Source organism: Chlamydiifrater phoenicopteri (assembly GCF_902807005.1).
Taxonomy (GTDB): Bacteria; Chlamydiota; Chlamydiia; order Chlamydiales; family Chlamydiaceae; genus Chlamydiifrater; species Chlamydiifrater phoenicopteri.
Map to the genome: position 1 here is coordinate 807402 of NZ_LR777658.1, position 114399 is coordinate 921800.

A 114399-nucleotide genomic window follows, 5' to 3' on the forward strand; every position below is an offset into this window, starting at 1 on the left:
TTAGATACGGCAAAGTTTGGCAATCCAGATTTATTGATCCGAACTGGAGGGGAAATGCGTGTCAGTAATTTCCTTTTATGGCAAATAGCCTATACAGAGCTTTACATGACTAAGGTCCTCTGGCCTAACTTTGGGTCTTTGGATTTCATCAAAGCTATATGGGCATTCCAAAAGCGTTGTAGAAGAGGAGGTTTATGAACCTATGAGTAAAGAGAAAAGTTTTGGACACGGGGATCTTTTCCAGAGAGTTGTCGTTCATTCTCTGGTGCTAGCTTTTTTGGTTCTCTTGCTTTACACCTCTCTTTCTTATGTAGGGTCTTGGACCGTAGGACTTGTTCTCTCCCTGTTGGGAGCTCTTGGGACTTATGAGTACTGTCTAATGTTGAAAAAGAAAGTGAAATTTAAACCTACTTACCACCCCATCCTAGGAACCTTTGGCGTTTTGTTTTTGTCTTTCTTAGTGATTCGCTGGCAAGATATTCTTCCCGCCTATTGTCAAAAATTACCAAGTATTTACGTCTTCTTGTGGACTGTGTGGGTTCTATTTTCTTTCTGTTCTTCTAAAAAGTCTCCATTAATAACCGCAGGGACAAGTATTTTCTCCGTCCTTTATCTTTCCGTCCCCTTGTACCTCTTTTTAAAAGTTCTTTACGGCTTTCTTTCTTCTTCTCAACCCTATCTAGGAGTTTGGTGGACGAGTTTTCTAATAGCAACTACCAAAGGAGCAGACATTTTTGGATATTTCTTTGGTAAAGCCTTTGGCAAAAGACAAATTTCTCCTAATCTAAGCCCCAATAAAACCGTTGCAGGGTTTATAGCTGGGTGTTTAGGTTCTATGTTCATTGCAGCTTTGTTTTGCTTCCAAATCCCTCCTAAATTTATTCCCTTTATTGCGCATCCCAGTTTCCTTCTTCCTCTTGGATTAATTCTAGGAATCTGTGGATTCTTCGGGGATATCTTAGAATCTGGCTTCAAGCGAGACGCTGACATTAAGGATAGTAATAAAATTCCTTCTGTTGGCGGTATCTTAGATAATTTAGACTCTTTACTTCTCTCCACGCCTGTCTTATACTTCTGCCTTTCTCTTACACAAAGTGGAGTATTTGGAGTATAAAAGGCCAGGTATGTCCATAAGGTAGGCTGCTTAGAAGAATATGCTTGTAACTATTGATGGACCTTCCGGAACAGGAAAAAGCTCTGTGGCTAAGGCTGTAGCAGAAGCTTTGGCTTTCAATTACTGCAATACGGGAGCTATGTACCGAACATTGGCGTATGCCTATTTAAAAACGGGTTGTTCGGACACGTCTAAGCTCCTCTGTGAAGAAGGTTTGTTTTCCTTTTCGTTCTCTTCGATGCAGCCTCTACAATCATTCTTCAAAGGCGAGCCTTTATCTCCCGTTGATCTTTCAGAACCTGCAGTTACAAAGACAGCCTCAGATTTAGCCAAAGATCCTGAAGTACGAAGGTTTATGCAGAAACAGCAAAGAGAGTACGCAAAGCTCGGCAATTGTGTTTTTGAAGGACGAGACATGGGGTCTAAAGTATTCCCTGAAGCGCAGATAAAAATTTTTTTGACAGCAACCCCTGAAGTTCGAGCTCTCCGACGGCTTAAGGACTACCCTGAAAATTCTATCTCTTACGAAGAACTAAAAGCAGCTCTGGTAGCTCGGGACAAGGAAGATTCTCAAAGAAAAAATGATCCACTAACTGTACCCGAAGGGGCCTTTATTATCGACTCCTCAGAACTTTCCATAAAAGAAGTAACTCATAAGATCCTCGAGATAATTTCGCAAAAATTATGATAATTTACTACATTGCTAGACCTCTGTTTGCTTTGCTATTTTTTTTATTTTATCGAATACAAGTCTTTGGGAATAAGTCCCTCACAAAAGAGGGAGCTGTAATCACCCCTAATCATGCTTCCTATTACGATGGCATAGTAGTTCAGCTCTCCATCAAGGGCCCCGTCTATCACTTCGTAAAAGCTTCTTTATTTCAGTCGAAGTTTTCAAACTTTCTTATGAGATCTATCCACTGCATTCCCGTCGCAAAAAGGAAAAATAACCTGTCTTCTATTAAAGAAGCCACAGACTTAGTTAAAAAAGGAAATAAATTAGTCATTTACCCTGAAGGAACAAGAACTCCTGATGGGAACTTACAGCCAGGGCAATCGGGAGCTGGAATGCTTGTCATATCTCTGGGTGTTCCTGCTATTCCTGTTTATGTAGCGAATACATACAAAATTTTTAACCGCCATATGAAAATTCCCAAGCTATTTAAAAAAATCCCTGTTGTTTTCGGCTCTCCTATCTATTTTGACGACATTCGTAAAGACTCTTCTTTAACCAACAAAGAAGCTTATCAAAAAGCTGTTGATAGAATTATGGATCGAATAGCACATCTAAAAACATGGTATGAAAATGGTTGCGTAGGAGAGGCTCCCTGATGACTTACTCTTCTAAAAGATTAAGACTTTGGCTAGAAAACATTTGTAGTAATGCTTTTCAAAAAGCTTTCCCAGAGTTATTGAATATTCATCCGGAGATCACTTTAGCAACAAAAGAAGCATTTGGACACTTCCAATGCAATGAAGCCATGAAGCTGGCAAAGCCTCTTAAACGTTCTCCCGTGATGATAGCCAACGAAGTTTTGCAGCATATTCCCAAGGAATACTTTTCTATAGTAGAAGTTGCCGGAGCAGGATTCATTAACTTTACGCTTTCTCAAAGATTTCTGGAAGAAAATCTCCAAACCCTCCCTTCCTTACTTACTCCAGGATCTTTGATAGAAAAACGTTTACGTATAATTGTAGACTACTCGTCTCCGAATACTGCCAAGGATATGCATGTAGGGCATCTGAGATCCACAATCATTGGCGACTGTCTTGCCAAAGTCTATTCTTTTCTTGGGCACGATGTCCTCAAACTCAACCACATCGGAGATTGGGGCACAGCCTTTGGAATGTTAATCGCTTACATTCAAGAAAATAATCTTAAAGATCAGGAGGACATAGAAAATCTCACTTCTCTATATCAAAAAAGTAGAGCTCGTTTCGATGAAGACGAGAAATTCAAGTCTCAGGCAAGAAAGAATGTCGTTCTCTTACAAAAAGGAGATCCCAAAATTATAAAAATTTGGGAAAGCATCTGCGAAGCCTCTAGAAAGGCCTTTAATAAAATTTATTCTCTTCTTGATGTATCTATAGAAGAGCGAGGAGAGTCTTTTTATAATCCCTTCCTTCCGAAAGTAATTGAAGATCTAGAAGAAAAAGGACTTGTCACCCTCTCTGATGGAGCAAAGTGTGTCTTTCACGATAATTTTCCTATTCCTCTCATGATTCAAAAAAGTGATGGTGGATATAGCTACGATACCACAGATATCGCCGCTATGCGTTATCGAATAGAAACAGATCGCGCAGATAAAATTATTATCGTTACAGATTCTGGCCAATCTTTGCATTTCAATTTGGTTGCAGCAACAGCGCTGGCTGCTGGCTATTTGCCATCAGAAAAGTCTTTTACCCACGTTGGATTTGGATTAGTACTTGATACTCAAGGGAAAAAATTCAAAACCCGATCAGGAGAAAGTATTAAACTGATAGACCTCTTGCTTACAGCGATCAATAAAGCCATGGCAATTCTGTTAGAAAGAGACTCATCGATAACACCGGAAGAGGCTCAAAGGAAGGCTCAAATTTTGGGCATTAATGCAGTAAAGTATGCAGACCTTTCTTGCCATAGAACCAGCGATTACGTCTTTTCCTTCGACAAAATGCTGCGTTTCGAAGGCAATACGGCCATGTTTATTTTATACTCTTACGTTCGTATTCAGGGAATAAAACGACGCCTACAAGTGGACAATATTTCTGAAGCAAGAGGACCTATTTCCCTCGAAAACCCAGCAGAAAAAGCCTTAGCCTTCAAGTTACTCTGCTTCCCAGACGTATTACTCAAAGTAGCTGAGGAACTTTTTCCCCACTTGTTGACCGATTACCTTTACGAGCTTGCAGAGAAGTTTAACATCTTCTTCCGCGACTGCCACATAGAAGGTTCTGAATATCAAGAATCTAGACTAAACCTGTGCTTGCTAACAGAAAGAATTCTATCAACTGGAATGTCTCTATTAGGACTTCAAACTTTAGATTCTCTTTGACTCTATAACCCTTAGTATGAAATCTTTCTACTAACAAAATGCATATTCTTGAGTTTTGTTGGTGAGATTTTTAGAAACACGAATTTTTGCTCCCAATGACTCGAGATTCGTTACCAGCTTATTGTACCCACGATCCAATAACTCTGCTCCACGAATAACGCTTTTTTCTCCTTCAGCAATTAGTGCCGCCATAACGTAAGCAAACCCGGCTCTTAAATCCGGAATACATACTTCTGCTGCCTGTAAAGGGGTCACACCTCTGATTACTGCGCTATGAGGATAGTTGCCTGCCTTATAGCGACAATCTTTGGAACTCAGACATTGATAAAACAATTCGCAGTCTGCTCCCATAGCACGCAGTCCTGACAAATATTTCAAACGATTTTCATGAACTGTTTCATGTATTACAGAAGAGCCTTTTGCTTGGGTCAACAATACTGCAAAGGGTTGCTGCCAATCTGTAAGGAACCCAGGATGCACGTCCGTTTCAACTACGACACCACCTTTCAATGCTCTCTCACGGAAAAACTCTATTCCGTCATCCTTAACAATAAACCCGCCACCAATCTCTCTTAAACCATTGAGAAACGGCAACATGTCAGAATGACGAGCTCCTTGAACAAAAATCCTTCCATCAGTTACCACAGCAGACATACCAAAAGATGCCGCCTCTATCTTATCTGGGATCACTGTATGATCCACTTCATTAAAACTTTGTGAACCAAAAATTTCTATAGTTCTATCATTGTCCGTTGTGATAGTTACTCCCATCTTCTGGAAAAACATAATCAAATCGATAATTTCTGCTTCCAACGCAGCATTTTTTATTAAAGTCCTACCAGAAGCCCTCACTGCTGCAAATATTAAGTTTTCTGTCGCTCCTACGGAAGGATATGGAAGTTCTATGTGTGCTCCTATCAATCCATCCTTTGCATGAGCACAGTATCCTCTTTTATCTAAGAAAGCTTCTGCGCCCAAACACTTAAGACCTTCCAAGTGAAAGTTAACTGTTCGCTCCCCTATAGCATCGCCGCCCACTATCGGAACAACAACTTGCTGTCTAGTTCTTGATAATAAAGCTCCTATAAGTAAAACAGGGATACGATTAACTTTAGAGAAACACGAAGATATACTGGTTGTAGCTATCTTTGGAGTGTGAATTTCAATCACTTGAGCTTGCTTATCCCACTTAATTTTGGCTCCTACTTCGCGGCACAACTCGACAGTGAACCGCACATCTCCAATATCGGGAATATTTCGAAGAACACATTTTTGATCAGATAACAGTGATGCTACCAACAATTTTGTTGCAGAGTTTTTAGCTCCAGAGACTTTAACCGTTCCTGTTAAAGAACACCCACCAAACACCTCTAAAGTTTTCATAATTTTCAGTTTCTCTCGTTCATCGGCTACGCCTACGCAAAACTAAATATCCATAATTGCTGCGTATTTTTCCATACCAAACTTTTATCACCACTCAAATTATTAAAAACAAAAGTTGTGCATTTTTTATCACTTTTTAAAAGAAATTAAAGTTTAATTAAAAAAATTAAATTAAATTAAAATCAAATTAATAAAACATAATTATTTTTTGCAGTATGTCATCTCCCATAGGAAATAATCAAGGCGTCAATGTCGATGTACCAATAACTCCTACAACAACAACTACTACGGGCGGTATTGGCGAGCACTCCGTAACAACAACAGCTACAGGACAAACCTCTGAGACAGCTACCACAACAGGCTCTGTAGCAACAGGATCCTTGCAACAAACCGGGGGAGCGGGAAGCGTAAACGTAACTTCTTCTGACGGGAACGTTTCTGGCGTAACTGTCAATGGCGAATCTGTAAAAATTTCCACTTCGGGAAACACACAAGCTACTTCCACCGCAGACAAAACGGAATCCGCTTCCAGCTCCGTGCTGTTCTTCAAAGAAAGCTCTGGAACAGAACGATCCGAAACCTTAGACGCTATTAATGAAGACCTAGGAGGCCCTACAGAAGCTGCTGGAGGACGTAGAGATTCTGTCTCCAGTACTTCTAGTGAAAGTTCTTTAGACTCCCTGTACAGTCTTAGGGGTTCCGAAATGAGTGAAACTGAGGCAGCACAACAAGTGGGACCCGGAGGTCTGCCTCAAAATGCTATACCATCTTATGACCCAACAAGTAAGGCTTCGATCATTGAATTCTTAAAAAACCCTAACGTACAAGGGAAGATGCAAACAAAAGGCGGACATTATGTTTACGTCGATGAAGCTCGTTCTAGTTTCATTTTCGTAAAAAATGGAGACTGGAGCACCGCCGAATCTATAAAAGTTACCAATGGAAGAACTAAAGCAGACCTTACAAACCCAAAGACTTTGGAAGACTGCATAGCTAAGTTTTGTGTCGGATTCAAAGAATTAGAAAGTAGTTGGAATAACGTTGTAAAGCCTGGTCTAGAGAATAAGTCTGGGGCCACCGGAGATTATTCCCATTTAATACTTAACATGAAGTTCAAGACTGCTGTCGTATATGGTCCATGGAATACCAAGGAAAATTCTACAGCCTATACACCATCTGCATGGAGACGTGGTGCTGAGCTTAAAGTGAACAAAGAAATTTTCGGAGATGTTGGTGGACTAAAGCCTCTTAGCTGGCAAAGCACACCACGACCTACAGATGCAGACTTCCACTTTGACTCAGAAACCTCTAAACCCCAACCGCAGCCTCAACCTCAACCATATCCTCCCTTCCAAATGCCATCGATTAATATCAACATCAATAATACTAATAACAACAATGTTGGCGGTGGAGATAGTAATACGAAAGGAGCTGATAACGTCGACACTTCTAATAAAACTGATGAGACAAATAAAACCGAAGAAACCAATGAAGCTGATGAAACTAACGAGACCGAAAGCACTGACGGAACTTCGGAAACATCTCAATCAGAAGATGTTGTTGATGGCAAAATCGAAGAAGAAGGAAACGGAGCTGACAACGAAGCTCCGCCACCACCACCCTCTGGAGGAGACAGAATCAACGCAAACATACTGCCTTCCAATGACTTAAAAACCCTTTTATTACACGTTCGACAACATCTTGACACCGTGTACGATGAAAATGGTAATCACCATACTGGAAGTCAAGATTTGGGTAATGTCGTTAGAACAAGTGAAAACGGAACATGGGTTCCGACAGTTAGACTTGCTGAAGGTAGTAGTGACACAGCCAGAACCGAAGGTCCTCAAGGACCTGATACTGATGACGGAGGCGTTGGAGGCACTGGAGGCGGAAACAATGATGTTCAAGAAACTCCTTCCGACGATGATTCTTCAAAAACAAAAGGCACAGATGAAACAGACTCCTCTACAAAAACTTCCGATGATTCAGGAAAAGGTAAAGGGATTGGAGGGGATGACAACGGTGCAGAACTCATGGATATTTTAAGTAGAGTTCGTAAACACCTGAATGTTGTATATCCTGGAGGCGGCAACGAAGGTCCTGTAAATGTCAACAGAAACCTTGGGGAAGTTATCCAAGAAGCTGAGGCTGGAAGAGCTGATTCTGGTACCTTTGCTACTGGCGAATCAGGCAGTGGCGATGAAGGTTTTGTTACCGCTACAGTCTCTGGTGGCATAGCTAAAACAGCCCAGTTAGTAAAAAATGAATCTGCTAATCCCTCTGATGGTTCTGGGCAAAGCGTTTCTGGGAAAAAAGGCCCTCCCGTGCCACCGAAACCTTCTAACCTTGCAGCAAGAGTGGCACAGGGTGGAGCAGGAACAAGTAGAGCAACATCTACACCTCCTCAACCAGCGAATACTGCAACCAAAATGATGGGCAAGCAGTTTGGTCTACAAACAAGTACCAGAGATTTGTTGAAGGAAGTCCGAGGACATCTCGATAACGTTTATCCAACGGGCGGAAGAGGACAACCCCAAAATGTAGGAAGTTCTCTAGGAAGCGTGGTTTCCAGATTCAGGGAGGAAACAGGCTCTGGAGGCATTCTTCACACGGAAACGGTAAGAACAGAAGGACAGAGCAACAGCACGTCTTCTACCAACGAGCAAATCAACGCACAAGGTGGAGCTGTGAAAGCCCTTGCGAAGATGTTCGAAAACGCTTCTAACAAGAATCAGTAGATTAGAATCCGAAGAGATCTCTTTATTAAAAAAGGGATCTTTTTCATGTGAAACTATATTCTAAGCCATATTGTGATACACGGCGTCTACGTCGTCTATTCCTTCCAACCATTCAATAAGAGCAAGATTGCTCTGACCGTCCTCTTCATTACAATCTATTAATCTCAAAGGTCTGTAAACTAACGCGTCTTCCGCGACCTTAACTCCTGCTTCAACTAGTTTTTCTTTCACGTCAGAAAGTGCCGACACCTCAGAAAACACTTGAAAAAACTCCTCATCATCAGAAGTAAGGTCCTCCCCCCCACCTTCTATTACAAAAGAGAGCAAAGCCTCTTCATCTATAGAGTCTTTGGGGACGCTACAACAGCCCTTTCTCTCAAAATTATACAGCACACTACCAGGCTCTACCAACGCTCCCCCTCTCTTATTAACTGCTATACGCATATCGGAGGCTGTCCGATTTTTATTATCTGTCATAGCCTCAACGACAATACCTACACCACCGTACCCATAAAGCTCATAAACTACAGACTCAAATCCCTTTTGATCCGAAGAAGAAGCTTTTTTGATATTTCGCTCTATATTTTCATTAGGAATATTTTGATCTTTGGCTTTTTGAATGATCATCCTAAGTCGAGGATTACCCTTAGGATCAGGACCTCCGGCCTTTACAGCCGTAATCAACTCTTTTATAATACGAGAAAAAATTTTACCTTTTTTGTGATCGGCCCTTTCCTTTCTATATTTAGTGTTAGCCCACTTACTATGTCCTGCCATTACCTACCTAGCTCATTAATAATATGTGTTGGTGTTGCTTTTCCCAAGCTACCGCTTCTTGATATTTCTTGAATAGCTTTTCTCTTTCTCTAAACGCTGTGGAGTGAACATTACGTCTACCGGAAGACCCTTTACTAGCCCCTACGACCCCATGGACCATTTCGTGATAGATGACAAATTCTAAAAAAAAAGAAGGAACTTCTTTTCGGTCTAATGAGCGATGTATTCGGATCATTTTCTCTTCGCTATGAAAAGTTCCTAACGTAATCGAGTTTCTTGTCCTTCCCAAAATCCGTCCAAACCACCCAATACGGAACCGCAATTCTCCGCCAAAATACTCCTCATTCACCCTTTGGTATAGCTCATCCAAATTATGTACCTTACCGGGTGAGGTATCTAGGGGTATAAGAGCTGGTTTTGAAAAGACATATTCCTCTAACCGTTTTTTTATTTTTCTACAGAGTTTTTTTCCCTTGATGAAATCAGCAATAATTTCTGCTGCCCACAGAGGAGCCGACAACAATTTTTCTTGGAGAGAAAGAATTCTTTTACGAACACAAAAGGAAAACAGCGTAGAAACCCCTCTGTGAGTGCGCACGCGAACAGGTTCTGTTACCAATGAACGAATCTTTCGAATAAACAGCTCAGAGGATTTCATGAATCTATAGATCTCTCTCCATAGTTATTTTTGCTAAATAACCTTCTTCGTCTTTATAAAACCGCTCTTGTCTTCCGACTTCTTTAAATCCAAATCGTTCGTACAAAGCTATTGCTCGATTTTCAGAATAGACCTCTAAATAAAGAACTTCCAGACGAAAGGTGCTTTTAGCGAGGTGAATAAGATTATTCAATAGAGTAGTTCCTACCCCTTTATTTCTATAAGGCTCTCCGACAATAATAGAGATCAGAGCATGATGGGCGACTTTAACGTAGGGGTTCAAAACTAAGGTAGCAACGCCTGCAACTTCTCCGTCCATAAGAGCCGTTAAACTGCTTTTGTAACGATAAAATCCTACCCAAAAGTTTACGGCATCTCGAATTTCATTCTCTGTTTTAAGAGGAAACCCTCGTAAAATTTTTGGATCATTGAGCCATCTTTTCATATACTCGCCGTCTTCAGCGACAGTATATCTGATGGTTAATCCTGGAACACCCAACCCGAAAGATTCTTCCTTCATCACGCTATTCTCCAAACATTGTTAAGTACGCATTTATAAAATCATCTAACAACTCACCATCCATCATAGCGCGAACATTCCCTACCTCGTACCCCGTCCGAACATCCTTAACGAGTGTATAAGGCTGGAAAACATAGTTGCGAATCTGAGATCCCCAAGCGATTTCTTTTTTGTCTTTTCTATCCAATGCTTGTTTCTCCATCCGCTCTTGAAGTACTTTTCGATACAACTTAGCCCGAAGCATTTTCATGCAACTTTCTCTGTTTTGCAGCTGACTTCTCTCATTTTGACAGGACACAACGGTCCCCGAAGGAAGATGGGTAATTCTTACGGCAGATTCGGTAACATTTACGTGCTGCCCTCCCGCTCCAGAGGACCTATAAGTATCTATACGTAAGTCTGCTGGATTGATTTCTATTTCTATCTCTTCATCAATTTCGGGAAAGACGTCTACGGAAGCAAAGCTTGTGTGCCGTTTAGCATTACTATCAAAAGGAGAGATGCGAACTAGCCTATGCACTCCCCTTTCAGCCTTGGCATACCCGTAAGCAAATGGGCCACAAATCTTCAGAGTAATGTTCTTAATACCCACAACCTCTCCGTCCAAGCGATCCAAGACCTCTGTCCGCCACCCCTTAGAGTTTGCCCACCGATCGTACATACGCAGCAACATTTCTGCCCAGTCGCAAGCTTCTGTTCCCCCTGCTCCAGCATTAATACTTAAAAAACAGTTGTTGGCATCAACTTCTCCAGAAAGCCTCTGCTTAGCTTCTAGTTCCGCCAGTAGTTTCTCACAAGCTTCTAGTTCTGCTTGCAACTCGCTGACAAGGTCAGCATCATCCATAGAGTCTGAATCTTCCAAAAAAAATTTGACCGATTCAAATTTTCTTTGAGCTTCTTGGAATGAAGTTAGCCGTCGTTTTTTCTCCGCGAGTCCAGAAAGAACGTCTTTGGCTCGACTTGGATTATCCCAAAAAGTACCGTCCTGAGTTTCCTTTTCTTTTAACTCTATCTCCTTGGCAAGCTCCTCTGGGTCAAAGAGACCTCCCGACTGAATCCAGTCGTTGGCTCAAAACTTGCAACTGTTTAGAAAGCTTGTCATCCACTACTCCAACCTCGAGAACGCTACTATCACCTTAGGAGAGAGCGATTTTAGAAATAGGAATTAATAAAGTCAATCTACGCGGATTCAATATATTTTTAGCTTATCTAAAAGAAAAAATTCTTCTAAATTGCACCGAAATACCTCTAGAAATAAAATTATATCGACTTTTTGCTTTGACGATAAACCATGGCTAAAGATAAAAAGTTTGCGACGAAGGGCTAAGACCTTTCTTACATATTTACTAGGAGCGAAACCGATGAGTCAAAATAAGAACAGTGCTTTTATGCAACCTGTAAAAGTCAGCGCTGAATTAGCTGCAATTGTGGGTAATGGCCCTATGCCAAGAACGGATATCGTAAAAAAGCTTTGGGAGTACATAAAGAGCAAGGGCTGCCAAGATCCAAAAAATAAAAGAAATATTTTGCCTGATGAAAAGTTAGCGAAAGTTTTTGGAACGTCAGCTGCTATCGATATGTTTGAGATGACAAAACGCTTGTCTGCGCATATTGTTAAATAAACGTCACTTTATAAGATGTATTTGCAAGGTAAGAGCAGTCTTAGTCTTTGAGCCTGCTCTTATGGTAACTCCCGGATGTTTTTTAAGATTGCTTTTCCTACAGTCTCTGTTTGCTTAGGCGCTGCTTACTGGGCTTCTTGCATCGAGCCGAATTTAGTCCAAGTCACCTCAGAAATCTGGAAACTCCCAAAGAAGTACTCTCAGCTAGATGGACTCAGAGTCGTTCAAATTTCTGATTTGCATTACGGGGAAGATATACCCGAAAAATTCTTGAAAAAAGTAAGCAACACAGTCCGGAGATTGCATCCGGATATTATTCTGTTCTCTGGGGATTTCCTTCGCAGGTCTCAGATCGAAAATCGAGACAAACTTCTGGGCTTCTTGTGCTCACTAGAAGCTAAGTTGGGTTCCTACTGTATTTTTGGAAATCATGACTATTCCAAATACATCTCAGGAACAGGAAAAGGGTTGATCGATATTATCTCTCCGGAAAAAAGTCAAGCCATCAAACGGGCTGCAGCCTCCATATGGAACTGTTTAAAAAAACAACCCTCTCAACAACAGATCTCAAAACGCACTGCCCATGTACCCACACATAAGGAACTTTTTTCTTTAATAAAAGAAACTCCCTTTACCTTGTTACATAATGAATCCATTTTCTTACCCATAGGGCTTAATATTGTCGGCTTGGGAGATTATTTTGCCCAAAGATGCCTTCCTAAAGAGGCATTCGTTAACTACAAAGAAGATTTTCCAGGGTTCATTCTCTCCCACAATCCCGACAGCATCTCTCTTTTAAAAAAATACCCAGGAGAATGGATATTCTCCGGACATACTCATGGCCCCCAAATTTCCCCTCCGTTTATCATGAAAAAGTTCTTTCGAAAACTTTCTGGGCTGCAGAATATAGAATACTGCCGAGGCAAGCATTTTCTCGCTGAGAATAAAATTTTGTACGTCAACCGCGGATTGGGTGGTCTTAAGCGAATTCGATTCGGGTCAAAACCTGAAATCCTTTTCTTAGAATGCAAACAGTAACAACTCAAACAAAACAAGTCTCTTTAATACTCCTTGCCGGAGGCAAGGGTGCTCGATTTAAATCCGCTATTCCTAAGCAATTTGCTTTATTTCGAGGGGAACCACTTATTTTCCACTCCCTAAAAACTTTTCTAAAAATCCCTCTAATCTCAGAAATTATTGTGGTATGCCCCTATCAATACCGAGAACTGTTTCATATTTTTCCCGTAATCTTTGCTAACCCAGGCAAAGAACGACAAGACTCTGTCCTCTCTGGCGCGCAAAAAGCCTCTCACCCCCTTCTTCTGATTCATGACGGAGCTCGCCCCCTAGTTTATCCTGAAGAAGTGAACAAACTTATCCTTCACGCTCAGACTTATGGAGCCTCTACACTGGCTTCCCCAGCCGAATACACTATAAAGAAACGTTGTAAACCGAACGGAGAAATCCAAACTCTAGATCGTTCAGAACTTTTCATTACCCATACCCCTCAATGCATCCGCAAGGACATCCTCCTCTCAGGAATGCAGCAGGCAAAAAAACTTGGCAAGGTTTTGACCGATGATGTTTCTGCTGCAGAAATTCTCAATCATCCTGTGCACCTTGTGTTAACAGAAAACCTAAATATAAAAGTTACTTACCAACGAGATCTTAAACTCATTGAGTCGACGCTATGACACTTAAAAAACCCAAAATTTGCATTCGACTAGAGTACGACGGAACAAAGTTTTGCGGGTGGCAAAAACAACCTCAAAAACTATCTATCCAGGAGTCCTTAGAGAAATCGTTGCTACAAATATCAGGAGAGAAAATTACAGTAATAGGGTCGGGAAGAACAGATGCAGGAGTGCATGCCCACGGCCAAGTTGCTCATTTTTCTAAAGGCAAGGCTCCAATCTTTCATTCTTCCTCCAAGCTTTTGCTGGCATTAAATGCCGTACTTCCTAAGGAAATCTCCGTACTATCCATAGCAGAGGCCCCCGCTTCCTTTCACGCTCGCTATAGTGCACAAAAAAAAGAGTACCGCTACTACCTCTCATTTTTAAAAAAGACATCCCCATTGCACTACAATTTTGTCCACAATATTCCTGTGCAACTAGACATAGAGCTCATGCAACAAGCGGCTTCTTATTTTATTGGAGAGCACGATTTTTCTGCTTTTGCTAACAGTGGGCGAGCTTATGAATCCACAATACGAACCATTTACTCCTTATCTCTACGTTTCATCAACGAACATCTCTTAGAAATAAGTTGTACGGGGAACGGTTTTCTTTATAAAATGGTCCGCAATATCGTTGGCACACTCATACATATAGGGCAAAGAAAAAACTCTCCAAATTTTGTTTTGGATCTTCTATCCCGGAAAGACAGATCCCTTGCCCCAGAAACTGCACCAAGTAAGGGTCTTTCTTTATTCCGCGTTTTTTATACCCCAGACCCCTTCCAAGATAAAGCCTCAACCTACCTCCTCTAAAGAGCGCAACTGATAAAATCTCCCCCCCTTCTTGTGAGCAAGAGTAGTTTTATCTATGGAGTGATCTTTGTTAACACACACTATATCTGCGTCTATGCAAGAGAGTGCTTGCACGCCTTTAATGGAATCCTCAAAACCCACCACTCGATCATTAGATGACACATACCTACTATAAGCTAGCTCATAAGCGTCCGGATACGGCTTAGGCCTAGAGTAGTCTTCGCGCACTATTCGAAAAGAAAGTTTTTGTAACACTGGGTGCTCTTCTGCCACTTTATCAACAAAGCGGCCAGAGGAATTTGTCACAAGCACGCTAGTCTTTTCTTCCATACAAATCCTTTCTATCAGACTAGCAGCTCCTGGCATTAACTGAGGGGAGCCTTTTACTAATAAATTATGGTACAACCTCTCCTTCTTTTCATAAAGAGCTTCCCAACATGAAGCTATCTCAGGAAATAATTCTATAAGAAAATTTTTCAAAAAAAGCCTACCTTCGGATACCAACCGGTAATATTGAGAAAAATCAATGGAAAGAGCGAACCCAAACTCCAGACAAGCATCCTTGAACGCAGCAAAATGATACGGCTCCGTGTTTACTAATAATCCATCAAAGTCAAACAAAAAAATCTGATAATTTTCTACCCGAACTCTCATAATTAAAACTCCAAAGAAACGCTCTCACACAGTTAGTTTTCAGAGAGATTAACTAACTATTTCTTTCGTTAGAAGATATTTTGTACGGTTAAACAAATAAAAAATCTTTAATAATCAGAGATAAAACAGTGAGGAACTCCGTGACTAAAAGTTTATACAAGATTGCTGTAAAAGGTTTCTCATCCTTCCTCCTGATCTCCTCTACATTCGTTTTAAACAGCTGCCAAAATCGAACTCACTTTAAAGGCGTCACCATAGCAGAAAGAGTCTCTTCTCAAAAAAATTCTAGTGTTATTTTTCTCCCAACGAATTATTCCGTGGCACCCCCTTGCTACTCTTGGCAACCCAATTTTTCTCATATCATTACCAAGCATTCTTTTTACTGTAGGGGAACAGATCAAATTTTAGATCGTCCTCCTTTCCAAGACTGTAAAGGGCTTTTTTCTCATGGACTCCCTATAAAAAATGGAAGAGAATTTATAAATCCTCGGCTTGTTCAAGCTGTAGCTATCCTATACCAGGTTTTTTCCAAGGAATACACCATAACCATAAGAGAAGGTTATTCTTGTAAGCGACACTTTTTATTCAAAAAATCTATCGGAGAGCCCCTAAATCCCAAACATTTATCAGGAAATGCTGCCACTCTAACTATAACTTCGTCCAATCTTGAGGATGATCTTTCCGCTATCTTCTTCATAGAGAAACTAACGCCATCATTGAAAAAAATGTATCCTAGAACTGCTCCTTCCGATTATACATTCGCTTTTTCTCCCTATCAAATTACAAACAAAGAGCTCGCTTTTTCCTTTGAACCCCTAGCAAATGGCGTTGAAATTTTTATAGAAACTTTTTACGAGTCCGAAAATTTACATTCTCCATAGCACCTCTCTAGAGATTTCGGTAAAAGCCCTTGCCTATATATCATCGATTTCCTATCCTTGGATACTCTTTATGCCGGTGTGGCGGAATGGTAGACGCGGTAGACTCAAAATCTACTCTTAGCAATAAGGTGTTGGTTCGAGTCCGATCACCGGCAGTTTTTTTACTCCTTACTTTTTCTTTCCCAAAGTTCTTCGTTTTGCCTTGCTTTTTTCAAGTTGCCATAAAATAGTCGGTGGTTTTTCCTAGGGAAAAGCGGTCTCTAGAAGATTTTTGACATAATGGACGAGGAATCCCCCTTACATCTCCTAAAAAAGAAGAAGGGGTTCTTTTCGGCCATATTAAAACTCACAGAAGTTGAAAGTTCTCTCTCGCTCTCAGACTTGGAACAATCTTTACGACAAAAAAGAATTCTTCTTTCTTGTATCAAACGTGTCGATGAGAAGTTAGAACCTTTCCAAAGTTACCTTAAAGAAGCTCCTTCTATAGAGATCTATAAAGAGCTGACAGAGATTCGTCTATTAATAGAAAAGGTCTTATCTCTGGATGAAACTCATTACACCCAAAGAAGACTGAGCATCGACCTATGAGCGATAATATCCATTCCACAAAAACCTGTTCTCATTCTTATATACCTGCATCACAAAAACAGCTTCCTTCTTCAGCTAAAAAAATTAGCTCTGAGTTGAGCGCAATAGTCTCTAGACTAAAAAAATCGTCTCGAGAAACTGAGTATATTCTTTCCTCTATCCCCGATGGTATTTTTTTAATAGCGCAAAATGGATCCATAACAGTCTGCAATACTGAAGCAAAAACTATTTTAGGCTTCCCAGAAAATTACCCCTTGCTACATCAGTCATTCTTTGATGTTTTCCCTGATGCCTTTCTCGGGTTTTCTGTCTCTGAAGCGTTAAAAAATCTTCCTACCCCTAAAACTGTAGCTCTTAACCTGGAGGAAGGAGGGTTATCGAAAGATTTGGAAGTTTTTGTTCGAAGATGTGGAGGCAACGATCTTGATGATTCTCCTTATCTCTTCATCATGATCAGAGATAGATCTATGTATAAACAGCTAGAAAACGCTTTAGAACGCTACAAAAACATATCAGAAATCGGCCGATTAGCGGCAACCTTAGCCCATGAAATTCGAAACCCTTTAACAGGTATTGAAGGCTTCGCATCTCTTCTAAAAGAAGAGCTTTCTTCTCCTAGACATAAACGCATGGCGCAATCCATTGTCGACGGTACACGTTCTTTAAACTCCTTAGTATCCTCTATTCTTGAGTATACTCGACCCAATCCATTAAACTTAAAAGCAACAAATCTTATAGACTTTATCACTTCTCTAGAACCTCTTCTAACTTCAACCTTTCCTTCTTATAAGCAAGAAATAAAGGCAAAAGATTCCATAATCAAATCCATGGACCCAGATAGAATAAAATCTGTTCTCTGGAATCTCGTAAAAAATGCTTGTGAAGCCGCTTACCCCGGAACTTCCGTCGTTCTGTGCTTAGAAGAAAATGGGGATATTTCGGTAACAAACCAAGGAGAGACGATCCCTTCGGAAATCTTTAAAAACCTTTTTACTCCTTTCTTCACAACAAAAGCTTCCGGCAATGGGCTAGGTCTTCCCGAAGCGAAAAAAGTTATGAATATGCACGGAGGAGAAATTACCGTCTCCTCTGTCAACGATGTTACATCCTTTGTCATAAAAATACCTTAAGACGCAAACAAATGATTATAGAATCTATTCTTATTGTTGATGATGAACCTATTCTCAGAGCTTTCCTTCAAGAACTTTTAGAATCTAGGGGCTATGCAGCAACTACCGCAACAAATACTAAGGAAGCTCGTTCTCTTATTCGCAAAAACTTTTTTGATCTCATTATTTCTGACATGAATATGCCTGATGGCTCAGGCCTTGACGTCCTTTCTGAAGCTCAAAAATATTCCCCAGAGACCCCAGTTCTCGTCATAACAGCTTTCGGCACCATTGAAAACGCTGTAGAAGCCATGCAAAAAGGCGCTTTTAACTACCTCACCAAACCCTTTTCTTCAGAAGCTTTGCTAGCATATATAGATAAGGCTAAAGAACATAAAGCTCTTCTATCTCAAAACTCCTTCTTTAAGTCGGAGGCTTCTAGTAACTCTGAATATCCTCTAATAGCTGAGAGTCTAGAAATGAAAAACCTCCTTCTGCAAGCAAAAAAAATTGCTAGGACGAATGCGAATGTCTTTGTTCACGGAGAATCTGGTTGTGGCAAAGAAGTTATTTCCCAATATATTCATAATAACTCACTTAGATCACAAGGCCCATACATTAAAGTAAATTGTGCTGCTATTCCTGAACCCTTGATGGAATCAGAATTCTTTGGTCATGAAAAAGGAGCTTTCACAGGAGCTACTATTAAAAAAGCTGGGCGCTTTGAACTTGCTAACAAAGGGACTTTACTCCTAGATGAAATCACAGAAGTTCCCATTAACTTACAACCTAAGTTATTACGCGCGATTCAAGAAAGAGAATTTGAACATTTGGGAGGTACGAAGACTATTTCTGTCGATGTACGCATCTTAGCAACTTCCAATAGAAATTTACGGGAAGCTTTAGAGGATAAATCCTTTAGAAAAGACTTATATTACCGACTCAATGTTGTCTCCATTCACATTCCTCCTCTGAGAGAGCGGAAAGCGGACATCATGCCTTTAACAAATTTTTTTCTAAATAAATTCTGCAAAATGAACGGGAAAAAGATTAAAGCCTTATCCTCAGAATCAAAAGAATCTTTACTAGATTACCATTGGCCAGGAAATGTCCGAGAACTTTCCAACGTGATCGAACGTGCCGTTATCCTAGAGAACACCGAAACCATTCTTCTCGAAAGCTTATCGTTAAACTAGTGATTTTTAGGAGTTTTTCTTGAGTTTCTCCATTTCTTTGATTAAACTGCTTCCGAAGACTTTTCTTTTAGGCACCGATAGCTCAATTGGATAGAGTACCTGGCTTCGGACCAGGTGGTTAGAGGTTCGAGCCCTCTTCGGTGCGTTCCTTTCGATATCGAAATCAATACAAAATCTTGTTTTGCTGTCCAAAATTTGTTTAACAAGCATAATGGAAAATACACCATTGTAGAAACAGTACGATCGTTAGGACTTCTAGCGCCCTACTTCCTATGATACCTTGAATTGGTTACTATGCCCTTAAAAAAAACTCCTCTCGAAGCATCTTCTACAGAAAAAAAATTTATTAGCTCGAAAGGAGAGTCCTCAAGACCCGAAGAGATCGTAAGACAAAAAGTAGTCCACCTCCTCACTACAAAGTTAGGATACCCCAAAAATCTTCTTATCTTGGAGAAGGAATTACGCTCCTTGTCCGTTCTTTTTACTAAGAATCACAATCTTAAACTCCCTCACAGACGCATGGACATCCTCGTCGTTACACCTAAATTTTATACTTATCAAGGGAGAAAACAGTCTTGTCCCCCATTTGAACCTTTACTATTAGTCGAGTGCAAGTCAAAAGTTTTAAATCAGAAAACGGTTTTTCAGGCCCTAGGGTATAATGCTTTCATCGGAGCACCTTGCATAGCATTAACTTCATCAAAACAACATCTGACAGGTTTTTTTAATGCAGAAACCCAAACCTTTGAATTCTCCGAAGGACTGCCGTCGTTTACGGACTTAATGAATTACTATTTTAACTCAAAAAACGACCACAAAAAATCTATTCCCCATGCTCATAAGAATCCCAGGAATTTCTCTTAAAACTGTTCCTTTAGAAAAACAGAGTTGTACAGTCACTATATTCACTCCTTCGGGACTTATCTCGGTATTCGCAAAGAGTGGCTTGTCGCCTAATTTCACTGAAAGAGAAACGCTGCTTCCTATTACTCATGCCTACTACACCTTCACTCATCACCCTCCAAAAATGAGGCGCTTTACTGAAGCGGAAATTATTAATCCTTACTTAGAAATCAAAACAAATTACAATGCTTTAATGGCGTCAGGGAAAATGATCGAAGCAATTCTTTCCACCCAATGGAAGGAAAAGCCGTCTAAAGATTTATATGTCTTATTTGCAAATCTCCTTCATCGAATACCTAAGGTGAAATATCCACAAACTTTGGCATCAGCTTTTCTACTAAAACTTATGAAATACGAAGGAATCCTGGCTGATAGTCCTTATTGCCGAGACTGCAAGAAACACTTAACGGATACTGTGCACCGCTACAAAGGGTACCGGTTTTGTGCAGAACACAGCCCCGCCGGTAGCATTCCTTTTTCTCGAGATGAAGAACGTTTTCTTCTGGCTTTAATATCTAGTAAAAAATTCTCTAATTTAGAGGAGCTTGCAAATTTCAACGTATGTCTAAAAGATTCTATTTCAAAACTCTTTAACACTATCATAGAAGATTAATCACAACACTGTGATGCTTCCCCCATCACCAGTTTGAATGTCAAAAGTTATTGTTGGAACGCTTCCAGCTAACTCATTACGAAAAGATTTATTTCGTAATCCCTTCTTCGTTTGAAAATACTCTGGGGAAATGTTTACCTTTCCTCCAAATGACGTATGCGTTTGAATGATAACGCCAATAGTTTTGGGCAATCGTAAGCAAATAGCTTCCGAACGATTACAAATATTGACATAGGCATTTTTTCTCCAAGTACCATCGAATGTCAAATTAATCTTACATGAAGTACAACAAATGGATACATAATCTAAAGATTCATAGTTTCCAGTAAAAGTCCCATTCAATACTCCGAAAGTTCCTTCATAAGAGATCGTTTTTAAAAGAGGAAATTGACCGGAACAATCTAAAAAAACTCTCTTATTTCTCTTTGCATCGATCTCTATGTCTTGCAATTCTGGGTATTTTTTTGAAAAATCAAAACGCTCTATGTGAAGCTCTTCTTCCCCATAAGAGAAGTTTTTTGCTGTTCTAAAAGTCCCTGTATCCAAGCCGTTCCTAACCGAAGCACCATCAAGAGCCTCGACACTTAAAGATATCGATAAGGAGACGGAAAGAAAAATACAAAACGAAAGCCTGAAAAACTTAAAGAAGAGTTGCTGCATTCCTAGACGACTCCTGAGACATTCCAAAAGCCTACCATCTCAAGACGTACTGTTATTTGGCAACGACAAAAATTAAACGGAACCATGCGAGAGAGGGGACTCGAACCCCTAAGGATTGCTCCACTGCCACCTCAAGACAGCGCGTATACCAATTCCGCCACTCCCGCAAAGAAAGGGCCCTATTTAGATAGGAAGAAAGCTTACAAAGCTTTACCTGTTTTGAACAAGAAAAAAAACATTTCCGAAGATAAAGAAATCAGGTACATTGGGGGTAAAAAATTTTATAAACCACCATGCGTTGCACAGCTTATTGTACCGCTTCTGCGTACAATCTACATGTTCTTTTCCACCTATTAAAAGCGCATTACACCACGACCCTCTCAAGAGAGTATGTGTTAGTAATCTCTAATGAGAATCCTGATATGATTGCGGTTTTCTTCTCTTACGGAACTACTGTTTTTTGGGGGTGGAATGAACAAGATGAAATTCGCCTGTTACAAACGTTGGCTCCAGCTTCCCAAGAAGTCATCAAACACCCTGAGATCGACAAATATAATTTTGATTACGGAGAAAAATTACTAATACGAAGAGACAAGTTAGTCTTGTCTGACTCTTCTGTTAACACTAAGTTAGCTATTTCTTTTGGATTAGCCCAATCCGTCAAGTTAACGATTTTTGAAGAAACTATTTACAAAACCATCGAAAATTCTAAAAGACTCCCTAAAGACTTGGCTACCAAAGGACATATCCGCATGTCCAGAAGAACGATAGGGAAAAGAATAGGCCAACTGTTTTTAGAAAAGGCTTCCGTAAACTTACATTCTGATATCCTTGACGAACCAGATTTTTTCTGGGAACACCCAGAAACTCAACCCATTTACCGAGACGTTTTTCTTTGCCTAGATATTGAATCCCGTATCAACGTTCTCAATCATAGGTTAACCGTTCTGGGAGATTTATTAGAAATTTTAAACGATCAGTTGAACCACCAACATTCTTCGTCTTTAGAATGGACGATCATATGCCTAATTATGTTAGAACTATCAGTAGCCCTGTTGAAAGATGTTTTTAATGTCATCTAAATGAAAAAGTTTTTAACAACCACAATAAAGGCCTATCGTCTATTTCTTTCTCCATTCTTCGGACAATCTTGCCGTTTTTTCCCTTCCTGCTCCTTTTACGCTCTACAAGCCCTTCATCATTACAAAACAAGAAAAGCTTTATGGCTCATCTCTTGCCGGATTGTGAAATGCTGCGGATGGCATCCGGGGGGACCAGACTTTCTCCCAGGAACTTCTGTGGAGGAGGCTCTGCAACAAGAACCCCCTCTATGACTCGCGTTTACAGGGAATTTTCAGTCGAGTTCCGGGTAAAATTTTGTCCGTTTTCATTCCATTGGCTCGGGATAGAGCTTCTACTCCTATACCAAATTTCTTCGCTACAGACCATAAAGAATCTCCTTCCTTGACCAGGTAGTCCTGCCCTTTTTCTAATGGCTCTCTTTCTTTTAAACTTCTTCCGTCCCCGTTTTTTTGTGAAAGTTGCATCCTGGCTACATTTTTTACTTCTAGCGAGCGCGGCGAAACAAGAATCTGATGACAAAAATCTTTTGCATAATGAGATTCCATAGGCAATATTCGAAGGAATTTTATTAGCTTTTCATCAGAAAAGGTATGCATGACATAATCAACGTCGTGAACCAAGAAAAGCAATGAAGCTAAAGGGAACTCTGCTCTAAGGTACGTAGACAAACATTGCCGACGAGCTGCATCAGAAACCAATGTTGCACGAGCCTTTTCTGAGCATAAAGAAAAAAACACCTCTTCTCCGCCCAAAATTACCATCCGAACTAAGGATGCTAACGAAGACACTTTCTCCTCTGCTCCCACAAGCAAGGTTCGAAAATAAAGAAATTCTGGAGTGGAACAGAAAGCTACTATCAGATCTTCAGAAACGTCCCCTGTTCGAAGCCCCTGATTTAGCTGTACAAATAACCCCCTAGAGGTATAGGGATACTGTTCCCCTAAAAAAAATTTCTTTGCTAAATCATATTCCAATTCCTTTAGCCCCTCTGGAACAAGAATCTTTTTTCCTCTCTCTTCCAATTCAACCATAGAAACAGGCTTCTCTATAGCCTTGACTATGTCAAAATGATGGAAAGAAACTGCCGCTCCAAGAGCAAATTGTTTCAGAGGTCTTCCGTGAACAGTACCCTCAGAATCTAACAAAGTGAACAAATCCTTTAGAGAAAGAGCGGTCAAAATTTCTATAAAATTATCTGGGAATGCAGCCGAAGACCTAGTCTTGGCTACCATAGGACCATTAAACAAATTTAACTTGTAAATGTCTTTGTGAAAAACCGCCGAATATAGAAGAAATAGCGAAACGATATTCAGAGCTATGCTGAGAACCAAAGATTGTAATAACCATTTCCCTTGCCCTACTTTGCTCATTCTTCAACAAGATCTCCCGTCCTGCCGCGCAGAACCATTAAAACTCTTGCCACTATACATTCTCTCTCGTAAAATCTCCTATCAAAAACGTTTGCAAGCTATGCTCATCCCTTTACAGGCATTACAACGCTACTTCAGCTCTCCCATCTCTTTAAAAGAAATCCTGCGAGCCTGCGACATCATCGGTATAGAAGCCACCATATCAGAAAGCAAAGAAAAATCCTTCTCCGATGTTGTTGCCGTCAAAATTCTAGAGGTCCGTCCACATCCTGATGCAGAAAAATTGCGGGTGGCCACAGTTAGTGATGGAGAATCTCTTACCCAGGTTGTATGTGGGGCTTCTAATTGCCGTGAGGGTATAATTACAGCTTTCGCAAAAGTTGGCGCTACTTTGACCTCTTCTGAAGGAGCTACCTACAAAATAAAAAAATCTAAAATTCGCGGAGTAGAATCCTTTGGCATGTGTTGTTCCACAGAGGAACTAGGTATCGCTGCAGAAAATTCTTCTGAAGGAATTTTAGAACTGCCCAGCGATACCCCATTAGGAGAAGATCTTTCTATTATCTTGGGCAGCGTAAGTCTTGAATTATCTCTCACTCCTAATTTAGGACACTGTGCCTCCCTGCTAGGAGTTGCTAGAGAAATAGCCTTCGCTCTAGGAAAAACTTTAATAACTCCCCAAGAATGGAATTTCTCTCCCTTCCCTACCTTACTATGCCCCTCTTTTGACCGAGCAGATGAGGACGCTTGCCCTCTCTTCGCCTTTGCAGAAATCACAGGTATAGCCAATATCCCCTCCCCAAAAGGACTTCAAGAAACACTAACAAAATTAGGACAAAAGCCCACCAATGCAATTGTAGATATCACTAACTACATTATGCTTGGGTTGGGCCAACCGTTACATGCTTACGATCGAAGATTCGTTGATACCGACTCTTTGTCTGTTTCCAAACTAAATTCTTCTCAAAGCATAACCACATTACAAAATGAAGAACTTCTTTTGCCTGAATCTACGCTCGTCATTAAGGATAAGGAAAAAACTCTTGCCATTGCCGGTGTGATCGGTTGCAAATCCTCGTCTATTCAGGACTCCACAGAGTCTATAGTTCTCGAAGCCGCCTACTTCTCTCCGCAAACAATTAGTAAGTCTATATCTTTAACAGGACTACAGACAGAAGCCAGTTACAGGTTTTCTAGAGGCGTCGATCCAAAGAACGTTCTACCAGCACTTTATGCCGCCATTCATCTTATCCTAGATATCTTCCCTCAAGCTAAAGTGAAGCATGTCTATGTGTTGGAAAATTCTCCTTACGAAGCAAAATTTGTCTATCTACGAACATTTCAAGTCAATCGTTTACTAGGCACCTCTCTAGATCAAAAAGAATGTTGTTTGAGACTCGAACGCCTTGGATTCCAGGTCGTTAAGAAAGAGGAAGATAGAATAGTTGTCGAAGTCCCTTCCTACCGTCACGACATCACAACAGAAACAGACCTCATTGAAGAACTTTTTCGTGCTGTAGGTTTTCACTCTATCGCGCACACCCAAAGCTCTGTCGCCACCTCTAAAGTACGCGAAGCCTACCCCCCTCTCTACTCTTTAAATCGTCAACTTGTTCACTCCTTAACAGGATTTGGTCTGCTGGAATTTTACACAGAAGACCTATTAGCACCAGCCTCCGCGGAACTCTATCCAAAAACAGAATCTAACATTCATCTCTCTGGATCAAAAAGCTCTTTATTATTAAGACCTTCTTTGTTCCCTGGCCTGTTATCCTGTGCTGCAAACGCTTTTAATCGCCGGCACAACTCCTTCAGGGGATTCGAAATTGGAAAAGTTTATGATAAAATCAATGAGCGTTACCAAGAAAAAGAAGTTCTAGGACTCATACTAGGAGGAGAACCTTCCCCTAACTCTTGGATGCCTACCGACAAAAAACTATCCTTTTTCTCAATAAAGGGCTTGATAGAAAAACTTCTCTGCGATTTAGGTATAAGTATTCCACTAGATGTAGACCCTTCTGACTCACCCCTTTTTCATCCATTCCAACAAGGCTTGTTAAGAGTAAAAAAAACGGATTTAGGAATTATTGGTTCCGTGCATCCCAAGTATTTAAGAAAAGCAGGCATCTCTCAGCCGGTACTTTTTGCCGAAATTTTCTTAGATAAACTTCTAAAACTACTTCCCAAAGAACATGTTTCTTACAAACCTGTTTCTCCTTTCCCTTCATCGTTTAGAGATGTTACTTTGCCCGTTCCAGATAAAATCCCTTCGTCTACTTTGGTGAAAAAACTTTTGTCTCTAAACTCTAAATGGCTTGAAAGTGTCACGGTCGTCAGTATATACCGTGATAGTAAGAGTATTGATAGCAACGTTAGAAATATTTCCTTGCGATTAACCTTCCGAGGAAATACAAAAACATTGTCTAATCAAGAAGTCGATGAAGAATATAATTTATTAATCACTTCGTTGCACCAACAACTCGAAAGAGAATAACTTTATAAAATTTAGATGATTATGCGTTTACTACTCATTTTGTTACTTAGTTTGCCTCTCTCCTCTCTATCAGCTTTTGGAGCACCTAAGGATTCTTTAATTATGAAAGAAACTTACCGCAATAACTATGGAATCATTGTCTCAAAGCAGGAATGGGTTAGAAGAGGTAAAGATGGAACTGTCACTAAAGTTTTAAAAGATGGTTCTGTTATTCATGAAGTATTCTCTTCGGGTTCTTATCACGGAGAAGTTACCGCTACGTTCCCTCACAGTGAAACTATAGCCCAAGTGAAAACTTATGACATGGGGCGCCTCCTGTCTATAAAAACATTTTTCGTTAACGGGTTGCCTGCTCGAGAAGAAGTTTTTAAAGACGATGGAGCCCATGTAACGTCCCTTTGGTCTGAAGGGAACGAAGCAGATACAGTCTCTACCCCTTATTTTATTGAAACGGTCTCCGGAGGAAAAATTGTCGAGGGTTTCTATTCATCAAGGAATGGAAAGTATACTTCCACTATTTCTCAAGGGTCTGGTGTCCGTTCCTCGTTTTCTCCTGATAATGCTTTACTGACAGAAGAAATTTTCCGTGATGGAGAAATGATCAAACGCATTACTTTTTACTCCAACAGAGATCCAGAATCTATCGTACACTATGTTAACGGCTACCCTCACGGATTGCGTCTAACATACTTAATCGGAGGCATTCCTAACACTATAGAAGAATGGCGTTACGGATACCAAGACGGCATGACTACTGTTTTCAAAAATGGATGCAAAGTTGCGGAAATTTCTTATGTAAAAGGATCTAAAGAAGGACTAGAACTTCGCTATAACGAAAACGAAGCTATAGCGGAAGAAGTTTCTTGGAAAAATAATAACCTACATGGGGTAAGAAAAATATACGCAGGCGATATTTCCAAAAAAGAGTGGTATCACCACGGGAAAGTTGTGACAAAAGCTAAGTTTGAAAGGCTAAATAATTTAGCAGGATAGCAATGTTTTCTTCTCCTTCGAAATTGGAACTTGTTTCGAAGCAAACAAAGAAAATATTATTCCAAACCTGCTCTCAGGGGTTGGTGATGTCTTCCTTCCCTTCTCTCCGAGTGGTGGTCCGTTTTGACAAGCACGTCCCTATCCAAAGTTTCCTTGCGAGATCTCCCCTGTTTGACTGCCTTTTCTTAGGCTCTTCAGCGCACCAGCCCATGATTGAAACGGTTAACTGGCTGATCAGTTATTCTAATAAGACGTCTCAAGATCTTCCAAGATGCTTCAAAAAAACTCCATTAACGCCCATTCAAAGATTGATCTTTGATTTAATCTGCACCATCCCGTTTGGGGAAGCTCTTTCTTCTAAAGAACTAGCAAAACAAGCCAACGTAGACACAGAGGAAATTGATACAATATGCAACACAAATCCCTTACTTTTATTTATTCCCTGCCACCGGGTTCGAAGAGATAACTATCCTGAAAAAATAAAGGAGTTTTACAAAGATCTTCTACTTTTTGAACAAACCACAAAGCTCACTAATCCCTAAGTCTTGGGTCTAAAGCATCTCGTACTCCATCTCCGATGAGAGCTATGATAACTAACAACAACGTTAACATTACAGCTGGAGGCCATAGCACTCGGCTTTCTGCGGGAAAGGCCGTTACACCCTCCCTCATGAGAGCTCCCCAAGAAGCTGAAGTTTCCTCCCCTAAGCCTAAAAATGTTAACCCAGCCTCACAGCTAATCATAGACATCATAGAAAAAGGTAGAAGAGAAATTACAGGAAAAATTGCATTAGGCAAAATCTGACCAAACATGATATGCAAACGACTGCAACCCATGCTCTTAGCACACAATACATAAGGAAGCTCTCTCTGTCTTAACGTTTCCATCCGAACGTAACGACTGATACTAGCCCAACCAAATAAACCCAGGATCACGGTATCTAAGAATAAAGACTTTACACCCAAAATAGACACCACAAGAAGCAGAATAAACAAGACCGGCATGGTCTCCCATATTTCAGTAAACCGGGATAGGAAAAGATCTACTCTACCACCAAAATACCCAGAAATGAGACCTATGGGGACGCCTATGCAGAGGGCGAGAAAAACTCCTACACCTCCAACGGTAAGAGCTATTCGTACACCAAAAATCAGTGAAGACAATAAATCTTTCTGATTGATACGAGACAGTTGCCACCAAGAGACAATTTTGTTCATCTCTCTGGATCCGCCGGCATCTTCTTCCCAATGGAAAACAGAAAACAAAGGACTTATCAGAATCTTTAAACGACTGGACTCTTCTTCTATCCACTGCCTCTTGTTCTTGATAAAATTGATGCCCCCCTGAAGCTTGCCGTAATCCTCCAATACCTTCCTTACAGAAATCAATTTCTTCTGTGTTGCTGAAGACTGCTCAGAAACTTTTAAGTATTCTGACTGCAATTGATGAAAGTCTCCCTCATGTCTATAGAGAGCTATATTCATATCATGCTGAGTTTTCGATAATTCCATTAAGTAAGGACGAAAATCATTGACAGCAGTCTCCCATTCGGAACATGCAATTTCATAGGCTGGCTTTAATTTATCTAACCTGCTGTTTAAACGTTCCAAACATGTTTCTTCATTGTAAAGTTCCATTTGTCTCAGCGTGGGCATCTTTTTCCCTGTTCTCCCTTCAAAAGCCACGCAATGTTTTTGTAAGGCAGCATCCTGTCGAACTCGGTATAAAGATCTAATCAACAAACCTAACTTTTCATATGTACTCATGAAACTTTTTTCATAATCCCAGGTACGCGAATCCTTAGGGACTATAACCAGAGCTTCTTGATCTTCATCTTCTTTTTGTGCACACAGTTCTGTCGATCTTAATAATCTCAACTGTTCATCCCCTGTGGGGTCTTTAACATACCCTGCATCTACAATAGAAAATACAGCAAGATGAAGTATCGCAAACAAGCCCACTACAACCCCTCGAATCTTTCCCTTTAACAACTTCCAAGAAAGAATAAAAAAGGGCAAAGAAAGCATCAGAACATTAAAGAAAATATCTATAGATTTTGTGTAGTAGCCCTTGAACCACAAATAACGAAAAAGTGGCCAGTAGTACTTCCCGTTCCAGTAAACAAGAACGGGCTTTCCTGAGGCAAAAAGTGGGGCATAAACGCCTATTAAGGCGATCACTAAAAAAACCTTAAAAGCGATTGATGCTAAAAAATTCTTCTTATACGCGCGAATAAAAGCTTTAAAAGGAGAGTCTATAGCGGTAGTCTTGTCTTGTCTACTCATAAGCTTACCTCCTCACTTTGTCAAATTGTACACGAGGATCTAGTAGGGCATAAGCTATGTCGCCGACCAAATACCCTAATAAAGATAGCGTAGACCCAGCAAGCACGGAAAAGAGCACCACATTATGATCTCGATTCAAAATAGCTTGGTAAAAAAACTTCCCAAAACCATCTATATTGAAAAGAGTTTCTACAACAAGAGACCCTCCCAGAATAGCCCCCAGAGAAGAAGCCAATGCTGTAACCAAAGAGGCGGCAGCATTACGACCAACATGTTTAATATATACTTCTATATTTGAAATCCCTCTAGCGTATGCAGACCGAATATAGTCCTGATTTAAAATCTCTAAAAACACGGAGCGACTCAACCGGGACTGAGCAGCTAAAGCCCAGTAACTAACAGCCAGAAATGGTAAAAAGCAGTGAGTAATGACATCTATAATCTTACCAAAAGAAGTCAGTCCAGAAAAAATCTCTGGAGGAGATCTCAAACCGCTATACGGCATAGGCATGTTCGTAAACGGAATATTTTTGTTAATTACAAACTTATCAATAATCCAGGGTACGGCAACAAAAACTGGAATAGAAAATAAAATCAAAAACAAAATATTGAGAACATGATCTATCCAACGATTTCTATTTATTGCCATAATCATACCAAAAACCTGACAGAGGACAAAAACAACAACCAACGGGAGGACAGACAAAATCATAGAACATTGTATTCGAGAAGCGACTTCAGCAAGAACTGTACGATTAGGGTCATTCCTCATCGTTCCAAAATCCAACTTTAAAATTCGAGATAAATACCCCGAGAATCTAGTCTCAAAGAAAAATATCTTCCACTTTTGTTTTGTCGTGTAGGAGAAAGCCTCTATGCCCCCGTGATCAGAAAACCACTGTTTCAATTCGGAAACTTTAACTTCGAGATCTTCGATACTTCCGTATCCCTTACTGAGTAATGAGACTAGTTTTGTATTGGAAGCAGCGATTTCTTTGTTCTGCTTCTTTTGTTCAGCGGATAGTCCTGCCCCTGTTACACCTTGACGAATTCCTCCTCGGATGAACAAGTCTGCAGCAATATTTCGGTAGAGAGGAGTTGCAGAGGTATTAGAGGCCTCAAAAAGTAGTATAGGCATAATAAACTTCGCCCTATCTCCCCAAAAAACTCTCAATTTTGAGAGCGAATCCACCTTCACCCTCTTTTCTGAACTTCCTTTAGAAGACTCAACTGCGTCAATGATAGAATGAATCCCTGCCTGCACCTGCTTCAAGGAAATTGAGGGTCTGGCATTAAAAAGTATGGGTAATGTTAATCCGTAGTGCTCACGAAATTGCAAATATCTATCAGGCCCTTTGCAGACACGAACTTTCTCAGACTTTCCGGCTTCTCCAGAACTATCAATGGATTTATCTTCTAAGACATCTCCTGGAGCCAAGTTTAAAATCACAAAGTTGACCAAGATAATGGAAAACAATGTTACAGGGAAGAACAGTAATCGTTTTAAGATATACCTAAACACTCTTCCTCCTTACTAAGCCACGCCATAGAAAGGTTTACCACGCCGTCCTGAGCTTCTGGAATCAAATCCGTGTGCATTTTGGGAACAAAAATATTTTTTACGTAGTCTCTGTAGAGCAGTATGCTATTTCTGGAGTACAGGAAAGTATAGGGAGCTTCCTCGTGAATAATTTCATGAAACCTGTGGTACAATTGCAGCCGCTTCTCTTTATCGTACTCGTAGCTTAGCTTCTCTATTATTGCGTCCGCTTCTTGATTTTTAAATCCTACAGCATTTGCAGACCCCTTTTCTAAGGCTCCTTCAGAATGCCATAGGGCCCTAGGATCTTCTGGAGGAGATCCTAAGCACCAACCCATGAGAATGGCATCAAAATTCTTTTCTTCAAAAGCAAGCGAAAGGTCTGCTACGTCGAGCCCCAAAAGACTACAATCAACGCCAATTTCTTTACAGGCTGTGGAAATATATTCCGCAATAGTGCGAGAGGTTACACTTTTCACGTAGTAGCACAAGCGAAACTGGAAGGGAACAACTATCCCATCAACTACTTTTTCCCTAATTCCATCTCCATCTCTATCTATCCACCCAGCCTCTTCTAAAAGCCTAGAAGCTTCTTCTGGGGAGTATGGCCACCCCTGCACACTATGGTTGTATGATGGCGAGTGTATGGAAAAGGGCCCGCTAATTGTAAATCCGTCTCCACCAAGGACTTGGTCTATAATGCGATTACGATCAATAGCCATATTCATAGCTCTACGCACGTCGGCATCTTGAAAAAACACAGAAAAACAGTTCCATCCGACATAGGAATAGGCTTTATCTAAAGAGGACACCATACGAATGCCCTCGCCCTTCCCAGCTTGGAGTTGGTATGAGGGGCTTTTCATAAACGATTCTAAATTTTCCTTATGATTGGGTGGTAAATAAGCAATATCTATGTTGCCAGCTTTAAAATCTTGAAATAGGGAATCCGTGCTATCTCTCAAAAGAACAATTTTTTCTTCTACCAATGCAGCCAGAGGATTAAAGTAGTCGGGATTTCTTAAAAACCGAATGCGTTCGCTGTCCATCCCAGAGAATATGTAAGGACCACAACTGACAATGTAATTTAGAGCCCAGTGTGTCGAGAAATTTTGAGCCCAAATAGAGTTAACTCTATAGGTGTCCTCTTCTTCGTCTTCGGGAACAATTTTTTCTCCAGAGGAGAAATATTTATAAACAAAGCTCGGCAATGGTTGTAAGCATAAGGTATTAATGAATGCTGCATACTGGACCTTGTTGACAACTTTTCCATCTTCTTCTGGAACCGGATGAGCTTTCCAACGAACACTGAATTCTAGATCATTATGTACAACAAAAGAAACTATATCTTCAAAATAAGCCCGTAAGGACACTGCTCTCATATCTGCAACGTAAGGATTCATCACGACGTCATAGAAAAATTTGAAATCCTCGGCAGTTACGGGTTTTTTTTCTAAAAACATAGGGTGTAAAGAAAATGTTTTAGGAAATAGATTTGGATCAATGGGGTGCCAAAAAACATTCGGGCGAAGATATATGCGAAATTCTTTGTCTCCAGAGCCATCATCTAACAGTTTCTCTTCAATCTTCACAGCTAACTCAGGAGCAAATTTCTCATATTTACCAACATGTTGTGTAGCTAAAGACGGCACGCATATTTCATACATTCGCACAATATTTTCAAAACCATTGAAAGGGCTTAAATTTTCTGGCCGACATACGTTAGCCCATCGCAAAACCCCTTTAGGAAGGAATTTATCCCCTAAAAGAGTTGGTAAAGTCGATGAAACATAGGGATCTGAAAATAATAGATTAGGAAGACTAGGATCCCCGACATTTTTGTCATCAAAACAACATAGAGAAGCTATATCACGAGATTCTTCTCCCAAAGATTGCATAGAAGAAGGACTCCCGCAGCTCTTGTGAGTTTGCTTAATGAGCGAAACTATATCCCGAACATCAGATCTAATGTCGGTCACACTACCTTTTACAGTCTTGATATCTCTTTCCAGGAGATCCGAAGACCAGTAGAGAAGGAGCAACGCTCCAAGAAGAAGGACGCTTAAAACTCTATCGAAAAAAAAGTGTTTTTTCATCATATAGATGCTTCCCCAGTAAAAAACATAGCCACCCCGCCCGCAAACGTTTGGAGCTTTTTACAGCTCAAAATACTTACATTCAAGATTTTGTTACAAATTTTTTTAGCACACGGTGTAGAAAGGAGAATGAGGGGAAAAGTCACGTCGAAAGGAAATTTTTTAAAAAAGCTTCTACAGCCTTTCTCTCAAGTCCGGTGAGAATACACATCCCCACCAGACTATTGGTTAACCACTATACAGAGGTCTTATCCATTTTTTTCTACTGGCTTCCAGTTTTCAAAGCCTTTCAACCATGGATACTTGTTTGAATTAAAAGAAGAAGAAGAAATAGCACCCTCTTCAGAGGATTTTTCTTCGTTTTCGCCTTCTTCTTTGTTATCCTCACAAGATTTATCCTCGTCCGCAACGGCAGTGAAAACAACATGGTTGTTTCCAAAAGCTCGAGGAGCTACAGCCAAAGCTGACAGAGCCAAAGCAGCAAAAACGATTTTTTTCATAATTATCTCCTTTTCATACGTAACAGCAGCGCCTCCAAATGAGGATCGGACTCAATACAAGAATCCCGATACGAAGCCGTTACAAATAAGTTTCAGCGGATTATACAAAAGCAAAATTTGTTGAGCAAGGGAATAAACCCACCCTACCAGACGCAGTCCTCTTATTATCAACAAACTTTAACAAAACCCCGGCTACGAAGAAGCTTTAAGCCCCCTTCTAAGCAGCCCTAAATCGCAAATTCTGCTGTCAATTTGGGCAATAAATACAGTCCACAAAGCAACAGAACCGCCCCCACAACAAGAACCACCAAAGAAAGACTAAAAGGGTCCACGCCTACCCCATGACACCATGTTAGAAAACTTTCTGAAAACACTGGTATGGAAGCGCGCGTGGCGTGCAGCAACCCCGTCCCAGTTAAAAATAAAACAACCCCCAAAATCCCAAAAGCACAGCCCACATCATACCTAGCTTCCGCAGACATTGCATGCTTCCATGAGCTGCCTATTCTGGAAAGAAAACTCTCCGAAGATGGCAAAGGTCGGAATATTTGCATTCTTACACTCATACAAAGAGATCGTTAATCCATTAACTGTCTGCTAATTATACTCGATCCCGTAAAACTTGATAAGACTTTGTGATTTTTTGTAATCTATTTTTTTTAACTCCTCATAGATCTTAAGCCCTGCCGCATTCATCCCTTGCTGAAAGTATAAAACACCCAACTTAAACATCGTTTCACTGTCCTTGGGCTTTAACTTTAATACTATTTCATACTCTCGGATCTCTTCCTGGGGCATTTGCAAATCATGGTAACTATATGCTAACTGAGAATGTACCCACGCATTCCCTGGGGCATACTCGTTTAAAATTTTAAACTCCTCTATTGCCCTCCTAGCCACAGAAAAAAACTTCTCTTCAACCTCTCCATCATACTTCTTCGACGGAACCCAAAACATGGTATCAAATTCTGGGTACTTTCTCGGATCTGCATATAAGCCCGACAAAGTGACATATGCGTTAGCCAAAGCTACATGTGCTTCCAAGTTTGTTGGTATCGTTTGAACAACCTTTAAGTACGCTTCCACAGATCTTTCCAATAACATTTCTCTAATTTTGAAATAATCTTGCCAGAAACAGAAACAACTTATTTTTCTCAATAAGGACTTAGAAAAATATCCATAGGCAAAAGAGAACAAGTCGTATTCCGAATGACACAACACGGAAGACAATTTTGAAGCCGCCAGAGATATGCTAGACTGTTCTCCTATGACTCCAGCGTAGGAGGTACACTGCAAAGCTTGGTCCAAGTATTCGGAGCAAAGCGCTTCGTAAAAATCATTCTTTTTTGAAAGAAAATATAGGCGAATAACAAGAAAGACAAACAAAGAAAGAAAAAAACAAGAAAGAACAAAGGCTGGAAGCAAAGTCTTTCCAGAAAATAAAAACATGTAAAGAAAAACTGATAACTCTAGAAACATAAGTACGGAGAAGCCTAAAAAATAGGCACTCTGCACATGTAAAAATTTACGAATCTTATAAAAAACCTTCTTACATAAAGGATCCAAAATGTTTTGAAAATTCTCTGAGCTCGTAGCCCCTTTTTCCTGATATGTCTGACCAAACGTCGACATTAAAACCCCACCATTTTTAATGGAAAATTAAAATCCTAGTTGTTTTAATTCAGATCCTCGAAAAGCGCGTTCTCTTCTTTGTCAGCAGAGGTTTTCCTATGACCCAGATCTATGTTTTAGCAAACTTTGGTGGTCCCAGATCTTTAGACGAAATAGAACCGTTCCTGACGAGTCTGCTAACAGATCCGTATGTGACGGGAAAAATCTTTTCCGAGAAGTTAACGAAAAAGTTATTTACATGGATAGCTAAAAAACGAACCCCAAAAGTCATTCCTCAATACGCTGCTATCGGAGGATTCTCTCCTATTGTCAAAGACACTTTAACCATGTCTCAGCATTTGGAAAGAGCCCTCTGTAGCCCTGTTATCCCTTTTCACCGCTACCTCCCGCACACTTACGAAGAAACCTTTTCTCGTCTACAACAACTAAATAAAAGAGAGGTTGTCGGAATCCCTCTTTTCCCTCATTTTACTTACTGCGTGACAGGAAGCATTGTAAACTTTTTATCAAAGAGCTTACCCAACATCAGCTGGAAATGGATTACAGATTTCGGGTCCCATACAGCTTTCATCCAATCTTGGATTGGTCATCTCAAAGAGTTTTTCAAAAAAAATCGTGTTCCTGAAGATGACTGTGTACTGCTATTCTCTTTCCATGGAATACCTGAGAGCATGTCAAAGAAAGGAGATCCCTACGCATCCCAATGTCGTCTCTCTTTCAATCTTCTAAGCAAAGCTTTTCCCTTTAGCGAAACTCTCCTATCCTTCCAATCTCGCTTCGGGCCTTCAAAATGGCTACAACCTTACACAAAGAAAGTCTGTCAAACGCTTAAGTCCAAAAAAAAACATATAGCTATAGTGCCCCTGGGATTTATATCCGATCATTTAGAGACTCTTTTCGAAATAGAAAACGAATACTTACCCACTCTTGCTGAAAGGGGATACAAGGTCTATAGAGTCCCAGCTATTTTTGACTCTCCCCTCTGGCCCTCCGCTCTAAACGAAATTGTTCAGACCTCTACCCGGTTCTGTCCAAAAGAAATCTTCGTCAAGGGATTCAAAGGCTCGGAACATAGAAACCATAACAATTAGTTCTTAGGGCAAGCGGTACTGTTTTTTTATAGCGTCATACTTACCTTGTCGACGTAGCTTTACTAACCCAGAGTTAAAATTATCGATAAGAGCATCGTTCTCTCCTTTAATGGCAATCAAACGCAGTCCTTCTTCCGTTAAAGGCTTAGAAATGATCTTCAACCGCCCCTTGTAAACACTACTCACCAGCGCTGAAGCCTCTATGACAGGAACTAATAAAGCATCATAGCATCCAGAAGACAACGATTCTAAAGCCACAGGAACATGTTTATATGCAGAGACTATGGCGCCAGGAATATCTTGGGCAACGGATGCTGACGAATCAAACTTATAAATTCCTACAATCTTCCCTTTTAATGAAGCCATGTCTTCGTAAGGAGAGTTTTCTTGAACAACTAGAACGGGCCCAGTTAAAAGAAACGGCTCGGAAAAATTATACCTAGAACGATTCTCTAACCCTGGATACAACGATGTAACAGCCCCAGAAGTCTTTCTATCATCTAAGTTTTCGAACAAGTGAATCCAGTCCTGATTAACAAGCACTATGTTCGTGCGCTCCCTCTCGTTAATTTCCGAGATCAAAGCATTAAGGAATGCATTAACATTCGCATTATAAACTCCAAATTGCACAGGGAACCACGTAGCATCCCTACCTACAAGGACTTCCCTATTTTCCCTTGAACATCCAGAAAAAAGAACTGTTGATAATACAACGACGCCAAACGCAATGCCTTTAAAAAATCTTTTACTCCTCACGCGTCCCAGCCTCAAGAATTAATGAAACTTCACCATCCTCTACATATTCCAAAATAAAAATTTTTATATCTAGAGATTTTCAGCTCCTGTTACTTGATATTCAAATAAAAAACTATCTCCAAATTTTCGTTGGTTTTTTGAAATCAATCCGTTAACAATAATCTCCTTTGGAGAAGCTTTTTCCAAAAAAATTTGCGCTTCTTTCTCTAAGAGATTGGCTTTCACCAATTCGAGAAGAACTTTTTCCATAAACTCGTCTGTTACCGAGTATGGAGGATCCATATAAACTATATGAAAAAACCTTTTTCGAGCCTGTAAAAGCTTATATCCCGCAAACACTTCTCTGTTCAAAATGAGCACCTGAGCTCCTACCTGCAACAATTCCGAGTTAGAACGAATAATTTTTGTAGATTTAGCAGACGAATCAATAAACGTTGCTGAGGCAGCCCCTCTACTCAGAGCTTCAAATCCCATGCTTCCAGTTCCAGCAAACACATCTAAAAAATGACTGTTCAAAACGTGGTTTCTACAAATATTGAATACTGCTTCTTTAACCACTCCCAAGGTTGGCCTGACAGACTTATCCTTAAACGCAACCAAACTTTTTCCCTTGAATTTCCCTGAAAGAATCCTCATCGTACCGCTCTAATCTATCAAAATTTGTTGGGGACAAAAATTTACATAATCAGCAGCAACCAATTTATACAGCACAGAACTTCCTGAAAATGTTTCAGGGAAAGATGCTTTCAATCCATGAAGATGCCCAAATACACATACATCTACGTGATAAGTCTGCAACAATTCAGAAACAGGCCCAGGAGAACCATCAAAAGATATGGGCGGGTAATGAGTCATAACCACCGTCCTTTGATTATCTGGCGGAATTTTCTTACAACTCTCAGCCAATCTAAGATATTCTCTTTGAAAAATTTTCTCCCCACGGAGACGCTGGTCTGCCGATAACTCTTTTTTCTCCTTCGGAGATCTAAAAACAGAAAAAGGAATTTTTATGGACGAATGATCCCATAAACGCGTTCCAATAACATCAGTCTTCGTTTCCGGAATCCGAAACACCCCTCCTTTAAGATATACAATATTCTTCGGAAGAATACTCAAAAGCTTGTTGGTCGTCGCAGAACTCCAATAATCGTGGTTTCCTCGGATAATAATTTTATTCCCAGGAAGATCGCCTATAAAAGCAAAATCTTTCTTGGCTTCTTGTAAATTCATACCCCAAGAAAGATCGCCAGGAAGAAGAACCCAATCTTCGTCAGAAATAGTGGAAAGCCACGCTTCTTGAATTTTCTTTAAATAACCAATCCAAGGGGCACCAAAAATCTCCATAGTTTTCTCAGGAACCCCTAAACACAAGTGCAGGTCAGATAACGCGTACAATTTCATAAAAAGCTCTCCATCATACGCATGTTACAATATTAGAGAAAAAATACTGATAAAAGGATGGAAAAAATGGAACTCTTGCCAATAACAAAATGTTTGTAAAGATTAAAAAACGTAGTTGTCAGGAATCTCCGTACCACTGGGAATAATTATTATACCGTCTCGAACGATCACTTTCCCATCAGGAGACTCATAATTTATTAACTCCTGACTGTTCGTTAAAACTACACCATTACCTATGGAACAGTTTTCATCAATTATAGCCTTTTGTATCAAACAGTCTTGACCTACCCCAACATCACGTGTCTTTTTGAAAGAATAGCCACTGTTTCCTATAAGAACAGAATCCTGAATAACGGTGTTTTCACCTATTACTGAGCGGATCCCTAAAACACTGCTAGAAATTTTTGAAGAATTAATAATGGCCCCTTCACACAATAAAGAGTCTGATATCAAAGAGTTCGAAATCATTGCCCCCGGCAAGTGATGATTTTTACTAAAAATTCTTCCTACGTCTCTGTAACAGCTAAGACCCTCGTCAGGATTTAAAGGCAATTTCGTTAATGACAGATTAGCTTCATAGTAAGATTCTATGGTTCCTATATCTGTCCAATAACCGTCGTAAACAAATACTTTGACGTTATTTTTTTGCATTTGAGTCTGTATTAGATGCTTCCCAAAATCTTCTCTGCTATCTGTTCTCAAAAGCTGGATCAAATCTTCCTTACGAAATAAGTAAATCCCCATAGATCCCCAGAAACAACCCTCATCTCCAAACCTTGGTTTTCTTCTAATACTTTCAGATCGAAATCTAAATTTATCTAAAATATCCGAAGACTGAGGCTTCTCATAAAAGTCTTTTAAGGAATATTCTTCATCAAAGCGCATGACCCCCATTCTAGTAGCATCTTTTTCTGGAATAGGCTGTGCTGCTATCACCATGCCTGCGTTCGTAGATTCTGCGTAATCCACCATCTTTCGGAAATCAATATTGTACAACTGGTCTCCGGAAAGAATGAGAAAATACTCTACATCAACATCTTCTAAATATAGTAGATTCTGCCGGATAGCATCGGCCGTCCCTTGGTACCAAATTTTCTCTCCGTTCCTTTCTTCTGGAGCTAAGAGGTGTATCTGATCTTGCACTACGCCATGATAAAAATAAGTCTTAAAAAGATGTTGTTGAAGAGTATACGTAAGATATTGGCCTATTACAAAAATCTTAGAAAAACCAGAAGCAATAGCGTGTGAAATGGGTATATCTATTAGCTTATATCTCCCACCAAAAGAGACTGTAGGTTTACAACGATTTCTAGTTAAAGGGGATAGCCTTTTACCCTCTCCTCCGCATAAAACTATTACTCCAACCTTATCTTGGTAAGAATGTCCACAATAGCGCTCTGCGTTGTCAAAAAAACTCATCGAACCTTCCAGTTAATATTAATTCTAATATTAAAAAATTAATAAAACAAAATAAAAGTTTCGATTTTTGTTTTTACCTTTAATCAATATTGATTATAAACACTATAGCCCGTCCTCTTATATTTTCCAGAAATAGACTCCAAATCATCGGACACTAAAAAGCTATCATCAATCAAAATAAGATCACCCCCACAGGCTCCTATTCGCTGTTCCAACAAAGTATCTACAGAACTTAAAACACCATAATCCATAATATTTTGAATAGAAGTAATATGCAAAAAACCTTCATTCAAACAAAGCCTTCTAGAGCACTCAAAACCCACAACAAAGTCCGGATGTTTTTCTGCCCAACGCACAGCAACAGAGGAATCATCCCTGGAGCCTCCAGCCTCCTTACTTTCTGCAAGCAAGACTACTCCCCGACCCTTCCCACTTCCAACAAGACGCAGCGAATCTAAAATAGCTTCTCCCGAAGAAAGATGCACACTCACCAAATCTGCCCAGTCAGCAACTTTGTATAGCCCTCCCCCATACTGCTTCTCTACAAGAGCCCCTGTTTCAGAGTATTTTCTATCTTCAAAAATCAAAAATTGATGCTTATCTGCAAGCCCCCGAAGATCTCTAGCAAATTCCAAGGAAAAGTCTTCCAAAATATCTACATGAGTTTTTAATAAACAAATATGCGGACCAATAGCTTCAGCTAGCTCTAGAACTTCTTGACTCTTACAACTGCTTGCCGTCACTCCTAAATTCGTTTCCTTCCTATGCATTATGGAAAACAATTTTCTAGAAAGCGAGTGCCTCGTTATCAAAGCTCGCTCCTTGTACGATCGACGCTGCATAATGCTGTTCCCCTCTTATTTCCCTAGCAAAAACTGATTCAATATTTTTCTTTCTTCATAATACAGAGCTACTTCCTCCACTAAAATCTTAGCCAGGGTTGTGGCTGTAAATACACTTATTATATGACAATTTTCTAACCCTTTTTTATCCAATTCAAAATCTAATAAACTCACAATATCTCGAATTATAAACCCAGCCTCCTCCAATCTTTTCTTTGCTTCTAAAACATCTGCTCCATCAAAAATGGCACTGCTCACCAACAAACAGACTTGTCCAGAAGGATCTCCGTACTCACCAACCCCTAGAATGTTAGACCTTTTTGACTTCATTATCGTTGGAATACAATATCTTACAGACAAAGCCATTGCTACTGGTAAGGCCTCGTAAGCAATACCACAGATATGTGAAAAAGATTGCAGTCGCACCTGATCCCAAATAAGCTGACAAATACTCTCCATAGCCTCTTGGTATGTGTACGCCAACTTCATAACTAATCGAATGGGCACTTCCCTTGTCTCTCCTAAAGGGAACCTTCCTATTTGAATGACTCCTGATGAAAATAAAGATCTGACAGCAACCCTACGCATGGACCCCACCAGCCCCCATTTCTAATGGTCCTATGCATTAAACAACGAAAACCTCTTTTCTTCAACGACTTACAAAAAAAAGAGCTCTCGCAAATCATTTTTACAGAAAAGCAATAGCAAAATGCTTATATCTAAGAGAAAATTTCACTTCATGAATAGACTGCACCAGAAGAGATTAATCGTGATTACTAAGATATTTTTAGGGATCCCATTCAAAGAGTCTTTTTCCCCTTTTATCCCCAAAGACTGGTGTCACACGACTTACCAAGGGAGACGGTTTGTAGGGAAACACTTGTCCTCTCCTTACCCCACAGCAAAAGAAATTCATAACTCTGCTCATGAGCTGTTGGAATTTCTTTCCAAGAACCTTCCTGTAGATTTTGAACCAAATCTGCCTATCACTATATTTCCCGAAGTTTTAATTGGATTTTAATCTTTTAATTAAAAGATTCTCGTAGTTACTAAAACCCAGAGCTTCATAAGCAACCCCATTAACAACAGAAAAAACAGGCCATCCGGTAAGACTGAAATTAACTATTGGCCTCCAGATAGAGCCTTCGGAAAAATCTTTTTCAGAAAAAGCTCCTTTGAGAAAAGGATCTACTAAAACAAAATCCCTACTATTTTTTGATTGAAAAGACTCGACACCTCGACTTACGCATATACTCTTTACTCGGTCTATAGTGATCTTTTTTAAAAAAACAGCATGCATCATCAAAGGAAAAAAGAGCTTTGCCTCCGAAGTTAGCCAACCTTTTTTACAAACTGTTACACAAACAGTGTCTACTGTTCCATCAAGAACCGCTTCCCATAAGAAAAACCTCTTCCCACAAAAAGATAAAAATGTGCCCTCGATATCTGTATCTTTCTGCTCCCCGAAAAACAGGCTTTCTAGAGACACTTCTGCAACAACCTTTACTCCCTGGTTCTTTGCTAACCGAATTAGCTCCACCTCTTCAGGAAAATTGACACCCGATATACGCAAAAATGTTCCGTGTTTAACAGAAAATTCTAAAATTCTCTCAATTATTTTCTGCAAAGAACAGTTTTTCCTTGTTTCCCTCACAGAATCTAAACAGACCACTACTTCTAAGCCTTCTTCTGCAGCAAAATGAAAGATTCTATTCAATATTCTGTCTGGTAAACCGTCCTCTACTTCTGTGGGAAATAACTCTATGCCACTACAAAGATTTTGATAATTGCGGATAAGTTCGAGATCGATAGTATTCTCTACAGAGCCTTTAAATAACATCCTATGCTTAACACCCACTAAATTGTCTGAAAAAAATCTATCCAAAGCCAATTTCTTTTCTAACAACTGTGATACGGTTCTTATCGGATTTTCCTTATCATTAAAACAGACAACAGAAGAAAATCCACTACAAACCAATAACTTCATATCCAAAGTTTTGTTGCTTTCAACTATGCTATACTCCAGCCCCCCTAATGCCATAGGTAAAGCTAGTAACGACATTCCATCTATATCCATACTTAGGGAAGGACAAAAAATATCTATTCTAGTGTTGTCTAAACTATTAACATTCCTAATAAACACTGCGATACCCTTCAGAAAAAAACCCGCCATCCTTTCGGAAGCCGGGTAATTGATTAAAAGCTTTTTTTAGTTCTAATAGTTTTTTTGAACACTTAGCATTCAAAAAAACTTTAGCTTTGCGCTATTCCTTAAGAGACAACAAGAACTCTGCGTTGCTGTTGGTCTTTTTCAGACGACCAAGCAACAGGTGCATCGCATCAATTGCAGTAAGGTCCGCTATAGCTTGCCTGAAGAGATACACCTTCTCTAATTCTCCTGGGTGGTACAAAAGCTCCTCTTTTCGTGTTCCACTCTTAATGAGATCTATGGCTGGATAAGTTCTACGATCAGCTAGACGTCGATCCAAAACTAACTCCATATTCCCAGTGCCCTTGAATTCTTCGAATATAACTTCATCCATACGAGAACCAGTTTCTATCAGAGCTGTAGCCAAGATAGTCAAAGATCCTCCATTCTCAATATTCCTTGCTGCTCCAAAAAATCTCTTGGGCTTGTGCAAGGCGCTGGCATCAACCCCGCCAGTTAAAATTTTTCCAGAGTGCGGCTGCACGGTGTTATAAGCTCGAGCTAAACGCGTTATAGAATCCAGAAGGATTACGACATCTTTCCCGTGTTCTACCAATCTACGAGCTTTTTCTATGACCATTTCTGCAACTTGAATGTGCCTCTCTGGTTGTTCATCAAAAGTCGACGCAACAACTTCGCCTCGAACTTGACGAATCATATCAGTAACTTCTTCTGGACGCTCGTCAATTAAAAGAACTATTAAAACAACATCAGGGTTATTCACAGCTATTGCATGAGCAATACTCTGCAAAATAACAGTCTTTCCAGATCTAGGCGGAGCTACTATTAAACCTCTTTGTCCTTTACCTATCGGTGCCGTCAGGTCTAAAACCCTTTCGGCCAACTGTTCCTTGCTTGTTTCCATAACTATTCTTTCGTTGGGATACAGCGGGGTAAGGTTCTCGAACAATACTCTTTCTTTAGCTTTGTCTGGAGTGGACCCATTAATTTTATCAACTTTTAGTAAGGCAAAATACTTTTCTTTTTCCTTAGGGGAGCGAATAGTCCCAACTATGGTATCCCCTTTCTTCAAGTCAAATCTACGAATTTGAGCCGGGGAAACATAAATATCTTCTGCTGAAGGTAGGTAATTGTAAGTGGTAGACCTCAAAAAACCAAAGCCATCGGGAAGGACTTCCAAAACACCTTCTCCAATTAAAAGCTCATTAGGCCTTTCAGATTTAGCCTTAACAATCTCAAAAACAACCTGCGATTTCGTCAAAGACCCTATATTCTTGACCCCGTATTGCCGAGCTAAAACATTCAGCTCGTCTATACCCATACGCTGCAGGCCAGAGATTTTTGTTATCGCAACAGGCTCTGCCTCAACATCAGGAGCGCTAATAGTTTCTCCTGTTGAGGGAGTTTCCAAACGAGGATTCGTACAACATTTATCCTTTATCTTTGGCGAGACTGCTGAAGACTGCTCTTCTTTCATATAGCTCCTAAAGAGTAATAATATTCTTCTACTTTCTGTCTTAATTCTTCCATTGTGCCATTATTCTGAATAATGACATCTGCCACCGCAGCCCTTTGCTCATAAGGAAAAAATCTAGAACATCTCTGATAAAATTCCTTCTCCGAACAACCCATTTTCTGCAGAAAACGGTCTTTGCGAATCTTTTCATCAGCCTGAATCAATACCACAGAATCGTACTTATCAGCGTAGCTAATCTCATATAACAAGGGCACTTCTGCCACAAATACTGGATATTTACCAGACAAAACTACTTGCTGATATTCTGTCTCTATACCCTTGCAAATTTCAGGGTGTAATATGTTCTCTAATTCACATAAGAGCCCAGAATCGTTGAAAACTTTTTCTGCAATCAAGCGCCTATCAAAAGCATTCCCAACAATGACATCGTCTCCTAACAAGTTTACAACTCGCTTACCTATTGGTGTGTGAGGGATAAGAAGACTGTGGGAAACCCGATCGGCGCTGACAACATACGCGCCCAACCTGCGAAACACTCGGCATGCTTCCGTCTTCCCAGAGGAGGGATCCCCTGTCACGGAAACCTTCACTGATTTTAACATTCTGACCAATTTTTTCCAATTAAGATATTTGTTACCAATGGCACAGACAGCTTCATAGCGGACTCCATGATGTTTTTTACAATAGCTTCTAATTCTTCCAACTCTGTATCAGGAGCTTCAAAAAGAAGTTCGTCATGTATTTGTAAAATCATCCGACTCTTCATATGAGATCTCTCTTTCAATTCTTCAGCCATGTTACACATAGCTATCTTGATGAGTTCTGCAGCGCTGCCTTGAATGATGGTGTTTACTGCAAGCCGCCCAGAGGCTGCTCTAGCTCCCTGAGCCTCGCTCCAATCCTCTATAACGCGTTCTCTTCCCATCAAAGTTTTTACTTTCTGATCTAAAGAAGCTCTCTCTATAGTCTCGTCTATAAAAATTTTAACCTTTGGATATTTGGAAAAATACGCTTCTATCAAATCCTTGGCCTCTTGAAGGCTTATTCTTAAAACTTTTGATAGTCCATACGCCTGTTGTCCATAAACTAAACCAAAGTTAACAACTTTAGCCATTTTCCTTTGCTTTCTAGTCACCTTATCTATGGAAACACCAAAAACATTTGCTGCAGTGGACGCATGCACATCCTCCCCTAAAACAAAAGCCTCGCACAATCTTTCATCCTGACTTAAATGAGCCAAAAACCGCAATTCTATTTGGGAGTAATCTGCAGCAAGAAAGCTTTTTCTCCTCAAATCATCTGGCTCAAAAGCCATTCTAACCTCAAAGTCTTTATCAGCCCTAACAGGAATATTCTGTAAATTTGGATCTCGGCAGGACAATCTACCTGTTGCCGTATTAACTTGATTAAATGTCGGATGTATTCGTTGCGTCTTTTTTGACACCAATTTGGGAAGCACGTCAACATAAGTAGATAACAACTTCTCATACGAACGGAAAAGTAAGATCTTATCTATAACGGGATGAGCACCAGAAAGTGCTTCCAAAGCTTCTGCCTTCGTTGTCATTTTCCCTGGAGGCTGTAATCCTAATTTAACAAACAAAATGTTGGCCAATTGCTTTGGTGATTTGATATTGAACCTTTCTCCTACCAAAGAGTAAATCTCTTCTACAAGCACCTCCTGTCTGGCATGCAGTTCCTTAGAAAGCGATTCTAACTCCCCTTTATTTACAAAAATTCCCACTCGCTCCATCTCTAAAAGAACTTTTTCTAAAGGCATCTCAAGTTCTTTGAAAATTTCACTTAGCCCTTTTTTATCTAATTCTTTAGCTAGGCACACCTTAATTGCGGGAAGTCTCCGAACTATTCGAGCAAAAAAACTCTCGGGATTATCTGGAAGACCATTTATCGGCAAAGATAACTTCCAAAATTCTTTCGACGAAACTAGATTAGCATCTTCAAAAAAATCATACTTCATCAATAGCGACGAAAACGTCTCTTTTGCTCCGCCACTAACCAAATGCTCGGCTAAAGCCAAATCAAAAGTTATTCGAGGCAAAGGAAACCCAGACGACAGTAGTGCGTGTAAATCTCGTTTCACGTTATAACCAATGAAACTTGTATCCGCATCTAAAAATAAAGCTGCTAAAGCTTCCTGAACAAACACTTCTTTCCTGGAAAAGTCACAATAAAAAACTTCTTGCAAGCCCTCTGCCGCTAAAGCGATCCCCTGAACACAAAGAGAAGGAATATCTTTACCCGTGTAAGCACAGCTAAAGGCCACCTCCCTCCCACGTAATTGCTCTACCATTTGCAACACCTGGTCAGAGTTAGAAACTATTGTAGGGAGAAAGGTTTCTTCTAAAGAAACTGTTTTAGCAATCAGTGTTTTAAACCCTTGTTTTTTATAAAAAAGCTGCAGCTCCTCGCTTCCCTCATCTCGCAAGAATAAATAATCGCTTAAAAGACCAGAAACTTCTAAAGAATCATCCAGAACGGCTAGTTTTTTACTTAAAATCAAAACATCTTTCTGCGTCCTTAGTTTATCTCCTTTTGCTCCAGAAATTGCGTCTATGTTCTCTACTATAGACTCTACGTCCGAATGAGTTTTCAATAAATCTACAGCCCCCTTAGGCCCTATACCACTTACACCAGGAATATTATCAGAAGAATCTCCCACTAAGGCTAGATAATCTGGTATCCTTTTAGGATAGACCCCCAGAAATTCTTTGACATCTTCCTCTCGATACTGAACATAATCTTTCCATGGGTTCATGGTGTAAACACCTTCCTGGACCAGCTGCAACAAGTCTTTGTCTGCAGTACAAACGCAAATCTCCAAGTCTTGTGCCCCTAGAATTGTTTTAGTGATACTCGCTATCACATCATCCGCCTCAACTCCAGGGCGCTCCAAAATAGGAAGGCCTATCAACGAACAAAATTGTTTTATCTTCGCTCGCTGATCAAGATAGTCAGGAAACTTTTGAATTCTATTAGTTTTATAATTGGCATACAGCTCTCGTCGACTCCTTTTATTATCTTCGCCATCAAAAACTGCTACCATATATCTAGGAGAAAAATCTTTCACAAGCTTTTGAATCGATCGAACAAATCCAAATACCGCCTTCGTTCCTTCTCCTGCAGGATTCATCATATCAGGCAAAGCAAAATATGCCCTATGAATAAACCCTGAAGCATCAAGGATGTAGAGAGTCTCTTTTTCCATACCCCCTCCCTACATTCCAGCATACCAAGACGAGGTGTTTTGCTCTGGAGGTAATACCTGATGATGAACCTTCCCAGAGACGAACGGAGAGTTCTCAAAAAGAACCATAAACTTTTTCCACCATAACTCTCCACAAACACCAACTACGCGATAGTCTCCGGCTATATTGCATCTAGATAAAAGCTCCTTTATCACCTGACTAAAAGAGACATCGATTTCATCAATAAAACCTTCTTCTTTTGCTTGTAACGGTGGATAGACTCGAGCCCCCAAAGTATCTACTAATTTTTCTTCGGTTAACAAAGGTCTATGTTGGGACACTAAAGAGACAAAGCCTTTATAGAAAAAGTCGACTATCTTTTGTCTTTCTTCCTTCTGGCTAGCATCCCATTCGGAGAAGGGATTTAATGGAGCTTTGTCCTTTCCACCACTTAATAGGTCTGCTTTTATTCCATGACGATTAAGCCCATCTTTGACATTGAAAAAAGGCCCCGTTATAACGCCAACAGATCCAGTAAGAGCTACAGAACTAGCGAAAATTTTATCCCCCAAACAAGAAACATAATATCCTCCAGAGGCACATAATCCTTCTATAAAAACATAAACTGGTATGGAGGTCCTTTCCTTCCACTCCCTTAACAAAGTATACATTCTATGTACTTCAAAAAGCTCTCCTCCAGGGCAATCAACTTTCAATATTAATCCCTTTACCCGACCAACCAAAGGAGGCTTATCCAAACTAGCAAGGGCTGTTCTAAAGAACTCTTCACTGTGTTTAGAAGGGCATATAACACCTTTTAAATCAAAAACAGCAACAACAGGAGTTTCTTTACCTAAGGGCTTCACCTTCCCTTGAGCATCAGGAAGAGATACCAGCATGTTTTGAGAACTAGATCCAATAATAGCCAAAACTCCACCAAACAAAACAACTATAGCGAGAAACAACCCTGTTGAAATTCCTAGAAAAGAAATAAACGCCTTAGAACAAATTCGAAAAAAATATCTCATCATAAATATATAAATTAAAATTTTAATTCCTTAGTTTCCAAAAATGACAAGATAAAGGAATAAAAGAAAAGCTTAAAGATGAATTTTAAAAGATCGCGTTACAAATCTATTTTTACGATAAAATTGCTTCCGTGTTAGCTACAGATTTTTGAGAGGAACTTTCAAGCCGTTCATCCAATGACTCAACTTGAGAATCGGAGAAGTCTTCTATCTGCCGCCCTAGATAAATCGTCACAACAACCCAGACCAATAGAATTACAAAAAGCACCGAGGCTATGATATGCAGACTAGCTGCGACAGAAGAGAAAAACACCAACAAACACTGGTATATTAACGATCCTCCTGATTTTCCAACCCTAGAAACAACCCCATCTATGGCAGCCTTCCCTTGCCTCTTTTCTTCTGGTCCTAGAGGAATAAAGGCCATTTCTTTAATCTGGTCGAAAAAAGTGAATTTAGCTGATCGAGTAAATACGTTGTGCAAACCTCCAAGCCAGGCAGAAAGAGCCAAGGGGGTAATATGCCAAAATGGAATCAAGTTAATATCTTTTTTGGCCAAGAAAATCGCTAAGAAAAAGACTACCCCAAAACCTGCGGCTACAACAGGCGTAACTAAAGCTCCAAAGGTCCATCCCCAGGCTCTAATTGTTTGCCCTGTTAACAAAACAGCAACAAGCACCGACAACACTCCTATGAGAGTGGAAATTCTCCCCATATACGCATTGTACTCGATAGCAGTAGAATAAATTTTACTTACCTGATCTTTCCAGACTACTTCAAATAGGTGGTTTACTAAATTGTAAGCCAATACGATAAAAGCCAGCCCTAACAAATATTTCGAGCGGATTACGTAAGAAAACACATCCTTTAGGGAGGACTTCCCTTTATGTTCTTGTTTCTTTTTGGAAGAAATTAACTCCGAAGCATTAACAAATGCCTCGGCCAAACCAACATAATGCACGCGACGATATAGATAAAAGATGGCTACACTTGCCAGACAAACCATAGTCACCAAGTTAATCATGACACCATGCCACTCATCCTTGGCGAAAGGAATGGGTATAAGAGCCCCCTTTCCAACAAAGACAGAAACTTCCCCGGCAACTATGGAAGAAAAGTTTAGCGCAGCATTGATAAGAGCATAAAACCTGCCAGCCTCCCGTATGGTGGTGACATCATTGGCTAGCCCCCAGAAAAAAACAGATAATACTATAGAGCTCCACAACTCAGAAATGACATAAAACAGCGTGTAACTCCAGTATCGGACCATAACTATAAAGCCTCTAAGGCCCTTAGGAAAAATGCTAGAAAGTTTATCTCCCAGACCGTGCAGATGCAAAACATCTCCACTGGGATATATCAGGAGAACAAAGACCGTGAAAAAGACTACGAAGAAGGAAAGAAAGAGGTAAAACACTACATCTTTCGGATATCTAGCACTTAAAGCCCCGTATATGGCCGTTACAACCACAGCTCCGGGGACTATTCCCCAAACCTTAATGAAAGGAATGACTTCGGCTCCAGCCCCCGCGGCAGCCACCATCAAAGCGTCCTTCATATTTTTTAAGAGACTGTAATTAAAGCCAACGAAAAAAGCTAATAAGAATAGAGGAAGAAATTTATGCAGTTCCGATCGATAGACTGGCCAAAAGCAGGCTCTCAGTCTAGAAAAATCTTTTAAGTCTGACTGCATTCTCCCCTTCCCGTTTCAGGGTTTCGACTGTTTAAAAAGCCCAAACCTTCCTTTCTCCAAGAGAGATCCGACCTATTTCTACGAGTTTGCTTGAAAGACATACTAAGCGCCACTAAAGAGACTACTCAGGAGGATACCTCATACCAAAGAAAAAAACAATGATTTTGTGAAGAACTTTCACCAGAAACAAAGGAGGTTGAGTCACTTACTTTTGGCTATTCTGAACGAACCAGGCTTCTTTTGTAGCCCAGCAGCCTCTCAAAAAACGCAGGGAATACAAGGATGAAGAACGGTAAAAAACAAAACATTGGCAAGACAGGCCCAAACAGGGTCACCCCCAAGAGAACAACGAACTGAAGGAGAGTAAAGACTTTCCCCCAAAGCATCGCCCGACAATCATACCCTCTCCACCCCCTTTTGAAAGAGAGGTAGGCTCCGAAAACACACAACGCAAAGTCTCTAGAAAGCATCACTATTAGCTGAGGGGCGCTAAGCGTTCCCTCCAAGTAGAGAACTGTAACGCTAATAACTACGAATAGCTTGTCCATCAAGGGGTCTAGAATAGACCCTATCTTCGTCGCCGCTTGATAACGACGAGCTAAGTATCCATCCAAAAAATCACTTGCCATAGCCCCCATCACAGCGGCCAACCTAAGGGGAAGCTGACTATAAGCAAACACTAGGGCAAAACCCAGCCGTGATACAGAGAGTAAATTACAAAAATTTCCCATTATGCTTTGTAAGATTCTTCCGAAACCCTCCTCCATTGAGAAGCGCTTCACCTTCTAAACGAGAGGCCCCATTATAAGATAACGAACACCACCTGGCAAGCAGAGATTTCAAAAACACCCCTCTTGTGAGAACGCTAGAGAAACTGCAGAAAAGAACGGAAAGCCTCCAACCCAAACAAAAGCTCTCGACAGCTCACCGCTCTCAGGCCAACGGAAAGAGAGGGATTCGAACCCTCGGTACCCTTTAGGGGTACGCGTCCTTAGCAGGGACGTACTTTCGACCACTCAGTCATCTTTCCACTAAAAAACCTAGAAGATACCTAGGATCTGGAAAAAGAGCAATAACTCTTTGCTCTCTCTCTTATTTGCCGCCAAAAATCAAGAACTTTGGGCAATGAGTTTATCTTGCAGGTTTCTACGCAAGCGTTTATCCTGAGCTCTAGAATTAATTTTACCACATCAAGGCCAGCGAACAGACTCGCCCACAATAGCTGCAGAAATTTGTACCTAACCTATGACAACAACCTCTTCTTCACAAACCAGCTCTCCAAACAAAACATTCATAGCCCCAAATTCTAAAGAGTCTGAAATGATGGTTTTAGGCTGCATGCTAACAGATGTGAACAGCTTGAATATAGTCGCGAACCTTCTTAATAACAGCGATTTTTACTATCTAGAGCATAAGATCATCTTCCACGTGATGCAAGAATCCTTTCGTCAAGATCGTTCTATTGACGTCCACTTGGTAAGCGAAGAACTGAAACGACAAGACAAACTCAACACTGTCGGCGGCTACTCTTATCTACTCTCTCTAGCAGAATTTTCCGGAACAGCAGCTCATGTTGAGGAGTACGCAAAGCTTGTAAAAGCAAAATCTATTTTAAGACAAATAATATCTACTGCCAAGGACATAGAACGAAAAGCCTTAGAAGAACCTCAAGATGTTTCTGCAGCCTTAGATGAAGCACAAAACGCCTTTTTCCTTATTAGCCAAAAAACATCTAAGCATCAATACATTCTTGTTTCTGAGAGATTGAAAGGAACTTCCCCCTCTCATCCAAAACCGTATCTAGTAGAACTCCAGGAGAAACAAGAACTTTTTCTAAAACAGCAAAAAGACACGGATAAACCCTACCAACCTGTTACAGGGATCCCAACCCACTTCATTGATTTAGATCGTTTAATCCACGGTTTTAACCCATCCAACCTAATGATCTTAGCAGCAAGACCTGCCATGGGGAAAACAGCTTTAGCCTTAAATATTGCAGAAAATATTTGTTTTAAAAACAACCTCCCCATCGGAATCTTCTCTCTAGAAATGACTGCAGACCAACTCATTCACAGAATGATTTGCTCAAAATCAGAGGTAGAGTCCCAAAAAATCTCTATGGGGAACCTTTCTGGAATGGATTTTCAAAGAATAGTTTCTGCTGTTAATGAAATGCAATCTCATACTCTTCTAATAGACGACCAGCCAGGGTTAAAAATTACCGATCTGAAAGCAAGAGCAAGGAGAATGAAGGAGAGTTACGACATCCAGTTTCTTATTATCGATTATCTCCAACTACTTTCTGGATCTACACGCACAGTAGAGAGTAGGCAAAATGAGATTTCTGAAATTTCTAGAACATTAAAAACCCTAGCTCGAGAGCTAGACATCCCCATCCTCTGCTTGTCACAGCTTTCTAGAAAAGTTGAAGACAGGGCTAATCATCGTCCAATGATGAGTGATTTAAGAGAAAGCGGCAGTATAGAGCAAGATTCCGATCTTGTAATGTTTCTTCTGCGTAGAGAATACTACGACCCGCACGATAAACCTGGAACAGCCGAGCTAATTATAGCAAAAAACAGGCACGGCTCCATAGGCTCTGTCCCTCTGGTTTTCGAAAAAGAATTGGCCAGATTTCAGAATTATTCTGCTTTAGAGCCCCTAACCTAGATCTTCTTGATTTTTATCTGGAAAACCCGTAACCTCTAGCTTTTTGTAAGTCTGAAAAAACGGAACTCATGTCTTCTGTAAAGAAAAAACGAAAGTGCAAAATCGCCAAGCATAAGCGCAAAAAACGCAGACGAAGAGATCGGCACAAAAACAAATAGGGTCTAGGTGGTATTCTATGTGGGCCTACCCGATTGAGTATGATGTCATCGTTATAGGAGGTGGGCACGCTGGATGTGAGGCAGCCTATATAGCTTCCAAAATGCAGGCCTCGGTCCTATTGCTTACATCTAATCTCGACACTATAGCCAAAATGAGTTGCAATCCCGCAGTGGGAGGCATTGGGAAGGGGCATATTGTTCGAGAGATTGATGCTTTGGGTGGAGTGATGGCTAGGATCGCAGATGATTCTGGGATTCAGTTTAGGATACTGAATCGTGCTAAGGGTCCTGCTGTTCGAGCGCCAAGGTCTCAGTCTGATAAGCAGTTATATCACATCAATATGAAACGCGCTCTGGAAGAGATTCCTAACCTTCATGTGATGCAGGGAACTGCGGATTCCTTCATCGTCCAAGATGATCGAATTAGAGGTGTTTCCACAAAAGAACGAGTCTCCTATTACGGAAAGACCGTCATTCTCTCCTCCGGGACTTTTATGCGTGGACTCATCCACATAGGCCACCAAAATTTTTCCGGAGGACGTCTAGGAGATGCTGCTACGGAAGGCCTTTCGAAATCTCTCAAATCACTGGGGTTCCCCCTAGGAAGATTGAAAACAGGAACTCCACCACGAGTCCTCTCTTCCTCAATAGATTTCTCTCAGACGGAGGAACAGCCAGGTGAGCCCGGGGTTTGCTTTTCCCACAGGGAGGAGTTTTTTGTTCCAAAACTACCTCAAGTCTCCTGCTACATTTCAAGAACAACAAAGCAAACAAAAGCTATTGTCGAGAAAAATTTAGACAGATCGGCTCTGTATGGAGGATCTATAGAAGGCGTTGGGCCTAGGTATTGTCCTTCTATTGAAGATAAAATAGTTAAATTTGCGGACAAGGAGACTCATCACATCTTTCTAGAGCCAGAGGGAATAAATACAAAAGAAATGTACATAAATGGGGTCTCCACCTCTCTTCCGTTTGACGTTCAATATCAAATTATTCGTTCTATAGTGGGTCTAGAAAATGCTATAATTTCACGACCGGCTTATGCTATAGAGTACGATTACGTTTATGGAAATGTTATTCGCAGAACGCTAGAAAGTAAGCTAATCGAAGGTCTATTTCTCTGTGGCCAAATTAATGGAACCACGGGGTACGAAGAAGCTGCAGCCCAGGGGTTAATTGCTGGAATTAATGCTGTCAATAAAATCTTAGGCGCCCCGCCCTTCGTCCCTTCTAGGAGGGAGTCCTACATAGGTGTGATGCTGGACGACCTCACAACGCAGGTTTTAGATGAACCCTACCGCATGTTCACTGGAAGAGCGGAACACCGTTTAGTACTAAGACAAGACAACGCTTGTTTCCGGCTCATGCATTACGGAAAATCCTTAGGGACCTTGTCTCAGGAAAAATGCGCTTTATTTGAACAGTACCTAACCACCCTTGAAGAAGAAAAGATTCGTTTCAATAAAGTTCATAAGAAAATCGGAGATTCCGTCCTTCCGCTATCCAAAATACTTTGTCGACCAGAAATTTCTTATGAACGCCTTATGGAGATGTTCCCAGAGGATGTACGAGATTTAGGCCCCTTCCTTAATGGATCTCTTGAAATGGAGATTAAGTATTCCGGTTATGTGAATCGACAACTAGCCGTCATAAAAAATTTAGAAAAATCAGAAAATATCCCTATACCAGCAGGTTTTGATTTTTCCTCCATTTCAGCGTTAAGCCTCGAAGCCAGAGAAAAACTAGCAAAATTTTCCCCAGAAACAATCGGTTCCGCATCTCGCATCTCCGGGATTGCTTCCGCGGACATTCAAGTATTAATTGTAGCTTTGAGAAAACATGCTTGTCGGTAAGTGTTTCTTGATTTACCTAAAAAACACTCCCATTTACAAACAACTCCTTATAGAAGAGGCTTTGCTTCGTTGCGATTCCAGAAATATATGTTTAATTAATATTAATCCTCCACAATCCATTGTGTTAGGTATCTCATGCGATCCCTTCAAGGACCTATTCTTAGAAAATGTTATAGAAGATAACATCCCAGTTATTCGACGTTATAGTGGCGGGGGCTCCGTTTACTTAGACCAAGACTCTGTCATGGTGTCCTGGATAATCTCAGAAGACAAAGCTACTCCTTCTCCTCAAGATATTCTTTCTCGCTCATACAATATCTACGCTCCTATACTTCCACCGTCATTTACTATACAGGGAAATGATTATGTTCTTGGCTCACGTAAGTTTGGTGGAAATGGGCAATATATGCAGAGAGGTCGTTTCGTTCATCATACAAGTTTCTTATGGGATATAGACCTAGAAAAGGTTTCTAAATATCTAAAGCTTCCTAAAAAACAACCTGCTTATAGAAAAAACCGCTCTCACGCAGATTTTTTAACAACCTTAAAATCTATTTATTCTCAAAAAGAAGACTTTGTTGATGCCATAATTCAGCAAATTACAAAAAACTGTCCCCTAGAGGAAATCTCAGAAGACAGCCTTTTACCTTTCCTAAACAAAGAGCACCGAGTATCAACTGCTCTCTTGAATTTAAATCACTTTTAAGAAGCATTAACAATTTCTGTGCTAGCAAAGAAATAAGCTACTTCTATCAAAGCATTCTCCGGGCTATCAGATCCATGTACTGCATTAATCCCTACAGACTCCCCGTAAAGGGCTCGAATAGTTCCCGCTGCTGCATTCTTTGGATCGGTAGCTCCCATTAATTCTCTATTACGCGCTATAGCATTCTCGCCTTCCAAGACCATTACAACAACAGGCCCCGAAATCATAAAATCTACGAGCTCTCCAAAAAACGGTCTGGACTTATGAACAAAATAAAACCCCTCGGCCTGTTTTCTAGACAAATGCATCATCTTCATTGCAGCTATTTTCAATCCAGCCTTTTCAAAGATGGAAATTATAGCTCCCATATTTGCCTTAGCAACAGAATCGGGTTTAATAATGGACAATGTTCTTTCCAACGCCATGAAAGACTCCTCTAGTTTTCATTTAAATCAAAATCAAGACAAGCGATTATACACAAAAAAGAGGTTTTTTGCTTTTACAAGGCTATATCTTTTAAAAAGATTTGAGAACTAAATCTCAAGACAGGTCGAACACTAAAAGGCTTTTTTTAAAGCTACAGGAATTATTTTCTCCAGAGAATCTTCCTCAGGAAGCTCTTGAAGAGCTTCTGCTATCATTTTTTCCGCAGAAATCTTTGAGTACCCTAAAGAAATAAGCGCAGAAATTCCATTATCCTTCAGACATGAGCCAGTTTTCCTTAAAAAGATCTCCCTATCCCCAGAAAGCCCTCCCAAAGATTGGATCAACGCTGGTAATTTTTCTTTCAAATCAACCATTAACTTCTCAGCAGTTTTCTTCCCAAGTCCCGGAACCGACGCTATCGTTTTGCTGTCTTCCGACCGAACTACTGCAGATAAATTTGATAAAGAAAATGAATTCAAGATCGAACAAGCTAATTTTGGCCCGATCCCAGAAGATGCCATCAAAAGCCGAAAACACTCTCTCTCTTCCTTCGAAGAAAATCCATATAAAACATGTTCTGTTTCCCTAACAATAGAGTGTACAAAGACTACGACTTCCTGTTCTATTTTAGATGATAATTCTATGGATAAACGTTCGGGCACATGGATGCAATATCCTAATCCATTAACATCAATTACTAAATAAGAAGGAAACGTTCCAGATAGCTTGCCTCGAATATACTCAAACATAGTTTGCTCCTCAATGTCACAGAACTACTCCAGACACCAGTCTATTACGAGACTGTGCATGGCATATTGCTAAGGCAAAGGCATCTGCCACATCCTCATTAGAGGGTTTTAACAACTCTGGAAGTCCCAATAATCGACTGGTCATCAACTGAACTTGCTCTTTTTTAGCATTCCCTTTTCCTACCACAGCAACTTTTGCCACTGCTGGAGGATACTCAAAAACAGGAATTTCACTCAAAGAGGCTGCCAGAACTAACACTCCCCTGGCCATACCTAACTTTATAGTACTTTGAGGATTTTTGTGAACAAACTGCGTCTCAAGAACCACAACCGAAGGATTATTCTCCATAACAAGTTCTCTCATATTCTCAAAGAGAACTCGATATCTTTGGGTTAAAGAGAGCTTCGATGAAGGCTCTATTTTTCCGAATTTATAAGGAACAAATCGATAACGCTTCTCTACTTGAAGAAAAGCATATCCCGTAGTGACGGTCCCTGGGTCTATTCCTAATATAAGATCCTTTGGAGGGGATGAATCAGCCAAAAAACTTTGTCGTGAACTATTTTCTATCAAAAGCCCTACCCAAACTTCAAGATTCCTCTCTAGAGGAATTTGATGCAATACTTTCTTCTAGGGGATTTTGTTCTAAACGATCTTCTAATACTTTAATTCTATACTCATAACAAAGTCGTCTGCTCTCTCCTATTTCCGCCTCATTAGCTAGTTTGGCTATCTCTCTCTTGAGATCATCAATTACCTCTCCTCGGTACTGGCTTAATCTTAATTTTTCTTCCAGACGATCTCTAAGCCATTTATTTTCTCCAGACAACTTCTCTATTTCAGTATTTTTACTTTCTTCCAAATCCCGAATGACTGCTCGCAGTGAAAAAATTTCTTCTTCACGAAGGATACTCTCATCTTCAGATATTGTCGAAGATAAACGCATTTCTGAAACACGTTCAATGTCTTCAGCCATTCTTAACATAGCAGCCATTAACTCTTTCAGAAGAACTTCTAAACCTTCTATTTCTTGATCTTTGTTGTAGCAAAGAAAAGAAAGAAAACTCGAAGGAAGTTTTTCGTAAGAAAAAGAAGCGTTATATTTTGAAAAAAACTTATAGAAAAAAGCTTCTTTTAATAAGGAGGTTTTTTGTTTTAGTAACGACATTAGTCGCAAAACGACTACCTCTATGAAGGATTTCTAGTACAAATGGATATATAGCAAGGAAGTTTTTTCTTGTCCTTATAGAGAAACAGAAAGAAGGCGGCATCTCGAGATAAGAATCTAAATAAGAAACAGAAAGAAAATAAAATTTTTGCAAAAAGAAAAAATAAAAGGACTGTTGCTCGGAACAAGACTCGAACTTGCACGGGCCTACGCCCAAGGGATTTTAAGTCCCTAGTGTCTACCATTCCACCATCCGAGCGGAGAGAAAGAAGAGTACATGTATGCGTGTTAAGAGTCAAGCAGATAGACGATAAGACTCTCTCTAAGAGAACGAATCTTCTTTCCGATCAAAGGAGTCTGGCAAAACAGAATCTTCTGAGTCAAAGGAGAACATATCACTAACCGCCTCTCCTTTTTCAAGAATGGCTGCTACCCCATCGTTTCCTTCTGATGCCAAGACCTCCAGCGAGTTATCCAAATTAACGTCAAAACTTTCATCAGGAAAAACCTCTTCAGAGGAAGAAGTAGTTGTCATCGTAGACTCTTCTTTAGAGAAAACTTCTGAGATTAACTTAGATGGAGGAGGTAATAAGGAGAACTTCTTCTTACCGGGAATCCCTCTCTCCTCTGCTTCCTGCTCTTCCAAAACTTCCTCTGCTACAGTTTCTAAAACTTCTTTCGACGAATCTGCCACTTCGGATACATCTTTCCCAGACTTCTTCCTCCCTTGTCTCTTCTTTTCTTTCCATTTATCTGATTTTGAGGAGAAATCTTTTTTAGGGGACTTTTTATTTAACTCTGAAACTTCAGTATTCACATTCTCTTCGGAAACCGGTTCCTGAGAATCCAAAAGATCCACCGAAACAGCTTTTGAGACAGGCTTAGAAAGCTTTAACAAAGCCTCTCGACCTCCGGCTATCTTAACGCCCTTTTCCAGTCCCACAGCTTTCAGATTGATTCTTGCGTCTCGAATCTCCATAACTTCATAGTCACTCACTGGAACAAGAAAAGGCTTCGTCCTATCGCAATTCCTGAAAAACCCCATCTTTCCCACCGAAACGACCTCTACGGCCTCGACGATGAAGGGATCCTGAGAAACATGCTTGCTATTGCGAATTGACAACTTATATCCTTCTCTAGCCGTAATGACCGTCTCTATGACGGGATCTCTAGTAAAGTACACTATCTCTAAACCTTTATTTAGCTCTCTTGGACATATATTCTAATAAATCAACTACACGAGTTGCATAGCCAATCTCATTGTCATACCAGGAAACAAGCTTAAAGAACCTATCATTCAAGCCAATACCTGCTCCGGCATCAAAAATAGAGGAAAATACGGACCCTTTAAAATCTGAAGACACGACTTCATCTTCGGTATAACCTAATATCCCTTTCATAGCCCCATCAGAAGCATCTTTTATTACTTTGCAAATCTCTTCATAAGAAGTACTTTTAGTCAATCTTACCGTTAAATCTACGACAGAAACGTCTGCTGTAGGGACTCTAAAAGCCATCCCAGTTAACTTGCCTTTTAATTCCGGGAGACAAAGCGTAACAGCTTTCGCAGCCCCGGTAGACGCCGGAATAATGTTTTGGAGGCAACTACGGCCTCCGCGCCAATCTTTTTTCGAGGGACCATCCACAACTGGTTGAGAAGCAGTAACAGCATGTACCGTTGTCATCAAGCCCTCTTCTATACCAAAACTATCGTTGACTACTTTAGCTAGAGGGGCGAGACAGTTTGTTGTACAGGAAGCGTTAGAAATTATATGATCTGTGGAAGGATCATACTTTTCGTGGTTAACACCCATGACGAATGTAGGAATTTCTCCCTTGCCAGGGGCCGAGATGAGAACTTTTTTGGCTCCAGCTTCGAGGTGCTTGCTGGCCGCCTCCTTTTGAGTAAAAAGGCCCGTACTCTCAACAACAACATCTATTCCTAAATCTCTCCAAGGAAGCTTTGAAACGTCCCTCTCAGCAAGAAATTGAACCTTGTTGTGTCCCTCGACAACTAAATGTTCGTTCTCACAGACAACCGGTTTCGAAAACTTTCCATGAGTCGAGTCATATTTAAAAAGATACGCCAACCCGTCCCCAGGAACTAAATCGTTTATGGCACAAACCTCTAACCCAGAACCTCTACTAAGAAGTTGTCTTAAAACCAACCGGCCTATGCGACCGAACCCGTTAATCGCAATTCTCATCTGTCAATTCCTGTATTATTGATCCTTAGGCAACCTAACTAGTTGCTTAAAAACTCTATAATACACTTTTGAGCATTATCACCAACTCTATTTTGCAACTTCAAAATCCTGGTATATCCGCCCTGTCTATTGCTAAAGCGAACTCCCAAATCCTTGAAAAGTTTATTTATGACACGTCGGTCGGCATTATAACAAGAAGTGTCCCCAGCCTTAGCCCTTCTGGCTTCTTTTGGAGACAATTTATTATAACGAACCATCAACCTTGCAGAAGCCAGTCTCACTCCAGCTAAAGTGTTTTTCTTGGCTAAAGTAATCATCTTGTCGGCATGCCGACGTAGCTCTTTTGCCTTAGGCAAGGTTGTTTCTATTCTTTCTAGATCAATCAGGGATTTCAACATATTCGCTATCATACAACGATTATGCGAAGAAGTCCTTCCAACTCTAAATTTTTTACTAGCATGCTGCATAAACCTAGCCCTACCCTTTTATATTCTTCGATCGGATTTTTTCTGCATACCACTTCATTTTTTCTTTAACGTTGTCCAAGCCAACCCCGAACAAACTGAGGTCCATTCCCAACTCTAACTTCATCTCTTTCAATTTATTTTTAATTTCAGAAAGAGACTTTTTCCCAAAGTTTCGGAACTGCAACAAACGAGGCTCTGGCATAATGACCAGTTCCCCTATAGTTTCTATATTTGCATTGGACAAACAGTTTGTGGAGCGCACCGAAAGTTCTATTTCATTAATGCCAAGAACCAGCTTGTGCAACATGTCATCTTTACTTTCTTTTTCTATCGAAACAGCTTCTTCAAAGACTAATTTACGCTCATCCATCTTTTCAAAAATAGCAAAATGCTTAACCAATATCTGGGTAGCAAAAGAAACTGCTTCTTTAGGAGAAACTCGACCATCAGTTTCTACGTCTAAAATCAATCTATCAAAATCTGTATCTTGTCCTACGCGGGTGTCCTCAACAAAATAATTGACTAAAACCACCGGAGAAAAAGCGGCGTCTAAAACTATCTCATTAACCCCTTTATTTTCAATCTGAACCCTTTCAGAAGTGATGTATCCTCGACCAAAAGCAACCTTTAATTCAACATCCAGTTGCATGGGGGCTGTTACAGAAAAAATCACATGGTCTGGGTTAACCGCTTCAAACTCTCCACCCTTTAATAACTCAATAAGCCTAACTTGATAGCAACCATTATGCTCAGCCAGAAGAGCAGCATCCACGTTAACTTGAGAACGAAGGCATCTAGCACTCCTTCCTTCTTCGCTACCCCGCATAGGAAGCTTTCTGAGCAAAGAACCTTTCAAATTCAAGACTATATTCGTTACGTCTTCGACAATTCCCTCGACAGACATGTACTCATGCAAAACGCCTGTCATGGAAAAGGAAACTATAGCCGGAGCCTCAAGACCAATCAAAAGTATACGTCGCAAAGCATTTCCCAATGTGTGCCCTACGCCTTTTTCTAAAGGCTCAGCAACAAACCGAACTTTCTTATCCGAAGACTGCCCCTCTATAGCCTTTACTTTTACGCACTCAGGGAGTTCGAATTTATCATACAGTAAAGCTGGTTCTTCTTGTTCTGTCATAGTTAACCCATTCCCCCAAAATTAAACTCTTCGTCTCTTTCTTGGCCTACACCCGTTGTGCGGCACCGGCGTAGCATCCCTAATAAGAGAAACCACCAACCCGGATCCTATCAAAGCACGAACAACAGATTCTCTTCCCGCACCCGTGCCTTTCAAGCACACTTCCACTTCCTTTAACCCAGCATTCATAGCTATCTTTGCTGCATCTTGAGCTGCCACAGTAGCCGCGAACGCGGAAGACTTTCTGGATCCAGAATACCCAACTTTGCCTGCAGAAGCCCAAGAAATCACATTGCCCGCAGGATCCGTAATGGTCACAATAGTATTATTAAACGTCGCCTTAACATGAACAACTCCAGAAGGAACGCTTTTCGTGATCTTCTTTTTAGCTCCCTTCTTGACCTGCATTTGATTTTTAACCAAAACAAGACTCCTAAATTAAAATTATTTCTTTTTACCTGCTACAGTCTTACGTTTCCCCTTACGAGTACGCGAATTTGTTTTTGTCCTTTGCCCTCTAACTGGTAAAGATAATCGATGTCTATTCCCTCTGTAAGAGTGTATTGCAACTAAACGCTTAATATCAGACTGAACACTACGTCTAAGATCTCCTTCTACCAAGTATTCAGCTTGCAACAAGGCATTCAATCTTCCGATTTCCTCTTCAGTCAACTCTCCTGCTTTAGCGTCAGGATTCAACTGCAACTTCTGAATAATCTCCGCAGACAAAGCCGGACCTATCCCGTAAATGTACGTAAGACTCACGACTAACTTTTTTTTCGCTGGAATATCTGTTCCAATAATGCGTGGCATGTGCTCAACTCTCTATTTAAAACCCTAAAATGTTAGGTCAAAAAATGTTATTTTTCAACGCCTTCCTTTCTACTAACTTCCTACTTCTTTTTGAAAAAGCTGTCGTATTTCCTCATTAGAAGAAAGGCGTCTATTTGTTTCATTGTATCAAGAATAACTCCAACAATAATCAACATCGCAGTCCCCCCTAAAAAATAGCTCACATTGGAATCTACTCTGAGAAGACGGCCTAAAATTGAAGGAAGTATTGCTATCCCAGCAAGAAAAACAGCCCCAAGAAGTGTTACCCTGGTCATCGTGTACTCTAGATAAAACTGGGTCGCTTTTCCTTGTTTAATCCCTGGTATGAAAGCATTATTTTTCTTCATTTCGGATGCTATCTGTTCCGGATGAAATTGCGTTGCTGTCCAAAAATAGGTAAAGAAAATTATAAGCAACACGAAACAAGCTGAATACGCCCAACTCCCCGGAGAAATAAACATCGCTATTCGCTTTAACCAGGACGAATCAGACGTCATAAATTGCCCAATAGTGGCAGGAAACATGAGTAAAGAGGAGGCAAAAATAACCGGTATCACCCCAGCATAATTTACTTTCAAAGGAAGGTGAGCCCCCCCCCCTGGAACCTCTCTACGCCCAATCACCCTTCTAGCATATTGAACAGGGATCTTTCGAACTCCCTCTATAATCAAAACCGTGGACAATAAAACGAAGACAAAAACAGCGAACAAAAGCAACAGAGAAAGGAAACCAAAATCAGATGCCTCTTGAGACCCTATGTTCAAACGATTAACCACAGAACCAACAACGGAAGGAAACGAGGAGAGAATCCCCAAAGCTATGATTAGACTAATACCGTTCCCTATCCCTTTATCCGAAATCTGCTCTCCAATCCACATTAGCAATAATGTTCCCGTGGTCATAACCAAAGCCACAGTCAGATAGAAAATCCAAGGAATACCGAATATCTTTGGGGCCACCATAATAGGAAGAACTATACCTGGGATCGCAGCATCCATTCGCAGGGAAAATTTGGCAAAAAGAGCTGCTTGTATTACAGCAAGCCCTACAGTCAAAAGACGAGTGTACTTCCCAATCTTTCTTCGACCAAGATCGGGAGACTCCCGAACCTCCCTCTGGAGGGTAGGCATAAATATCATCATCAACTGAACTATTATAGAAGCAGAAATATAAGGAACTACCCCTAGAGCGATTACTGTCATCTGAGCAAAAGCTCCTCCAGAAAACACATCCACTAACTGGAAAAGATTCTGCCCACCACCTATAAGCTGCTTAAAATACGCTAAAGCCCTTTCTCCATTTATCCCCGGGACAGGGATAAACACCCCTATACGACAAGCGGCCAATAACAAGAGCGTCAGATATATCCGATTTCTAAGCTCAGCAACCGAAAAAATCTTTTTTAACGTAATCATAATACTTCAGCTTTACAAAAAAACTACTAAGAAATCCCTAAAGCAGACTGAGCTCCTAAAGAAAACCTCACAGAAGAATCTTTACAAACAAACTTTTTAGCTAAATCACCCTTCAAGATGATCTTAACACCGGAAGCGGCTCTGGAAACCATTCTTTTTTCTTTCAAAATAAGGAGAGAAATCTCATCACCATCTTGAAAAACAGCATCTAATCTCTCTGTGGTAACTTCTTCTACCTTGCTAGCAAATCTAGCAACGTCAGACCCTCTGGTAGGGACCCTTCTGTACAAAGGCACTCCTCCCCCTTCATAACCAAATCGTCTCTTGTAGCCAGACCTACTCCCATCCCCTTTATGTCCTCGTCCAGAGGTTTTTCCATGACCAGAAGAAGGCCCTCGTCCCAATAACTTCTTGCGTCGTTTTCTTCCTGAACAATCAAATAAAGACTCTAATCTAATCATTTACTACACCCCTTCCCTTCAATACATCCTCCTTAACAGTGAGTTCAGAAAGAGCCTTGAAAGTAGCTTTCACCTGGTTAACTGGATTGTTAGAACCTATATTTTTTGCCACAATATCCTTTGCTCCGGCCATCTCCAAAATTAATCTAACTCTGGACCCAGCCACTATCCCTGTCCCTGGTTTTGCTGGCTTCAAAAGTAATTGGGCTCCATCAAAGTTAACCCTAACCTCATGAGGTATGGAACCATTTTCCATAGCTTTAACTTTGATTAAGTTCTTCTTAGCGGCCTCTCCACCTTTTCTTATCGCATCTGTAAGCTCATTCGCTTTAGCAAAGCCATAGCCTACACGGCCTTTACCATCACCCACTAAAATCAAAGCAGAAAAACTAAACTTCCTTCCGCCCTTCACTACTTTCGAGCACCGATTCACAAAGAGAACCTTCTCTTCTAGGTGATCTTCCTTATGATGAGAGTTTTTTGACGCTGTCATTATACTTCCTTTTAAAACTGCAATCCACCTTCTCTAGCTGCATCAGCTATGGCAGCTACAACCCCATGGTATTTAAAGGGACCTCGGTCAAAAACGACCTTGCTGATATTAAGACTCTTTCCTAGCTCAGCAATCTTTTCCCCAAGAAGCTTTGCTGATTCTTTGCTTTTCTTAGCTAAATCTGTACTTTTTAAAGCTTTTACTACCGTAGAGATCGATCCAAGAGTTTTCCCTTGTTCATCATCTATAAGTTGAACGTAGAGATGCTTATTTGTTTTTACAACACAAAGCCGAGGCCTTTCAAAAGATCCTCTTAAGTGTCTTCTGACCCTGAGAGCTCTTCGTCGTTTCATCGAGTTTGACTTAAGAAGAGAACTTTCCATATCTTTTTACCTATTTTTTACCAGTTTTTGCAGCCTTACCAGCTTTACGACGGACGTACTCTCCCTCGTAACGAATTCCTTTCCCCTTATAAGGTTCTGGAGGACGTTTTGCCCTTATCTTAGCCGCAAACTCCCCAACCAGTTGTTTATTAATTCCTTTCACAGAAATAAGCGTGTTCTTTTCAACAGAAACCTGCAACTCCGATGGAATAGGCATTTTTACGGGATGCGATACCCCAATAGAAAGATCCAACAACGTCCCCTGGACAGCAGCTCTAAACCCAACTCCTATCATCTCCAACTTTTTCTCAAAACCTTCGGAGACGCCTTTTACCATGTTTGCAATCAACGCCCAAAAAAGCCCCTGCAAACGACTAGGTCTATCCACAACCTCAGGTGAAGGCTGAACCGAAACATTCCCTTCTCCGAAAGAAACGACGACCTCTTTAACCAATTTCTGAGACAAAACTCCTTTTGGTCCCTTTACAACAATTTCTTCTCCATCCAAAGATACTTCCACTCCTTTAGGAAGTTGAATGGGATCTCGAGCTTTACGAGACATTTCCTACCTATATTTCTTTTTTCTTACCAAACAAGACAAAGCAACTCGCCGCCTATATTGCTGGCTCTCGCCAACGAACCCTCCATTACTCCCTTAGAAGTAGAAAGAACAGAAATACCCATATTTCCAAACACATAAGGAATTTTTGAAGAAGGAACATAAACCCTTAACGAAGGCTTTGAAACCCTTTTCAACCCCCTAATAACGGGCCTTCTGTCATCCCCATACTTAAGGAAAATTCGCATCGTTTTCTTCCTACTCTCTTCCTTAATTAGATATTGAGCAATGAAGCCGCGCTTTTTCAAAATCGATGTTATGGATTCCTTAATCTTACTATGAGACACATCTATAAAAGTATGCTCAGCGGCCAAAGCATTTCTAATTCTCGTGAGCAAATCTGCTATAGGATCACTGGTAGTTCCCATCATCTCTCCTTATTCTGCCTTCTTAAATCGTAGACCCATAGCCCCTAACAACTCCAGACACTCCTCGTCTGTCTTTGCTGTGGTTACCCAAGTGATGTTCATCCCTTGAGATCTTTTCACTTTATCAAGGTCCACTTCTGGGAAAATTTGCTGATCATCTAATCCCAAGGAGTAGCAGCCTCTACCATCTCCTTTTAATCCGAAACCTCTAAAATCTCTAATCCGAGGCGAAGCTATGTTACAAAATCTATCCATAAATTCATACATTCTCTTCCCTCGAAGAGTAACTTTAGCTCCAATCCCTTGCCCTTCTCTTAATTTGAAGCCCGCAATAGAATTCTTTGCTTTGGTAACGAGAGGCTTTTGTCCAGAAATATAGGCCAACTCCTCTAAATGAGACTGAAAAAGATTTTTATCCTTCGCGGCTTCTGCTAATCCCATGCTTATAACAATCTTTTTTAGCACCGGAATCTGCATTACATTCTTGTACGAGAACTTCTCAGAAAGTTTCTTTCTAATCTCTGTATAATAAAGCTCCTTCAATCTACTCATTTTAGCTTTCTCTCCCTAACAACACGATATAGAGCTTCCGATCCATCCGGACTTCTTTGCCAAAGCTCTTTTTGTCCATTCTCTCCATATCTAACAGACAATTTGGCAGGATTTCCGTCTATAGATAATCGAATATTTGAAATATGAACCGGAGCCTCTATTGAAATACGCTTCCCCTTCGGATTGTCTTGACTTTTCCTAATGTTCTTTACGCGAACATTAACTCCTTCTACAGTAACTCTATCACCTGAAAAAGCAAGAACCTTCCCCACACTACCTTTTGCATTTCCAGAAATGACCTGAACTACATCACCCTTTCGAATTGTCTTTTTACCCATGTCCAACTCTTCTATTTTAAATAACCTCAGGAGCCAAAGAACTAATCTTTATAAAACCTTTATCTCGAATCTCCCGAGCTACTGGCCCAAAAATACGAGTGCCTTTTGGATTCCCTTTATCATCAATAATGACACAACTGTTGGAATCAAACCGAAGATTCGATCCATCTTTTCTAGAAATATCACATCGGGTACGAACAATTACTGCTTTGACAACGTCCCCTTTCTTAACAGAACTATCTGGCTCTGTATCTCGAACAGAACAGACTATTACATCGCCTACGGTGGCATAACGCTTTTTTGACCCGCCTAAGACCTTAAAGCACTTCACTCTCTTTGCCCCAGTATTATCAGCGACTTTTAATTGTGTTTCTTGTTGAATCATATCCCTACTTTTCCACTAGCAATTCTGTCTATGAGATTATTTCACAACCTCAACTACCCGCCATCTCTTTAATTTAGAGAGAGGTCTAGTCTCAATAATGCGAACCGTATCCCCTTCTTTTACACCTTCTTCACCTTCTACGTGGGCGTAGTACCTCTTAGAATCTCTCACAACCTTAGAATACTGGGGATGGGAGTACATTCTTTCCACCCTCACCACAACAGTGTTCATCATCTTGGAAGATACAACAACACCAACCTTAACTTTCCTTCTGCCTCGAGATTGAGTCTCAGCCATTTTCCTTACCTTTAGCTCTTTCTTGTTTAACAGTTAGGGCTCTTGCAATATTCTTTCGACACTCGTTAAACAAGTGCGCCTTGACGGACTTATTACTAAGAACAACCTCTTCCCTTAAGGAGAAGATCTGCCTTTTCATCTCCCCCACATAAGCATCTAATTCGCTATTGCTTTTAGCTCGCAGCTCTTCTAAAACAACGCCTCGCTTCATACTCAAACCCTCTCTACCCGCTTAACAAACCTGGTTTTGATCCCCAATTTTGCAGCAGCCCTTCTCAATGCATTCTGAGCCTCTTCTCGGGGCACGTTTGCTACCTCAAAGAGCACTCTACCAGGACGAACAACTGCAACCCAATGGTCAGGAGCTCCTTTCCCTTTACCCATACGAGTTTCTGCAGGTTTTTTAGAGACACTCTTATCCGGGAAAATACGTATCCAAACCTTCCCTTTTCTCTTTAAATGTCTGTTAATAGCCACCCTGCAAGCTTCAATCTGGCGACTAGTTATCCAACCCCGCTCAAGGGTCTGCATCCCAAACTCCCCAAAATCAACAAAGTTCCCCCCTTTGCTTAAACCCGCAAATTGGCCTTTTTGCTGCTTTCGGAACTTCATTCGTTTAGGCATTAACATGTTGTTTTCTCCACACTATAGCTTCTTATGCGGCTGCAACGGGGGCAGTCGCTGAAGTTTTCTCTCCAAGATTTATCCAAACTTTAATCCCTATAATCCCATAGGTAGTCTCAGCAGTCGATATGGCGTAATCTATATCAGCCCTTAGAGTGTGCAAAGGCACCTTTCCTTCCTTGTACCACTCTGAACGAGCAATCTCTGCTCCCGCCAATCTCCCCGAAACCTGGATCTTTACGCCTAAAGCTCCCGCATCCATAACCGATTGCATAGCCTTCTTCATCGCTCGACGAAAAGCCACTCGTCTTTCAATCTGCTTGGCAATTCCATCAGCCACAATCTTAGCATTTAATTCTGGACGCTTAACCTCAGCTATCTCAACCCAAACTTCTCTACCCGTCAACTTCCTAAGCTCTTCTTTTAGAAGATCTACCTCAGTGCCTTTCTTACCTATGACCAAACCTGGACGCGAAGTATGAATTGTAACCTCTATCTTTTCACTCATTCTGCGAATCGTAAACCCCGCAGCTCCCTGACAAGAAGGTTTCTTTTTCAAAAACTCTCGGATACGAACATCTTCAACAAGAAATTCTCCAAACTCCTTCTTGTTTCCGAACCAAAGAGAACGCCAACTTTTGTTAACCCCAGTGCGAAATCCTATAGGACATCCCTTCTGACCCATAAATACCTAACTCCTAGTTCTCTCCGACAACAACAGTTAAATGGCTGGTTCTCTTTAAAACAGGAGACCTTCCACCACGACTTTTTGACTTTATTCGTTTATACGCAGGCCCAGCATCAACTCGAACCTCCAAAACACTCAATCTTTCCCTCTTAACATCGTCATGAAGCTCAGCGTTAGCCACCGCACTGTCTAGGACTTTCTTGAAAAGCCTCCCAGACTTCGCTTGCACAAAGCTAAGCTGCACAGCCGCTTCAGCAACACTCAAATTCCGTATCATCCCGGCAACAAGCCTAGCCTTTCTGGGCTGCACTCTAATATAACGAGCCGTAGCCTTAAACATACACATTCTCCTTCTAGCTCCACACTCCTACTCTATCCCTTCTTAACCGGGTGGCTCTTAAACATTCTCGTTGGAGCAAACTCCCCCAACTTATGACCCACCATAGTTTCAGAAACAAAAACAGAGAGAAACTTTTTTCCGTTATGCACTTCAAAAGTATGCCCCACCATCTCTGGTATAATCATGGAGCGACGAGACCAAGTTTTAATAGGCAACTTTTTCTCGCTTTGATTCATATCACGAACCTTTTTCAACAAATGATGATCAACAAAGGGTCCTTTTCTTAACGATCTAGCCATACTTCCTATTTCCTACGGTCTTTTACAATCCACTTATTGCTCTTACGCTTGGCTCGAGTTTTTAATCCTTTAGTCACCTTACCCCAAGGAGTACGCGGAATGTAGCCATTATGTCGCCCTTCACCCCCTCCGTGAGGATGATCAACCGGGTTCATGGCCGTTCCTCGAACCGTAGGCCGCACCCCTTGCCAGCGACGCCTTCCCGCCTTTCCATCATTCCTTAAATTATGATCAGCATTGGAAACCTCTCCCAAAGTGGCCCGACACCCCTCATGAAGCATTCGGAACTCCCCTGAGGGCATTTTCAAAGTCACATAGCCATTACTTTTTGCCAAAACCTGCGCAGACAACCCTGCAGAACGAACTAACTTGCCTCCGCCCCCTGGACGCATTTCAATGTTATGAACAGATGAACCTAAAGGAATTTTTTTCAAGGACATGCAGCAACCCACTTTATAAGGGCTGTCTTCTCCAGACAAAACTTCATCCCCACGCTGCATTCCCTTAGCAGCAATGATATACCGCTTCTCCCCATCAACATACTGTAAAAGCGCTATGTAAGCAGATCTATTAGGATCATATTCTACAGAAGCAACCTTAGCTGGCACCCCATCCTTATTTCTTTTAAAGTCTATTATCCGATAGAGACGCTTATGCCCTCCACCTCTGTGTCGACAAGTAATGCGACCCAAGTTATCTCTTCCACCACTCTTTTTAATGAAAACCGACAACTTCTTTTGAGGCCTTAAACTTTTCTTAGACGCAGATTCTTCTAAATCTCCAACCTTAGTTAATTCATCAAACCGAGGAAGAACCAACTGCCTAGACCCTGGAGTGACTGGCTTAAACTTTTTAAACATCCTTTACACCTCTTTACCCACTAAGCAACAGAAAAACCAGCCTGAAAGGTAACTACAGCTTTTTTAAAACCAGCAGATTTTCCCTTCTTTCGACTACGAAACACCCTCTTAGCCTTAGGCTTAACGCAAATCGTATTCACCTTTAACACTTTAGCCTTCTTCTCTATATAAATCTGCTCTAACGCTTTAGCAATGCTAGGCTTTGTCGCATCCTTTGCCACCAAAAACACAAACTTCGGATTAGCACAATAACTTCCAGACTTTCTTCCAGACCCATCACCAAAGCTTAGGCCTTCTAAGACCTTTGCTTTCTCTGTTACATAGAACCCTTTAATCACATCATAAGGACTAGACACCTTTTCTTAGCCTCCCCTCTACTCTTCGGAAACGCCCTGGAGCAACCGCTCTACAGACTCATGAAACGCGCTTTCAGAGATCACAATCCCCCTGGAAGACACTACATCATACCCATTTAGATTTTCGTTGTAAGCAAAACCCTTACAAGCCACTAAATTTCGAACACTTTTTCTGAAACTTTCATTTGTTTGCGCGTGCTTCTTGGAATCAACAAAAAGAACCCCTCGCTCTTCAATCTGACATCCCCTTAAAAAGCCTACAACCATCTTAGTCTTCGGACTCGCTAAAGAAGAAAAGACTCCATCCTCCACAACAAAGAACGCTCCAGCCTGAATTTTTTGCCCCAACAAATATCTCAGAGCCGAACGACGCTCTTTCTTGTTTATGCGGATATGCTGATCAAACTTTGGCTTGGGACCAAAAACAACCCCACCACCACGAAACTGAGGAGCAGCCAAACAACCCTGCCGCGCATTCCCAGTTCCTTTTTGCTTGAAAGGCTTCTTAGTGGAGTGACTCACCTCTGATCGCCCCTTTGTACAGGCAGACCACTGCCGCTTATTTGCCCGCAAAGCCACCAAATAATCTTTTATAACCTGACGGTTAACCCCCTTCTCAGAAAAGAAGAGGTCGCTCAGCTCTACCTCTCCAACCTTTTCTCCAGAGAAATTATATTTCGACAACATCACCATAAAAACACCCCTCGAGAACCAAACGCCCTACTCTTTCCCAGAAACCTTTGAACGCCTAACAACAACCAGACCGCCTCTTCCCCCAGGAACAGCCCCGCACACCAAAAGAACCTTTCGACTCACATCTACTTTGACAACCCTTAAATTCTTTATAGTGACATTATTTGCCCCCATGTGACTAGGCCTAGGACTCCCAGGAAAACAACGCCCCGGAGTAGAACGCATCCCAGTAGACCCCGCGTGCCGATGAAACCCAGAACCATGGCTAGCAGGCCCCCCACGAAAGCCATACTTTTTCATAACCCCCTGGAACCCCTTTCCCTTAGAAACTCCGCTGACATCCACAGAAGAAACACTCTCAAAACACTCTATCCCCAAAGATTGCCCAAGAGAAAACTCCCCCAGAAAATCCTCAGAAACACGAACTTCCCTAAAATGTTTAAAAAGCTTATCTCCAAACTTAGCCATATGCCCAGAAAGAGGCTTGCCAACCCGGCGAAGAGCCGTGCGCGGATCCGAAACAACAATCTCTCCAAACGCCAACTGCACCGCTGAGTAGCCGTCAACCTCTACAGTTTTAATTTGAGAAACAATGTTATCTTCTAAACTGATTACGGAACAAGGAACTAAAACCCCCTCCTCATCGAAGACGTGTATCATCCCTCTTTTCCTTCCCATCAAACTAAGCTGCGCTTGCATAAAATACCCTACACACACACGACTTTAAAAACACAGTCGCCATCTCGTGAATTCGAAAAATAGTTGTCAAAGAATTTCCCTAAAAAGAAAAGGAACCTTTCCCCTAAGAAAATAAAAAGGAGAGGTTAACAGAGGGAGAAGATTTTTACAACAGAAAAAGAGGTTCTTAATAAAATACCTCTTCTATAGTTTACGGAAACAAAATGAAAAAGATTTTACAATAAAAAAGCCCGCAGTTTTTGCGGGCTTTTTGAGTTTTAAAAAGAATCTTGAACAGCCTATTGATCAGAAGACCAGACTTTGTACATTCCAAGACCTCCGATAGCCAATCCAACGGCGCCTCGAACGATAAGAGTAATTGGCTGAGTAATTGGAAAAGCTATAAGTTTCAAGGCATCCAGGAAGAGCTCCAACGATTTCTCTATAACACCACAAATTCCTTTCTTTATAGCTTTATGGTGCGCAGCCTTTAACGCTTCTACATCCTGCTGCAAGAGCTCCTTCTCATCCAAGGAAACAACCCTTTCAGCAAATGAATTAGCGTGAAGCTCTAACGAAGCCATCGCTCTACTGAACTGTCTATTTTCTAACCCAAGCCCAATAGAACCTCCAACGACTCCTGCTGCATGGTTAGCCACCATTAAGTAGTCACAAGCGGCCGTTACACCAGCTTTAGTTTGTCGACAAATCAATCCCCCGTGAGTTAACCTGTCTGCAAGCAGCGTAGGCCTTAAAGTACCAAACGTAATAGCAAAGGTACCCGCCCCAACAGCATCGCAACCAGACTTCACAGCTGCAGCAAGGTACTCTCCTCTCGTCAAGTATTGCTTATTGTATGCCTTGCCTTCATTTCTTTCGTCAACGACACCCTGGGACTCCCCTGCAAAGGCATATCTAAAGTTTTGATAGCAACTCTTGACAGAAGCCACCGCCCCAGGAATACAACCATTGAGAGCATTGGTTAACCCTACAACAGTTCGCGCATCTTTCAATATACCGAGAACATTAGAGGCTGTAGCCAAAGACGCTTCGCTTCCCCCCTGCTGCAAAATAACACCTTTAGTAAGTTCTGCCGCCGCTATGGAAGCTTTTAAAGCTTTATCTACTCCTGCTGTTTTATTAACGTAGGCACTCACAGGGTTCCCCGGATCGCAAAAAACCCTGCTCAGAAGCGCCTTCTGAGAACCTTTTTTCATTGCAGGAACAGCAAATCTACATCCATGCTGCGCCATAGAGAATAACCTCACGCCACTCGCCATATACACCCCCGGCTAAAACTTAAGTTGTTAAGACCGAGCATTATATCACAACAAACTGAAATCACAAAGCCTTAATTCATTGAGAGCTTGCAGCGACCTCGTTCTCTGCTATTCCATTTAAAAAATTCTCTGTACTCAACGCTCCCTTGCCCTCTAACTTCACCTTTTTCAAAGATAAAGCTCCATCACGACAAAGCACCATCAAGTCTTTTTTCGAAACCCGCAAAAGATCCCCCGGCTGCCCTTGAAAACTTCCTTGAACAGGGCGAGCTTCGAGAATAGACAACCTTTTAGGCTCTCCTCCACGAATCGAAACAGTCATCCAAGCACCAGGAGAGGGGGTTACCCCACGAAAACTGTTATACACCTTATCGACGGAATCATCCCAACACAACCTACCTTCTGACTTCTCTAATTTTGGAGCTATAGAAGCCAACGCGTTATCCTGTTTTTCTAGGATCAACGTTCCATCCTCAATCGCATGCATGACATGAACCAAAGCATCCGCTCCTCCAAGAGAAAGCTCCTCAGCTAACTCTCCTGCAGTCATATCTGGAAGAACTGGAACCAAAGTCTTCAGCGCTATATCACCGGTATCCATGCCAGCGTCCATGCGAATGACGGTATTCCCACTTTCTGTCACCCCATCCATTATACAGCGCTGAATGGGAGCCGCACCCCTATATGCAGGCAGCAAACCCGCATGCAAATTGTAACAACCGAACTTAGGAATATCTAAAACCACTTGTCTAAGAATCGCCCCATACGCAACGACCAAAAATATATCCGCACCGACGCTACGCAACTCTTCGATAAAGGCCGGGTCTGAAGCTTTTTCCGGCTGCAAAACGGGAATACCCCTTTCCAAAGCAAGCTCCTTAACAGGAGAGGGTATTGTCTGACTAGACCTTTTCCCTGGCTTGTCTGTTCGAGTGACAACAGACAAAATAGAAACTCCTTTTTCTAACAAACCGGCCAGCACTGTTCGCGCGAAAACAGGCGTACCAAAAAAAACAGCTTTAAGATTCGACAAGCACTTCCTCTCTTTCTGTATTCTGCTCCATGAAAAACACCTTTTTTGTGTTCCGTTCTATCCCCCTTTTACTATCCTCTCGGCAAAATTCTAGGAAATGAGCAACTTCTGGGATAACTCCCAGCTCCTGCTCAGCTATATCTAAAGCATCCTTAAACGAGTAGTCGGAAGAATAAACGATTTTAAAGGCTCTAATTAGAGCAGATCTTACAGAAAAAGGCAACTTACGCCTTTGTAATCCAACCTTATTAATCCCCCCTAAAACGAGAGGATCTCCCATACCTATAGTATAGGGGGGAACATCCCTCCTAACTCCACTCAAGCCCCCAATCATAGAGTAAGCTCCTATACGCACAAACTGATGTACCCCGACCATTCCACCAATAACAGCATAGTCCCCCACCTGAACATGTCCCGCCAATTGAGTATAATTACTAATAATTACGTGGTTCCCGATAGAACAATTATGAGCAATATGCACCCCAGGCATGAGCAAACAATTGTCTCCTATGGAGACCTTAGTACCTTCAAAAGTTGATGAAGTTATGATAGCAAACTCTCGAATCTCACAATTCTTTCCAATAACGACGAAAGTCTTCTCTCCTCGATATTTCAGATCCTGAGGTTTATTACCTATCATGGCTGAGGGCCAAACAGTCGTACCCTCTCCTATGGTAGTATAACCATCTATGTAAGCATGCGCCTTAACAACAACGCGATCCTCTAGCACTACGGTAGCTTTGATTACTGCGAATGGCTCGATAACAACATCCTCACCTATCTGCGCCCCTGGCTCCACTATCGCTGTTGGATGAATGTTCGTCATAAATCTCCGCAATTAAATTGATGCTTTATCCACAAGGGCGAAACTAATGCTAGCTTCTGCAGCCAACCCAGAGTCAACAAAAGCCTTAGCCTCAGCCTTCCCTCCTTTAGCAGAAAGAACTGAAAAATTAGCTTGGAGGGTCAAGATATCTCCAGGCTTCACCGCTTGTCGAAACTTAGCTTCTTTAATACCTAAAAATAAAGAAACTTTTTTCTCTCTTTCCTCTTTTGTCAACAACATTCCCAACAACAACCCCGCAGCTTGAGCAAGGGCTTCTATAATCAATACCCCCGGCATAATAGGTGCTTCTGGGAAATGCCCAACAAAAAATTGTTCATTAAACGAAACATTTTTTTGCGCCGTGATAGTCTTTTCTTCAAAATTGTACGACACCACACGGTCCACTAAAAGAAACGGAAACCTATGGGGCAGTAAGTCCAATATATCTCGTACAGAGAGCCCTTTATCACTCATAAACCTTCTAATTCCTCGCTATTGTAGAACCGAGACCAATTCCTTAGCTAACGCTATATTTGAAGAGTGCCCCGATCCCACGGCCACAATATGCGCAAGGAACGGCTGCCCAACCAATGAAAGATCTCCTATTAGGTCCAACATTTTATGCCTTACCGGTTCATCCGTAAACCTTAAATTTCCCCCACAGATAATTCCATCATCTTTGAAAATTACCGCGTTCTCTAAAGAGCCGCCTCGAATAAGTCCTTTTTCCATTAAAAAACAAAGTTCATTATACAAAGCGAAGGTTCTGCAAGGAGCTATTTCTTTCCTAAAAACCTCCTCCGTAATCACCAAAGAACGATACTGTGTTCCTATCATTCGACAGTGAGGGTAATGCAGGGTGTAACTAATCTTGAATTCATCAGCAGGAAAAGCTGCCAAAAATATGTCCCCCGACTGATAGAAAACCGGACGAGACAACTCTCGAAAAGAGACACTATCTTCTTGAGCACGAACACCGGCCTCTTGAATGAGTCTAACAAAGGTCTCTGAACTGCCGTCTCCTATGGGAATTTCTTCCTCAGAAACCCTAACGACGACATTATCAACCTCACAAGCCTTCAAAGCGGCTAAAAGGTGCTCTACAGTTATAACAGACACCCCCTCTTTTTGTAGCGAGGTGCTCCGACCGGTGCTAGATACATGATCTAGATTTGCTGGAACGTTAACGTACCGCCCTTTCTCTGAACTATATCGTTGAAAAACAATTCCCGTATTCTCTTCGGCCGGCAGCAAAAAGATTTCTGCCACCTTCCCCGAGTGGACCCCCACCCCGGAGAATCGAACCTCTTTCTTCAACGTTTTCTGCGCTCGTTCCGACATGAAAAAACCTGATAAACAGCCAATGTATATTATTCTTCAGTTTTTTTTACAACCGACATGCTCTCAACACCTCTTTCTAAAGCTTTCTCAAGCCATAATTCTCTTTTCTATAAAATTTTATTCGCGCTTCCGAGGTTGAAAACACCACCATAAAAAAATTATCACTGCAATCCAAGAAGCGATTTTTATGGGCCAATCTCCATAAATCGAGTATGGAGTACAGTACTCGAACAATGGAACTTCTGCAATTAGAACTCCAGGCAAAACTTTTCTGGTACAATTGTCCTCTGGAAGTTTTGCTATCACTCTTCCTAACGCATCTACAACAGCAGTTACTCCCGTATGACAAGCTCTAACACAGGGCAACCCACATTCTAAATTTCTTAAAACTCCGTGAAGAAAATGTACTTTCGGCAGTCGTGATCCCGGATACCATCCGTCATTTGATATATTTATTAGTAGTCTTGCTCCAGCTTTCTTGTATTCCCTTACCAAAAATCCAAAAGTTTCTTCGTAACAAATAGTTACAGCCAACGGAATCCCATCTTTAGAAATAAACACTCCAGATTTGGTCCCGGGTTCTCGAACATAAGGCAAGATACACTCCGGGCAAAACAGTCGAAAAAATCTCTCACCAAAAGCACCCCCAGGAATATACTCTCCTCCGGGGACCAGTATTCGTTTGTCATAGCTGCCAGAGAGAACCGCTCCAGGGGAAAACATAAAAGCTGAATTATAAAAACGCCGTTCTGAATCTGTATACCGCTCAAGCCCTAATAACAAATCACAGTTGAATCTATTTGACAGGTCCGAAGCTATCTCTTTATTCGATAAGAAGGGTTCTTCATAAAAACTTCCTCTACCTTCTAACCACATTTCCTGAAGCGCTTTATACTCTTCAGCTGGATAGATCCTTCTATGCACGCCAAAAGGAACTGAAACTTCTGGCATAACAATTAAATCTACCTTGGAATCTATTCTAGAGCACAATTTAAATAGTTTTTCCCAAACGGATAACACGCGTGAAGGAATAGAAGTAAATGGAGGCTCTGCAGTCTGCAATAAAGCAACCCTTAAACTTTTTGATACCGAGGCTCCCTCCCGATGTTTTACAATCTCTCTGAGCCCCCCTCCTAAGCAACAAGGCAGAAACACTAGAAAAAAAAGTGAAACAAAATCTTGCAACCGCCGCCTTTCTAAAAAATAAAAAAGTGCAATATTTGCAGACATAACGACAACACTAAGTCCTGCCCATCCAAAAAAAGAGGAGAACTGAGCAAAATATGGCGCCCCAGTCAAGGCCCATCCCACATAATCCAAAGAAATGCCAGAAAGAATGTAGTAATGCCTAGCAGCCTCCCAAAACACCCAAAGAAAAGAAAAAATAAAAGTAGTCGACAGAAAAGATCGATATTTTTTGGTCCAAAATAATCCTAAAGAAAACACAGAAAACACCAAACCAGAAAGCATCGCTAAGGCTATCCAAGGAAAATATATCGCCCATCCCAAGAGAGACACTGATGTCATCCACGAAAAGTGGACAGCAGAGACCACTGCCATCCAAAAGAACGCTATTATCCCTCGTTTCTTTGTTCCGCAAGTTCTTATCGAATACCAAAAAAGCCCGAAACTTGATACCCCCCCTACTAGAGAAAGACAGGGAGCTATGTCCGGCTGAGAAATCATTGCCGAAAAAAGAGACAGGAAAAGCCAAAAAACACTTAACATGTTCATTTGTCAGAGTTTAATCGACTTTTTCTTCTTACATCAGCTTCCTCGTATCTTCGCTTCTCTTCTTCTGTTTCAGGGACTACGGCATGAACTTCTGTAGGTCTATTCTCTCGATCAACTGCAACAAAGGTAAAATACGCGGAAGTAATATGTCTTCTTTCCTGACGAAAGCTGTTTTCTGCCCACACTTTTACCCCTACTTCCAAGGAAGTTCTCCACGTCCTGTTAACCGAAGCTTTACATATCAAAGTCTCCCCCATAAATGCAGGAGCACAAAACCTGAGAGCATCAACAAAAGCTGTCACACAAATACGCTCAGTATGCCTTTCTGCTACAACAAGAGCTAAGCGATCCAATATGCTCATCAGCAGTCCACCAAAAACGGTGTTATTAGCATTTAAATCATTGGGAAATATTTTATATATGTGACTATCGATTCGACTAAACGATACTGGTTTCTTCTTAAGCACGACGACACGAAGGGTAAAGGAAATACAAGGTGGATACTAATATTGCCCACAAAGAAAATCAAGGGAATCTTGATTTCGCAATTAAAGATCAGAAAAAGGATTAATAACTTGAGAAAAGCCTATCTTTTTCTGTCGCTGCTTGATCTCGCTGCGTATCGAGTACAACAAATCTGTATCAAAATCCATCTTAGCCGCCCATTGCAGATAGGTTAAAGGAATTTCTGAAAAACACCTTCCCTTATGCTTGCCTAAAGGCATGTACTTCATTTTTATAGGATTCGCCAATATTTCTTTAATTTGCTCAACAGTTCGGAATCTTTTACAAAGGTACTTGAATATCGCAATATTGATTTCTACATCCTTCATAGCTCGATGATTCCCGCTGTAAGGAACATTGAAATGCATTGCCAAAGATTCTAAAGAATTATTAGGGCTATCTCCATATTCTTTAGCTAATCGCAGAGTATCTACCACACAATACTTGGAAAAAAATTGTTGCTCCACTCGCTTAGCCTCTTGGGTTAAGACATCCAAATCAAACCCTACGCTATGCCCTACAATATAATCTCCATCTTTAAAAAAAGAGTTTAGTTTAGGCAACACTTCCGAAATAGTCGGCTGCCCTTCTAACATAGCGTCCGATATATGGTGTATACGTTGAGACTCTACAGAAACAGGGCGCTCTGGATTTACGAGAGTCTCAAAAGAATCTAAAATTTCTTTGAACGTGAATCGCACTGCAGCAATTTCTATGATACGGTCTTTTTTTACATCTAAACCTGTCATTTCACAGTCAAGACAAACAAAAACGGTATCCTTCAATAGTCCCATGCTAATTTTTACCCTTCTCTACAGCATCACTGCGCTCTGTCAAAAAATGCTATAGAAATATCCCTTGTGTTATCCCCAGTAGACACAATATGCACTTTTACAATTTCTCTAAAAGTTGCTATGTATTCGCCCATATTCTCCGACCATTCCACGCAAAGAATATCCGATTCTTCTGCGTCCTCAAAGACCGATGCAGTAAAGAAACTAGAAAACCGATACAAATCATAGTGCAGCACTCTACGCTTATTGTTTTCATAAACAAAAAGCCCCGAGAAGGAGGGACTAGCCACTTCTTCACTTGACTGCTCTCCTAGACACCCTCGAACAATCCCTCTAACGAACTCTGTTTTTCCTACTCCATAGCTGCCTGATAACAGTACCAAACAACCCAGAGGAAGCTCCTCTCCCAAATCCTTACCGATCAAAAGAGTTTCTTCTCTAGAACAGCTTTCTATTCGTCGGTATCTACCCATTCCTTGATATACTCGTGGAAAGCAGCGTCTTCCGCTAACACCTCAACAAATTCTGCAATTTTTTCTTCTTCTAAGTACCCTTGTAGCAGGGAAAGAAAGTTTCCTTCTAACTGGAACTTATTCTGATTCTGCACCTCCACGAGCATCATACGACGCAAGTAAGACTTTTTGAAGTCCTGTATTAAATCCGGCAAACTGTTAAATAACTTTCCGGTGATAACGGAGGCAAAAACAACCTTAGTCTTAGGAGCTTTAGGCGGTTGAATATAGTTGGCTATAACCTTTGGATCGTCAGAAACAAAAAATCTCTTTACTCGGACCCCTCCCTGTCTTTCTGTGTTCTCGGGACATTTTGCCAACCAATCATAAATGGCATCTAAAGGATTTCGGTACACATTGTCCGCGAAGACCTTCCCTGTGAACGGACAAATATAAATTCGCTTTGTTTCTTCGTTAACAGAAGGCTTTCCAACCCCTATATGGATCTCCGTCTCTCTCCAAAGTTTTTTTTCTTCTTCCAAGATTCTAACGGCATCTTCGGGCGTTTTAAAAATCACCTTGTCCTTGACAAACACCACGGGATCCAAGGATAACTCTTTTTCCAGATAGAAGAGATAGGCCGTTAATAACTCTGGCCGTTTTTGCTCTTTTAAGAATTGCAGTAATTTTTTTTTTACGCTTCCAGAAACTTTCATATCTATCCTTGCAGACCGACCCAAAAGGAAACCGCCTTCTCAATCCCAGAGGCTTCCCAAAGAGAACTGAACCCTTAAATTAATACTCGAAACTAAGGACTACGCCAAGATTATTTTCAGCGGGTGATTCTATCATATTGGATGAATTATGTTAATCAGAAAGGCGGATTTCTTCTTTCCAAGGGAGCTCGTTTCGCCATTGTCTTTTTTTAATCTTAAGTCTACAATTCGCCGAAAATCGCAACCATGGCGGAATCGGTAGACGCGCTAGATTCAGGTTCTAGTGAGCTATAGCTCGTGGAAGTTCAAGTCTTCTTGGTTGCAAGCAGCCTTCCTAATTCGAGGCTTCAAAAATTACAAACATCCTATAAGGTATTTTTATGGTTAAGGTTGTCTCCGACGATTCTTTTGACGCTTTTGTCGCGTCTAATTTAGTTTTAGTAGATTTCTTTGCTGAATGGTGCGGCCCTTGTCGAATGCTAACACCCATTATCGAAGAAATTGCCAAAGAAATTCCCGGAGTTTCCATAGGGAAAGTGAATATCGATGAAAGCTCAAAAATTGCCGGCTCCTTAGGAATCTCCTCCATCCCCACGCTTATTTTGTTTAAAGATGGAAAAGAAGTAGAGAGGGTGGTTGGACTAAAGGATAAAGCATACCTGATCAAGTTGATAGAGAAGCACCAGTAACCTTCTTTTAGGATGCTCTCCCCCAGAGATCATAATTTTGGCGCACGACTTCATACATGACTACTCCTACGGTCGTCGCCAAATTTAGCGACCTAGTTCCATCCAACATAGGTACCAACAAACGACGACCCCGGAATTTCTCGTGCACCTCTCTAGTTACACCCTGTGATTCTGACCCAAAAATGTAGGCCCCTGAAAGTGGCAATGAAGCCCGAGCGTAGTACTTCTCTCCTTGCGTAGACAAAAGAAAAATTTGATCCGAAGGAACATCACTAATAGCTTCTTCCAATGAGTCTACCACGGAAAGATCCAAACGATCCCAATAATCCATCCCAGATCTCTTTATCATCTTATCTGACAACGAAAAGCCCAAAGGACGGACCAGAACCAAAGATGCTCCCAAAGCAACGCAAGTCCTCCCGATATTCCCTGTATTTTGAGGAATATCGGGACGAAATAACACTATTTTCATACTAGGATGCTGGCGTTTCTGCCTTCTCATCCTGGATTGCAGCAACTTCTTCCCCATTTACCTTAATTAATTCTATCTCAAAAATTAATAAAGAATTTGGAGGCAGGCTGCCAGTTGTTCCGTAGGCCAGGCTAGGGTGAATATATAACTCTCTTTTTTCACCTTCTCTCATCCCCTGCATTCCAAGAGCAAAACCTTTTATAGTCTGATGAAGTGGTAAAAGAATGGGTTCTTTCAAGTCATAGGAACTACTAAAAATTTTCCCGTCTACAAATTTCCCCTGATAATGTAATAAGGCTGTAGGCGTCCCTTTAAGAACCTCTCCCGAACCCTGTTCTATAATTTTATACTGTAAAAGATTCTCTTGTACTTCGATTACATTTGTATTTTTTGCATTATCTTTGAGAAACTTTTCTGCAGCCAGTAAATTTTCAGAACTTTTTCTTTCAAATACTTCTTTTTGTAAAATCGTCATCCTTTCCTCATATTCTGTCTGAGACAATGGGGCCTCTTTATTGGACATTTCATCTTGCATCCCCTTAGCAACTTCAATAAGATCAAACGTTATGTCCTCTGATTTTGACAACTGCCTAGCCAATAAATGACCAAAAGTTCTAGATAGCTTCTTGCTTTCTTCTACTTGCTCTTTGCCCTGAGAAACTGTTTTCTCTACAACAGTATCCTTACCTTCTGATCCTAAATTACGCACTAATGTGCGAATTGAAGATTTAGAAGAACAGCTAGTCACTAAAACTAACAGTCCAGCAATAACTAAACCCCACAGCTTTTTCATAACACCTCTCGTGGTACAGGTTATTTCATAAACAACCAAGCCGCCCTCTCATTCTTGTTTAAGAGGGGTTAACTCGAATATGTAACTCTTTTAATTGTTCCAACCCAATTTCTGAAGGCGCTTGCATCATTAGATCCGTAGCTTTCTGCGTCTTAGGAAAGGCTATAACCTCTCTTATACCTTCTGCTTTACCTAAAATCATTACAATTCTATCCAATCCTAAAGCGATCCCCAGATGCGGAGGAGTTCCAAAGCGAAGAGCTTCTGTAAAAAATCCAAACTTGCTCTCTATATCCTCCAAAGACAGGTTTAGTACACGAAAAACTCGTTGTTGTAAATCTGAACAATGAATTCTTTGTGACCCAGAAGCTATCTCATACCCATTTAACACCAAATCATAGCCTGAAGAGCGAACTCGCAATGGATCTGTCTCTAGCCATTCAACATCTTCTTCATGAGGAGAGGTGAAAGGATGATGCTCGGAAACTATTCTCCCATCCTCTTCGGCGAATAAGGGAAAGTCGGTCACCCAAACAAAGGCGTACTGGCTGGGATCGCAAAGCCCCCTTTCCTTAGCAATCAGCCTTCGCAAATGATCCAAAGATTGATTCACCACTTTTTCTGAAGAGGCTATCAAAAAAGCTGCATCTCCTTCCTTAACTTCTAGAAAAGCCAACAATGTTTCTAAAACTTCCGTTGTGGCAAATTTGAGAACATTAGAAGAAATTTCTCCATTAATTTTCCTGATCCAAACGAGCCCCTGGCTACCATATCTTTTGACAAATTCTGTATAACCATCTATTTGTTTTCTGGAAATATCAGCCCCTCCTTCAACCCTAAATCCTTTAACAGTGCCTCCAGAAGCCAACTGATCCAAAAAAATAGAGAAAGTAAACTGACTAGCATGAGATCGACAGTCTTTCAATTTCATACCAAATCTAAGATCTGGTTTGTCTGTTCCATATTCGTCGATCGCCTGTTGATAAGTCATTCTCGGTAAAACACCCTGAATCTCCACCCCCCCAGCTGAAAAAAGTTCTTTTACAAGCCCCTCTACGAGAGAAAAAAGATCCTCTTGAGTAGCAAAACTCATTTCCATATCAATTTGGGAAAACTCTGGTTGACGATCGGCTCGAAGATCCTCATCACGGAAGCATGTTGCTATTTGAAAATACTTGTCCAATCCTCCAATCATCAGTAGTTGCTTAAACAACTGAGGAGATTGAGGCAGCGCATAAAAGCTTCCTGGATGCACTCTGGAAGGCACCACGTAATCTCTAGCTCCTTCTGGGGTAGATTTACAAAGGACTGGCGTTACCACTTCAGTGAACCCCCTCTCATCCATGTACTTTCTACAAGCCATCATCAACTGATGCCTCAAGGACAACTTCGACAAAATATCACCCCGGCGCATATCCAGATAACGATACTGTAAACGCAACTCTTCATTTACATTCACATGCTCATCACAGATAGAAAAAGGCGGAACTTCTGATTTCGACAATACTTCCAAACCTTGAACTTCAACTTCTATTTCTCCCGTAGACAAGTTAGGGTTTGACATTCCCTCTAGGCGTCTCCTGACCTTTCCTTCTACAGCAATGACCCATTCCGAACGTAAAGAATCCATCACTTTATGAAGTTCTGGCGAACTTTCTGAACCACAAACAATCTGCGTGATACCAAATTTATCTCGAAGATCAACGAATAGGATACCCCCATGATCCCGGCATCGATGGACCCATCCAGAAAGTTTTACTGTTTGACCTTCTTGCACCAAAGACAATTCATTACAATTGTGCGTTCTGTACTTCATAAAGCAATTTTTCCTTAATATCCTTTTGAGAACCGCTTTCTTCTTTTCGATCTCTCATACTTCGCAAAACAAAAGTTCCATGTCTTAGCTCGTCATCTCCTACAACACAAACAAAAGGAATCTGTTCGACGGAAGCACTTTTTAACATGTTTTTGACACTTTTTCTTGAATAATCCACTTCAGCTGGAATGCACTCTCTTCTCAGGGCATCTGCCCACAAAAAGCAGAATTTCTCAGCCTCCTCCCCTATGGGCAAAAAGCGGCAGACAACACCTTCTCCGGGAAGAGCTACCTGCTGCTGCACAAGAGTTCGAATAACCCTTTCCAATCCTATTCCAAAACCAAAAGCCGGAATATCCGGCCCACCAGATTCGGCTATCAAATTATCGTAACGACCGCCACCACCAATAGAGTTTTGCCCTCCAATCCCATCGATGAAAGCCTCAAAAACGAACCCTGTATAATAGTCCAGCCCCCGCACCAACAAAGGATCTAAGATACATTCTATGCCTTTTCCTTCTAGTGCGGAACAAACGATTTCCAGGTATCTTCTATCTTCTTCCTTTAAAAACTCTATTCCAGATGGAACATCTTTTAAAAGAGCTCTATCCTCGGGCTCTTTGGAATCTAGGATCCTCATTGGATTGGTAGAAAAACGCTCTCTACTAATTGGGGACAGCTGATCATAGCGTTGAGAAAAAAAATCTTTTAACTCACGAAAATATGCTTCTCTAACAACTCCTGCTGTCAAGTAATTCACCCTAAGACAGACTTTTTTTAATCCCAGAGAAGAAAAGAAATCCCAAAGCAAGGACACCACTTCAGCATCCTTGAAAGGATGCCTAACTCCGATGGCCTCTACTCCGAATTGGTGATGCTGGCGATATCTTCCAGCTTGCTGTCTCTCGTAACGAAACATTGGAGCTAAGTAGAACAACTTGTTCTCTTTGCCTCCTTCATAAAGCCGATGCTCTACCAGAGCTCTAGCTACTGCAGCAGTCCCCTCTGGCCTCAAAGTCAAGGACCTCCCCTTCCTATCTAGAAAAGTATAAGTCTCCTTACGAACAATATCGGTGTGTTCTCCTACTCGATGAAAAACCTCGGTTTTCTCGAAGACGGGCGTACGAACTTCCCGGAACCCATAAAGATCACAAAGTCCCCGAGCGACAGACTCCACGTAACGCCAGATCCTCGAAGATTTCCAAAGATTCTCTCCACCAAAAGCATTCGGGAGAATATCAAAAACTCCTTTCGGAAGGGAGGTCACCATAACTTTCCCTCTAATCCACCTCTACCAGATGGGAAAGGATACCCTATCTATCGATTAAATCGCAAAATCAAACCCGACTCATGTCAGAAGAGGTCAAGAAAAGAGGTTGAATTATTTCCGATTCCTGCATTTCCGGTCCTAAAAAATTTTTTTGCCCCTTAAAACAAACATCCGAACGCCCCATCACCTCGGGCCGGGAACGAAGCACCTTTGCAGCAAACATCCCTCCAGAAAACAAAACAAACAGCGCAATTATACAAAAAATCACGCCTGTCTTTTTCTGCAAAATTCTCATCTTCGCTTCTCTTGGCTAGATCGGAAGAAGTTTTCTCACAAAAAATATATTCTTATCAACTTTTAAAAATCGCTCGTCTACTCAAAAAAACAAAGCAAAACCTCTCCGAAACGCGCGTCTTTTCATTTAAAACAAAAACTTTTTAAAAGCCCATCAAACCAAAGTAAAGAGCTTTGGCTCTTATTTCCTTTCTTGTCTTTTTCCTCCCACCTATGCTAGTGTGAGAGGGAAGGCGTCTTTATTCCCAATGATTTCTACACCAAGTACCTTCGATTGATACTTTCCAAATATGGATTAAATCTTAGGATAAGGAGAATCCATGAGAATCTTACCTAGCTTCTTCCGACCTCCGCAGCATATTGCAGAGATCGACGACCCAGAAATTGTCAAAAAAAAGTATAGATATTGGCGGCTTAGAATTTTCTATAGCATGTTTGTAGGATATATTTTCTACTACTTCACAAGAAAAAGCTTCACCTTTGCCATGCCTACTTTGATGTCAGATCTGGGATTCGACAAGGCTCAGCTAGGTATTATTGGCAGCACCCTCTATATCTCCTACGGCATCAGTAAGTTTGTCAGCGGAGTTATGTCGGACCAATCTAATCCTCGTTACTTCATGGCTTTTGGCTTAATTGCTACAGGTTTTACTAACATATTCTTTGGAATGTCTTCCTCTATAGCTCTTTTCGCTCTCTGGTGGGGACTGAATGGTTGGTTTCAAGGGTGGGGATGGCCTCCTTGCGCAAGACTTCTAACACACTGGTACTCAAAATCTGAGAGAGGAACTTGGTGGAGCATTTGGAGCACCTCTCACAATATTGGCGGAGCGTTGATCCCCATTTTAACGGGAGCGGCTGTTAATTACTGCGGCTGGAGAGGAGCCATGTACATCCCTGGAGTACTCTGTATTGGAATGGGATTAATCCTAATCAACCGACTACGAGACACCCCACAATCTCTAGGCCTTCCTTCCATAGAAAAACATCGGAATGATCCTCTTCCAAGCAATCAAGAATCCACTGTAAATGAGGAAGAAGTAGAGCTATCGACAAAACAAATTTTATTTACTTATGTGTTATCGAATAAATGGATTTGGTTGCTAGCATTGGCTTCGTTCTTTGTGTACGTTGTACGCATGGCCGTTAATGACTGGAGCGCCTTATTTCTGATAGAAACTAAACGGTACGCTCCTGTGAAAGCCAATTTTTGCGTATCCCTTTTTGAAGTTGGAGGACTTTTCGGCATGCTGATAGCCGGCTGGCTATCTGATAAAATTTCCCAAGGAAAGCGCGGACCAATGAACGTCCTATTTTCTTTGGGCTTAGTCTTATCCATAGCAGGAATGTGGTTCTACCGAGATCTAAATGTCCTTTGGATCGATGGAGCTCTACTCTTTATTATTGGCTTTTTCCTTTTTGGGCCACAAATGATGATAGGCCTGGCGGCAGCAGAGCTATCTCATAAAAAAGCCGCTGGAACTGCTAGCGGATTTGCTGGTTGGTTTGCATATTTCGGTGCGGCTTTTGCTGGATATCCTTTGGGCAAAGTAGCTCAGGACTTTGGCTGGCAAGGATTTTTCATTGCCCTGTTAGCTTGTGGAACAATTTCCCTTGCTCTGTTTTTACCGACGTGGAATGCTTCTCCTAAACAGGATGATAAAACCTAAAACCTTTCTCAATTGGGAGTTGTTTTGAACTGGATCCCTTTGCATTGTCACTCCCAATACTCTATACTGGACTCTACAAGCTCCATCAGCAGTCTTGTTGGGAAGGCTGCGGAGTTTAAAATTCCTGCTCTGGCCCTGACTGATCATGGGAACTTGTATGGAGCCGTACCCTTCTATAAGGAATGTGTAAAACGAGGCATTAAGCCTATTGTTGGAGCAGAGCTATACATAGCTCCAAACTCCAGATTTGAAAAAAAGAAAGAGAAACACCGTCGAGTAGCTCATCATTTGATTTTGCTATGCAAAAATGATACAGGCTACCGTAACCTTTGCAAGCTGTCCTCATTAGCTTTTACCGAGGGTTTCTATTATTTCCCTAGGATAGATAAAGAGCTGTTACAAGAACATCATGAAGGACTCATTTGTTTGTCTGCATGTTTAAGCGGCTCCATTCCTCAAGCCGCACTTCTCGCCCCAGATTCTCTAGAAGCAGAAATTCTGTGGTTCAAAGATCTTTTCAAAGAAGATTTTTACCTGGAATTGCAACTTCATGAAATGTCAGATGATTCTTTGGCAAAAATTGATGAAGAATGGTTAAGACAGGAACATAGAAATTTTGTTTTACAACAAAAACAAGTCAACAAGGCCCTGATAGCTGCTAGCAAAAAACTCGCCATTCCTGTAGTAGCTACTAATGACATTCACTACATCAACCCCGAAGACTGGCTGGCTCACGAAATTCTTCTAAATATCCAGAGCGGGGAAACTATTCGGACAGCCAAACAGAACACCTATATTTCTAATCCCAAGAGAAAATTTTACTCCTCTAGGGAGTACTATTTCAAATCTCCAGAAGAAATGGCTACTATATTTTCTGACATTCCCGAAGCTATTTCCAACACAGCACTTGTCGCAGAAAAGTGTAACCTTAAGTTAGATTTTGATAATAAACATTACCCGATATACGTCCCTGAGGAGCTCAAAAATAAATCCTATACAGAACAAGAGCGGTACGATGCTTCAGCCAAATTTCTCAGGAAACTTTGTGAAGAAGGATTAAAAACAAAGTATTCTCCCGAAGCTTTGGAATATATAGCCAAAAAATTTCCAGACAAAGATCCCATGAGCGTAGTTAAAGAACGACTCGAAAGTGAAATGTCTGTAATCATTCCAAAAGGAATGTGTGACTATCTTCTTATTGTCTGGGACATTATTCATTGGGCAAAAGCCAACGGCATTCCTGTAGGCCCAGGAAGAGGGTCCGGAGCCGGATCTGTCATGCTTTTCTTGATGGGCATTACAGAAATTGAACCTATCCGCTTTGACTTGTTCTTCGAAAGATTTATTAATCCGGAAAGGATCTCCTATCCTGATATAGACATTGACATATGTATGTCTGGGCGAGAAAATGTTATTAATTACACCTTAGAAAGACACGGCAGAGAAAACGTCGCACAAATCATTACCTTTGGCACAATGAAAGCCAAAATGGCTATTAAAGACGTAGGGCGTACATTAGACATTCCCTTATCCAAGGTAAATACGATAGCCAAGCATATTCCTGATCTAAATACGACGTTAGAAAAAGCTCTAGAAATAGATCCCGATTTAAATCACCTGTACACGCATGATCCTGATGCTACTCAAATCATAGATATGGCTCTCAAGCTCGAAGGTTCTATTCGGAATACTGGAGTACATGCTGCTGGGGTAATTATTTGCGGAGAAAAACTTATAGAGAAAATCCCTATATGCATATCTAAAGACTCCTCCATGATTACCACGCAGTACTCTATGAAGCCTGTTGAAAGCGTGGGCATGCTAAAAGTTGATTTTTTAGGATTAAAAACTCTAACTAGTATTCAGTTAGCAATAAACTCCATCTATAAAAAAACAGGCATTCAGCTCAGCATCAGCACTCTTCCTCTCAATGACCAGAAAACTTTCGCCCTCCTACATCAAGGCAAAACTCTTGGAATATTCCAAATGGAATCTAAGGGAATGCAAGAGCTAGCTAAAAACTTAAGACCTGACACTTTTGAGGAGATTATTGCTATAGGCGCATTATACCGTCCTGGTCCCATGGACATGATTCCTTCTTTCATTAATAGGAAATTTGGGAAGGAAGTCATTGAATACGACCATCCTCTAATGGAGCCTATCCTCAAAGAAACCTTTGGCATCATGGTATACCAGGAACAAGTGATGCAAATAGCTGGCTCTCTGGCAAATTACTCCCTGGGAGAGGGTGATGTTTTACGTCGCGCCATGGGGAAAAAAGATGCGGAGCAAATGGTTCAAGAGCGAACTCGTTTTTGTGAAAGAGCCTGCAGCAAAGGCATTGACCCTCAATTAGCAACAACCATCTTTGATAAGATGGAAAAATTTGCCTCGTATGGATTCAATAAATCTCACGCAGCCGCTTATGGTCTTATCACATATACAACAGCTTTTTTGAAGGCTAATTACCCTAAAGAATGGATGGCTGCACTGCTAACTTCTGACCGGGACGACATCGAAAAAGTTGGTAAATTAATTCGGGAAGTTAAGACTATGGAAATCGCCGTCTTACCTCCCGACATTAATGAGTCTGATATAGATTTTGTTGCCACTGATCAAGGCATTCGATTTGCTCTTACAGGAATTAAAGGCGTAGGCAAAGGCGTTGTAGAGAGCATCTTAGAAGAACGACAAAGACAAGGCCCCTACAAAGATATCTACGACTTTATATCTCGATCAGACTTAAAAAAGGTTTCTAAAAAGACTATAGAATGCCTTACAGACTCTGGTTGCTTTGATTTTTCAGAGCCTGATAGGGACAAAGCTCTGGCTTTAGTAGAAGCTATTTATGAATCTGTCGCTAAGGAGAAGAAGGAAGCTGCGTCTGGGGTTATGACCTTCTTTTCCCTAGAAACCATGCAGAAAGGTCCTCCGTCAACCATACAAAAAGATCTCTCGTTTGCTTCTAGAAGTAAACGAGAGCTACTGAAAAAAGAGAAAGAACTTCTAGGTATATACCTCACAGAGCATCCTTTAGATGCCATCAAACACCTTATTCCTAGACTTTCTGGGGTTCCTTTTAGTGAATTTGAAAACCTTCCCCATGCGGCTACGGTAAGAACGACTTTCATTATAGACAAAGTAGTAACGAAAATATCCTCAAAGGGACAAAAACGGTTTGCTGTTCTCAGAGTTAGTGATGGAGAAGATTCTATAGAATTACCTGTATGGCCCGAGCTTTACGAAGAAAAGCAGTCTTTGCTAGAAGAAGACCGCCTCATCTATGCTATTTTAACCATTGACAGACGAGGAGGCGAATCATTACGCTTGCATTGCAAGTGGATGGCAGATCTCTCTACGGTTAATGAGAGCGTTATAGCTGAGTGTGACGAGTTTTTTGAAAAAGTAAAAATTCAGATGCAGAAAGTCGCATATATGGCTTCTCAAGCTTCCAATACAACAGAAAAGAAACCCACTCCTAGCATGAAGAAGCGCACGACAATTTTTAACATGGACTTACGCCAGATAAGACACAGTCACATAGTGACTTTGAAAGATTTGATTCAAAATCATTCTGGAGATGTTCCTTTAAAGTTAGTGTTTACGAAAGAAGATGTTCCGGTAGGAACAATTTCTCCCGATGAGAATTTTTATGTCTCAGAAGATCTTGAAAGTCTATCCCGAGAGCTAGAAAGTTTAGGGTTGCCAGTGACAGTAACCAAAGAATAATTACGCCTCCAACCTCTTGCCATTGATGGCGTTAATATATTCTATACGCTGAGACCCGTCTATTCCCTTGGTAGTGATCTTGTAAGCGGGGACGAAGACTTTTTGCATATCTATTACATAGAAATTTTTTCCAAACACTTTTGAAGCTAAAGATCGCACGTCATCCTCACTGTGCCTTTCAGAAATCATGATGGCTCCTTTAGGCTTAATAAGAGATACTAACGAGCGATTCATAGTCATCATGCAGTTGTTAAGCGGCTGAAATTTTCTGAAAGGGATGCCGACTCTATCGCCTTGGACGAAGATTAATTTTTTCCGATGACAATTCTTGATGGACTTGGCCACATGGAAGTTTCTCGTGGATAAACGTTCTATAAGATACTCTTTGTTAGCGGATCCTCCTAAAGCTATCAGCGTTTGCATAATAAGCATATCATGTTTATCTGCTTTAGAAATCAAACATTCTCTGAAGCCCTGAGAACAATTCCATGTTTCAGTATCCATAACTACTTCTCCGTTAACCAAGCTCCACAATAAGGCGCCTTCCAAAATTTCGTAATCCCCATTTCTAGAAGGGTTTTCTCTTTGGTATCTTGCTTTAAGAAGTAGGTAAGGGAAGAAACACTGTTCTAAATAGAGGTCTTGATTCCTGTTCTTAAAGTTCTCTATCACTTGTTCTGGAGAATAAGATCTTTCTATGATAAAAATTTGCTCACTGCCTACCAATCGCTTGGCTACTCGAGTTCCTTTATTAAAGACTTCTCTTCCATAACGAGCAGAAGCAGTCATTATGGTCCTCGCTCTTACAGAGTTATCCCATAAAAAAATCCCCAAAAAAAGAAGCGAAATAGAGATAAAAGCAGAACCAACTATTTTTTTCATAAAACACCTTTAATTATTATTTTAATAAACAAAAAATTCTTTTATCAAATAAAAAAAACAAAAGTTCTTAAACAAAATAATCACAAGGGATTTGACAAATTCACTTTTACTTTTCTATGATCGCCTATTAGGTTTTATGAGTTTTGAATTATGAGTCGTGCTGTCGTCCTGCTATTTTTTTCTTCTTTGTTTTATTGTTCTTTTCTAGAAGGTAAACCCATTGTTTTTGAACCATTTATGGGCGGAAAACTATCTACTAAACGATTTTCTCCAAAGTATTCCCCAGAACGGTATATGGAAGAAGGCAAGCAATTCTTAGCCAAAGGACAATACCATAAAGCGCTTACCTGTTTTCTAATTATCATTAACCATTTTCCAGGTCACGAATTACTTCCTGAGTCCACATTATTGGCGGGAAAATGCCATTTGAAACGAGATCAATTTGATCTGGCTAACAAGTTATTAAGCAAGTACTTGACTTTACCCGAAGCCTCCTATTCTCAAGAGTTGTTTGAGATGAAACTCCAGATAGCGGCAAATTTTGCTCTGGGAAAAAGGAAACATCTCTTCTCTTTAGAGGGCTTTCCAAAGCTTGAAAACGCAGATCAAGATGCTTTTGACATTTATAATGAGGTTCTCTCGGCCCATCCCTTTGAGAATCTAGGAGCTGTTGCTCTATACTACAAAGGTGAACTACATCGCGTTCGAAAAGAGTTTGATGAAGCGTTAAAAGTGTTTCAAAAATTAACCAAGCAATTCTCTTCACACGAGTTATCTATAAAGGCCTATGTAGCAATATCTGAAATATACGTCATAAAAAGTCTTCCAGAACCACATAATACGACCTATCTCACCCTGTCTAAAGCAAACTTGGATAAATTTCTAAAGAAACATCCCAACCACCCAGCCATCAAAGTCTTAAATGAAAACATTCGTAAAATTGAGGAATGTCACGCTAAGGGCCTTTACAGCACGGGGAAATTTTACGAGAAAAAGAAAAAACCCTCAGCAGCAAAGATTTACTATCAAACCGCGGTCTCTCTCTATCCAAACACCTCATGGGTATCCAAGTGCGATAGTCGTATAGCAAGGTTGTCTCGAAAAGCTTAGTTTTTTGTTTGTATGAGATACTTTATCTTTTTGCTACCTTGGCTACTCTCCTCTTGCACCGGGTACACCTTCGTTCAGCCCCACACAATTCTTAAAAAGAATCCTTGGGGACAAGCTCCTATATACGTAAGTCCTATTCGAAATGATATCGGAGGAGAATTTCTTTCCGCCATTACTAATGCTTTAGTTAGCAGAAACTTCTGCATTAGCCCCGAAGAACTCGCCGAATATGTTTTGGAAATAGACGTTATAAAGGAAGTTGACCGTAATGTAGGTTTCTCTTATGCCCCAAATAAACAAGAAGAGGTAGTTCAAAAACATTTTCTAGTATCCGACGAGGGACGTCTTTCTTTGATTGTAAATGTATTGCTAAGAAAGCTCTCTTCCAGAGAAGTCGTTTTTGCGAAGAAAGTTTCTTCCGATGATGTTACTTTTGATTTCGAGCCGGACGTTGGAATAGAGGACGTGCAACACTTTTCTTTGGGGCAATACGGTATGCATGGTGAAGCCCAAAAAAGTGCGCGAAGAACACTGTTGAAAACTATTTCTCAACAAATTGCGAACCAAATGTACTATGACCTTATCTGAAGTCCATCAAACATTCCCTGCTGTTATAGGAGAACTACACAACATGTTGGACTTCATCAAAAGATCTGGGAAAAAAACTGTGCTAAGAGAGGATCGTTTGATGAAGTTAGAACTCGCTTGTGAAGAGTTCCTCGTCAATATAATCTCCTATGCATACAACATAGCTTCTTCCATAGGGACAATAGATATTACATGTAAGGGATCCTCGGAATATTTCGAAGTAACTATTGTAGATTACGGAAGATATTTTGACCCGGCTCAAGCGATCATAGACTCTCCGACCAATAAGCCACTGAAAGATCGCGAGCCCGGTGGACTAGGAATTTTTCTTGCGCGCTCATCTGTAGATGAAGTTCGTTATGAGAGACTTAATAACACTAACACCTTGCGCATATATTCTTATTTCAACAAAACCTAAAACATCGGGTATTGATCGCTGAAGAGACTTTTCCATATCTCAAACTAATCTCAGATGAAGACTGCCGTTTAATAAACCATCAAAAATACACATTTTTAGGTCCGCTCCCTTTAACTACATATTGAAAAACAAAAGTAGAAATAGCGATATTTGTCTCTAGAAGCAATTACCCATACAAAACTTTTCCTAATGAACTCTCTTTTGTTAAAAAAATCCCTCTTCTACGTAGTTTTCTTTTTTGCAAGTCAAAGTTTTTTCCTTTCAGCAACCCTCGACTCTGTAATAAATTCTTCGCTCAAACTTTCAGGAGAGAACCTTCTACTCATAAATGCTTCTGATGGGCGTATCTTGTATGAGAAAAACTCAGAAAACACTATCTATCCTGCGAGCATGACAAAGATTGCCACTGCTCTCTTCATTTTAGTCCGCTACCCAGAAATTTTAGAAAAGTACATCACAATAAAAAAAGATTACCTATCCACGATAACGCCAGAAGTTAAGAAGGATTCTGGATACCGCAGCCCTCCCTACTGGTTGGAAAGTGATGGTTCCAATATGGGGTTAAAAGTAAGAGAAGAAGTCTTGGGCAAAGAACTATTCTTCTCTCTTTTGGTCTGCTCTGCTAACGACGCTGCTAATGCTTTAGCAGGAGCCTGCGCGGGCTCGATTCCTAAGTTTATGGAGGAGTTAAATGCTTTCTTGAAGCATATAGGATGCTCTTCGACACATTTCAATAATCCTCATGGTCTTCATCATCCTGATCATTTCACCACAACAAGAGATCTTGCTCTAATATTTCGCTATGCCTTAAGGCATCCTCTATTCAGAGAGGCTATAACAACCACTCGATATAAATCTTTAGAAACCAATTTAGAAGCCAGCAGAGTTTTCCAACAAACTAATAAGATGATCCTCCCCTCTTCACAATTTTATTACGAATACGCCGTAGGAGGAAAAACTGGATCTACAAGGTGTGCTGGAAAAAATTTAATATGTGCAGCAAAAAATCATCGGAGAGAAGTTATTGTCGTAGCTTCTGGGTATCATAAATCCGTAACAACTCTATACGAAGATGTACGCGCTTTATTCGAAACAGCTTTGAATGAACCGCATCAAAAAGAGTTCCTATTACCTCCTGGAACGTCTTTTCCAATATCTTTCAACAATAGCTGGAAAAAAATTAAAGCTCCGCTCCCAGAAGGAGTTTATTATAACTATTTCCCTTCTGAAGGGAAGAAGAGAGCTTCTGTAATTTTCCAACAAAAACTAAAAAAACTACCTATAGCAAAAGGTGTCTGCTTAGGAGAATTTCAAGTCATCGATACTTCCGGGCACATTTTATCTTCATTTCCCGTTTTTACCCAGAAACGCATCACGCAAAATTTGCTTTCCATGCTTTCTGTTTTTGTAATGAAAAAGTTTGTTCCTGCTTTTTTTGTTGTATACACGAGTTTCTTTTTATGGAAAAAGCGTTCTCGCCGCCGAGCTAGGAGCATTTTCTTATAATTTAATATATTTTTTTTCTTACTTTAACTAAAATCCTCCTGGCTCCGCTGGGTTTTTGATTGCCCGGGTCGGGGTTATAGTTTTTTCTAATTTTTGATTTGCTGTGCGCTAGTTCCTTTTGGGCTCCACTGAAAGGGTGCCGATGGAGGAGGCGCGTCCTTTCGGTCTTTTCTGGGAGCTTTCAAAAAAATAGGATTTCAAAACATAGATAAACTCCTACTACCACCAACACTTGTAAAAATATATCGAGCAAACGCTTTACTAAGAGTATGCATTTTATGTGTTCCAAGATCACAAACTATTGTCTTATTGCCTTGGCGGCTATTTTCTTTGGCCCGCACACGAGCCTGGCAAGTATGCCTCCGTCTAAATCATTATTTGTCACAGAATCTCTCTACAAAGAAGCTGTGGCTATTCCTATTGCAGCCCCTCAACCAACCCCTTTTTCTTTCTCCGAACATCCTTCTGACTCCTCTCCCCAAGAGACCTCTCTTCCAGAATTAGATCTTCAACCATCCTCTATCGAGGATGTGCAAAAAGATTCTTCCGTTTGTGTTATAGAAGTTGATGAAGATGATCAGTCTGTTACTGAAGGGCTTATTTTCCAAAACACATCTTCTCTAAGCGAAAACTTTTCTTGTAAAGTCCCTTGTGAAGGGTTTTGCTCTCAGCTTTTTTCTTTCAAGGAACTTTTGTCTGATCAAGAGCTAAGTAATGATGTAGCTCTACTTTACGAACACGGATTTGTTTTTTTATCCTGTCTTCTAGAGCAATTACAGTGGGAGTAATTTAAACCTTAAAAATTACAGAATACATTCCATCACCAGATCCAGCAACAGGCAGCAGTTTGGTTTCCTTCTCCACTTTCCAACCATAAGTTTTGATAAAAAACTCCTTTTGCTCCTCGTTCTCCTGAGGAAGGATAGAGCAAGTGGCGTAAACCAACCTGCCCGAGTTGCAGACAAAATTTTTAGCTTCTTCAACGATACTTCTTTGAAGAGCCGTCCACTGAGACACCTTGTCAAGAGACAGCAACCACTTTCCTTCGGGGTGCCTGCGGAAAGTTCCTGATCCAGAGCAGGGCGCGTCAACAACAACGACATGACATTTCCCTACGTATTCATTTAAATAGTCCTTACCCGTGATTAAAAAGTTAGAGTTTCCCGAACGCACTAAACGCTTGTAAGCTTGCTGCAAAGCTTTTTCCCGAACATCGTGGAGAAGAACCTGGGAAGCTGTTTCGACAAAGACCAAACTCTTTCCTCCCGCTCCTGCGCAATAATCAAGAACAATGTCAGAAGAGGTCATAGGAATTTCTCTAGAGATTTTTTGGGAAGATAGGTCTTGAAACTCAAACCATCCTTCCCGAAATTCTTTGGTGCTTTGTAGGGGATACCTCTCCGCTAACAGAATTGCTCCAGGAACATCAAGACATTCTTTACCAATGAAACGTCCTTCCCAACGTCGCAATAACTGTTCAGGAGAACATTTTCGAGCATTGACCCGAATGCTTATAGGAGCTTCCTCCAAGAAGATGTTCAAGCATTCTCGAACATATTTCTCTGAATAAGACTCTTTTAACAGGGTTAAAAAATCATCAGACACGGAGTAACGAACAGCCTGTGGACAAGAACTGGTTTCTCTCAGAGCCTCTATATTGTTTTCTAAAACAAATGAACAAAGATTCTCTACAGAACACTCTCGAGCTACCTTTTCTAAAAGACTTTTCAAAAACAAGTAGTTCCTAATAATTTGATAAAAGTACAAGTTAATAAATTTTCGATCTTTTGCCCCCAAAGACTTATTAACCTTAAAGTACTGAGCCAACACTTTATCTGAAGGTTTTGCCGCTCCCGCAATAAAAAATTCTTCTAGAACCCGATGCAAGTGATACAAACGAAAAGGAATCATAGCAGTCCATGATAAGAAAACTCTCTTTCTCCTGAAAGGCTTTTTCTACACATATGAAACTAGCTCTGCTAAAGAACGCTTAAAAGCTTCTCTATGAATCGATACCCAACTATCCAAAAGAACATCTGCTAACCACTCTAGGCCAATGTCTTTGTCTGTAATAGAATCGATAAAAAGCACCACTTCCTGAACTTCTTCAGTCGCCTCTGCTAACGAGAAGCTTTTTTCCCTTCGAAGTTCTTTGAGAACAGCTTGACTCAAAATAACTTGGACATTTCTAAAAACTTCCATATCTTGCGTGCAAACTAACTCCCACTCTCCAAAGACTCCTCGTCCCTGATTAGAGTGCAAACAGCTTTCCAAGGATCTCCAAGGAAATTCCCCTTTAACAATGCCAGCTTTAAGAGTTTCCTTCGCTAACAAACAAAAGTCTTCCGAACTAAATCTAGCCAGAGACAAAAGTTTTTTAATAATTGTATTCTCGGCCTCTCTTGGCTCTGCAATTTGGGAACTTATGGAGTCGGTAAGCATTTTTTCTAATAATCTGCCCTTCACTTCGTTTGCAACTTCGTCATCGGACATCAAAAACTTCAACAATGTTCTAAGAAAGAACGTTTCATTTTGTTTGATTTTCACAACATTGCGAACGAGCTGTGTCAAAGCAGCATTGGAGTCCAGTGCTGCCTTTTTAGAAGCAGTCCTTGAAGAATTTTCTAAAAGCTTATTTGGCCAATGAGGCTTCTCCACTCTACTTTGAAAGGCCGACATGATTTTGGATTGGGATTCTTGAAGCCCCGCAAGCAAAAGAGTTTTTATTCTAAGAAGTTTTTTTGTAATAACTTCATTCTCAGAACAACTGTTCGTTAGTCTACTTAGCCAAGACCTATGCTTTCTCTTTTCCTCCTCTACTAATCTATCTATCACTCCAAGAAGTCTGATAAAGCCCAAATAGGCTCTATTATCATGCCCAATGAGTTTATTCAACGCTGAGATAAGTGTTAGATCGTCCCAGACCAAAGATTCTGAAAAATGCTCCTTGTCCGCAATTGCTTCAAGTTGCTGCAATTTTTTATTATAAACTAAATCTGATCCACACTCTCTAATAGAAAGCTCTATCATCCTAAGATAGTAGTCTGTGGAGAAAGTAAAATCCAACATAGATACTCTTAAGTCTTATCAGGCAGAAACAAAAACAACAAAAATCTTGGACAACAGACCTTAACTAGAAAGCAAGGAAAAATCTAGCTTCTTCCAACCACGGAAAAATCTTTTAACTACAGCATTGAGTTGCTTATCGAAAGCTACGTCATCATGATAGTAAGCTTTAGCGATGGTAGCTGCATTTGCATCCACCGTATTATCAATAACGTTCTGATCTAAACTGGGATACGCTTCAGAGATCTTGCTTATCAAGGATTCCAGTTCCCTAACAAATTTTTCTCTTAGCCCAAACAATAAGTCTTTGACTAGCAATCTTTCATCTTCTCCACCCGTAGCAAACTCTTGCAGTAATTGGGCTAAAAGTTTTTCCGACTCATAGCTTCTTAAGGGATCAAAATCGGAAAGAGAGGTCATCATATCAGATGCTTCGTAGCTTACGGAAAAGGTTGGTGCCATACATAATTTCAACAAGGCTCGCATAGCAGGAATACTAGAAGCTGGATCTAAGACACTAATAGACGACTGCTTTTCATAAAAACTCTCTATTTCCTTCCATTTAGCCATAGAGTTTTCGGATAAATCTTGGATTAAAGATTTTTTAGTTTCTGATTCTAAAGGAATTCCTAAGAATAAAGATTTTATCTCGTCTACTCTTCCAAGAGCCTGCAACATCAATTTAGCCGTTGCAACGACAGACTCCTTACTGTGTGCGGGCGCTTTAAACTTTAGTGGAGCTAATACCACCCTGGCAAAACCAGCTTTCAACCTCCTATTATACTGAACAAGAGAATCCTGAGAACTACTAGACCCCTGAGATCCAAAAACTTCTTCATTATGATCATCTAAGTGTTCATCCTGATAGGATATGAATCCCTCATGGGAAGTCTCTCGAGAAGTAGTCTTTCTCCCGGAGCAATAACAATATCTGCGTATAGCCCCCCAGACTCTACGGGCTATCGAAAATATTCTACGGATAAGACTCCGGAAAAATCCTGTCGGCACCTCTTGCTCCACTCGTCCTCGAAGATCATATTCCGATGCATACCCCTGAGTTTTTGGGGTGCCTTCTTGCGTCTCAAAAACTTCCCCAGCACATTCAGAAATCCTGTTGTCTAGCTCTTCTATTTCATCCATAGAATCACTAGACTCGTCACTACTACTAAACTTTGGAGAAGTTACGTCCTCAGATTGAAACCTTGAGTCATCCCCTCTAGGAGGTATCCCACTAACCATCTGGAAACCCCATTATTAATCGTTCCTTGGAGGGAACATGTCATTCACCATCACCTGCTTAGCAACAAGAGATGATGTCGGCGTCTGCTTTTCCATATGCTTAAACAAAAGTTGTGTAGAGTTTAAACTGGATGTTACCAACGCTTTATTATACCCAGGATTTGCTGATTCTATTTCTTTCTGTAGCAAAGAGATCATCCCTTGAACCTGGTTCACCATGCCTTCTAGAGCTTTGTTGTAATCTTTTGGAGACCTCTCTTTTAGGGTTTGAAGATCCTGTCCCAACTGAGTCAGATCAGCATCAGCGGAATCGTTGAGTTCTTCCATAAGCTCCCGAACATTCGAAGCCGTTCCCGCCTCTAGCAAGAACATTATCAAGATGTTAGCAGAATCCCAATACCCCCCATCGTTCCCCTCTAGGAGAGACTTATCTAATAAATGTCTAGTACTGACTTTAACTTGCTTCAGTAAACCCGGATTCGACGCAGCGCCTTTTGCTTGTTTATGGGCGGCTTTTCTAACATCTTCTAGAGATTGCGATGTAACACTCAATCCCAACATCTTATATTCCACAGGGCGCTCATTTTCTAGCTTCGTCCAATTATCTCTTAATAAACCTGCAGGATCCCAGTTTTTATTTTTCATTCCTTCTTGAATAGCTCTTTTTAGCCCAGCAACTAAAGGAGTATCGGAAGAAGCTACAGTAAAAGGATCGCCTATTTCTTCGTAGATATGTTCCTCTTCTGCCTCTACAGATTGTTGCTGCTTCAATCCCTCATCATCAGGCATTTCATAAATACTTTCCTCTCCGGAAGAACGCTGACTACCCTCGCTAGCTGTGTAATAAACACTACCATCCGGAGTTTCGTATACACTCTCGTCACTACTGGAAAGACCTACATCATCATAAAGACTATCTCTTCTGTGAGAAACACCCACGTCGTCATAAAGACTGTCCTCTCCTCGAGAAATTCCCACATCATCGTAGATGTTTTCTTCCTCACCAGAAATTCCTACATCATCATAAATGTTTTCTTCTCCATGAGAAAGATCAACATCATCATAAACATTTTGACCTGCATCAGAACGTTTCATCTCTTCGTAAATATGTTTATCTCCACCCTTAAGAGTGTCGTATACAGATTCTTCCCGGGAGCTACTAGAAGAGGACGAAGATCCACTGTCAACCCCTTCCGAACGCCCTCTAGTGAGAAGAGAGGCTAAACCTCTGTCGGCTACTTCCACTTCAGAGGAGCTACTACTGGAGGACCCTTGGCGACTTCGAGGCAAATTTGAGTAACTGACGGACCTGGCCCCGCGCTGTCCCGCAGACCCTTGTGACCTACCCACACTACTTTTGCCAAAGAATGAACGTATTTTATCCGCTATTTTGGATAAAAAGCCCTTCCCCTCGTTAGAAATTTTGTGAGAAGAAGATGACGATGACGACGAAGTTGTTGAAGAAGTACTAGACATTCTCCCTCGAACTACGTCTCCTACTCTCTGAGATGCTCCTGATTCACTACTAGAACTCGAAACTCTTCTGCCACCTAAACTACCTTCAGATTTCTGAGATCCACTACTGGACGAAGAGCTCCCGTCCCATCGTACTCCCCCTGAAGATCCCTGATTTGGATCTATAGTCATTAGAATCTCCCACAAAAACTAAACAAAAAAACTAAAATTAATTAATTTAATTTTAAAACTTTCTTTTGTTTTAAACAAAATCGAGAGAACCTGAAAACAAATAAAACAAAAAACCTTTTAATCAAAACGATTAAAAGGTTCTTTATAAACAAGATTAGCAATAAAAAGCTTATTCCTTCGGAGGGAACAAGTCGCAGACTAAAACTAGTAAAGCATTGTCGCTAACACCGGAATAAACCTTTTCCATTTCCTTGAGAAGAAAGTTGGAATGACCGACGCTTCTACCTACTAAACCATAATCAATTTGAGGGATAGTCTGCATCATTCTTTCTCTTTCAAGTTGCAGCATTGTTTGCCCTTCTTTCAACAAAGTCATCAACCCTTTGCTATATTCTTTTGGTCCCTTGGCTTTCAATTTTTCCAGATCAACCCCTATTTGAGTTAGTTGTGGATCATGAATTTCATTCAAATCATCCATGAGTTCTGCTGGACCTTCCGAAGAATTTTGAACTTGCAATAAAAATAAATAAAAAATGTTAGCCTTATCCCAATCCCCTTTATCGTTCCCATCATAATTAGCTTCTGTTAATACTTCTCTCGCATTCCTCTTGAGTTGTTTTAATAACTTCCCTTGAGTTGATATCCCTCTTGCGCTCTTAGCTATAGATTCTTGCTTTTCCCCCATGGCTTGGAGTAAGAGCTTTTGACTCATAAGCTTATACTCTACGGGACTCTCTGCTTCTAATCCTTCCCATAACTCTTTTAATTTCTTACTGTTCGCTTTGAGGTCCTTGGAATGCTTTGCTATGGTTTTTAAACCTTTAACTAGTTCTCCAGATTTCAAAACTCCGTCTGAAGAAAGATTTTCTGTCGAAGATCGGGAGGTTTTGGGCTCTCCTCTAAACCAACCAGCGATTCTGTGCATGAACTTTCTAAAAGCCCCAGAGGATTGACTTCTTCCTGATTCAAACTTCTTCTCTTCGTTCGTCTTACTAATGTTGCTTCTAGCAACACTTGTAGTTTTGCTCTCCGTGGAACCTACAGAAAAATCACTGTCCGAATCATAGTTACTCTTGGAATCATAAGATACTCTGCGCCCCCCTATTTCCCCTTGAGCCCCCTCTTCTACATCGAAGTCGTCGTCCCAAGGATTATTGTTCTGCCGCCCACCAGTTGGATTTATACTCATACTTGACCTTGTTAGTTAAAATTATTGAAAAGTGTCATTGACTAGTACTAAAAGGGCTTTTCTCCCTTCTCCAGGGATTACTGTTTCCAAAGCCTTTATAAGCTCTTTAGATTTAGTCGCCTGGCTTTTTGATAGGTAATTTATCCTAGACTTCCCGCCATTGGATAGGAACGAACCAACTCTTCTGACAGCCTTGTTGAAAGATTTGTCTAGATGATGCAAAGCCTTATAAAAGCTAGTCCTTCTGCAGCTCGTTCGGTAAAGCAAAACACTTAATTCTTTTAAGTATTCTCTATCGCAACCAACTCGCAGGCCTTTAGCTTCTAAAAAGGGCGCTGGCATAGAAAAACCTCTAATTAAACCTATCGAGAAGAGCAACAATATGTTGAGAAATTCCAAAGAAAATCTCTGCTTACCCTTCTTAAGTATCTTTCTTAACAATAGGCCAAACTTGCAGCGAAGAACTCTAGGAGCAAAGAAAGAATTTCCTTCGACTTTCTGTTTTCCAGCCACTAAAACGCGAACTCCCACCAAGCTGTGTTCTCGTAAACTGTTCTTTACAAAAGTTTCCCTAAGAAACTGCCACTCAGTTCCAAGGCTTTGAATTTGCTCATGGAGATCTGAAGCTTTTCTTAACTCTATAACTACATTATGGATAGAAGATGCTTCAGCTAAGGACTCAGCTAAAACTTCTTTCAGGGAAGAAGACTGCGTAGATTTGGCAATGAAAGAACTTGACCTCTCGCTTCTAACTGAAAATAAAAGCGTTAAGACACTTCGTCGAGGAGTTTGTGTACCTCTTTCGATTTTTACATCACCATAAGATAGGAATCGTTGATTACAAAAACAATTCCAAACAGAATTAATCGACATAAAATAAAAAAGCGTTTTGTTTTATTTATTTTACAATAAAAAACAAAAACGCTCTAAAAGCATTTATATCGAACAATAAAAAGAAAATCTAAAAAAAAGAAACAAAAGCAAGCGCAAACAAAATAGTCACAACAACTTGCGAGACAAAACTTCTATCCCAGGTAACATCCCATGCTCTATAAATTCAAGAGAAGCGCCTCCTCCCGTGGACACAAGAGAAACTCTTTCAGAAACTCCTGCTAAATTAGCAACAGCTCCTGCATCACCACCACCAATGACACTCACTACTCCTTGGAGAGAAGCTATATACTTTGCTATCTCCATAGATCCTTTATCAAAAGGTTTTACTTCGTAGACCCCTACAGGACCGTTCCAAAAGATGGTTGCAGATCGAGAAAAAACTTCTGTAAACGCCTGCAGAGTCTCAGGCCCTATATCTAATCCCTCTAGGTGCTGAGGGATACCTTTATCCATCTGTACGACTTCTGTATCTGCATCAACATTGGCTTCCTTAGCAACAACTGCATCAACTGGCAAGAAAACAGAAACTCCTTTGTCTTTGGCTTTACGAAGGATTGTTTCTGCTAAAGGAATTCCCGACTCTTCATAAAGAGAGTTTCCAATCTGCTTTCCTATAGCTTTCAAAAAGGTATAGCCCATCCCTCCTGCCAGTAAAAGATTGTCGACCTTATCCAACAAAGCTTCTATAACACCTATTTTTGAAGATACTTTGGCTCCTCCTAGCAAGGCAGAAAAAGGCTTCTTCGGACTTTGAATTAAATTTTGCCCTAAAAACTCTAACTCTTTTTCTACTAGAAATCCAGCAGCAGATCTCTCTGGAAAGAATTGGGGGACCACGTACACAGAAGCATGCTTCCTATGTGACGTACCAAAGGCGTCATTAACATAGAAATCCCCGAAAGAAGCTATGTTCGCAGCAAACTCTGGATGATTTTCGGGATGCTCTTCACCGTCATGAAAACGAAGATTCTCCAATAATAATACTCGTTCGGAAGGCAACTCTGCAACAGCTTGAGCAACCTTATCACCGATACAATCAGAAGCCAAGGGGACCCGAAACCCGAGAAACTTAGATAAACATTCTGCTACAGGTTGAAGACTATAAGCTGCCTCATATCCTTTTCCTTTAGGGCGTCCTAAATGGCTCATAACAATAACGGAAGCTTTTTTTTGTAATAGATAGCGAATTGTAGGGAGAGCAGCTCTAATTCGAGTATCATCTAAAATTTTTCCATCTTTCACAGGAACATTGAAATCTACTCTAACAATAACTCGTTTCCCTTCTGGAGACAAATCTCTGACAGATAAGATATTCTCTTGCATACTACCTTCCTCAATTATTGTTAGTAATTTGACTTACATAATGCCCGCCAAGAGCCTAGTAGTGTTAAGGTCTGAGCCACCTTCTACCCAAAAATAGCTCTTAAAGCAAAGAAAAAGAGCACAGAAAAAAGAGCCCCAGCAGGGACAGTGATGAACCAAGACATGATAATGTCTTTGATAATGTTTAAATTTATAGCTCGAATACCCCTAGCAACGCCTATTCCGAGTACTGCCCCAACAACTACGTGAGTGGTAGAAACAGGTAGTCCTAGCGCCGAAGCCAACGCTATTGTAAGAGAAGAACCAAATCCAGCAGAGAATCCTCTGGAAGGCGTCAGCTCTGTTATCTTACATCCTACGGTTTCTATCACTCTCCATCCCCAAGTAGCCAGTCCAATAATGAGCAGAAGCCCCCCCAGTCCCATCAATAAGGAAACCGTCAGAGGGGAGTACATCTGAGGATTCATTATTTTTATCACAGCAAGCAAAGGCGCAATAGCATTAGCAACGTCATTGGATCCATGAGCAAAAGCCATAAAGGCTGCTACAACTATTTGCAGATAAGCAAAAACTCTTTCAACTAGTAAATATTTAATTCCATAATCCCCGCCATGAGTCTTTAATCGATCCGTTAAAGACCCTTTTACTGGAGAAGAAGATATTGTCTGACTTCGTTTCATCCGTAATAGAGAGAAGCATATGACAAAGGCTAGCACTCCGACGCCCAAGAGAATGCCACAGCGTTCGAAAAAAGATACCTTAGACACATGGCTACTTCCACCTAAAATGATGGCTGACATAGTAGAGAAGACAACAAAAGTCATCACTGGTGCAACTTTGATGACTGCACGTACAGGATCCGATTTATAAAAGACCGTCCTTCGAATAATTGTAAAAATCAGGTACGCAACGCTTCCTCCGAGAATAGGAGAAACCAGCCAACCAACCACTATGGATCCTACTGCTCCCCAACGAATAAACAGGCCCTTTCCAATAGACAAGCCGGAGCCTATGACAGCACCGATAATGGAGTGCGTTGTAGACACCGGCCAGCCAAAAAAGGAAGCCAACTGCAGCCACACTCCCGTAGCTAGAAGCGCCGCTGTCATAGCGAAGACGTACTCCATGGGATTTCCTGTATAACTAGAAAGGTCTATTATCTGCCCTTCTATCGTTCCTGCTACGCGACTTCCTAAGAATACCGCTCCTAAGAGTTCAAAAACGGCCGCAACAACTACCGCCTGCTTCAATGTTAGTACTCCAGAACCAACACTCGTCCCTACAGCATTAGCTACATCATTAGCCCCTATATTCCACGAGGCATAACAACTACAGAGGACGATAAAACACAGAAGATAAAACATAGAAAACGAACTATTTGTCTTCCAAAGTCATATTGATCCTATTTGCCAACTTTTCTGAAGCATTAGAAACTCCCGCTGTGCGTTTAATTACTTGTAGCCAAAGGTATAGTTGCTTTTCAGAGATTACTAAGTCATCATGAAAAAAGACCTTCATCAAACTTCTTTGCAATACATCAGCCTGATGCTCAGCTTTAGCAACATCCCTAACATATTCTCTAGCTTTATCAGCCTTACGACCACCGAAAGAACTTTCCAACAATTGATTAAATTCTTGGATGAGCGTTGCCGCTATCCCAAAGGCTTCCAAATTTTTTTCCAAAAAGTTGAAAAAAAGCTCTTCAAAATCTTTATGAAAATGTAGTTGTTTAATGGTTAACAAAATTCCTACATCTTCAGCGGTATCTGCAATACTATCTTGGATAGAGATTATCTCTAATAATCCTACTCTAGACACTGGAGTAAAAATACCCATGGGCAAATGATTTCGCATATCGTTCTTGATACAATCTGCTTGAAACTCCTTCTTGGAAATATCCTGAGCGATTTCTTCTACTTTCAAATATTTCTTATCCCTCACAGCAACAAAAATTTCTGGAAGCAAAGAAACACACTCTACAACAACCTCTAGGTGTGCTTGCAAGGGTTCAAAAGGAGATTGGCCAAAGAGTCTAGCTAGAGTTTGCATAAGAATACCTTTTGCGTCATAATAGCCGTATTTTACGATCTTGTAAATGACTTATGCCTCGCTCTCCAATTCTACAAGTTGCAGACCTTAACGTTTCTCTTGTAAAACAAAAAAAAATCTACTCAGTAGTGGAATCTGTAAGCTTTGACCTATACAAGCAAAAGACTCTTGCTATTATCGGTGAATCTGGATCTGGAAAATCATTGACAGCTCAAGCCCTTCTTGGCCTCCTACCCAAAGCACAATTTATCACTAAAGGCTTAGCTCTTTACCAACAGCAAAATTTACTTACTTTACCACCCAAGGCTGCAAGAAAAATTCGAGGTAACAAGATTGCTATGATCTTTCAAAACCCTATGGCCTCTCTAAACCCCGTATATACCATAGGGCATCAGTTAACAGAGGTTGTCTATACACACCTAGGGATCCCTTCGCACTCCATTAAAGAACTTTTGTTCCAAGCCCTACATGAGACTCGCATTCAAAACCCTGATCAATGTCTCAAATCCTATCCACATCAACTTTCTGGAGGGATGTTGCAGCGGATATGTATCGCCATGGCCCTTCTATGTCACCCGGACATCCTTATAGCTGATGAGCCCACAACAGCATTAGATGTCTCCGTTCAACACCAAATTTTATCCCTTCTTCGAGATTTACAAGAAAAAACAGGCATGGCTATCCTCATAATTACACACAATATGGGGGTGGTAGCAGAAATCGCTGACGAAGTGACCGTCCTATACGCGGGAAGAATTATTGAAAGAGGCTCTGCGCAACAAATTTTCGACAACCCTTCCCACCCCTATACACAAGCGCTCTTTGCTTCTAGACCTAACTTAGCTGGACAAGTAAGCCCCTATTTATCAACAATGAACGGCTCTCCCCCGCACCCTACACAATATCCATCAGGTTGTCGCTTTCACCCGCGTTGTTCAAAAGTTATGGAAAAATGTAAACAATGTACCCCGCCAAACCTGGATATTGGGGATAATCACGAAGTGAGATGTTGGTTGTATGACTACTAACTCGTTGCTACTCAACGTTACAGAGCTCAAAAAACATCATTACAAAAGCTCTGGCTTGTTCGCAAAAAAACAAGTAATAAAATCCGTAGACGGCATTTCTTTCACTATGAAACCGGGACGAATTTTAGGAATCATCGGTGAATCTGGATCTGGAAAGACTTCTCTCGCTTTAATGCTCGCAGGCTTGTCAACACCTACATCAGGGTCTGTAATCTTTAATGGCATCAATGTTCACAAACCTAAAAAAACAGAACTCCCTATCCTGAGAAAGGAAATCCGAATGGTCTTCCAAGACCCTTTCTCCTCCCTCAATCCAAGGAAGAATATTCTCAGCAACCTAGGCGACATCCTCTTACGCAAGCGAATTGTTAAGAACAAAGAAGAACAACTTCTATTCGTAACAGAAGCTCTAAACAAAGTAGGTCTACCAGACTCTGTCTTATACATGTACCCCCACCAACTCTCCGGAGGACAGCAGCAACGATTATCTATAGGAAGAGCTATCATAGGAAAGCCAAAGCTAATCATCTGCGACGAAATAGTTTCGGCCTTGGATCTCTCTATGCAAGCACAGATACTAAATATGCTTAAGGACCTCTACTCCTCAATGGGTATTAACTACCTATTTATTTCCCATGACCTAGCTGTTGTAAGACATTTTTGTTCTGACATCATCATCATGTATCGAGGGAAGATCATGGAGACCGGAAGCATAGAAAGTGTCTTCCAAACCCCTAAACATCCTTACACAAAACTTTTACTAAACTCTCAACCAGCAAACACTCCAACAGAAGCAAGAAAGCGCGCGCCAAATCCTTTTGAATTGCCAACATCCAGCGAAAGCCCTTCTCCTGAAGGATGCCCTTTCTACTCCCGTTGCCCCTTTAGGAAAAAACTCTGCAAAACGGGCCCCATACCACGAAAAACAGACCTCTTACAAACCTATGACTGCATTTGCTAGCACTTCCCCTCAGAAGCTACTTCTAAAACCTTAGCTCTTATCCTTGACAAGCCCTTCACTGTACGGCGTGTGAAAGCAACTTTTCCAAGTTAGCTAAATGCTCCTCATTTTCAAAGTGTATGGAAAGCGTCCCTTTTCCTCCTTTGGAACGAATAGTAACCTTAGACGAAAAAGCTGCTGCAAATTTTGATGTCACAGAAGCTATGCTCTCCTCAGAAATATTGCGCAAGGCAATTTTTTCTTTGACAACAGAAGAAACTTCGCTTACTCCTTCTTTGAGCATCTTCTTAACTAAAAGCTCTGCATCCCTAACAGACAAACCTTTTTCCACAATAGCATGGACAAGCTCGCTTCTCAAAGAAACGTCCTCCAACATTAAGACCACTTTCGCGTGGCCTAAAGACAAACTGCCATCTCGAATATACTGCTTTATGCCATCCTCTAATGTGAGCAGCCTCAAATAGTTCGCCACTGTCGATCGCTTTTTTCCAACCTTTTTAGCTACTTGATCCTGCGTTAATCCAAAAACATCTATCAACTTTTTAAATGCTTCAGCCATTTCCATAGGATTGAGGTTTACTCTCTGAAGATTTTCAACTAGTGTAGCCTCTGCGGCGATCTGATCTTTAGACACACGAACAAGCACGGGAATGGTGGTGAACCCTGCCAACACCGACGCTCTCCAACGACGCTCTCCAGCAATGAGCTCGTAATACAGCACCCTGTCCCCATTCTTTATTTCTCTAACAACAGGAGGCTGGATAAGACCCACAGAGCGCAAAGATTGGGACAATTCCTTCAACTCCTCTTCGGAAAAATGTTTGCGCGGTTGAAATGGACTTACTCGAATAGCTTCCACCGAAACTTCTACTACTTTGTCTTCTACATCATTATCCACTGTTGCTAGACTCCTTCTCCTCCGTCATCGATCTCATCATACAAAGAATATTTTTTTGTAGGCTATGGTTTACTCTCAAAAGCAATCACCATCCCCGACATTTACGAAAAAAAACCTTCCCTATAGACTGAAAGACTACAGAAAAGAGGCTTCATTATGCAAGAAAACAGAACTACTCAAAGACGAAAAGATCTTTTTTCTCTTCAAGGACTCTTTTTGATCTTGTGTGTAAGCGCTGTGCTGTTAACCAGTATTCTTTTTCGAAGGGAATATCGATACAGTAAAAAAATCAATAGTGACTACGATACATTCTTCTCTTCTGTCCTTCAATGTTCTCGACTCAAACCCTCTCATGTAAGCGCTCCTCTTCAGAAAGCAGAAAAAATCTTCTGCCAACGCTCAAATCAGCTTTTTTCTTATTCCCATTTCTTTGCATCAACCTCTTTCCTAATAGGAGATAGTCAAAAGGGCGCTTTATATAACAATATGGCGCATAATAAGGCCTCCATGCTACTTCAGTTACCTACAGTCACTGCCCTACAAAGCAATATTATTTTTTCTCAGTCTCAGGGGAATTTCCTGGAAGCCCTGCAACAAACAAAACAGCTATTGCAAGAATTATCAAAAAACAAAGATTCCTACCCCCACTTTTATTTTTGTACCTTGCTACGCGCAGCCTATCTAAGCAATAAGGCTGGCGTAGATGCTCGAGGATTTAAACAAGAGATAACAAAACATCCTTTGTACGGCTCTTATTGTAGCTTTTTAGACCAAAAATCTTGGAAGTTTGCCAGCTATATAGAAAACCTCTAACAATATGCGTTTAGTTCTCGCTTACAGAAAAGTTTCATACTCCTCGGATCCCCGATATCTAGAGGCTATGAAACAACAGCTGCTTTTCTGCAAAGAGCATTTTTCTCTTTCACAACCATCGACGATTCCTTCCCTTCAGCGCGAAAAAAAGCTGCTCTCTTATTTGCCAAAAGAAATTTCCGTAACTTTCGATCACGCTTCTGCAGATTTCTATTTCTACGTATATCCTTTTCTCTGCGCGCATAAAATTCCCGCAACGGTGGGTGTTGCTTGGCGTTACATCCCTTCAAATTCTACAGCCGACAGTTTATCGATAACAAAACGTACAAGCGCCCCCGAATCATTATCTTTTCAAGATGAAATCTTTTCTTCTTTAGCCCCTTTTTGTTGTCCGAACGAATTATTGCAATTAGCCGCCTCCCCCACTATCACTTTGGCTTCCCACGGAATAGGCATCCGAAATCTTATTCGAAACCCTCCCTACCTCCTTGGGGAAGTTATTCTGTCCAAAAAAAATTTAGAAAAGCTACTACAAAGATCCGTTTCTGCCTTTATATACCCTTTCGGCCGTTATGACTCTCTCGCAGACAAACTAGTTCGTCAACACTACGAAACATCTTTTATTCTTGGAAATACTTGGAACTTTTCCTCAAAAAAGCACCTAGTTTATAGAATGGAAATGCGCTCAGTGGCCGACATAGAGGCCTTCTTATCAACCAAAGCTCATGTGTCTTGCTTAAAAAATTGGATAAAAGCTTTTGCTCTCAACTCTAGCAAAAAGTTTGTAGGCAATCCTATTAAAAGATTTTTAAGATAAAAACCCTAATGACTCCCTAAAGGATCTAAGAAAGGTTCTCACGTCTTCATCATCATTATACACCCCAAGAGAAACCCTTAACATTTGAGGAACTTTCCATTTATTCATTGCTGGTTGAGCACACAAATGCCCTGTTCGAACCGCGATTCCCCGGGAATCCAAAAGCGCCCCCATATCCATTGGGTGCACATTATCCATAGTAAGGCTAATCAACGCTCCTCGTGGAACGCCCCTCCTCGGACCTATGATCGTTACTCCAGACATTCCTTCAAGCTCTTCTAGCACCCCTTGTATACTGGAGGACTCTCTCGAAAAAATGTTTTCTAATCCTAAAGTTTCTAAATATTCTATAGCCTCCCCCAGACCTATAACTTCAGCTATCGGCGGCGTCCCGGCTTCAAACTTCAGCGGACTAGACTGAAACCTGGGCTTTTCAGCATCATAAACATCCACCATATCCCCTCCACCAAATGCGGGGGGTAAGCTCTCTAGTAAGCTCTCTTTCCCATAAAGAATCCCTATCCCTGTAGGACCATACATCTTATGCCCAGAAAAAACCATAAAATCTATGTCCAACTTTTGCACATCTATTGGTTGATGAGAAATAGACTGCGCAGCATCAAGACAAAGTATCGAACCGTAATGCCGAACCAAAGAGACGACCTCTTTCAAAGGTTGAATAACCCCAGAAACATTACTTATATGCGCTAAACTAACAAGAGAAACTCCTTGCCTAAGCAGAGATTCCAAATGCTCTAAACAAATTCTTCCCTCTTCATCAACACGCACCTTAACGACAGAGTTTCCCACTCGTCTAGCAGCAATTTCCCAAGATAAAACATTGGCATGATGTTCAACTTCTGTCACAGCTACAGGCCCTTTCCTGCTTAGTTCAGAATCATTAAAAGCTATGGCCAACTGATTCAGTCCTGAAGTACAACCTCCTGTGAAGACTACTTCTTTTGCAGAAGCCGCATGAATAAACTCTTTAACCTTTTCTCGCACGCCAGAATAAGCTGCTGTTACTACCGAAGAATCTTGATATATACCCCTGTACACCGTCCCATAGCTTTCAGAATAAAATCGACGAACAGCTTCTATTACACACTCCGGTTTATGTGTTGTGGCTGCAGAATCTAAGTATATGTAAGGATTCTCCAAGGAACTTTTATGATGAAATATTGGAAAATTCTTCTTTCCAAAGGAGGGTTGCAAAAATTCAGACATCCCCCAGCCCCCTAATCAAAGATAAAACCTTCGGGTTCCGGGTACAGAAAACCTTTTAAAAAAATTTCCTTAGCCCTCTCTTCTGAAATCCCTCTAGACCTCATAAAAAAAATAATTCCATCATCAGGCCTGCCCACCGTAGCTCCATGAGAGGCCTTTACATTGTCGGTAAAAATTTGAAGCCTGGGGATAGTAAGAACAGAAGCCGATTCTCCCATAAGTAGACTATCGTGTTTCTGATATGCTTCAGAATCTCCACAATCAGGCTCTATTATAATGTCTCCTTCAAAAGAAAAATTGGCATCCTCATTCAAAAGAGATTTTATTGTCTGTCTAGATCCTGTTTTCTCTGCCTTATGGATCATCGCAACTTTTAACAACAATCCTTCAGGATCTTTGATAGAACCAAGCACTTCCGAGTAAGCATAAGGGCTTAACAGTTGATACCTACAATCAACAATTCCTGATGAGAAAAACTTTTTCCGAGAATAAATACGCGTCAAAATGGAAGACCTTTCCTGCATCAATGCTGAGACCGACCACGCTTGAGATTCCTCCTCCCAAAAAGATCTGCCAGAAGCAATAGAAGGACTTTCCAATAAAGCCTCTGCACCAAAATTCAAGCGGATCGTTGCATAGTCTTCTGCAACGATATTCAGAACCCCACTAAATATGCCCTCGGTAGAAGCGCTTGAAGGAATCCCTTCACCAGAAAAAAACTCGCAAGGAAGAACATTTACTTCAACAAAAGCTCTAGAAGCCACCGCTACAGTTACCGCGGGTAAAATAGCAGACCTATCAGTGCAAGCAAAACTTTTTGTAACAATGTTCCTAATACTAATTGGATCCTGAATTTTAAAATCTTCGGGAACATATAAAAAAGCGGCCTCATCCAAAAAACTCGCATTCAAACCATGCAACGGGCTTTTTTTATTCTCCAACCCCTCTTTATGCAATTGGAAAAAACTTTGGTAAAACCTTCTAGCGTCCTTCACAGATAAAAGAAAACAACCTTCGGGAACACTAGACAACCGGGGCTCAAAAACTCCGTTGACAAAAGTGCAATTCCAGCCAGAATCA

At 40.9% G+C, this 114399-nt stretch carries 123 protein-coding genes and 6 tRNA genes (2 of these 129 running past the window's edge); 42 read left to right on the forward strand and 87 right to left on the reverse strand.

The window, feature by feature from the left end; genetic code table 11:
* The 5 genes in view from uppS to argS are tightly spaced (at most 40 nt apart) and all read left to right on the forward strand, a layout consistent with a single transcriptional unit that may run on beyond the window.
* Positions 1-198, forward strand: the 3' end of a protein-coding gene (gene uppS / locus KJA58_RS03335) for a polyprenyl diphosphate synthase (protein WP_213358039.1). Its footprint begins 600 nt before the window's first position; 198 of the gene's 798 nt are visible here — the last part of the coding sequence; the start codon falls outside the window, past its left edge; it ends in the stop codon at positions 196-198.
* 4 nt (positions 199-202) lie between these two features.
* Entirely contained in the window at positions 203-1114 is a 912-nt protein-coding gene (locus KJA58_RS03340) for a phosphatidate cytidylyltransferase (RefSeq protein WP_213358040.1), read from the forward strand.
* Between the two features lie 40 nt (positions 1115-1154).
* Positions 1155-1802: a (d)CMP kinase gene (gene cmk / locus KJA58_RS03345; protein ID WP_213358041.1), complete on the forward strand. Its 648-nt coding sequence runs from the start codon at positions 1155-1157 to the stop codon at positions 1800-1802.
* Positions 1799-2446 (forward strand): lysophospholipid acyltransferase family protein, encoded by a 648-nt coding sequence (locus tag KJA58_RS03350; RefSeq protein WP_213358042.1) that lies wholly within the window; start codon positions 1799-1801, stop codon positions 2444-2446. Before cmk ends, KJA58_RS03350 begins: the two co-directional genes overlap by 4 nt.
* Positions 2446-4152, forward strand: a complete 1707-nt coding sequence (argS, locus tag KJA58_RS03355; RefSeq protein ID WP_213358043.1) for an arginine--tRNA ligase — start codon at positions 2446-2448, stop codon at positions 4150-4152. The genes KJA58_RS03350 and argS overlap by 1 nt, the downstream gene beginning before the upstream one ends.
* 30 nt (positions 4153-4182) lie before the next feature.
* Here argS and murA read toward each other — a convergent pair whose 3' ends face one another.
* A complete protein-coding gene (gene murA, locus KJA58_RS03360) occupies positions 4183-5535 on the reverse strand; it encodes a UDP-N-acetylglucosamine 1-carboxyvinyltransferase (protein ID WP_213358044.1) in 1353 nt (450 codons plus the stop codon).
* A gap of 215 nt (positions 5536-5750) precedes the next feature.
* Here murA and tarP point away from each other — a divergent pair, with 215 nt between their 5' ends.
* Positions 5751-8276: a type III secretion system actin-recruiting effector Tarp gene (gene tarP / locus KJA58_RS03365; protein WP_213358045.1), complete on the forward strand. Its 2526-nt coding sequence runs from the start codon at positions 5751-5753 to the stop codon at positions 8274-8276.
* Between the two features lie 60 nt (positions 8277-8336).
* Here the strand turns inward: tarP and KJA58_RS03370 are convergent, their stop codons facing one another.
* The 4 genes from KJA58_RS03370 to prfB all read right to left on the reverse strand — a co-directional run bounded on the left by KJA58_RS03370 (position 8337) and on the right by prfB (position 11337).
* On the reverse strand, positions 8337-9053 hold the full coding sequence (locus KJA58_RS03370) for a YebC/PmpR family DNA-binding transcriptional regulator (protein ID WP_213358046.1): 717 nt from the start codon (positions 9051-9053) through the stop codon (positions 8337-8339).
* 7 nt (positions 9054-9060) lie between these two features.
* Positions 9061-9711, reverse strand: coding sequence for a SprT-like domain-containing protein (locus KJA58_RS03375; RefSeq protein WP_213358047.1), 651 nt, complete (start codon positions 9709-9711; stop codon positions 9061-9063).
* Between the two features lie 4 nt (positions 9712-9715).
* Complete coding sequence (locus tag KJA58_RS03380; protein ID WP_213358048.1) at positions 9716-10231, reverse strand: GNAT family N-acetyltransferase; 516 nt, start codon at positions 10229-10231, stop codon at positions 9716-9718.
* A gap of 4 nt (positions 10232-10235) precedes the next feature.
* Positions 10236-11337, reverse strand: a protein-coding gene (gene prfB / locus KJA58_RS03385; RefSeq protein WP_213358049.1) for a peptide chain release factor 2 whose coding sequence is annotated in 2 segments (ribosomal slippage) — positions 10236-11274 and positions 11273-11337 — 1104 coding nt in all. Because the reading frame shifts where the segments join, the coding sequence is not laid out codon by codon here.
* Positions 11338-11592: 255 nt separating this feature from the next.
* Between prfB and KJA58_RS03390 the strand changes: the two genes are divergently transcribed.
* The 4 genes from KJA58_RS03390 to truA all read left to right on the forward strand — a co-directional run bounded on the left by KJA58_RS03390 (position 11593) and on the right by truA (position 14344).
* A complete protein-coding gene (locus KJA58_RS03390) occupies positions 11593-11853 on the forward strand; it encodes an SWIB/MDM2 domain-containing protein (RefSeq protein ID WP_213358050.1) in 261 nt (86 codons plus the stop codon).
* 75 nt (positions 11854-11928) lie between these two features.
* Positions 11929-12891 (forward strand): UDP-2,3-diacylglucosamine diphosphatase LpxG, encoded by a 963-nt coding sequence (gene lpxG / locus KJA58_RS03395; RefSeq protein ID WP_213358051.1) that lies wholly within the window; start codon positions 11929-11931, stop codon positions 12889-12891.
* Positions 12879-13547, forward strand: coding sequence for a 2-C-methyl-D-erythritol 4-phosphate cytidylyltransferase (gene ispD / locus KJA58_RS03400; protein ID WP_213358052.1), 669 nt, complete (start codon positions 12879-12881; stop codon positions 13545-13547). Before lpxG ends, ispD begins: the two co-directional genes overlap by 13 nt.
* Entirely contained in the window at positions 13544-14344 is an 801-nt protein-coding gene (gene truA / locus KJA58_RS03405) for a tRNA pseudouridine(38-40) synthase TruA (protein WP_213358053.1), read from the forward strand. The genes ispD and truA overlap by 4 nt, the downstream gene beginning before the upstream one ends.
* Here the strand turns inward: truA and KJA58_RS03410 are convergent.
* Complete coding sequence (locus tag KJA58_RS03410) at positions 14327-14998, reverse strand: HAD family hydrolase (protein ID WP_213358054.1); 672 nt, start codon at positions 14996-14998, stop codon at positions 14327-14329. The two genes, truA and KJA58_RS03410, sit on opposite strands and share 18 nt — an antisense overlap.
* A gap of 140 nt (positions 14999-15138) precedes the next feature.
* Between KJA58_RS03410 and KJA58_RS03415 the strand changes: the two genes are divergently transcribed.
* The 8 genes from KJA58_RS03415 to recO all read left to right on the forward strand — a co-directional run bounded on the left by KJA58_RS03415 (position 15139) and on the right by recO (position 20288).
* Positions 15139-15879 carry a hypothetical protein gene (locus KJA58_RS03415; RefSeq protein ID WP_213358055.1) on the forward strand — a complete coding sequence of 247 codons (741 nt, stop codon included), beginning with the start codon at positions 15139-15141 and terminating at the stop codon, positions 15877-15879.
* 72 nt (positions 15880-15951) lie between these two features.
* Positions 15952-16034 (forward strand) — tRNA-Leu (locus KJA58_RS03420).
* 124 nt (positions 16035-16158) lie between these two features.
* Positions 16159-16467 carry a hypothetical protein gene (locus KJA58_RS03425; RefSeq protein ID WP_213358056.1) on the forward strand — a complete coding sequence of 103 codons (309 nt, stop codon included), beginning with the start codon at positions 16159-16161 and terminating at the stop codon, positions 16465-16467.
* Positions 16464-17597 carry a two-component system sensor histidine kinase NtrB gene (locus tag KJA58_RS03430; protein ID WP_213358057.1) on the forward strand — a complete coding sequence of 378 codons (1134 nt, stop codon included), beginning with the start codon at positions 16464-16466 and terminating at the stop codon, positions 17595-17597. The genes KJA58_RS03425 and KJA58_RS03430 overlap by 4 nt, the downstream gene beginning before the upstream one ends.
* A gap of 11 nt (positions 17598-17608) precedes the next feature.
* The gene (locus tag KJA58_RS03435) at positions 17609-18772 is read left to right on the forward strand and encodes a sigma-54-dependent transcriptional regulator (protein ID WP_213358058.1); all 1164 of its coding nucleotides are present in this window, start codon (positions 17609-17611) and stop codon (positions 18770-18772) included.
* A 71-nt stretch (positions 18773-18843) separates the two neighbouring features.
* A tRNA-Arg gene (locus KJA58_RS03440) sits at positions 18844-18917 on the forward strand.
* 149 nt (positions 18918-19066) lie between these two features.
* A complete protein-coding gene (locus KJA58_RS03445; RefSeq protein ID WP_213358059.1) occupies positions 19067-19636 on the forward strand; it encodes a type I restriction enzyme HsdR N-terminal domain-containing protein in 570 nt (189 codons plus the stop codon).
* Positions 19605-20288 carry a DNA repair protein RecO gene (recO, locus tag KJA58_RS03450; RefSeq protein WP_213358060.1) on the forward strand — a complete coding sequence of 228 codons (684 nt, stop codon included), beginning with the start codon at positions 19605-19607 and terminating at the stop codon, positions 20286-20288. Before KJA58_RS03445 ends, recO begins: the two co-directional genes overlap by 32 nt.
* Here the strand turns inward: recO and KJA58_RS03455 are convergent, their stop codons facing one another.
* Both KJA58_RS03455 and KJA58_RS03460 read right to left on the reverse strand, forming a co-directional pair.
* On the reverse strand, positions 20289-20948 hold the full coding sequence (locus KJA58_RS03455) for a hypothetical protein (protein WP_213358061.1): 660 nt from the start codon (positions 20946-20948) through the stop codon (positions 20289-20291).
* 85 nt (positions 20949-21033) lie between these two features.
* A tRNA-Leu gene (locus KJA58_RS03460) sits at positions 21034-21115 on the reverse strand.
* A gap of 126 nt (positions 21116-21241) precedes the next feature.
* Between KJA58_RS03460 and KJA58_RS03465 the strand changes: the two genes are divergently transcribed.
* Together KJA58_RS03465 and yidD are read left to right on the forward strand one after the other, a co-directional pair.
* Positions 21242-22030, forward strand: coding sequence for an RMD1 family protein (locus KJA58_RS03465; RefSeq protein WP_213358062.1), 789 nt, complete (start codon positions 21242-21244; stop codon positions 22028-22030).
* Positions 22031-22282 carry a membrane protein insertion efficiency factor YidD gene (gene yidD / locus KJA58_RS03470; protein ID WP_213358063.1) on the forward strand — a complete coding sequence of 84 codons (252 nt, stop codon included), beginning with the start codon at positions 22031-22033 and terminating at the stop codon, positions 22280-22282.
* Here yidD and KJA58_RS03475 read toward each other — a convergent pair.
* The gene (locus tag KJA58_RS03475) at positions 22277-23401 is read right to left on the reverse strand and encodes a LysM peptidoglycan-binding domain-containing protein (protein ID WP_213358064.1); all 1125 of its coding nucleotides are present in this window, start codon (positions 23399-23401) and stop codon (positions 22277-22279) included. The two genes, yidD and KJA58_RS03475, sit on opposite strands and share 6 nt — an antisense overlap.
* Here KJA58_RS03475 and pheT point away from each other — a divergent pair.
* From pheT to KJA58_RS03490, 3 genes are read left to right on the forward strand one after another with little or no spacing between them, the layout of a single operon-like run.
* Positions 23349-25895, forward strand: a complete 2547-nt coding sequence (pheT, locus tag KJA58_RS03480; RefSeq protein ID WP_213358065.1) for a phenylalanine--tRNA ligase subunit beta — start codon at positions 23349-23351, stop codon at positions 25893-25895. The two genes, KJA58_RS03475 and pheT, sit on opposite strands and share 53 nt — an antisense overlap.
* Positions 25896-25916: 21 nt before the next feature.
* A complete protein-coding gene (locus KJA58_RS03485) occupies positions 25917-26888 on the forward strand; it encodes a toxin-antitoxin system YwqK family antitoxin (protein ID WP_213358378.1) in 972 nt (323 codons plus the stop codon).
* Between the two features lie 2 nt (positions 26889-26890).
* Positions 26891-27430 carry an MGMT family protein gene (locus KJA58_RS03490; RefSeq protein WP_213358066.1) on the forward strand — a complete coding sequence of 180 codons (540 nt, stop codon included), beginning with the start codon at positions 26891-26893 and terminating at the stop codon, positions 27428-27430.
* Here KJA58_RS03490 and KJA58_RS03495 read toward each other — a convergent pair.
* From KJA58_RS03495 to KJA58_RS03520, 6 genes are all read right to left on the reverse strand, one after another.
* Positions 27420-29174: an ABC transporter permease gene (locus KJA58_RS03495; protein ID WP_213358067.1), complete on the reverse strand. Its 1755-nt coding sequence runs from the start codon at positions 29172-29174 to the stop codon at positions 27420-27422. The two genes, KJA58_RS03490 and KJA58_RS03495, sit on opposite strands and share 11 nt — an antisense overlap.
* 4 nt (positions 29175-29178) lie before the next feature.
* Entirely contained in the window at positions 29179-30696 is a 1518-nt protein-coding gene (locus KJA58_RS03500; protein ID WP_213358068.1) for an ABC transporter permease, read from the reverse strand.
* A complete protein-coding gene (locus tag KJA58_RS03505; RefSeq protein WP_213358379.1) occupies positions 30678-32810 on the reverse strand; it encodes an ABC transporter substrate-binding protein in 2133 nt (710 codons plus the stop codon). Before KJA58_RS03505 ends, KJA58_RS03500 begins: the two co-directional genes overlap by 19 nt.
* Before the next feature lie 248 nt (positions 32811-33058).
* A complete protein-coding gene (locus tag KJA58_RS03510; protein ID WP_213358069.1) occupies positions 33059-33310 on the reverse strand; it encodes a hypothetical protein in 252 nt (83 codons plus the stop codon).
* 227 nt (positions 33311-33537) lie between these two features.
* Positions 33538-33864: a hypothetical protein gene (locus KJA58_RS03515; RefSeq protein WP_213358070.1), complete on the reverse strand. Its 327-nt coding sequence runs from the start codon at positions 33862-33864 to the stop codon at positions 33538-33540.
* 43 nt (positions 33865-33907) lie between these two features.
* Positions 33908-34942: a tetratricopeptide repeat protein gene (locus tag KJA58_RS03520; RefSeq protein ID WP_213358071.1), complete on the reverse strand. Its 1035-nt coding sequence runs from the start codon at positions 34940-34942 to the stop codon at positions 33908-33910.
* Between the two features lie 98 nt (positions 34943-35040).
* Between KJA58_RS03520 and hemH the strand changes: the two genes are divergently transcribed.
* Positions 35041-36033 (forward strand): ferrochelatase, encoded by a 993-nt coding sequence (gene hemH, locus KJA58_RS03525; RefSeq protein ID WP_213358072.1) that lies wholly within the window; start codon positions 35041-35043, stop codon positions 36031-36033.
* Positions 36034-36036: 3 nt separating this feature from the next.
* Here the strand turns inward: hemH and KJA58_RS03530 are convergent, their stop codons facing one another.
* The 6 genes from KJA58_RS03530 to KJA58_RS03555 all read right to left on the reverse strand — a co-directional run bounded on the left by KJA58_RS03530 (position 36037) and on the right by KJA58_RS03555 (position 41039).
* Entirely contained in the window at positions 36037-36789 is a 753-nt protein-coding gene (locus tag KJA58_RS03530; protein WP_246485720.1) for a transporter substrate-binding domain-containing protein, read from the reverse strand.
* A gap of 69 nt (positions 36790-36858) precedes the next feature.
* On the reverse strand, positions 36859-37425 hold the full coding sequence (rsmD, locus tag KJA58_RS03535; protein ID WP_213358073.1) for a 16S rRNA (guanine(966)-N(2))-methyltransferase RsmD: 567 nt from the start codon (positions 37423-37425) through the stop codon (positions 36859-36861).
* Positions 37426-37434: 9 nt separating this feature from the next.
* Positions 37435-38190: a metallophosphoesterase gene (locus KJA58_RS03540; protein WP_213358074.1), complete on the reverse strand. Its 756-nt coding sequence runs from the start codon at positions 38188-38190 to the stop codon at positions 37435-37437.
* Positions 38191-38292: 102 nt separating this feature from the next.
* Positions 38293-39621: a sugar phosphate nucleotidyltransferase gene (locus tag KJA58_RS03545; RefSeq protein WP_425513814.1), complete on the reverse strand. Its 1329-nt coding sequence runs from the start codon at positions 39619-39621 to the stop codon at positions 38293-38295.
* 71 nt (positions 39622-39692) lie between these two features.
* Positions 39693-40451 carry an orotidine 5'-phosphate decarboxylase / HUMPS family protein gene (locus KJA58_RS03550; protein WP_213358076.1) on the reverse strand — a complete coding sequence of 253 codons (759 nt, stop codon included), beginning with the start codon at positions 40449-40451 and terminating at the stop codon, positions 39693-39695.
* 15 nt (positions 40452-40466) lie between these two features.
* Positions 40467-41039: a type I phosphoribosyltransferase gene (locus tag KJA58_RS03555; protein ID WP_213358077.1), complete on the reverse strand. Its 573-nt coding sequence runs from the start codon at positions 41037-41039 to the stop codon at positions 40467-40469.
* Positions 41040-41220: 181 nt separating this feature from the next.
* Between KJA58_RS03555 and KJA58_RS03560 the strand changes: the two genes are divergently transcribed.
* Positions 41221-41472 carry a signal recognition particle subunit SRP19/SEC65 family protein gene (locus KJA58_RS03560; protein ID WP_213358078.1) on the forward strand — a complete coding sequence of 84 codons (252 nt, stop codon included), beginning with the start codon at positions 41221-41223 and terminating at the stop codon, positions 41470-41472.
* On the opposite strand, the gene KJA58_RS03565 is transcribed toward KJA58_RS03560, so the two are convergent.
* The 8 genes from KJA58_RS03565 to KJA58_RS03600 all read right to left on the reverse strand — a co-directional run bounded on the left by KJA58_RS03565 (position 41458) and on the right by KJA58_RS03600 (position 51055).
* A complete protein-coding gene (locus tag KJA58_RS03565; protein ID WP_213358079.1) occupies positions 41458-42624 on the reverse strand; it encodes an amidohydrolase family protein in 1167 nt (388 codons plus the stop codon). The two genes, KJA58_RS03560 and KJA58_RS03565, sit on opposite strands and share 15 nt — an antisense overlap.
* Positions 42625-42715: 91 nt before the next feature.
* A complete protein-coding gene (gene rho / locus KJA58_RS03570; protein WP_213358080.1) occupies positions 42716-44098 on the reverse strand; it encodes a transcription termination factor Rho in 1383 nt (460 codons plus the stop codon).
* Positions 44095-44700: a dephospho-CoA kinase gene (gene coaE, locus KJA58_RS03575; protein ID WP_213358081.1), complete on the reverse strand. Its 606-nt coding sequence runs from the start codon at positions 44698-44700 to the stop codon at positions 44095-44097. Before coaE ends, rho begins: the two co-directional genes overlap by 4 nt.
* A complete protein-coding gene (gene polA / locus KJA58_RS03580; protein WP_213358082.1) occupies positions 44694-47324 on the reverse strand; it encodes a DNA polymerase I in 2631 nt (876 codons plus the stop codon). Before polA ends, coaE begins: the two co-directional genes overlap by 7 nt.
* A 9-nt stretch (positions 47325-47333) precedes the next feature.
* Positions 47334-48335 (reverse strand): S49 family peptidase, encoded by a 1002-nt coding sequence (locus KJA58_RS03585; protein WP_246485721.1) that lies wholly within the window; start codon positions 48333-48335, stop codon positions 47334-47336.
* A 109-nt stretch (positions 48336-48444) separates the two neighbouring features.
* Positions 48445-50025: an Npt1/Npt2 family nucleotide transporter gene (locus KJA58_RS03590; protein ID WP_213358083.1), complete on the reverse strand. Its 1581-nt coding sequence runs from the start codon at positions 50023-50025 to the stop codon at positions 48445-48447.
* Between the two features lie 215 nt (positions 50026-50240).
* Positions 50241-50792, reverse strand: a complete 552-nt coding sequence (locus KJA58_RS03595; protein WP_246485722.1) for a CDP-alcohol phosphatidyltransferase family protein — start codon at positions 50790-50792, stop codon at positions 50241-50243.
* Positions 50793-50967: 175 nt separating this feature from the next.
* Positions 50968-51055 (reverse strand) — tRNA-Ser (locus tag KJA58_RS03600).
* A 215-nt stretch (positions 51056-51270) separates the two neighbouring features.
* Between KJA58_RS03600 and dnaB the strand changes: the two genes are divergently transcribed.
* The 4 genes from dnaB to KJA58_RS03620 all read left to right on the forward strand — a co-directional run bounded on the left by dnaB (position 51271) and on the right by KJA58_RS03620 (position 55412).
* Positions 51271-52695, forward strand: coding sequence for a replicative DNA helicase (dnaB, locus tag KJA58_RS03605; RefSeq protein WP_213358084.1), 1425 nt, complete (start codon positions 51271-51273; stop codon positions 52693-52695).
* Positions 52696-52763: 68 nt separating this feature from the next.
* Entirely contained in the window at positions 52764-52853 is a 90-nt protein-coding gene (locus KJA58_RS05215) for an AURKAIP1/COX24 domain-containing protein (protein WP_213318732.1), read from the forward strand.
* A gap of 17 nt (positions 52854-52870) precedes the next feature.
* Entirely contained in the window at positions 52871-54706 is a 1836-nt protein-coding gene (gene mnmG, locus KJA58_RS03615; RefSeq protein WP_213358085.1) for a tRNA uridine-5-carboxymethylaminomethyl(34) synthesis enzyme MnmG, read from the forward strand.
* Between the two features lie 7 nt (positions 54707-54713).
* Complete coding sequence (locus KJA58_RS03620) at positions 54714-55412, forward strand: lipoate--protein ligase family protein (protein ID WP_213358086.1); 699 nt, start codon at positions 54714-54716, stop codon at positions 55410-55412.
* Here the strand turns inward: KJA58_RS03620 and ndk are convergent.
* The 40 genes from ndk to KJA58_RS03820 all read right to left on the reverse strand — a co-directional run bounded on the left by ndk (position 55409) and on the right by KJA58_RS03820 (position 80931).
* Positions 55409-55831 (reverse strand): nucleoside-diphosphate kinase, encoded by a 423-nt coding sequence (ndk, locus tag KJA58_RS03625; protein WP_213358383.1) that lies wholly within the window; start codon positions 55829-55831, stop codon positions 55409-55411. The two genes, KJA58_RS03620 and ndk, sit on opposite strands and share 4 nt — an antisense overlap.
* 138 nt (positions 55832-55969) lie before the next feature.
* Positions 55970-56587 (reverse strand): Holliday junction branch migration protein RuvA, encoded by a 618-nt coding sequence (ruvA, locus tag KJA58_RS03630; protein ID WP_213358087.1) that lies wholly within the window; start codon positions 56585-56587, stop codon positions 55970-55972.
* Positions 56588-56603: 16 nt separating this feature from the next.
* Positions 56604-57131, reverse strand: coding sequence for a crossover junction endodeoxyribonuclease RuvC (ruvC, locus tag KJA58_RS03635; RefSeq protein WP_213358384.1), 528 nt, complete (start codon positions 57129-57131; stop codon positions 56604-56606).
* Between the two features lie 46 nt (positions 57132-57177).
* Positions 57178-57756 (reverse strand): hypothetical protein, encoded by a 579-nt coding sequence (locus KJA58_RS03640; RefSeq protein WP_213358088.1) that lies wholly within the window; start codon positions 57754-57756, stop codon positions 57178-57180.
* Between the two features lie 176 nt (positions 57757-57932).
* Positions 57933-58015 (reverse strand) — tRNA-Leu (locus tag KJA58_RS03645).
* A 63-nt stretch (positions 58016-58078) separates the two neighbouring features.
* Positions 58079-58939 carry a hypothetical protein gene (locus KJA58_RS03650; RefSeq protein WP_213358089.1) on the reverse strand — a complete coding sequence of 287 codons (861 nt, stop codon included), beginning with the start codon at positions 58937-58939 and terminating at the stop codon, positions 58079-58081.
* A 13-nt stretch (positions 58940-58952) separates the two neighbouring features.
* The gene (gene gap, locus KJA58_RS03655) at positions 58953-59963 is read right to left on the reverse strand and encodes a type I glyceraldehyde-3-phosphate dehydrogenase (RefSeq protein ID WP_213358090.1); all 1011 of its coding nucleotides are present in this window, start codon (positions 59961-59963) and stop codon (positions 58953-58955) included.
* A gap of 38 nt (positions 59964-60001) precedes the next feature.
* Entirely contained in the window at positions 60002-60430 is a 429-nt protein-coding gene (rplQ, locus tag KJA58_RS03660; RefSeq protein ID WP_213358091.1) for a 50S ribosomal protein L17, read from the reverse strand.
* A gap of 10 nt (positions 60431-60440) precedes the next feature.
* Positions 60441-61568 (reverse strand): DNA-directed RNA polymerase subunit alpha, encoded by a 1128-nt coding sequence (locus tag KJA58_RS03665; protein WP_213358092.1) that lies wholly within the window; start codon positions 61566-61568, stop codon positions 60441-60443.
* A gap of 21 nt (positions 61569-61589) precedes the next feature.
* Positions 61590-61991 (reverse strand): 30S ribosomal protein S11, encoded by a 402-nt coding sequence (rpsK, locus tag KJA58_RS03670; protein WP_213318742.1) that lies wholly within the window; start codon positions 61989-61991, stop codon positions 61590-61592.
* Positions 61992-62012: 21 nt separating this feature from the next.
* Positions 62013-62381 (reverse strand): 30S ribosomal protein S13, encoded by a 369-nt coding sequence (gene rpsM, locus KJA58_RS03675; protein ID WP_213358093.1) that lies wholly within the window; start codon positions 62379-62381, stop codon positions 62013-62015.
* A gap of 80 nt (positions 62382-62461) precedes the next feature.
* Positions 62462-63817, reverse strand: a complete 1356-nt coding sequence (gene secY / locus KJA58_RS03680; protein ID WP_213358094.1) for a preprotein translocase subunit SecY — start codon at positions 63815-63817, stop codon at positions 62462-62464.
* Positions 63818-63843: 26 nt separating this feature from the next.
* On the reverse strand, positions 63844-64278 hold the full coding sequence (gene rplO, locus KJA58_RS03685; protein WP_213358095.1) for a 50S ribosomal protein L15: 435 nt from the start codon (positions 64276-64278) through the stop codon (positions 63844-63846).
* A complete protein-coding gene (gene rpsE / locus KJA58_RS03690) occupies positions 64271-64771 on the reverse strand; it encodes a 30S ribosomal protein S5 (protein WP_213358096.1) in 501 nt (166 codons plus the stop codon). The genes rplO and rpsE overlap by 8 nt, the downstream gene beginning before the upstream one ends.
* Before the next feature lie 11 nt (positions 64772-64782).
* Complete coding sequence (gene rplR, locus KJA58_RS03695; protein WP_213358097.1) at positions 64783-65154, reverse strand: 50S ribosomal protein L18; 372 nt, start codon at positions 65152-65154, stop codon at positions 64783-64785.
* Positions 65155-65164: 10 nt separating this feature from the next.
* Complete coding sequence (gene rplF, locus KJA58_RS03700) at positions 65165-65716, reverse strand: 50S ribosomal protein L6 (RefSeq protein WP_213358098.1); 552 nt, start codon at positions 65714-65716, stop codon at positions 65165-65167.
* 23 nt (positions 65717-65739) lie between these two features.
* Positions 65740-66141 (reverse strand): 30S ribosomal protein S8, encoded by a 402-nt coding sequence (rpsH, locus tag KJA58_RS03705; RefSeq protein WP_213358385.1) that lies wholly within the window; start codon positions 66139-66141, stop codon positions 65740-65742.
* 9 nt (positions 66142-66150) lie between these two features.
* Complete coding sequence (rplE, locus tag KJA58_RS03710; protein WP_213358099.1) at positions 66151-66693, reverse strand: 50S ribosomal protein L5; 543 nt, start codon at positions 66691-66693, stop codon at positions 66151-66153.
* Positions 66690-67031, reverse strand: coding sequence for a 50S ribosomal protein L24 (gene rplX, locus KJA58_RS03715; protein WP_213358100.1), 342 nt, complete (start codon positions 67029-67031; stop codon positions 66690-66692). Before rplX ends, rplE begins: the two co-directional genes overlap by 4 nt.
* A 16-nt stretch (positions 67032-67047) precedes the next feature.
* The gene (gene rplN, locus KJA58_RS03720; RefSeq protein ID WP_213358101.1) at positions 67048-67416 is read right to left on the reverse strand and encodes a 50S ribosomal protein L14; all 369 of its coding nucleotides are present in this window, start codon (positions 67414-67416) and stop codon (positions 67048-67050) included.
* A gap of 36 nt (positions 67417-67452) precedes the next feature.
* Positions 67453-67713, reverse strand: a complete 261-nt coding sequence (rpsQ, locus tag KJA58_RS03725) for a 30S ribosomal protein S17 (RefSeq protein ID WP_213358102.1) — start codon at positions 67711-67713, stop codon at positions 67453-67455.
* Entirely contained in the window at positions 67706-67924 is a 219-nt protein-coding gene (rpmC, locus tag KJA58_RS03730; RefSeq protein WP_425513806.1) for a 50S ribosomal protein L29, read from the reverse strand. Before rpmC ends, rpsQ begins: the two co-directional genes overlap by 8 nt.
* 2 nt (positions 67925-67926) lie before the next feature.
* Positions 67927-68343, reverse strand: a complete 417-nt coding sequence (gene rplP / locus KJA58_RS03735) for a 50S ribosomal protein L16 (protein ID WP_213358104.1) — start codon at positions 68341-68343, stop codon at positions 67927-67929.
* A 25-nt stretch (positions 68344-68368) separates the two neighbouring features.
* Positions 68369-69022 carry a 30S ribosomal protein S3 gene (gene rpsC / locus KJA58_RS03740; protein WP_213358105.1) on the reverse strand — a complete coding sequence of 218 codons (654 nt, stop codon included), beginning with the start codon at positions 69020-69022 and terminating at the stop codon, positions 68369-68371.
* Between the two features lie 13 nt (positions 69023-69035).
* Positions 69036-69365, reverse strand: a complete 330-nt coding sequence (rplV, locus tag KJA58_RS03745; RefSeq protein ID WP_213358106.1) for a 50S ribosomal protein L22 — start codon at positions 69363-69365, stop codon at positions 69036-69038.
* Positions 69366-69397: 32 nt separating this feature from the next.
* Positions 69398-69664: a 30S ribosomal protein S19 gene (rpsS, locus tag KJA58_RS03750; protein WP_213358107.1), complete on the reverse strand. Its 267-nt coding sequence runs from the start codon at positions 69662-69664 to the stop codon at positions 69398-69400.
* A 5-nt stretch (positions 69665-69669) separates the two neighbouring features.
* Positions 69670-70524, reverse strand: a complete 855-nt coding sequence (rplB, locus tag KJA58_RS03755) for a 50S ribosomal protein L2 (RefSeq protein ID WP_213358108.1) — start codon at positions 70522-70524, stop codon at positions 69670-69672.
* 20 nt (positions 70525-70544) lie between these two features.
* A complete protein-coding gene (rplW, locus tag KJA58_RS03760; protein WP_213358109.1) occupies positions 70545-70880 on the reverse strand; it encodes a 50S ribosomal protein L23 in 336 nt (111 codons plus the stop codon).
* Between the two features lie 18 nt (positions 70881-70898).
* Positions 70899-71573 (reverse strand): 50S ribosomal protein L4, encoded by a 675-nt coding sequence (gene rplD / locus KJA58_RS03765; RefSeq protein WP_213358110.1) that lies wholly within the window; start codon positions 71571-71573, stop codon positions 70899-70901.
* A 27-nt stretch (positions 71574-71600) separates the two neighbouring features.
* Positions 71601-72272, reverse strand: coding sequence for a 50S ribosomal protein L3 (gene rplC / locus KJA58_RS03770; protein WP_213358111.1), 672 nt, complete (start codon positions 72270-72272; stop codon positions 71601-71603).
* A 278-nt stretch (positions 72273-72550) separates the two neighbouring features.
* The gene (locus tag KJA58_RS03775) at positions 72551-73531 is read right to left on the reverse strand and encodes a CT529 family inclusion membrane protein (protein ID WP_213358112.1); all 981 of its coding nucleotides are present in this window, start codon (positions 73529-73531) and stop codon (positions 72551-72553) included.
* Between the two features lie 76 nt (positions 73532-73607).
* Complete coding sequence (gene fmt / locus KJA58_RS03780; protein ID WP_213358113.1) at positions 73608-74564, reverse strand: methionyl-tRNA formyltransferase; 957 nt, start codon at positions 74562-74564, stop codon at positions 73608-73610.
* The gene (gene lpxA / locus KJA58_RS03785; RefSeq protein ID WP_213358114.1) at positions 74551-75390 is read right to left on the reverse strand and encodes an acyl-ACP--UDP-N-acetylglucosamine O-acyltransferase; all 840 of its coding nucleotides are present in this window, start codon (positions 75388-75390) and stop codon (positions 74551-74553) included. The genes fmt and lpxA overlap by 14 nt, the downstream gene beginning before the upstream one ends.
* 12 nt (positions 75391-75402) lie before the next feature.
* Positions 75403-75864, reverse strand: a complete 462-nt coding sequence (fabZ, locus tag KJA58_RS03790; protein WP_213358115.1) for a 3-hydroxyacyl-ACP dehydratase FabZ — start codon at positions 75862-75864, stop codon at positions 75403-75405.
* Positions 75865-75882: 18 nt separating this feature from the next.
* Complete coding sequence (gene lpxC / locus KJA58_RS03795) at positions 75883-76731, reverse strand: UDP-3-O-acyl-N-acetylglucosamine deacetylase (RefSeq protein WP_213358116.1); 849 nt, start codon at positions 76729-76731, stop codon at positions 75883-75885.
* Positions 76732-76848: 117 nt separating this feature from the next.
* Entirely contained in the window at positions 76849-78459 is a 1611-nt protein-coding gene (lnt, locus tag KJA58_RS03800; RefSeq protein ID WP_213358117.1) for an apolipoprotein N-acyltransferase, read from the reverse strand.
* 2 nt (positions 78460-78461) lie between these two features.
* Positions 78462-78932, reverse strand: coding sequence for an acyl-CoA thioesterase (locus KJA58_RS03805; protein ID WP_213358118.1), 471 nt, complete (start codon positions 78930-78932; stop codon positions 78462-78464).
* An 81-nt stretch (positions 78933-79013) separates the two neighbouring features.
* Positions 79014-79763 carry a putative quorum-sensing-regulated virulence factor gene (locus tag KJA58_RS03810; protein ID WP_213358119.1) on the reverse strand — a complete coding sequence of 250 codons (750 nt, stop codon included), beginning with the start codon at positions 79761-79763 and terminating at the stop codon, positions 79014-79016.
* Between the two features lie 26 nt (positions 79764-79789).
* Complete coding sequence (gene tsaE / locus KJA58_RS03815) at positions 79790-80236, reverse strand: tRNA (adenosine(37)-N6)-threonylcarbamoyltransferase complex ATPase subunit type 1 TsaE (RefSeq protein WP_213358120.1); 447 nt, start codon at positions 80234-80236, stop codon at positions 79790-79792.
* Entirely contained in the window at positions 80215-80931 is a 717-nt protein-coding gene (locus KJA58_RS03820; RefSeq protein ID WP_213358386.1) for a DUF2709 domain-containing protein, read from the reverse strand. Before KJA58_RS03820 ends, tsaE begins: the two co-directional genes overlap by 22 nt.
* A 240-nt stretch (positions 80932-81171) precedes the next feature.
* Between KJA58_RS03820 and KJA58_RS03825 the strand changes: the two genes are divergently transcribed.
* A tRNA-Leu gene (locus tag KJA58_RS03825) sits at positions 81172-81255 on the forward strand.
* Positions 81256-81311: 56 nt separating this feature from the next.
* Complete coding sequence (gene trxA / locus KJA58_RS03830) at positions 81312-81620, forward strand: thioredoxin (RefSeq protein WP_213358121.1); 309 nt, start codon at positions 81312-81314, stop codon at positions 81618-81620.
* Between the two features lie 7 nt (positions 81621-81627).
* Here the strand turns inward: trxA and KJA58_RS03835 are convergent, their stop codons facing one another.
* The 5 genes from KJA58_RS03835 to KJA58_RS03855 all read right to left on the reverse strand — a co-directional run bounded on the left by KJA58_RS03835 (position 81628) and on the right by KJA58_RS03855 (position 86266).
* Entirely contained in the window at positions 81628-82092 is a 465-nt protein-coding gene (locus KJA58_RS03835) for a tRNA (cytidine(34)-2'-O)-methyltransferase (RefSeq protein WP_213358122.1), read from the reverse strand.
* A 1-nt stretch (position 82093) separates the two neighbouring features.
* Positions 82094-82885 carry an FKBP-type peptidyl-prolyl cis-trans isomerase gene (locus KJA58_RS03840; protein WP_213358123.1) on the reverse strand — a complete coding sequence of 264 codons (792 nt, stop codon included), beginning with the start codon at positions 82883-82885 and terminating at the stop codon, positions 82094-82096.
* A 58-nt stretch (positions 82886-82943) separates the two neighbouring features.
* Complete coding sequence (aspS, locus tag KJA58_RS03845; RefSeq protein WP_213358124.1) at positions 82944-84701, reverse strand: aspartate--tRNA ligase; 1758 nt, start codon at positions 84699-84701, stop codon at positions 82944-82946.
* Entirely contained in the window at positions 84676-85971 is a 1296-nt protein-coding gene (gene hisS / locus KJA58_RS03850) for a histidine--tRNA ligase (protein ID WP_213358125.1), read from the reverse strand. Before hisS ends, aspS begins: the two co-directional genes overlap by 26 nt.
* A 67-nt stretch (positions 85972-86038) precedes the next feature.
* The gene (locus KJA58_RS03855; RefSeq protein ID WP_213358126.1) at positions 86039-86266 is read right to left on the reverse strand and encodes a hypothetical protein; all 228 of its coding nucleotides are present in this window, start codon (positions 86264-86266) and stop codon (positions 86039-86041) included.
* A gap of 319 nt (positions 86267-86585) precedes the next feature.
* Here KJA58_RS03855 and uhpC point away from each other — a divergent pair, with 319 nt between their 5' ends.
* Together uhpC and dnaE are read left to right on the forward strand one after the other, a co-directional pair.
* Positions 86586-87935, forward strand: coding sequence for an MFS transporter (uhpC, locus tag KJA58_RS03860; RefSeq protein WP_213358127.1), 1350 nt, complete (start codon positions 86586-86588; stop codon positions 87933-87935).
* Positions 87936-87959: 24 nt separating this feature from the next.
* A complete protein-coding gene (gene dnaE / locus KJA58_RS03865) occupies positions 87960-91664 on the forward strand; it encodes a DNA polymerase III subunit alpha (protein ID WP_213358128.1) in 3705 nt (1234 codons plus the stop codon).
* On the opposite strand, the gene KJA58_RS03870 is transcribed toward dnaE, so the two are convergent.
* Positions 91665-92453: a hypothetical protein gene (locus KJA58_RS03870; RefSeq protein WP_213358129.1), complete on the reverse strand. Its 789-nt coding sequence runs from the start codon at positions 92451-92453 to the stop codon at positions 91665-91667.
* Positions 92454-92696: 243 nt separating this feature from the next.
* On the opposite strand from KJA58_RS03870, the gene KJA58_RS03875 reads away from it, so the two are divergent.
* The 5 genes from KJA58_RS03875 to KJA58_RS03895 all read left to right on the forward strand — a co-directional run bounded on the left by KJA58_RS03875 (position 92697) and on the right by KJA58_RS03895 (position 96956).
* Complete coding sequence (locus tag KJA58_RS03875) at positions 92697-93656, forward strand: tetratricopeptide repeat protein (protein WP_213358130.1); 960 nt, start codon at positions 92697-92699, stop codon at positions 93654-93656.
* A 12-nt stretch (positions 93657-93668) separates the two neighbouring features.
* Positions 93669-94244, forward strand: a complete 576-nt coding sequence (locus tag KJA58_RS03880; RefSeq protein ID WP_213358131.1) for an LPS assembly lipoprotein LptE — start codon at positions 93669-93671, stop codon at positions 94242-94244.
* On the forward strand, positions 94231-94662 hold the full coding sequence (locus KJA58_RS03885) for an ATP-binding protein (protein ID WP_213358132.1): 432 nt from the start codon (positions 94231-94233) through the stop codon (positions 94660-94662). Before KJA58_RS03880 ends, KJA58_RS03885 begins: the two co-directional genes overlap by 14 nt.
* A 189-nt stretch (positions 94663-94851) precedes the next feature.
* Positions 94852-96168 carry a D-alanyl-D-alanine carboxypeptidase family protein gene (locus KJA58_RS03890; protein WP_213358133.1) on the forward strand — a complete coding sequence of 439 codons (1317 nt, stop codon included), beginning with the start codon at positions 94852-94854 and terminating at the stop codon, positions 96166-96168.
* 356 nt (positions 96169-96524) lie between these two features.
* Positions 96525-96956 carry a hypothetical protein gene (locus tag KJA58_RS03895; RefSeq protein WP_213358134.1) on the forward strand — a complete coding sequence of 144 codons (432 nt, stop codon included), beginning with the start codon at positions 96525-96527 and terminating at the stop codon, positions 96954-96956.
* Position 96957: 1 nt separating this feature from the next.
* Here the strand turns inward: KJA58_RS03895 and KJA58_RS03900 are convergent, their stop codons facing one another.
* The 9 genes from KJA58_RS03900 to KJA58_RS03940 form a co-directional block, all read right to left on the reverse strand.
* The gene (locus KJA58_RS03900; RefSeq protein ID WP_213358135.1) at positions 96958-98079 is read right to left on the reverse strand and encodes an RsmB/NOP family class I SAM-dependent RNA methyltransferase; all 1122 of its coding nucleotides are present in this window, start codon (positions 98077-98079) and stop codon (positions 96958-96960) included.
* A 45-nt stretch (positions 98080-98124) separates the two neighbouring features.
* Positions 98125-99237 (reverse strand): hypothetical protein, encoded by a 1113-nt coding sequence (locus KJA58_RS03905; protein WP_213358136.1) that lies wholly within the window; start codon positions 99235-99237, stop codon positions 98125-98127.
* 60 nt (positions 99238-99297) lie between these two features.
* On the reverse strand, positions 99298-100473 hold the full coding sequence (locus KJA58_RS03910; RefSeq protein ID WP_213358137.1) for a TmeB family type III secretion system effector: 1176 nt from the start codon (positions 100471-100473) through the stop codon (positions 99298-99300).
* Between the two features lie 15 nt (positions 100474-100488).
* Positions 100489-102120, reverse strand: a complete 1632-nt coding sequence (locus KJA58_RS03915) for a hypothetical protein (RefSeq protein ID WP_213358138.1) — start codon at positions 102118-102120, stop codon at positions 100489-100491.
* Between the two features lie 169 nt (positions 102121-102289).
* Positions 102290-103309 (reverse strand): SemD/SinC family type III secretion system effector, encoded by a 1020-nt coding sequence (gene semD, locus KJA58_RS03920; protein WP_213358139.1) that lies wholly within the window; start codon positions 103307-103309, stop codon positions 102290-102292.
* A 21-nt stretch (positions 103310-103330) separates the two neighbouring features.
* Positions 103331-104182: a hypothetical protein gene (locus KJA58_RS03925; protein WP_213358140.1), complete on the reverse strand. Its 852-nt coding sequence runs from the start codon at positions 104180-104182 to the stop codon at positions 103331-103333.
* 126 nt (positions 104183-104308) lie between these two features.
* Positions 104309-105526 (reverse strand): phosphoglycerate kinase, encoded by a 1218-nt coding sequence (locus tag KJA58_RS03930; RefSeq protein ID WP_213358141.1) that lies wholly within the window; start codon positions 105524-105526, stop codon positions 104309-104311.
* 83 nt (positions 105527-105609) lie between these two features.
* A complete protein-coding gene (locus KJA58_RS03935; RefSeq protein WP_213358142.1) occupies positions 105610-106890 on the reverse strand; it encodes an inorganic phosphate transporter in 1281 nt (426 codons plus the stop codon).
* 10 nt (positions 106891-106900) lie between these two features.
* Positions 106901-107575 carry a TIGR00153 family protein gene (locus KJA58_RS03940; protein WP_213358143.1) on the reverse strand — a complete coding sequence of 225 codons (675 nt, stop codon included), beginning with the start codon at positions 107573-107575 and terminating at the stop codon, positions 106901-106903.
* 53 nt (positions 107576-107628) lie between these two features.
* Here KJA58_RS03940 and KJA58_RS03945 point away from each other — a divergent pair, with 53 nt between their 5' ends.
* Positions 107629-108603, forward strand: a complete 975-nt coding sequence (locus KJA58_RS03945) for an ABC transporter ATP-binding protein (protein WP_213358144.1) — start codon at positions 107629-107631, stop codon at positions 108601-108603.
* A complete protein-coding gene (locus KJA58_RS03950; protein ID WP_213358145.1) occupies positions 108593-109564 on the forward strand; it encodes an oligopeptide/dipeptide ABC transporter ATP-binding protein in 972 nt (323 codons plus the stop codon). Before KJA58_RS03945 ends, KJA58_RS03950 begins: the two co-directional genes overlap by 11 nt.
* Positions 109565-109619: 55 nt before the next feature.
* On the opposite strand, the gene KJA58_RS03955 is transcribed toward KJA58_RS03950, so the two are convergent.
* Entirely contained in the window at positions 109620-110462 is an 843-nt protein-coding gene (locus KJA58_RS03955) for a ParB/RepB/Spo0J family partition protein (protein ID WP_213358146.1), read from the reverse strand.
* Positions 110463-110618: 156 nt separating this feature from the next.
* Between KJA58_RS03955 and KJA58_RS03960 the strand changes: the two genes are divergently transcribed.
* Together KJA58_RS03960 and KJA58_RS03965 are read left to right on the forward strand one after the other, a co-directional pair.
* Positions 110619-111275, forward strand: a complete 657-nt coding sequence (locus tag KJA58_RS03960; protein WP_213358147.1) for a hypothetical protein — start codon at positions 110619-110621, stop codon at positions 111273-111275.
* Between the two features lie 4 nt (positions 111276-111279).
* A complete protein-coding gene (locus tag KJA58_RS03965) occupies positions 111280-112092 on the forward strand; it encodes a polysaccharide deacetylase family protein (protein WP_213358148.1) in 813 nt (270 codons plus the stop codon).
* Here the strand turns inward: KJA58_RS03965 and KJA58_RS03970 are convergent.
* Positions 112084-113319, reverse strand: coding sequence for a SufS family cysteine desulfurase (locus tag KJA58_RS03970; RefSeq protein ID WP_213358149.1), 1236 nt, complete (start codon positions 113317-113319; stop codon positions 112084-112086). The two genes, KJA58_RS03965 and KJA58_RS03970, sit on opposite strands and share 9 nt — an antisense overlap.
* An 11-nt stretch (positions 113320-113330) precedes the next feature.
* Positions 113331-114399 carry the 3' portion of a SufD family Fe-S cluster assembly protein gene (locus tag KJA58_RS03975; RefSeq protein WP_213358150.1) on the reverse strand. The gene runs 206 nt beyond the window's last position, so 1069 of the gene's 1275 nt are visible here — the last part of the coding sequence; its start codon lies beyond the right edge, outside the window; its stop codon occupies positions 113331-113333.

Bases quoted from the DNA above. Each gene is read 5' to 3' on its own strand.
- KJA58_RS03340 (WP_213358040.1), top strand. From the start codon at position 203: ATGAGTAAAGAGAAAAGTTTTGGACACGGGGATCTTTTCCAGAGAGTT.
- cmk (WP_213358041.1), top strand. From the start codon at position 1,155: ATGCTTGTAACTATTGATGGACCTTCCGGAACAGGAAAAAGCTCTGTG.
- KJA58_RS03350 (WP_213358042.1), top strand. From the start codon at position 1,799: ATGATAATTTACTACATTGCTAGACCTCTGTTTGCTTTGCTATTTTTT.
- argS (WP_213358043.1), top strand. From the start codon at position 2,446: ATGACTTACTCTTCTAAAAGATTAAGACTTTGGCTAGAAAACATTTGT.
- murA (WP_213358044.1), bottom strand. From the start codon at position 5,535: ATGAAAACTTTAGAGGTGTTTGGTGGGTGTTCTTTAACAGGAACGGTT.
- tarP (WP_213358045.1), top strand. From the start codon at position 5,751: ATGTCATCTCCCATAGGAAATAATCAAGGCGTCAATGTCGATGTACCA.
- KJA58_RS03370 (WP_213358046.1), bottom strand. From the start codon at position 9,053: ATGGCAGGACATAGTAAGTGGGCTAACACTAAATATAGAAAGGAAAGG.
- KJA58_RS03375 (WP_213358047.1), bottom strand. From the start codon at position 9,711: ATGAAATCCTCTGAGCTGTTTATTCGAAAGATTCGTTCATTGGTAACA.
- KJA58_RS03380 (WP_213358048.1), bottom strand. From the start codon at position 10,231: ATGAAGGAAGAATCTTTCGGGTTGGGTGTTCCAGGATTAACCATCAGA.
- KJA58_RS03390 (WP_213358050.1), top strand. From the start codon at position 11,593: ATGAGTCAAAATAAGAACAGTGCTTTTATGCAACCTGTAAAAGTCAGC.
- lpxG (WP_213358051.1), top strand. From the start codon at position 11,929: ATGTTTTTTAAGATTGCTTTTCCTACAGTCTCTGTTTGCTTAGGCGCT.
- ispD (WP_213358052.1), top strand. From the start codon at position 12,879: ATGCAAACAGTAACAACTCAAACAAAACAAGTCTCTTTAATACTCCTT.
- truA (WP_213358053.1), top strand. From the start codon at position 13,544: ATGACACTTAAAAAACCCAAAATTTGCATTCGACTAGAGTACGACGGA.
- KJA58_RS03410 (WP_213358054.1), bottom strand. From the start codon at position 14,998: ATGAGAGTTCGGGTAGAAAATTATCAGATTTTTTTGTTTGACTTTGAT.
- KJA58_RS03425 (WP_213358056.1), top strand. From the start codon at position 16,159: ATGGACGAGGAATCCCCCTTACATCTCCTAAAAAAGAAGAAGGGGTTC.
- KJA58_RS03430 (WP_213358057.1), top strand. From the start codon at position 16,464: ATGAGCGATAATATCCATTCCACAAAAACCTGTTCTCATTCTTATATA.
- KJA58_RS03435 (WP_213358058.1), top strand. From the start codon at position 17,609: ATGATTATAGAATCTATTCTTATTGTTGATGATGAACCTATTCTCAGA.
- KJA58_RS03445 (WP_213358059.1), top strand. From the start codon at position 19,067: ATGCCCTTAAAAAAAACTCCTCTCGAAGCATCTTCTACAGAAAAAAAA.
- recO (WP_213358060.1), top strand. From the start codon at position 19,605: ATGCTCATAAGAATCCCAGGAATTTCTCTTAAAACTGTTCCTTTAGAA.
- KJA58_RS03455 (WP_213358061.1), bottom strand. From the start codon at position 20,948: ATGCAGCAACTCTTCTTTAAGTTTTTCAGGCTTTCGTTTTGTATTTTT.
- KJA58_RS03465 (WP_213358062.1), top strand. From the start codon at position 21,242: ATGCGTTGCACAGCTTATTGTACCGCTTCTGCGTACAATCTACATGTT.
- yidD (WP_213358063.1), top strand. From the start codon at position 22,031: ATGAAAAAGTTTTTAACAACCACAATAAAGGCCTATCGTCTATTTCTT.
- pheT (WP_213358065.1), top strand. From the start codon at position 23,349: ATGCTGAGAACCAAAGATTGTAATAACCATTTCCCTTGCCCTACTTTG.
- KJA58_RS03475 (WP_213358064.1), bottom strand. From the start codon at position 23,401: ATGAGCAAAGTAGGGCAAGGGAAATGGTTATTACAATCTTTGGTTCTC.
- KJA58_RS03485 (WP_213358378.1), top strand. From the start codon at position 25,917: ATGCGTTTACTACTCATTTTGTTACTTAGTTTGCCTCTCTCCTCTCTA.
- KJA58_RS03490 (WP_213358066.1), top strand. From the start codon at position 26,891: ATGTTTTCTTCTCCTTCGAAATTGGAACTTGTTTCGAAGCAAACAAAG.
- KJA58_RS03495 (WP_213358067.1), bottom strand. From the start codon at position 29,174: ATGAGTAGACAAGACAAGACTACCGCTATAGACTCTCCTTTTAAAGCT.
- KJA58_RS03505 (WP_213358379.1), bottom strand. From the start codon at position 32,810: ATGAAAAAACACTTTTTTTTCGATAGAGTTTTAAGCGTCCTTCTTCTT.
- KJA58_RS03510 (WP_213358069.1), bottom strand. From the start codon at position 33,310: ATGAAAAAAATCGTTTTTGCTGCTTTGGCTCTGTCAGCTTTGGCTGTA.
- KJA58_RS03515 (WP_213358070.1), bottom strand. From the start codon at position 33,864: ATGCAAATATTCCGACCTTTGCCATCTTCGGAGAGTTTTCTTTCCAGA.
- KJA58_RS03520 (WP_213358071.1), bottom strand. From the start codon at position 34,942: ATGTCGACGTTTGGTCAGACATATCAGGAAAAAGGGGCTACGAGCTCA.
- hemH (WP_213358072.1), top strand. From the start codon at position 35,041: ATGACCCAGATCTATGTTTTAGCAAACTTTGGTGGTCCCAGATCTTTA.
- rsmD (WP_213358073.1), bottom strand. From the start codon at position 37,425: ATGAGGATTCTTTCAGGGAAATTCAAGGGAAAAAGTTTGGTTGCGTTT.
- KJA58_RS03540 (WP_213358074.1), bottom strand. From the start codon at position 38,190: ATGAAATTGTACGCGTTATCTGACCTGCACTTGTGTTTAGGGGTTCCT.
- KJA58_RS03550 (WP_213358076.1), bottom strand. From the start codon at position 40,451: ATGCAGCGTCGATCGTACAAGGAGCGAGCTTTGATAACGAGGCACTCG.
- KJA58_RS03555 (WP_213358077.1), bottom strand. From the start codon at position 41,039: ATGCGTAGGGTTGCTGTCAGATCTTTATTTTCATCAGGAGTCATTCAA.
- KJA58_RS03565 (WP_213358079.1), bottom strand. From the start codon at position 42,624: ATGGCGGGTTTTTTTCTGAAGGGTATCGCAGTGTTTATTAGGAATGTT.
- rho (WP_213358080.1), bottom strand. From the start codon at position 44,098: ATGAAAGAAGAGCAGTCTTCAGCAGTCTCGCCAAAGATAAAGGATAAA.
- coaE (WP_213358081.1), bottom strand. From the start codon at position 44,700: ATGTTAAAATCAGTGAAGGTTTCCGTGACAGGGGATCCCTCCTCTGGG.
- polA (WP_213358082.1), bottom strand. From the start codon at position 47,324: ATGGAAAAAGAGACTCTCTACATCCTTGATGCTTCAGGGTTTATTCAT.
- KJA58_RS03585 (WP_246485721.1), bottom strand. From the start codon at position 48,335: ATGATGAGATATTTTTTTCGAATTTGTTCTAAGGCGTTTATTTCTTTT.
- KJA58_RS03590 (WP_213358083.1), bottom strand. From the start codon at position 50,025: ATGCAGTCAGACTTAAAAGATTTTTCTAGACTGAGAGCCTGCTTTTGG.
- KJA58_RS03595 (WP_246485722.1), bottom strand. From the start codon at position 50,792: ATGGAGGAGGGTTTCGGAAGAATCTTACAAAGCATAATGGGAAATTTT.
- dnaB (WP_213358084.1), top strand. From the start codon at position 51,271: ATGACAACAACCTCTTCTTCACAAACCAGCTCTCCAAACAAAACATTC.
- KJA58_RS05215 (WP_213318732.1), top strand. From the start codon at position 52,764: ATGTCTTCTGTAAAGAAAAAACGAAAGTGCAAAATCGCCAAGCATAAG.
- mnmG (WP_213358085.1), top strand. From the start codon at position 52,871: ATGTGGGCCTACCCGATTGAGTATGATGTCATCGTTATAGGAGGTGGG.
- ruvA (WP_213358087.1), bottom strand. From the start codon at position 56,587: ATGTTTGAGTATATTCGAGGCAAGCTATCTGGAACGTTTCCTTCTTAT.
- KJA58_RS03640 (WP_213358088.1), bottom strand. From the start codon at position 57,756: ATGTCGTTACTAAAACAAAAAACCTCCTTATTAAAAGAAGCTTTTTTC.
- gap (WP_213358090.1), bottom strand. From the start codon at position 59,963: ATGAGAATTGCGATTAACGGGTTCGGTCGCATAGGCCGGTTGGTTTTA.
- rplQ (WP_213358091.1), bottom strand. From the start codon at position 60,430: ATGCAGCATGCTAGTAAAAAATTTAGAGTTGGAAGGACTTCTTCGCAT.
- KJA58_RS03665 (WP_213358092.1), bottom strand. From the start codon at position 61,568: ATGACAGAACAAGAAGAACCAGCTTTACTGTATGATAAATTCGAACTC.
- rpsM (WP_213358093.1), bottom strand. From the start codon at position 62,381: ATGCCACGCATTATTGGAACAGATATTCCAGCGAAAAAAAAGTTAGTC.
- secY (WP_213358094.1), bottom strand. From the start codon at position 63,817: ATGATTACGTTAAAAAAGATTTTTTCGGTTGCTGAGCTTAGAAATCGG.
- rplO (WP_213358095.1), bottom strand. From the start codon at position 64,278: ATGATTAGATTAGAGTCTTTATTTGATTGTTCAGGAAGAAAACGACGC.
- rpsE (WP_213358096.1), bottom strand. From the start codon at position 64,771: ATGACAGCGTCAAAAAACTCTCATCATAAGGAAGATCACCTAGAAGAG.
- rplR (WP_213358097.1), bottom strand. From the start codon at position 65,154: ATGGAAAGTTCTCTTCTTAAGTCAAACTCGATGAAACGACGAAGAGCT.
- rplF (WP_213358098.1), bottom strand. From the start codon at position 65,716: ATGTCTCGTAAAGCTCGAGATCCCATTCAACTTCCTAAAGGAGTGGAA.
- rpsH (WP_213358385.1), bottom strand. From the start codon at position 66,141: ATGGGAACTACCAGTGATCCTATAGCAGATTTGCTCACGAGAATTAGA.
- rplE (WP_213358099.1), bottom strand. From the start codon at position 66,693: ATGAGTAGATTGAAGGAGCTTTATTATACAGAGATTAGAAAGAAACTT.
- rplX (WP_213358100.1), bottom strand. From the start codon at position 67,031: ATGGGTAAAAAGACAATTCGAAAGGGTGATGTAGTTCAGGTCATTTCT.
- rplN (WP_213358101.1), bottom strand. From the start codon at position 67,416: ATGATTCAACAAGAAACACAATTAAAAGTCGCTGATAATACTGGGGCA.
- rpsQ (WP_213358102.1), bottom strand. From the start codon at position 67,713: ATGGCTGAGACTCAATCTCGAGGCAGAAGGAAAGTTAAGGTTGGTGTT.
- rpmC (WP_425513806.1), bottom strand. From the start codon at position 67,924: ATGAAGCGAGGCGTTGTTTTAGAAGAGCTGCGAGCTAAAAGCAATAGC.
- rplP (WP_213358104.1), bottom strand. From the start codon at position 68,343: ATGTTAATGCCTAAACGAATGAAGTTCCGAAAGCAGCAAAAAGGCCAA.
- rpsC (WP_213358105.1), bottom strand. From the start codon at position 69,022: ATGGGTCAGAAGGGATGTCCTATAGGATTTCGCACTGGGGTTAACAAA.
- rplV (WP_213358106.1), bottom strand. From the start codon at position 69,365: ATGTTTAAGGCTACGGCTCGTTATATTAGAGTGCAGCCCAGAAAGGCT.
- rpsS (WP_213358107.1), bottom strand. From the start codon at position 69,664: ATGGCTAGATCGTTAAGAAAAGGACCCTTTGTTGATCATCATTTGTTG.
- rplB (WP_213358108.1), bottom strand. From the start codon at position 70,524: ATGTTTAAAAAGTTTAAGCCAGTCACTCCAGGGTCTAGGCAGTTGGTT.
- rplD (WP_213358110.1), bottom strand. From the start codon at position 71,573: ATGGTGATGTTGTCGAAATATAATTTCTCTGGAGAAAAGGTTGGAGAG.
- rplC (WP_213358111.1), bottom strand. From the start codon at position 72,272: ATGCAAGCGCAGCTTAGTTTGATGGGAAGGAAAAGAGGGATGATACAC.
- KJA58_RS03775 (WP_213358112.1), bottom strand. From the start codon at position 73,531: ATGGCGAGTGGCGTGAGGTTATTCTCTATGGCGCAGCATGGATGTAGA.
- lpxA (WP_213358114.1), bottom strand. From the start codon at position 75,390: ATGACGAACATTCATCCAACAGCGATAGTGGAGCCAGGGGCGCAGATA.
- fabZ (WP_213358115.1), bottom strand. From the start codon at position 75,864: ATGAGTGATAAAGGGCTCTCTGTACGAGATATATTGGACTTACTGCCC.
- lpxC (WP_213358116.1), bottom strand. From the start codon at position 76,731: ATGTCGGAACGAGCGCAGAAAACGTTGAAGAAAGAGGTTCGATTCTCC.
- lnt (WP_213358117.1), bottom strand. From the start codon at position 78,459: ATGTTAAGTGTTTTTTGGCTTTTCCTGTCTCTTTTTTCGGCAATGATT.
- KJA58_RS03810 (WP_213358119.1), bottom strand. From the start codon at position 79,763: ATGGGACTATTGAAGGATACCGTTTTTGTTTGTCTTGACTGTGAAATG.
- tsaE (WP_213358120.1), bottom strand. From the start codon at position 80,236: ATGGGTAGATACCGACGAATAGAAAGCTGTTCTAGAGAAGAAACTCTT.
- KJA58_RS03820 (WP_213358386.1), bottom strand. From the start codon at position 80,931: ATGAAAGTTTCTGGAAGCGTAAAAAAAAAATTACTGCAATTCTTAAAA.
- trxA (WP_213358121.1), top strand. From the start codon at position 81,312: ATGGTTAAGGTTGTCTCCGACGATTCTTTTGACGCTTTTGTCGCGTCT.
- KJA58_RS03835 (WP_213358122.1), bottom strand. From the start codon at position 82,092: ATGAAAATAGTGTTATTTCGTCCCGATATTCCTCAAAATACAGGGAAT.
- KJA58_RS03840 (WP_213358123.1), bottom strand. From the start codon at position 82,885: ATGAAAAAGCTGTGGGGTTTAGTTATTGCTGGACTGTTAGTTTTAGTG.
- aspS (WP_213358124.1), bottom strand. From the start codon at position 84,701: ATGAAGTACAGAACGCACAATTGTAATGAATTGTCTTTGGTGCAAGAA.
- hisS (WP_213358125.1), bottom strand. From the start codon at position 85,971: ATGGTGACCTCCCTTCCGAAAGGAGTTTTTGATATTCTCCCGAATGCT.
- KJA58_RS03855 (WP_213358126.1), bottom strand. From the start codon at position 86,266: ATGAGAATTTTGCAGAAAAAGACAGGCGTGATTTTTTGTATAATTGCG.
- uhpC (WP_213358127.1), top strand. From the start codon at position 86,586: ATGAGAATCTTACCTAGCTTCTTCCGACCTCCGCAGCATATTGCAGAG.
- KJA58_RS03870 (WP_213358129.1), bottom strand. From the start codon at position 92,453: ATGACTGCTTCTGCTCGTTATGGAAGAGAAGTCTTTAATAAAGGAACT.
- KJA58_RS03875 (WP_213358130.1), top strand. From the start codon at position 92,697: ATGAGTCGTGCTGTCGTCCTGCTATTTTTTTCTTCTTTGTTTTATTGT.
- KJA58_RS03880 (WP_213358131.1), top strand. From the start codon at position 93,669: ATGAGATACTTTATCTTTTTGCTACCTTGGCTACTCTCCTCTTGCACC.
- KJA58_RS03885 (WP_213358132.1), top strand. From the start codon at position 94,231: ATGACCTTATCTGAAGTCCATCAAACATTCCCTGCTGTTATAGGAGAA.
- KJA58_RS03890 (WP_213358133.1), top strand. From the start codon at position 94,852: ATGAACTCTCTTTTGTTAAAAAAATCCCTCTTCTACGTAGTTTTCTTT.
- KJA58_RS03895 (WP_213358134.1), top strand. From the start codon at position 96,525: ATGCCTCCGTCTAAATCATTATTTGTCACAGAATCTCTCTACAAAGAA.
- KJA58_RS03900 (WP_213358135.1), bottom strand. From the start codon at position 98,079: ATGATTCCTTTTCGTTTGTATCACTTGCATCGGGTTCTAGAAGAATTT.
- KJA58_RS03905 (WP_213358136.1), bottom strand. From the start codon at position 99,237: ATGTTGGATTTTACTTTCTCCACAGACTACTATCTTAGGATGATAGAG.
- KJA58_RS03910 (WP_213358137.1), bottom strand. From the start codon at position 100,473: ATGGTTAGTGGGATACCTCCTAGAGGGGATGACTCAAGGTTTCAATCT.
- KJA58_RS03915 (WP_213358138.1), bottom strand. From the start codon at position 102,120: ATGACTATAGATCCAAATCAGGGATCTTCAGGGGGAGTACGATGGGAC.
- semD (WP_213358139.1), bottom strand. From the start codon at position 103,309: ATGAGTATAAATCCAACTGGTGGGCGGCAGAACAATAATCCTTGGGAC.
- KJA58_RS03925 (WP_213358140.1), bottom strand. From the start codon at position 104,182: ATGTCGATTAATTCTGTTTGGAATTGTTTTTGTAATCAACGATTCCTA.
- KJA58_RS03930 (WP_213358141.1), bottom strand. From the start codon at position 105,526: ATGCAAGAGAATATCTTATCTGTCAGAGATTTGTCTCCAGAAGGGAAA.
- KJA58_RS03935 (WP_213358142.1), bottom strand. From the start codon at position 106,890: ATGTTTTATCTTCTGTGTTTTATCGTCCTCTGTAGTTGTTATGCCTCG.
- KJA58_RS03940 (WP_213358143.1), bottom strand. From the start codon at position 107,575: ATGCAAACTCTAGCTAGACTCTTTGGCCAATCTCCTTTTGAACCCTTG.
- KJA58_RS03945 (WP_213358144.1), top strand. From the start codon at position 107,629: ATGCCTCGCTCTCCAATTCTACAAGTTGCAGACCTTAACGTTTCTCTT.
- KJA58_RS03950 (WP_213358145.1), top strand. From the start codon at position 108,593: ATGACTACTAACTCGTTGCTACTCAACGTTACAGAGCTCAAAAAACAT.
- KJA58_RS03960 (WP_213358147.1), top strand. From the start codon at position 110,619: ATGCAAGAAAACAGAACTACTCAAAGACGAAAAGATCTTTTTTCTCTT.
- KJA58_RS03965 (WP_213358148.1), top strand. From the start codon at position 111,280: ATGCGTTTAGTTCTCGCTTACAGAAAAGTTTCATACTCCTCGGATCCC.
- KJA58_RS03970 (WP_213358149.1), bottom strand. From the start codon at position 113,319: ATGTCTGAATTTTTGCAACCCTCCTTTGGAAAGAAGAATTTTCCAATA.